At 63.9% G+C, this 115,343-nt stretch carries 110 protein-coding genes and 4 tRNA genes (1 of these 114 running past the window's edge); 71 read left to right on the top strand and 43 right to left on the bottom strand.

From position 1 onward, the window contains the following. On the bottom strand, positions 1-313 hold the beginning of the coding sequence (locus BTIS_RS00585; RefSeq protein ID WP_094661714.1) for a Pr6Pr family membrane protein. Its footprint begins 323 nt before the window's first position; 313 of the gene's 636 nt are visible here — the first part of the coding sequence; its start codon is at positions 311-313; its stop codon lies off the left edge, out of view. Between the two features lie 183 nt (positions 314-496). On the opposite strand from BTIS_RS00585, the gene rph reads away from it, so the two are divergent. Together rph and BTIS_RS00575 are read left to right on the top strand one after the other, a co-directional pair. Beyond that, a complete protein-coding gene (gene rph, locus BTIS_RS00580; RefSeq protein ID WP_094661779.1) occupies positions 497-1,261 on the top strand; it encodes a ribonuclease PH in 765 nt (254 codons plus the stop codon). Between the two features lie 113 nt (positions 1,262-1,374). After that, the gene (locus tag BTIS_RS00575) at positions 1,375-2,061 is read left to right on the top strand and encodes a non-canonical purine NTP pyrophosphatase (protein ID WP_094661778.1); all 687 of its coding nucleotides are present in this window, start codon (positions 1,375-1,377) and stop codon (positions 2,059-2,061) included. 77 nt (positions 2,062-2,138) lie between these two features. Here the strand turns inward: BTIS_RS00575 and BTIS_RS00570 are convergent. Both BTIS_RS00570 and BTIS_RS00565 read right to left on the bottom strand, forming a co-directional pair. Further along, positions 2,139-2,219, bottom strand: a tRNA-Leu gene (locus tag BTIS_RS00570). A 106-nt stretch (positions 2,220-2,325) separates the two neighbouring features. Continuing rightward, positions 2,326-2,401: transfer RNA gene (locus tag BTIS_RS00565), tRNA-Thr, on the bottom strand. 144 nt (positions 2,402-2,545) lie between these two features. On the opposite strand from BTIS_RS00565, the gene BTIS_RS00560 reads away from it, so the two are divergent. Next, positions 2,546-3,730 carry a mannose-1-phosphate guanylyltransferase gene (locus tag BTIS_RS00560; RefSeq protein ID WP_420806998.1) on the top strand — a complete coding sequence of 395 codons (1,185 nt, stop codon included), beginning with the start codon at positions 2,546-2,548 and terminating at the stop codon, positions 3,728-3,730. A gap of 246 nt (positions 3,731-3,976) precedes the next feature. Then, positions 3,977-5,674 (top strand): glucose-6-phosphate isomerase, encoded by a 1,698-nt coding sequence (pgi, locus tag BTIS_RS00555; protein ID WP_094661713.1) that lies wholly within the window; start codon positions 3,977-3,979, stop codon positions 5,672-5,674. Positions 5,675-6,058: 384 nt separating this feature from the next. Here pgi and BTIS_RS00550 read toward each other — a convergent pair whose 3' ends face one another. The 3 genes from BTIS_RS00550 to BTIS_RS00540 all read right to left on the bottom strand — a co-directional run bounded on the left by BTIS_RS00550 (position 6,059) and on the right by BTIS_RS00540 (position 8,353). Further along, positions 6,059-6,556: a hypothetical protein gene (locus tag BTIS_RS00550; protein WP_094661712.1), complete on the bottom strand. Its 498-nt coding sequence runs from the start codon at positions 6,554-6,556 to the stop codon at positions 6,059-6,061. Positions 6,557-6,809: 253 nt separating this feature from the next. Continuing rightward, positions 6,810-7,469 (bottom strand): HAD family hydrolase, encoded by a 660-nt coding sequence (locus tag BTIS_RS00545; RefSeq protein ID WP_094661711.1) that lies wholly within the window; start codon positions 7,467-7,469, stop codon positions 6,810-6,812. Positions 7,470-7,534: 65 nt separating this feature from the next. Further along, positions 7,535-8,353, bottom strand: a complete 819-nt coding sequence (locus BTIS_RS00540; RefSeq protein WP_094661710.1) for an aldo/keto reductase — start codon at positions 8,351-8,353, stop codon at positions 7,535-7,537. 765 nt (positions 8,354-9,118) lie between these two features. Between BTIS_RS00540 and rho the strand changes: the two genes are divergently transcribed. The 3 genes from rho to BTIS_RS00525 all read left to right on the top strand — a co-directional run bounded on the left by rho (position 9,119) and on the right by BTIS_RS00525 (position 14,189). Further along, entirely contained in the window at positions 9,119-11,272 is a 2,154-nt protein-coding gene (rho, locus tag BTIS_RS00535; protein ID WP_420806999.1) for a transcription termination factor Rho, read from the top strand. A 363-nt stretch (positions 11,273-11,635) separates the two neighbouring features. Next, positions 11,636-12,124, top strand: a complete 489-nt coding sequence (locus BTIS_RS00530) for a chorismate mutase (RefSeq protein WP_094661708.1) — start codon at positions 11,636-11,638, stop codon at positions 12,122-12,124. 301 nt (positions 12,125-12,425) lie between these two features. Beyond that, positions 12,426-14,189, top strand: coding sequence for a DUF4012 domain-containing protein (locus BTIS_RS00525; RefSeq protein ID WP_245819180.1), 1,764 nt, complete (start codon positions 12,426-12,428; stop codon positions 14,187-14,189). A 171-nt stretch (positions 14,190-14,360) separates the two neighbouring features. Here BTIS_RS00525 and valS read toward each other — a convergent pair whose 3' ends face one another. The 4 genes from valS to BTIS_RS00505 form a co-directional block, all read right to left on the bottom strand. Further along, positions 14,361-17,105 (bottom strand): valine--tRNA ligase, encoded by a 2,745-nt coding sequence (gene valS, locus BTIS_RS00520; RefSeq protein WP_094661707.1) that lies wholly within the window; start codon positions 17,103-17,105, stop codon positions 14,361-14,363. 96 nt (positions 17,106-17,201) lie between these two features. Continuing rightward, the gene (locus BTIS_RS00515) at positions 17,202-18,635 is read right to left on the bottom strand and encodes an ABC transporter substrate-binding protein (RefSeq protein WP_158216800.1); all 1,434 of its coding nucleotides are present in this window, start codon (positions 18,633-18,635) and stop codon (positions 17,202-17,204) included. 240 nt (positions 18,636-18,875) lie between these two features. Next, positions 18,876-19,538, bottom strand: coding sequence for an endonuclease III (gene nth, locus BTIS_RS00510; RefSeq protein ID WP_169713033.1), 663 nt, complete (start codon positions 19,536-19,538; stop codon positions 18,876-18,878). Between the two features lie 167 nt (positions 19,539-19,705). Then, positions 19,706-20,464, bottom strand: coding sequence for a winged helix-turn-helix transcriptional regulator (locus BTIS_RS00505; RefSeq protein WP_094661704.1), 759 nt, complete (start codon positions 20,462-20,464; stop codon positions 19,706-19,708). A 336-nt stretch (positions 20,465-20,800) separates the two neighbouring features. Here BTIS_RS00505 and BTIS_RS00500 point away from each other — a divergent pair, with 336 nt between their 5' ends. Then, positions 20,801-21,592: a hypothetical protein gene (locus tag BTIS_RS00500; RefSeq protein ID WP_140555861.1), complete on the top strand. Its 792-nt coding sequence runs from the start codon at positions 20,801-20,803 to the stop codon at positions 21,590-21,592. Positions 21,593-21,635: 43 nt separating this feature from the next. Here BTIS_RS00500 and BTIS_RS00495 read toward each other — a convergent pair whose 3' ends face one another. From BTIS_RS00495 to BTIS_RS00485, 3 genes are all read right to left on the bottom strand, one after another. Next, positions 21,636-22,205 carry a manganese efflux pump MntP gene (locus tag BTIS_RS00495; protein ID WP_169713032.1) on the bottom strand — a complete coding sequence of 190 codons (570 nt, stop codon included), beginning with the start codon at positions 22,203-22,205 and terminating at the stop codon, positions 21,636-21,638. 320 nt (positions 22,206-22,525) lie between these two features. After that, entirely contained in the window at positions 22,526-23,023 is a 498-nt protein-coding gene (locus BTIS_RS00490; RefSeq protein ID WP_093960837.1) for an inorganic diphosphatase, read from the bottom strand. Positions 23,024-23,298: 275 nt separating this feature from the next. Then, entirely contained in the window at positions 23,299-25,578 is a 2,280-nt protein-coding gene (locus BTIS_RS00485) for an alpha-1,4-glucan--maltose-1-phosphate maltosyltransferase (protein WP_094661702.1), read from the bottom strand. A gap of 385 nt (positions 25,579-25,963) precedes the next feature. Here BTIS_RS00485 and BTIS_RS00480 point away from each other — a divergent pair, with 385 nt between their 5' ends. Then, a complete protein-coding gene (locus BTIS_RS00480) occupies positions 25,964-26,380 on the top strand; it encodes a glycerophosphodiester phosphodiesterase (protein WP_094661701.1) in 417 nt (138 codons plus the stop codon). 207 nt (positions 26,381-26,587) lie between these two features. On the opposite strand, the gene BTIS_RS00475 is transcribed toward BTIS_RS00480, so the two are convergent. After that, positions 26,588-26,857: a metal-sensitive transcriptional regulator gene (locus BTIS_RS00475; protein WP_094661774.1), complete on the bottom strand. Its 270-nt coding sequence runs from the start codon at positions 26,855-26,857 to the stop codon at positions 26,588-26,590. Positions 26,858-27,110: 253 nt separating this feature from the next. Here BTIS_RS00475 and BTIS_RS00470 point away from each other — a divergent pair, with 253 nt between their 5' ends. Both BTIS_RS00470 and BTIS_RS00465 read left to right on the top strand, forming a co-directional pair. Then, positions 27,111-29,984: a heavy metal translocating P-type ATPase gene (locus BTIS_RS00470; RefSeq protein ID WP_094661700.1), complete on the top strand. Its 2,874-nt coding sequence runs from the start codon at positions 27,111-27,113 to the stop codon at positions 29,982-29,984. Between the two features lie 943 nt (positions 29,985-30,927). After that, the gene (locus BTIS_RS00465; RefSeq protein ID WP_094661699.1) at positions 30,928-31,776 is read left to right on the top strand and encodes a tyrosine-type recombinase/integrase; all 849 of its coding nucleotides are present in this window, start codon (positions 30,928-30,930) and stop codon (positions 31,774-31,776) included. Positions 31,777-31,861: 85 nt separating this feature from the next. Here BTIS_RS00465 and BTIS_RS00460 read toward each other — a convergent pair whose 3' ends face one another. From BTIS_RS00460 to BTIS_RS00450, 3 genes are all read right to left on the bottom strand, one after another. Beyond that, entirely contained in the window at positions 31,862-32,122 is a 261-nt protein-coding gene (locus BTIS_RS00460; protein ID WP_094661698.1) for a Txe/YoeB family addiction module toxin, read from the bottom strand. A gap of 3 nt (positions 32,123-32,125) precedes the next feature. Further along, positions 32,126-32,389 carry a type II toxin-antitoxin system Phd/YefM family antitoxin gene (locus BTIS_RS00455; RefSeq protein WP_094661697.1) on the bottom strand — a complete coding sequence of 88 codons (264 nt, stop codon included), beginning with the start codon at positions 32,387-32,389 and terminating at the stop codon, positions 32,126-32,128. Positions 32,390-32,517: 128 nt separating this feature from the next. Next, positions 32,518-32,958 carry a helix-turn-helix domain-containing protein gene (locus tag BTIS_RS00450; RefSeq protein ID WP_094661696.1) on the bottom strand — a complete coding sequence of 147 codons (441 nt, stop codon included), beginning with the start codon at positions 32,956-32,958 and terminating at the stop codon, positions 32,518-32,520. A gap of 477 nt (positions 32,959-33,435) precedes the next feature. On the opposite strand from BTIS_RS00450, the gene BTIS_RS00445 reads away from it, so the two are divergent. The 14 genes from BTIS_RS00445 (at position 33,436) to BTIS_RS00375 (ending at position 43,341) form a co-directional block, all read left to right on the top strand. Beyond that, complete coding sequence (locus tag BTIS_RS00445; RefSeq protein WP_245819167.1) at positions 33,436-34,377, top strand: hypothetical protein; 942 nt, start codon at positions 33,436-33,438, stop codon at positions 34,375-34,377. Continuing rightward, positions 34,377-34,997 (top strand): class II glutamine amidotransferase, encoded by a 621-nt coding sequence (locus BTIS_RS00440; protein ID WP_094661695.1) that lies wholly within the window; start codon positions 34,377-34,379, stop codon positions 34,995-34,997. The genes BTIS_RS00445 and BTIS_RS00440 overlap by 1 nt, the downstream gene beginning before the upstream one ends. Positions 34,998-35,536: 539 nt before the next feature. After that, entirely contained in the window at positions 35,537-36,076 is a 540-nt protein-coding gene (locus BTIS_RS00435) for a DUF4192 family protein (protein ID WP_094661694.1), read from the top strand. Between the two features lie 458 nt (positions 36,077-36,534). Further along, entirely contained in the window at positions 36,535-37,029 is a 495-nt protein-coding gene (locus tag BTIS_RS00430; protein ID WP_094661693.1) for a hypothetical protein, read from the top strand. Positions 37,030-37,091: 62 nt separating this feature from the next. After that, the gene (locus BTIS_RS00425) at positions 37,092-37,658 is read left to right on the top strand and encodes a hypothetical protein (protein WP_094661692.1); all 567 of its coding nucleotides are present in this window, start codon (positions 37,092-37,094) and stop codon (positions 37,656-37,658) included. Positions 37,659-37,894: 236 nt separating this feature from the next. Continuing rightward, positions 37,895-38,167 (top strand): type II toxin-antitoxin system RelB/DinJ family antitoxin, encoded by a 273-nt coding sequence (locus tag BTIS_RS00420; RefSeq protein ID WP_094661691.1) that lies wholly within the window; start codon positions 37,895-37,897, stop codon positions 38,165-38,167. A 93-nt stretch (positions 38,168-38,260) separates the two neighbouring features. Beyond that, positions 38,261-38,500 carry a type II toxin-antitoxin system mRNA interferase toxin, RelE/StbE family gene (locus BTIS_RS00415; protein WP_094661772.1) on the top strand — a complete coding sequence of 80 codons (240 nt, stop codon included), beginning with the start codon at positions 38,261-38,263 and terminating at the stop codon, positions 38,498-38,500. Positions 38,501-39,040: 540 nt separating this feature from the next. After that, complete coding sequence (locus tag BTIS_RS00410) at positions 39,041-39,652, top strand: hypothetical protein (protein WP_094661690.1); 612 nt, start codon at positions 39,041-39,043, stop codon at positions 39,650-39,652. Further along, the gene (locus BTIS_RS00405; RefSeq protein WP_143248823.1) at positions 39,628-39,972 is read left to right on the top strand and encodes a hypothetical protein; all 345 of its coding nucleotides are present in this window, start codon (positions 39,628-39,630) and stop codon (positions 39,970-39,972) included. The genes BTIS_RS00410 and BTIS_RS00405 overlap by 25 nt, the downstream gene beginning before the upstream one ends. Before the next feature lie 630 nt (positions 39,973-40,602). Further along, complete coding sequence (locus BTIS_RS00400) at positions 40,603-40,953, top strand: hypothetical protein (protein ID WP_094661688.1); 351 nt, start codon at positions 40,603-40,605, stop codon at positions 40,951-40,953. Positions 40,954-41,039: 86 nt separating this feature from the next. Continuing rightward, complete coding sequence (locus BTIS_RS00395) at positions 41,040-41,855, top strand: 3'-5' exonuclease (RefSeq protein WP_094661687.1); 816 nt, start codon at positions 41,040-41,042, stop codon at positions 41,853-41,855. 18 nt (positions 41,856-41,873) lie between these two features. Continuing rightward, on the top strand, positions 41,874-42,410 hold the full coding sequence (locus tag BTIS_RS00390; protein ID WP_094661686.1) for a hypothetical protein: 537 nt from the start codon (positions 41,874-41,876) through the stop codon (positions 42,408-42,410). Continuing rightward, positions 42,407-42,607 (top strand): hypothetical protein, encoded by a 201-nt coding sequence (locus BTIS_RS00385; protein ID WP_094661685.1) that lies wholly within the window; start codon positions 42,407-42,409, stop codon positions 42,605-42,607. Before BTIS_RS00390 ends, BTIS_RS00385 begins: the two co-directional genes overlap by 4 nt. A gap of 467 nt (positions 42,608-43,074) precedes the next feature. Next, positions 43,075-43,341: a hypothetical protein gene (locus tag BTIS_RS00375; protein WP_094661683.1), complete on the top strand. Its 267-nt coding sequence runs from the start codon at positions 43,075-43,077 to the stop codon at positions 43,339-43,341. A 120-nt stretch (positions 43,342-43,461) separates the two neighbouring features. On the opposite strand, the gene BTIS_RS00370 is transcribed toward BTIS_RS00375, so the two are convergent. Continuing rightward, on the bottom strand, positions 43,462-43,968 hold the full coding sequence (locus tag BTIS_RS00370; protein ID WP_094661682.1) for a hypothetical protein: 507 nt from the start codon (positions 43,966-43,968) through the stop codon (positions 43,462-43,464). A gap of 153 nt (positions 43,969-44,121) precedes the next feature. Here BTIS_RS00370 and BTIS_RS00365 point away from each other — a divergent pair, with 153 nt between their 5' ends. Next, on the top strand, positions 44,122-44,613 hold the full coding sequence (locus BTIS_RS00365) for a hypothetical protein (RefSeq protein ID WP_094661681.1): 492 nt from the start codon (positions 44,122-44,124) through the stop codon (positions 44,611-44,613). Between the two features lie 65 nt (positions 44,614-44,678). Here the strand turns inward: BTIS_RS00365 and BTIS_RS00360 are convergent, their stop codons facing one another. Then, positions 44,679-45,131 carry a hypothetical protein gene (locus tag BTIS_RS00360; protein WP_143248821.1) on the bottom strand — a complete coding sequence of 151 codons (453 nt, stop codon included), beginning with the start codon at positions 45,129-45,131 and terminating at the stop codon, positions 44,679-44,681. Positions 45,132-45,412: 281 nt separating this feature from the next. On the opposite strand from BTIS_RS00360, the gene BTIS_RS00355 reads away from it, so the two are divergent. The 9 genes from BTIS_RS00355 to BTIS_RS00320 are packed head-to-tail and all read left to right on the top strand — an operon-like array spanning position 45,413 to position 53,604. Then, positions 45,413-45,787: a MobC family plasmid mobilization relaxosome protein gene (locus tag BTIS_RS00355; protein WP_094661679.1), complete on the top strand. Its 375-nt coding sequence runs from the start codon at positions 45,413-45,415 to the stop codon at positions 45,785-45,787. A gap of 3 nt (positions 45,788-45,790) precedes the next feature. Then, positions 45,791-47,257, top strand: a complete 1,467-nt coding sequence (locus BTIS_RS00350; protein ID WP_094661678.1) for a relaxase/mobilization nuclease domain-containing protein — start codon at positions 45,791-45,793, stop codon at positions 47,255-47,257. Positions 47,258-47,287: 30 nt separating this feature from the next. Beyond that, a complete protein-coding gene (locus BTIS_RS00345) occupies positions 47,288-48,754 on the top strand; it encodes a PcfB family protein (RefSeq protein ID WP_094661677.1) in 1,467 nt (488 codons plus the stop codon). A 17-nt stretch (positions 48,755-48,771) separates the two neighbouring features. Beyond that, entirely contained in the window at positions 48,772-50,379 is a 1,608-nt protein-coding gene (locus BTIS_RS00340; RefSeq protein ID WP_094661676.1) for a hypothetical protein, read from the top strand. Then, positions 50,376-50,948 (top strand): hypothetical protein, encoded by a 573-nt coding sequence (locus tag BTIS_RS00335; protein WP_094661675.1) that lies wholly within the window; start codon positions 50,376-50,378, stop codon positions 50,946-50,948. Before BTIS_RS00340 ends, BTIS_RS00335 begins: the two co-directional genes overlap by 4 nt. A 1-nt stretch (position 50,949) precedes the next feature. After that, positions 50,950-51,090, top strand: a complete 141-nt coding sequence (locus BTIS_RS11790; RefSeq protein WP_158216799.1) for a hypothetical protein — start codon at positions 50,950-50,952, stop codon at positions 51,088-51,090. Beyond that, positions 51,087-51,380, top strand: a complete 294-nt coding sequence (locus BTIS_RS00330) for a hypothetical protein (RefSeq protein ID WP_094661674.1) — start codon at positions 51,087-51,089, stop codon at positions 51,378-51,380. The genes BTIS_RS11790 and BTIS_RS00330 overlap by 4 nt, the downstream gene beginning before the upstream one ends. Further along, on the top strand, positions 51,377-51,814 hold the full coding sequence (locus BTIS_RS00325) for a hypothetical protein (RefSeq protein ID WP_094661673.1): 438 nt from the start codon (positions 51,377-51,379) through the stop codon (positions 51,812-51,814). Before BTIS_RS00330 ends, BTIS_RS00325 begins: the two co-directional genes overlap by 4 nt. Further along, entirely contained in the window at positions 51,811-53,604 is a 1,794-nt protein-coding gene (locus BTIS_RS00320) for a VirD4-like conjugal transfer protein, CD1115 family (protein WP_094661672.1), read from the top strand. The genes BTIS_RS00325 and BTIS_RS00320 overlap by 4 nt, the downstream gene beginning before the upstream one ends. A gap of 66 nt (positions 53,605-53,670) precedes the next feature. On the opposite strand, the gene BTIS_RS00315 is transcribed toward BTIS_RS00320, so the two are convergent. From BTIS_RS00315 to BTIS_RS00280, 7 genes are all read right to left on the bottom strand, one after another. Next, positions 53,671-54,981 (bottom strand): hypothetical protein, encoded by a 1,311-nt coding sequence (locus tag BTIS_RS00315; protein ID WP_094661671.1) that lies wholly within the window; start codon positions 54,979-54,981, stop codon positions 53,671-53,673. Beyond that, positions 54,965-55,567, bottom strand: a complete 603-nt coding sequence (locus tag BTIS_RS11605) for a hypothetical protein (RefSeq protein WP_143248820.1) — start codon at positions 55,565-55,567, stop codon at positions 54,965-54,967. Before BTIS_RS11605 ends, BTIS_RS00315 begins: the two co-directional genes overlap by 17 nt. 17 nt (positions 55,568-55,584) lie before the next feature. Then, positions 55,585-56,649 (bottom strand): lytic transglycosylase domain-containing protein, encoded by a 1,065-nt coding sequence (locus BTIS_RS11785; protein WP_158216798.1) that lies wholly within the window; start codon positions 56,647-56,649, stop codon positions 55,585-55,587. 680 nt (positions 56,650-57,329) lie between these two features. Continuing rightward, positions 57,330-59,729, bottom strand: coding sequence for a VirB4-like conjugal transfer ATPase, CD1110 family (locus BTIS_RS00295; protein WP_094661667.1), 2,400 nt, complete (start codon positions 59,727-59,729; stop codon positions 57,330-57,332). A 14-nt stretch (positions 59,730-59,743) separates the two neighbouring features. Further along, complete coding sequence (locus tag BTIS_RS00290) at positions 59,744-60,091, bottom strand: PrgI family protein (RefSeq protein ID WP_094661666.1); 348 nt, start codon at positions 60,089-60,091, stop codon at positions 59,744-59,746. 12 nt (positions 60,092-60,103) lie between these two features. Continuing rightward, positions 60,104-60,949: a VirB6/TrbL-like conjugal transfer protein, CD1112 family gene (locus tag BTIS_RS00285; RefSeq protein ID WP_094661665.1), complete on the bottom strand. Its 846-nt coding sequence runs from the start codon at positions 60,947-60,949 to the stop codon at positions 60,104-60,106. 13 nt (positions 60,950-60,962) lie between these two features. Further along, on the bottom strand, positions 60,963-61,187 hold the full coding sequence (locus BTIS_RS00280; RefSeq protein WP_211279407.1) for a hypothetical protein: 225 nt from the start codon (positions 61,185-61,187) through the stop codon (positions 60,963-60,965). A gap of 284 nt (positions 61,188-61,471) precedes the next feature. Between BTIS_RS00280 and BTIS_RS00275 the strand changes: the two genes are divergently transcribed. Both BTIS_RS00275 and BTIS_RS00270 read left to right on the top strand, forming a co-directional pair. Then, positions 61,472-61,744: a hypothetical protein gene (locus BTIS_RS00275; protein ID WP_094661664.1), complete on the top strand. Its 273-nt coding sequence runs from the start codon at positions 61,472-61,474 to the stop codon at positions 61,742-61,744. Beyond that, positions 61,741-62,013 (top strand): ribbon-helix-helix protein, CopG family, encoded by a 273-nt coding sequence (locus BTIS_RS00270; RefSeq protein WP_094661663.1) that lies wholly within the window; start codon positions 61,741-61,743, stop codon positions 62,011-62,013. Before BTIS_RS00275 ends, BTIS_RS00270 begins: the two co-directional genes overlap by 4 nt. A gap of 94 nt (positions 62,014-62,107) precedes the next feature. Here the strand turns inward: BTIS_RS00270 and BTIS_RS00265 are convergent, their stop codons facing one another. From BTIS_RS00265 to BTIS_RS00250, 4 genes are all read right to left on the bottom strand, one after another. Then, the gene (locus BTIS_RS00265; protein WP_143248819.1) at positions 62,108-63,925 is read right to left on the bottom strand and encodes a hypothetical protein; all 1,818 of its coding nucleotides are present in this window, start codon (positions 63,923-63,925) and stop codon (positions 62,108-62,110) included. Positions 63,926-64,095: 170 nt separating this feature from the next. Further along, positions 64,096-65,049 (bottom strand): class C sortase, encoded by a 954-nt coding sequence (locus tag BTIS_RS00260; protein ID WP_158216796.1) that lies wholly within the window; start codon positions 65,047-65,049, stop codon positions 64,096-64,098. 80 nt (positions 65,050-65,129) lie between these two features. Beyond that, positions 65,130-66,659, bottom strand: coding sequence for a SpaA isopeptide-forming pilin-related protein (locus tag BTIS_RS00255; RefSeq protein ID WP_094661660.1), 1,530 nt, complete (start codon positions 66,657-66,659; stop codon positions 65,130-65,132). 243 nt (positions 66,660-66,902) lie between these two features. Next, positions 66,903-68,621, bottom strand: coding sequence for an LPXTG cell wall anchor domain-containing protein (locus BTIS_RS00250; protein ID WP_245819177.1), 1,719 nt, complete (start codon positions 68,619-68,621; stop codon positions 66,903-66,905). 1,007 nt (positions 68,622-69,628) lie between these two features. Here BTIS_RS00250 and BTIS_RS00240 point away from each other — a divergent pair. Then, positions 69,629-70,201, top strand: a complete 573-nt coding sequence (locus BTIS_RS00240; protein WP_094661658.1) for a PBECR4 domain-containing protein — start codon at positions 69,629-69,631, stop codon at positions 70,199-70,201. Between the two features lie 117 nt (positions 70,202-70,318). Here BTIS_RS00240 and BTIS_RS12260 read toward each other — a convergent pair whose 3' ends face one another. The 8 genes from BTIS_RS12260 to BTIS_RS00195 form a co-directional block, all read right to left on the bottom strand. Then, positions 70,319-70,714, bottom strand: coding sequence for a hypothetical protein (locus tag BTIS_RS12260; RefSeq protein WP_094661657.1), 396 nt, complete (start codon positions 70,712-70,714; stop codon positions 70,319-70,321). Between the two features lie 24 nt (positions 70,715-70,738). Next, positions 70,739-70,987 carry a macrolide ABC transporter ATP-binding protein gene (locus tag BTIS_RS00230; protein WP_245819163.1) on the bottom strand — a complete coding sequence of 83 codons (249 nt, stop codon included), beginning with the start codon at positions 70,985-70,987 and terminating at the stop codon, positions 70,739-70,741. Further along, a complete protein-coding gene (locus BTIS_RS00225; RefSeq protein ID WP_094661656.1) occupies positions 70,977-71,576 on the bottom strand; it encodes a ParA family protein in 600 nt (199 codons plus the stop codon). The genes BTIS_RS00230 and BTIS_RS00225 overlap by 11 nt, the downstream gene beginning before the upstream one ends. Before the next feature lie 77 nt (positions 71,577-71,653). Further along, positions 71,654-72,061, bottom strand: coding sequence for a hypothetical protein (locus BTIS_RS00220; RefSeq protein ID WP_094661655.1), 408 nt, complete (start codon positions 72,059-72,061; stop codon positions 71,654-71,656). Between the two features lie 13 nt (positions 72,062-72,074). Next, on the bottom strand, positions 72,075-72,476 hold the full coding sequence (locus tag BTIS_RS11995; protein ID WP_338024199.1) for a WhiB family transcriptional regulator: 402 nt from the start codon (positions 72,474-72,476) through the stop codon (positions 72,075-72,077). A gap of 17 nt (positions 72,477-72,493) precedes the next feature. Continuing rightward, entirely contained in the window at positions 72,494-73,723 is a 1,230-nt protein-coding gene (locus BTIS_RS00210) for a helix-turn-helix domain-containing protein (protein WP_094661653.1), read from the bottom strand. A 1-nt stretch (position 73,724) separates the two neighbouring features. Then, positions 73,725-74,318: a hypothetical protein gene (locus BTIS_RS11780; RefSeq protein ID WP_094661652.1), complete on the bottom strand. Its 594-nt coding sequence runs from the start codon at positions 74,316-74,318 to the stop codon at positions 73,725-73,727. A gap of 316 nt (positions 74,319-74,634) precedes the next feature. Then, positions 74,635-74,904, bottom strand: a complete 270-nt coding sequence (locus BTIS_RS00195) for an XRE family transcriptional regulator (RefSeq protein ID WP_094661650.1) — start codon at positions 74,902-74,904, stop codon at positions 74,635-74,637. A gap of 224 nt (positions 74,905-75,128) precedes the next feature. On the opposite strand from BTIS_RS00195, the gene BTIS_RS00190 reads away from it, so the two are divergent. Then, positions 75,129-75,563 carry a helix-turn-helix domain-containing protein gene (locus BTIS_RS00190; RefSeq protein WP_338024198.1) on the top strand — a complete coding sequence of 145 codons (435 nt, stop codon included), beginning with the start codon at positions 75,129-75,131 and terminating at the stop codon, positions 75,561-75,563. On the opposite strand, the gene BTIS_RS00185 is transcribed toward BTIS_RS00190, so the two are convergent. Next, a tRNA-Met gene (locus tag BTIS_RS00185) sits at positions 75,523-75,596 on the bottom strand. The genes BTIS_RS00190 and BTIS_RS00185 overlap by 41 nt on opposite strands. Positions 75,597-75,706: 110 nt before the next feature. Then, a complete protein-coding gene (locus tag BTIS_RS11600; RefSeq protein WP_143248817.1) occupies positions 75,707-75,946 on the bottom strand; it encodes a hypothetical protein in 240 nt (79 codons plus the stop codon). Between BTIS_RS11600 and BTIS_RS00175 the strand changes: the two genes are divergently transcribed. The 10 genes from BTIS_RS00175 (at position 75,945) to nucS (ending at position 85,548) form a co-directional block, all read left to right on the top strand. Next, a complete protein-coding gene (locus BTIS_RS00175; protein ID WP_094661648.1) occupies positions 75,945-76,979 on the top strand; it encodes a homoserine O-succinyltransferase in 1,035 nt (344 codons plus the stop codon). The two genes, BTIS_RS11600 and BTIS_RS00175, sit on opposite strands and share 2 nt — an antisense overlap. Positions 76,980-77,388: 409 nt before the next feature. Next, a complete protein-coding gene (gene atpB, locus BTIS_RS00170; protein ID WP_181160757.1) occupies positions 77,389-78,213 on the top strand; it encodes a F0F1 ATP synthase subunit A in 825 nt (274 codons plus the stop codon). 167 nt (positions 78,214-78,380) lie between these two features. Continuing rightward, positions 78,381-78,614, top strand: a complete 234-nt coding sequence (gene atpE, locus BTIS_RS00165) for an ATP synthase F0 subunit C (RefSeq protein ID WP_093960642.1) — start codon at positions 78,381-78,383, stop codon at positions 78,612-78,614. Positions 78,615-78,673: 59 nt separating this feature from the next. Continuing rightward, on the top strand, positions 78,674-79,210 hold the full coding sequence (locus BTIS_RS00160) for a F0F1 ATP synthase subunit B (RefSeq protein ID WP_190972733.1): 537 nt from the start codon (positions 78,674-78,676) through the stop codon (positions 79,208-79,210). 51 nt (positions 79,211-79,261) lie between these two features. Then, the gene (locus BTIS_RS00155; protein ID WP_094661645.1) at positions 79,262-80,080 is read left to right on the top strand and encodes a F0F1 ATP synthase subunit delta; all 819 of its coding nucleotides are present in this window, start codon (positions 79,262-79,264) and stop codon (positions 80,078-80,080) included. 61 nt (positions 80,081-80,141) lie between these two features. Next, entirely contained in the window at positions 80,142-81,785 is a 1,644-nt protein-coding gene (gene atpA / locus BTIS_RS00150; RefSeq protein ID WP_094661644.1) for a F0F1 ATP synthase subunit alpha, read from the top strand. Between the two features lie 3 nt (positions 81,786-81,788). Then, positions 81,789-82,700 (top strand): F0F1 ATP synthase subunit gamma, encoded by a 912-nt coding sequence (locus BTIS_RS00145; protein WP_094661643.1) that lies wholly within the window; start codon positions 81,789-81,791, stop codon positions 82,698-82,700. 7 nt (positions 82,701-82,707) lie between these two features. Beyond that, positions 82,708-84,198, top strand: a complete 1,491-nt coding sequence (gene atpD / locus BTIS_RS00140) for a F0F1 ATP synthase subunit beta (RefSeq protein ID WP_094661642.1) — start codon at positions 82,708-82,710, stop codon at positions 84,196-84,198. Beyond that, positions 84,198-84,500, top strand: coding sequence for a F0F1 ATP synthase subunit epsilon (locus BTIS_RS00135; protein WP_094661641.1), 303 nt, complete (start codon positions 84,198-84,200; stop codon positions 84,498-84,500). The genes atpD and BTIS_RS00135 overlap by 1 nt, the downstream gene beginning before the upstream one ends. A gap of 322 nt (positions 84,501-84,822) precedes the next feature. Then, on the top strand, positions 84,823-85,548 hold the full coding sequence (gene nucS, locus BTIS_RS00130; RefSeq protein WP_094661640.1) for an endonuclease NucS: 726 nt from the start codon (positions 84,823-84,825) through the stop codon (positions 85,546-85,548). 338 nt (positions 85,549-85,886) lie between these two features. Here nucS and BTIS_RS00125 read toward each other — a convergent pair whose 3' ends face one another. Then, the gene (locus BTIS_RS00125; RefSeq protein ID WP_094661639.1) at positions 85,887-86,906 is read right to left on the bottom strand and encodes an FKBP-type peptidyl-prolyl cis-trans isomerase; all 1,020 of its coding nucleotides are present in this window, start codon (positions 86,904-86,906) and stop codon (positions 85,887-85,889) included. A gap of 63 nt (positions 86,907-86,969) precedes the next feature. Here BTIS_RS00125 and BTIS_RS00120 point away from each other — a divergent pair, with 63 nt between their 5' ends. The 3 genes from BTIS_RS00120 (at position 86,970) to BTIS_RS00110 (ending at position 90,575) form a co-directional block, all read left to right on the top strand. After that, on the top strand, positions 86,970-88,514 hold the full coding sequence (locus tag BTIS_RS00120) for a hypothetical protein (RefSeq protein WP_094661638.1): 1,545 nt from the start codon (positions 86,970-86,972) through the stop codon (positions 88,512-88,514). Further along, entirely contained in the window at positions 88,514-89,518 is a 1,005-nt protein-coding gene (locus BTIS_RS00115; RefSeq protein WP_094661637.1) for a DUF8094 domain-containing protein, read from the top strand. The genes BTIS_RS00120 and BTIS_RS00115 overlap by 1 nt, the downstream gene beginning before the upstream one ends. A 100-nt stretch (positions 89,519-89,618) precedes the next feature. Beyond that, entirely contained in the window at positions 89,619-90,575 is a 957-nt protein-coding gene (locus BTIS_RS00110) for a tetratricopeptide repeat protein (protein ID WP_094661636.1), read from the top strand. Between the two features lie 6 nt (positions 90,576-90,581). Here the strand turns inward: BTIS_RS00110 and BTIS_RS00105 are convergent, their stop codons facing one another. After that, positions 90,582-91,199, bottom strand: a complete 618-nt coding sequence (locus BTIS_RS00105) for a CYTH domain-containing protein (protein WP_094661635.1) — start codon at positions 91,197-91,199, stop codon at positions 90,582-90,584. A gap of 172 nt (positions 91,200-91,371) precedes the next feature. On the opposite strand from BTIS_RS00105, the gene BTIS_RS00100 reads away from it, so the two are divergent. From BTIS_RS00100 to BTIS_RS00045, 12 genes are all read left to right on the top strand, one after another. Continuing rightward, the gene (locus BTIS_RS00100) at positions 91,372-92,937 is read left to right on the top strand and encodes an amino acid ABC transporter substrate-binding protein/permease (protein ID WP_245819157.1); all 1,566 of its coding nucleotides are present in this window, start codon (positions 91,372-91,374) and stop codon (positions 92,935-92,937) included. Further along, positions 92,934-93,749 carry an amino acid ABC transporter ATP-binding protein gene (locus BTIS_RS00095; RefSeq protein ID WP_094661634.1) on the top strand — a complete coding sequence of 272 codons (816 nt, stop codon included), beginning with the start codon at positions 92,934-92,936 and terminating at the stop codon, positions 93,747-93,749. The genes BTIS_RS00100 and BTIS_RS00095 overlap by 4 nt, the downstream gene beginning before the upstream one ends. A gap of 243 nt (positions 93,750-93,992) precedes the next feature. After that, positions 93,993-94,068, top strand: a tRNA-Arg gene (locus BTIS_RS00090). A 288-nt stretch (positions 94,069-94,356) separates the two neighbouring features. Next, positions 94,357-94,758, top strand: a complete 402-nt coding sequence (locus tag BTIS_RS00085) for a Rid family detoxifying hydrolase (protein WP_094661633.1) — start codon at positions 94,357-94,359, stop codon at positions 94,756-94,758. Positions 94,759-94,937: 179 nt separating this feature from the next. Continuing rightward, a complete protein-coding gene (locus BTIS_RS00080) occupies positions 94,938-95,129 on the top strand; it encodes a hypothetical protein (protein WP_094661632.1) in 192 nt (63 codons plus the stop codon). A gap of 135 nt (positions 95,130-95,264) precedes the next feature. After that, positions 95,265-96,662 carry an amino acid permease gene (locus BTIS_RS00075; RefSeq protein WP_094661631.1) on the top strand — a complete coding sequence of 466 codons (1,398 nt, stop codon included), beginning with the start codon at positions 95,265-95,267 and terminating at the stop codon, positions 96,660-96,662. A 153-nt stretch (positions 96,663-96,815) separates the two neighbouring features. Beyond that, positions 96,816-98,594: an arginine--tRNA ligase gene (gene argS / locus BTIS_RS00070; protein WP_094661630.1), complete on the top strand. Its 1,779-nt coding sequence runs from the start codon at positions 96,816-96,818 to the stop codon at positions 98,592-98,594. 314 nt (positions 98,595-98,908) lie between these two features. Further along, positions 98,909-100,558, top strand: coding sequence for a diaminopimelate decarboxylase family protein (locus BTIS_RS00065; protein WP_094661629.1), 1,650 nt, complete (start codon positions 98,909-98,911; stop codon positions 100,556-100,558). A 181-nt stretch (positions 100,559-100,739) separates the two neighbouring features. Then, the gene (locus tag BTIS_RS00060) at positions 100,740-102,071 is read left to right on the top strand and encodes a homoserine dehydrogenase (protein ID WP_094661628.1); all 1,332 of its coding nucleotides are present in this window, start codon (positions 100,740-100,742) and stop codon (positions 102,069-102,071) included. A 65-nt stretch (positions 102,072-102,136) separates the two neighbouring features. Then, positions 102,137-103,183: a homoserine kinase gene (gene thrB, locus BTIS_RS00055; RefSeq protein ID WP_094661627.1), complete on the top strand. Its 1,047-nt coding sequence runs from the start codon at positions 102,137-102,139 to the stop codon at positions 103,181-103,183. 166 nt (positions 103,184-103,349) lie between these two features. After that, positions 103,350-104,687 (top strand): Maf family protein, encoded by a 1,338-nt coding sequence (locus BTIS_RS00050; protein WP_094661766.1) that lies wholly within the window; start codon positions 103,350-103,352, stop codon positions 104,685-104,687. A 7-nt stretch (positions 104,688-104,694) separates the two neighbouring features. After that, a complete protein-coding gene (locus BTIS_RS00045; RefSeq protein WP_094661626.1) occupies positions 104,695-105,396 on the top strand; it encodes an HAD family hydrolase in 702 nt (233 codons plus the stop codon). On the opposite strand, the gene BTIS_RS00040 is transcribed toward BTIS_RS00045, so the two are convergent. Further along, positions 105,374-106,315, bottom strand: a complete 942-nt coding sequence (locus BTIS_RS00040; RefSeq protein WP_094661625.1) for an AEC family transporter — start codon at positions 106,313-106,315, stop codon at positions 105,374-105,376. The genes BTIS_RS00045 and BTIS_RS00040 overlap by 23 nt on opposite strands. Before the next feature lie 449 nt (positions 106,316-106,764). Between BTIS_RS00040 and BTIS_RS00035 the strand changes: the two genes are divergently transcribed. From BTIS_RS00035 to BTIS_RS00005, 7 genes are all read left to right on the top strand, one after another. Further along, positions 106,765-107,007 (top strand): glutaredoxin family protein, encoded by a 243-nt coding sequence (locus BTIS_RS00035; protein ID WP_094661765.1) that lies wholly within the window; start codon positions 106,765-106,767, stop codon positions 107,005-107,007. Continuing rightward, the gene (nrdI, locus tag BTIS_RS00030; protein ID WP_094661624.1) at positions 107,004-107,447 is read left to right on the top strand and encodes a class Ib ribonucleoside-diphosphate reductase assembly flavoprotein NrdI; all 444 of its coding nucleotides are present in this window, start codon (positions 107,004-107,006) and stop codon (positions 107,445-107,447) included. Before BTIS_RS00035 ends, nrdI begins: the two co-directional genes overlap by 4 nt. A 76-nt stretch (positions 107,448-107,523) precedes the next feature. Next, a complete protein-coding gene (nrdE, locus tag BTIS_RS00025) occupies positions 107,524-109,683 on the top strand; it encodes a class 1b ribonucleoside-diphosphate reductase subunit alpha (RefSeq protein WP_094661623.1) in 2,160 nt (719 codons plus the stop codon). Positions 109,684-110,083: 400 nt separating this feature from the next. Continuing rightward, a complete protein-coding gene (nrdF, locus tag BTIS_RS00020) occupies positions 110,084-111,076 on the top strand; it encodes a class 1b ribonucleoside-diphosphate reductase subunit beta (protein WP_094661622.1) in 993 nt (330 codons plus the stop codon). 359 nt (positions 111,077-111,435) lie between these two features. Then, a complete protein-coding gene (locus tag BTIS_RS00015; RefSeq protein ID WP_094661621.1) occupies positions 111,436-112,521 on the top strand; it encodes a LacI family DNA-binding transcriptional regulator in 1,086 nt (361 codons plus the stop codon). A 396-nt stretch (positions 112,522-112,917) separates the two neighbouring features. Beyond that, positions 112,918-114,549, top strand: a complete 1,632-nt coding sequence (locus BTIS_RS00010; RefSeq protein WP_094661620.1) for a xylulokinase — start codon at positions 112,918-112,920, stop codon at positions 114,547-114,549. A gap of 78 nt (positions 114,550-114,627) precedes the next feature. Further along, complete coding sequence (locus BTIS_RS00005; protein WP_094661619.1) at positions 114,628-115,320, top strand: L-ribulose-5-phosphate 4-epimerase; 693 nt, start codon at positions 114,628-114,630, stop codon at positions 115,318-115,320. The last annotated feature ends 23 nt before the right edge of the window (positions 115,321-115,343 follow it).

Genomic DNA, 115,343 nt, shown 5'->3' with positions numbered 1-115,343 from the left:
GCGCCCATGTGACCGTGAGCAGGCCGAATACGCGCGGCGTGATCGCAGGATCGGCCGCCGGCAGCACGAACAGCGCCACCAATCCGGCGATCACGCTGTACAGCGTCAGACAGCCCTTAAGCCATGCCGGCGGCTGGATGCCCTTGAGCAACGTGGCCGCGCCGGTCCACAGCATCACCACGCCGAGCAGCAGCGTGGTCTGGAACGTGAAATACACCAACGAGGAATACTGATGAAGATGCCACACCTCGTAGGTGCCGGCGAAGCAGCATGCAGCCACGGCGAAGCGATACAACGCAGCCAGAAATCTCATACATCCCAGTGTAGAGGGGCGGCCGTGAACGATTCCGAACCGTCCCGAACGATTCCGAATGATTACGAACGGTTCCGTCTGGTTCGTTCCGGAGCGGTCCGTTCGTTCTCCGGCAATGTCTGCGAAGCCCGATACGGTTTGCTTGCACGAATGTTCGTGCACGGAGGCTACGGAGGCTACCAAATGGTTCAGATCAAAGACATGCTTGACGCCACCCAGACGATCCGTCCCGACGGACGCGCGGTGGACGAACTGCGCCCGGTGAAGATCACCCGGCACTGGACCGACGTTCCGGAAGGCTCCGTGCTCATCGAATGCGGCAATACGCGCGTGATGTGCACCGCCACGTTCACGCAGGGCGTACCCCGCTGGCGCAAGGACTCCGGCCTCGGCTGGGTCACCGCCGAATACTCCATGCTTCCCCGTGCCACCACCGAACGCACCGATCGCGAATCCGTACGTGGCAAGATCGGCGGACGCACCCACGAGATCAGCCGACTCATCGGCCGCTGCCTGCGTGGCGTGGTCGACATGAAGGCCCTCGGCGAAAACCAGATCCAGATCGACTGCGACGTGCTGCAGGCCGACGGCGGCACGCGCACGGCATCCATCACCGGCGCATACGTGGCGCTCGCCGACGCCGTGGCCTGGGCCAAGGAGCACAAGGTGCTTCGCGCGAACCGTACCGTGCTGCGCGATCAGGTGTCCGCCGTGTCGGTGGGCGTGATCGACGGCAAGCCGATGCTCGACCTGCCCTACGTGGAGGACAGCAACGCCATGACCGACATGAACGTGGCCATGACCGGCGCCGGCGCGTTCATCGAGATCCAGGGCACCGCCGAACACCGTCCCTTCACGCGCAAGGAGCTGGGCGAGCTGCTCGACCTTGCCGAGAAGGGCAACAAGGAGCTGCAGGCCATGCAGCGCAAGGCCCTGCAGGAGAACTGACGGGTGTCGGAACGGCGTGATGCCGCGTCGGAGCCGACGGACCTGGGACTTGATGAAGCCCAATGGAATTGACGGAATCGAACGGTTGAGGAGGAATCGCTATGAGCGACAGGATCACCATGGTGGTGGCCACCCACAACGAAGGCAAGCTGGCCGAGATCAAGCGCATTCTTGTGGAGGATCTGGGTGCCGACGCCGAACGGATCGAACTGGTGACGGCGGGGTCGCTGAACCTTCCCGATCCGGTGGAGAACGGCGTCTCCTTCGAGCAGAACGCACTGCTCAAGGCACGTGACGTGGTCCGCCGCACCGGACTGCCCGCCGTGGCCGATGATTCCGGGCTGATCGTGGACGTGCTGGGGGCCGCCCCCGGAATCCTGTCCGCGCGCTGGTCCGGCGTGCATGGCGACGACGTGGCCAACAACCGACTGCTGCTGGCACAGATCGAGGACATCCCCGACGCCAACCGCACTGCACGATTCCGTTGCGCGGCCGCGCTGGTGGTGCCGGAGACCGACGACGGCCGTACCGAACCGCCGTACGAGATCCATAACGAGAACGTGGAGCTCGGGGACATGCAGGGCGTGATCATCCGCGAGCCGCGTGGCGAGCATGGATTCGGCTATGACCCGATCTTCGTGCCCGACGATCAGCCGGCCCGTGCCGCCGAAGCGGGGCATCCGCTCACGTCCGCTGAGCTGGAACCGGAGGAGAAGAACGCGATCTCGCACCGTTCCAAGGCCATCCGCCGACTGGTGCCCAGCATCCGCCGACTCGTGCTGCACGCCGACATGCGGTGAGATGGCGAGAGATATGTGAAGGCCCTTGAAGCGTTGCGATTCTTGGAATTCCAACGCTTCAAGGGCCTTGTTGATCGTGCGCGAGATGGGACTTGAACCCACACGTCATAGACACAGGAACCTAAATCCTGCGCGTCTACCAATTCCGCCACTCGCGCGTTCTTTGATTATGGTGGTGCGTTTTCAATTGTCGGTCATGACGCATGATCATGACATTGAACCACGGTAAACAAAAACCCTAGGCAAAGTGCCTAGGGTTTCCCGTGGAGCCACTTGACAGAATCGAACTGTCGACCTGCTCATTACGAGTGAGCCGCTCTACCGACTGAGCTAAAGTGGCACATGGCACATTGCTGCGCACACAAGTAGAAGATGTTACCGGAGGAATCAAAAAAACTCAAATCGACGGTGATTGGGCGGTATTTGCGCGTGTCGCGAATGATGAAGGGGTGGTTGTATCGGTCCCACGGGGGATAATGGGCGCATGAATAACGATGGACGCCAGTGCAAGAACGACGCCGCGAACGGCAAGCCGGGCATGGGCATGCCGGACTTCTATCCGCTGATTCCCGCCGGTGGCGTGGGCTCCCGTCTGTGGCCGATCAGTCGCGGGAACAGGCCCAAGTTCCTCTACGATTTTCTGGGATCTGGACGAACCATGATCCAGTCCACGTTCGACCGACTCGCGGCGATCGCCGGCCCCGAACGTGTGTCCGTCATCGCGGGCGTGGCTCACGAGGACGCCATCCGGGCGCAACTGCCCGAACTGGGGGCGTGCAATCTGTTCACCGAACCCGTCGGTCGTGATTCGACCGCGGCCATCGCGCTGTCCGTGGCGATACTGGCGAAACGGCACGGCAGCGACATCGTGGTCGGATCGTTCGCCGCCGATCATGTGATCCGCGACAATCAGGCCTTCTCCGATTGCGTCAGACAGGCTGTGGCGGCCGCCCGCGCCGGCTATGTCGTGACGATCGGCATCGCGGCCACACGGCCGTCCACCGCATTCGGATACATTCGGCAGGGCGAATCGCTGGCGTCAAGCATTCCCGGGGCGCCGAGCGCGCGGCGGGTGAAGGCGTTCGTGGAGAAACCCGATGCCGCAACCGCCCAGGCGTATCTGCTAACCGGGGAATACCGCTGGAACGCCGGCATGTTCGTAATGCGCGCCGACGTGCTGCTCGATGCGCTGCGACGGCTCAAACCGGAGATCCACCGCGTCGTCACCGCGCTCGCCGACGTGTGGGATGCGGACGATGGAGGCGTGGCCCGTGCCGAGATGATGGAGCGACTGTGGCCGGGCGTGGAGAAGATCGCTTTTGATTATGCGCTTGCCGAGCCTTTGGCCGCCGAGGGGGGAGTGGCCATGGTTCCCGGTGGATTCGGCTGGGATGACATCGGCGATTTCAATTCCGTGGCGGCGCTGATTCCGAGTGCGGACGTGCGTAACAACAAGATCGTCGGCGATGCCGAGCGCGTGGTGTGTCTCGATTCGGCCGGAAATGTGGTGGTGCCGTCGAGCGGCCGCATGGTGACGCTACTGGGGGCGGATGATCTGGTCGTCGTCGACACGCCGGACGCGCTGCTGGTTGCGCCGCGTGCGCGGAGCCAGGAAGTCAAGCGCATGGTGGCCGAACTCACGGCGCGAGGGCATGGCGAGATCCTGTAATGGGTCGATCCGATGACGGATGATGACGGATGATGAACGTCGGGTGTCTGTTCGGTGTCTGTTCGGTATTGATCGAATTCGATGGTGTACGACGGGTAACAGAGCGATAAGCTTGGGTTATTGCACGTTCTAATGCACAAATGCCAACATTTCTGTTCGTTTTTAGCTGTCCGTCAATCCCGCTATGGTGAAAACTGGAATAGGCGATCATCCACCAAATCGCCTCAAGTGATGAAAGGACCTCACATGGCCATTAATCCTCCCATTGATGCCACTCAGACCCCTGCTTGGGCAGCGTTGCAGAAGCACTACGACGAGCTTCAGGCCGAGGGCATCGACCTCAAGAAGTGGTTCGCCGAGGATGCCGACCGCGTGGAGAAGCTCAGCTTCGACGCCGGCGACCTGCACTTCGACCTTTCCAAGAACCTCATCAAGCCCGAAACCCTCAAGCTGTTCGCCGACCTCGCCAAGGACGTGAAACTCGACGAGCGCATCAAGCAGCAGTACACCGGCGTGCACATCAACAACACCGAGGACCGTGCCGTGCTGCACACCGCTCTGCGTCGTCCGGTCGAGGACGAAGGCAAGTACATCGTCGACGGCCAGGACGTGGTCAAGGACGTGCGCGAGACCCTCGAGCGCATCTACGCGTTCGCCGAGAAGGTTCGCTCCGGCGAATGGCGCGGCGTGAGCGGCAAGAAGATCGACACCGTGGTCAACATCGGCATCGGCGGTTCCGACCTGGGTCCCGTCATGGCGTACGAAGCCCTCAAGCCGTACGCTGACGCCGGCATCTCCGCCCGCTACATCTCCAACATCGACCCCAACGATCTGGCCGAGAAGACCAAGGGCCTGGACCCGGAGACCACGCTGTTCATCATCGTCTCCAAGACCTTCACCACGCTGGAGACCCTGACCAACGCCCGTGAGGCCCGCACCTGGCTGCTTGAGGAGCTCAAGGCCGCCGGTGCCATCGACGGTTCCGACGAGAAGAACGCCGAAGCCATCAAGAAGCACTTCGTGGCCGTCTCCACCAACCTCGAAAAGGTTGAGGAATTCGGCATCGACCCGGAGAACGCCTTCGGCTTCTGGAACTGGGTCGGCGGCCGCTACTCCGTCGACTCCGCCGTCGGCACCTCCCTCGCCGTGGTCTACGGCCCGGCCCAGTTCGAGGAGTTCCTGCACGGCTTCCACGAGATCGACGAGTACTTCGCCAACACTCCGTTCGAGAAGAACGTCGTGGCCCTGCTCGGCCTGCTCAACGTGTGGTACCGCAACTTCTTCAAGGTGGCCTCCCACGCCGTGCTGCCGTACGACCAGTACCTGCACCGCTTCCCGGCCTACCTGCAGCAGCTGACCATGGAGTCCAACGGCAAGTCCGTGCGCTGGGACGGCACCCCCGTGACCACCGAGACCGGCGAGATCTTCTGGGGCGAGCCCGGCACCAACGGCCAGCACGCCTTCTACCAGCTGATCCACCAGGGCACCCAGCTCATCCCGGCCGACTTCATCGCCTTCGCCAACACCCCGAACCCGGTGAAGGACGGCGACCAGGACGTGCACGAGCTGTTCCTCGGCAACTACCTGGCTCAGACCAAGGCTCTCGCCTTCGGCAAGACCGCCGACGAAGTGCGCGCTGAAGGCACTCCGGAAGCCATCGTCCCGGCCCGCGTGTTCAAGGGCAACCGCCCGACCACGTCCATCCTCGGTGTGGCCCTGACCCCGTTCTCGCTCGGCGAGCTCATCGCCCTGTACGAGCACATCACCCTCGTCGAGGGCACCGTGTGGGGCCTGGACTCCTACGATCAGTGGGGCGTGGAGCTCGGCAAGCAGCTTGCCAAGCAGATCACCCCGGCCATCTCCAAGGATGACGACGCACTGGCCGCCCAGGACGCCTCCACCCAGAGCCTGATCAAGTTCTACCGCGAGCACAGGGAGTTCTGATTCCTGGCTTGTACGCGTAAAGGCGGCCCGTCATCGTAATGATGGCGGACCGCCTTTACATATCCCCGGATCTGTGTCGATGCCAAACAGGGCGTGCTATGACCGTTGGGCTGATGCAATGACGCTAACTCCCGTTCGCTAGGCAGATTATGAAGGTTCCCAATATCTATCGCTGCTTCGCTGGGTTGATGCGTTTTTTGCCATGCGCTCTAAAAGATAGGCTTTGCCACATTGATGCCCCAAATTGCCATATACGGGCTTGTGCGTGATTGGGCTATTTGGGGCAGTGCCTAGCGAAGCATGGTTAGACCTTTGCACAGTCCGTAAAAGACCTAGTGAACCGCAGATAGGCCCTTTACGGAGATGATTATCTTGTGCTCGCTGTCAGTGGACCAGCATGGGGATGCGCGTGTCCGGGGATAACGGCCCTGACGGCAGGAATCCCGAGTCGGAAATCCTCATGACATCGCGATCGTGCTCGCTCATCGGATAGTCGGCGTAGGCGCAGATGCGATGCTGACCAAACGCCACACGATAACGATCGTGATCGGTGCTGCACGCCTCCACACTGGGGTCGCCGTATCCGAACCACATTTCCAGAAATGTGCGTTCGCGCATGGTCGGGACCCTGAATTCAAGTTCCGGGTTGGAATCCGGCTGCCGCTCCAAACGGTCCGCGGCTTTGCCCAGTTGGTCCCGTATGGCATGCCAATCCATGGCATCCCATTCCAGCCGGTTGTATTCCTCGTGTCTACTCGGCCAGAAATCCTTGTCCAGCGTTCCCTCGGATGCCTTGGGAAGATCCAATTGCTCCAACGGGATGGAAGTCCAGACTGCCTCCGGTCCGATGTTGTTATTGGCAGTTAGCGAAAATGCCTCCATGATGTCCCTCCGCCACCCTGATGCCATTCAAACGCGTGCACTCAGTTATGCGACGCGCTGTGCCGCCGGTAATCTCGGCGGCAGTATCAATCAATATGTGAACTCAGATTGTCCGTTATATGGACATGAAATTCATCATGGGATGATACGAGCGCGGCCGATATGAGTGCAATCGGTGTCTGACTCGTGGACTGGTGGTGTCCGGCTCGTGGAAGGCGGGATCAAACGGAGATGTTACGTGGGCGAGGCGGCATCATGAGGCGGTATTACGCGGAATCAGCCGGTCCCGCAGTTGCTCCGATGCGAGAAAACGAATCGACCTCAGCCCCGACTCCTGCGCGCCGGCGACGTTATATGGGGAATCGTCCACGAACAGCGTGTGACGGCGATCTATGCCAAAACGTTCCATTGCGCGGTCGAATATCGCCGTTTCGGGCTTCTTCACCCCTTCGAATCCGGACACCATGACATCATTCAGCCTGTCGATGAGCTCGGGGAATCGCCGTTGCATGACGGGCCAGGTATCCCGCCCCCAGTTGGTCAGCCCCCATACGCCGATGCCGCGAGCCGTCAGTTCGTCCAGCAGCGGCATCATTCCGGGAATCATGCCGACCAATGAGCGATCGACATGATCCGCATAGGCGCGCATCATCAGACCGAGCCTTGCGCCGTATTCCCGCTCATATTCGACGATCAGATCGTCATAATCCACGCCGCCGTCATGCAGATCGTCAAAATACAGGAATCCGCAACGATCATCATCGGCGAAGAACTCGTCGATCGCGTCTGGCGGGAACAGTCCTTGCAGGGCGAGTTTCGGCTGCCAATCGACCAGAACGCCGCAGAAATCGAAGATCACGTCGTGAATCGTGCTGTCTTCGCCGCCGTCGATGCGCATATCAATGCCGCACATGTGTTGTCTCCGTTCATGTTCATTGCCGTGTAGTGCCGTTCATTTCCGCCGGATCGTGTCGGCGATTATTGCATGTCAAGTGGTTCCTTGCTTGTGGGGGCGGGGAACGCGTCGTCAAGCGATGCGATCTCATCCGCGGTGAGATCGATGTTCCATACCGTGGCGTTGGCGAGCGTGTGCTCGACACTGCCGCTGCATGGTATGGCGATCGTGTCGTCGCGGCGCAGCACGAATGCGAGCAGGATGAGCATGGGAGAAACGTTGTGCGCGGCGGCGATCCGGCACACCGTGGCATCGCTGACCAGGCCGTCGCGCAGCGTGCCGGCCTGCGCCAGCGGGCAATAGGCCATCAGCGGAACGTGGTGCTCGTCCATCCACGGCAGCAGATCGAATTCGATCCCGCGTGAGCCGAGATGATACAGATCCTGATTCACCGCGCACGCATCGCCATGCGGCGTGGCGAACAGCTCGCGCATGTCGGCCGTGTCGAAATTCGAGACGCCCCAGTTGCGGATCAGTCCCTCGGCCTTGGCCTGTTCCATGCATTCCACGGTTTCGGCCAGCGGTATGGCCCCCCTCCAGTGCAGCAGGTACATGTCGAGATAGTCCGTGCCCAGGCGCGACAGCGAGGCCTCCAGACTGCGGCGCAGACGGTTCCGCCCGGCATTGTGCGGATACACCTTGGACACCAGAAACAGCCGGGAGCGGTCATATCCGGTGATCGCGCGGCCCACCAGGGACTCCGCGCGCCCGTCGGCGTACATTTCGGCGGTGTCGATCAGCCGGATGCCGGCGTCGAGTCCTGCGCGCAAGGCCGCGATCTCCTGCGATGCCGGGCGTCGCCCCTCGCCCAGATGCCATGTTCCCATGCCGAGTCGGGGCATTGAATCGCCATTGCGAAGACGAACGTCATGGCGCGACTGCGACGTTGGCCTCTGTGAAGCCGATGCCGCTGATGCCGTCTGTGAGGACTGTGTTGTCTGGTTGGTCTGTGTTGTCTGATTGGTCTGCGTTGCCTGATCGTTGCGCACTGCATGCGACGAATGGAATGACATGGATGCTCGTCCTTTCCGATGTGCCGTGATCCACAGTCGTGGATGGGGACGTCCCGCCGTGAGTCGTGGATTGCGGCTCCTGTCGGCTGCTGGGCCTGGTTGATCCGCTCGGCCTGTTGGGCCGCGGTCTGGCTGTCGTATCGCGATCGTCTCCGGCGGATTCCCTTCCTCGCCGGACCGATCCATCGCCATTTTTTCGATGTGTTCACCAGTGTCACTATCGATCATAGATATTGCGACGGTTGCATGGCGCGCGACGTCCATGACCGACCGTCCATAACCGCTCAGGGCCGCCCATAACCGCCCATAACCGATCATGAACAATCGGCGGGTGATCTCGCATCGCCCGGGCGTGGCAAATTGCATCGGTCTTCGACTCGTCGTATAGTGAGGGCAGTTCGAAGCCATTCTTAATTCGAACTTTTCGATGACGAGATAGCGCTTGGGATGAGATGGTTCTCACCGTGGAAGCGCGCTCATCGCGTCAGAACACCCTTATGATCGCGGGCCTTGGTTCGTTCAGGATTCATGGTTGGGTCATATAAGGTCAGACGAAAGGCAATACACGTGGCAGATAGCCAGAATCTTGCAAGTATGAAGCTGCCCGAGCTCAAGGAGCTCGCCAAGCAGATGGGTTTGCGTGGTACCTCTACCATGCGTAAGGGCGAGCTGGTCAGCACCATCGAGGCCGCCCGAAACGGCGGCGAAGCGCCCGCCGGAGTCACCGTGCGCGTGCCGAAGACGACCAAGCGCACCGTCAAGAAGACCGACAGGCCTGCGGAGACGTCCGCTCCCGAGGCCGTCGATGATGCTTCCAACGCCGAAGCCGATGCGGTTGCGGCCGCTCCCGTCGTGGAGCCCGCTCCGGCTCCCGTGGATGAGACCCCGGCTCCGACCGCCGCCGATTCCGAATCCGAATCCGTGGAGCACGCCGATTCCGACGTCGCCGAACGCGAGCCCGGTCAGCTGCCGATCATCGAGCTGCCGGAGATCAAGAGGACGAGCGACGCCGATCACTCCGATCGTGCGGAGACGTCCGCCGCCAAGCTTGCCGCCATCGAGCTGCCCGACGCCAACGCCGGCAAGCGCGTGTCGCGTCGTCGTGCCACGCTGTCGTCCGCTCCGTCGATCGACAACGAGCGCGTTGAGCGTTCGGATCGCGATCGTGATCATGAGAACGTGGGCAAGCTTGATCTTGATCTTGATCTGCCGCGTGTACGCCGTCGCAAGGACAGCGGTGCCGCCGCCGACGAGCCGGCCCGACAGGGACGCGTGCGTGATCTCGGCGATATCCTCGCCGCGCTGCCCGACCGTTCCGACCGTCCCGAGCCGCGCAAGAACGGCAAGAACCGTCGTGACGATCACGCCGATCGTCGTGGTATGCGCGATGATCGCGGCCACGGAACCGACCGTTCCGACCGCTACGATCAGGATGACGATCGCGAGTATCGTCGCAATCGCGCCGATCGCCGCAACGGTCGTGATGACCGTGCCGATCGTCGTGGCGGCACTGACCGTACCGATCGCATCGAGCGCCGCAATCGTCGTGACGATGCCGTGCGCAACGACCGTGCCGATCGTGCGGAGCGCAACGACTACCAGCAGCAGGACGATCTGGTGCCCGTCGCCGGCATCGTCGATGTGCTGGAATCCTACGCATTCGTGCGCACCTCCGGCTACCTGCCCGGACCGAACGACGTGTACGTGTCGATGGGCCAGGTGAAGAAGTACGGTCTGCGCAAGGGCGATGCCGTGCAGGGCACCACGCGTCCGCCGCGCGACGGCCGCAACCAGCGTCAGAAGTTCGTGCCGTTGCAGTCCATCGAAACGATCAACGGCATGAGTGTGGAGGAGGCGCAGTCCCGTCCGCACTTCAACAAGCTCACGCCGCTCTACCCGCAGGAGCGTCTGCGCATGGAGACCCAGCCGACCAAGCTCACCGGTCGACTGATCGACATCGTGGCACCGATCGGCAAGGGCCAGCGTGGTCTGATCGTCTCCCCGCCCAAGGCCGGCAAGACCATCACGCTGCAGCAGATCGCGAACTCGATCACCACGAACAACCCCGAAGTGCATCTTATGGTCGTGCTCGTGGACGAACGTCCTGAGGAAGTCACCGACATGGAGCGCACGGTGCAAGGCGAGGTCATCTCCTCCACGTTTGACCGTCCGGCGAGCGACCACACGATCGTCGCCGAACTGGCGATCGAACGCGCCAAGCGCCTGGTGGAGCTCGGCAAGGACGTGGTCGTGCTGCTCGACTCCATGACCCGTCTGGCCCGCGCATACAACATCGCGCAGCCGGCGTCCGGTCGAATCCTGTCCGGTGGTGTGGACGCGCAGGCGCTGTACCCGCCGAAGAAGTTCTTCGGTGCGGCGCGCAACATCGAAAACGGCGGCTCGCTCACCATCATCTCGTCCGCGCTGGTGGAGACCGGCTCCAAGATGGACGAGGTGATCTTCGAGGAGTTCAAGGGCACCGGCAACATGGAACTGCGTTTGTCCCGCGAACTGTCGGAGAAGCGCCTGTTCCCGGCCATCGACATCAACGCGTCCGGCACCCGCCGCGAGGAGCTCATCACGCCGCCGGCCGAGCTTGCGGTCATCTACCGTCTGCGTCGCCTCTTCGGCGGCATGGAGCCCGAGCAGGCATACCAGACCCTGGTGCCGCGTCTGAAGAAGACCGCCACGAACCGCGAGTTCCTGGCTGCGATCACCTCCACGATTCCGCAGAGCCAGGCGAAGTAGCCGCGGTGTTGTGTGTAGCGCGGCGAATCGGCAACGATTGAGCCGCACCACGGGCACAGGTGTTTATGGCCTATCCGACGTATGCGTGTGTCAAATAAGCACGGGGCGGTTTCTTGGGTGCTTATCTGGCGTACATATGCGTCGGATACGCATCGGACGATTCCTTGAGTGCTTATCTGGCGTACGCATGCGTCGTAGAAGCACGGGACGATTCCTCAGATGCTTGTTTGCCGTATGCATGCGTCGGATAGGCATCTGATAAACGGTACGTCAGTATCGTACGGTATGTGGACCGATCTTGCATAGTGAGCATGTGAGTGCCGTTATGGTCGAGGGGGAGTGGTTCGGGATACTCTGGTAGATATGAGTGCAGATATTAGTGGTTGGCGCAAGCCTGTACGAACCATCACCGAAAGCAATGATCAGACCGGTGCCGACGTCACGGACGACGTTGAAGCCGTTGCCACGAACCATGACACGGACGAGCGTTCATCAACGATCGATTCCGCCGCGGCCCGTGAACATCCCGAAGTCGCCGAGACCGTAGCCAAAATCAAGAGTCTGCGCAAAACCATTGACAACATCGACGGCGCGGTGATCCATCTGCTCGCAGAACGATTCAAGGCCACCTCGCAGGTGGGCGTGCTCAAAGCAGAAGCCGGTTTCGCGCCTGCCGATTACAAGCGGGAGGACTACCAGATCGAGCGTCTGCAGCGCATCGCCAAGGATGCCGGACTCGATCCGAACATCGCCGAAATGTATCGCGAATTCGTGGTGACCGAAGCGAAGAAGCGTCATAAGCGCATCGCCGACGCCGGTGGCGATCCGGGTGTCCTCGACGTGTTCGCATGACGCGTGACGGCCGCGATGACGGTGATCGTCGCGAGGTCTGGAAACACTACTAAGAGTAACGCGAGCAATGCGAAAACATGAACGATCACGCAACCGTTCGGTGAGCGACGTTCCCCGCATGTCGCAACGGATTCGATGACAGTACAATATCGTGTTTAGTGCCCCCATTCTTGGGGAGGGGCAATATGCGGCTAGTCAATTTACGGCGAAGGACGACATGCGAACAGAAAGTGCGGGATATACGCCATCGTATAAGCCGAAACGACATCATTTCGGCCGATGGATCGCAGTGGTGGCACTGATGTTGCTGATGATCGTCGTTGCCGCCGGCGTGTGCGGTATGAAGCTGTACTCCGATGCCAAGCGGGTGCAGTCGCACGAGCAGAAGGCCATTTCAACATTATCCTCTGTGATGAGTCTGGGCACGGATACGCAATCCACGAATGTCGCCGGCGCATCCGCCGATCTTCGCCAACGACTCAATGAGGCGAAGCAGGAGACCAACGCGGCGAACGACATCACCCATGGCACGTTGTGGAATATCGCGTCGCGCATTCCGATGATCGGCGACGATGTCACCACCGTGCAAGGCATGACGGCGGTGACGAACACGTTGGTCAACGATCCCCTTCCCAAGTTCATCGATGTGATGACATCGATGCAGGGTGGCCAGCTGAGCACGTCGGACGGTCGGTTCAATCTGCAGCCGTTGCTCGACCATCGTGATGAGATCGCCGATATTGATGCCACGGTGCAGCAGCAGGTGCGTGAATACCGGAATCTGCCGGGCGCTCATACCAGCGTCGTGAAGGACGCCTATGAGACCAGCGGCAAGCAGCTGAATGCCGTGGCCGGCACGGTGGACAGCATGTCCAATGCGTTCCGGATGCTGCCTGACTTTCTTGGCTCGGATCAGCCCCGCACCTACGCGCTGATGGCGATGACCACGTCGGAGGCACGTTCATCCGGCGGTCTGGTTGGATCGGTTGGCGTGGTTACGACGGACGACGGCAGCATCAGCATTGGTGATTTCCGCGCCGACGCGGACTATGTCGCCTATGGTGCGAGCACGCCGACCGACGATGAGAAACGAATCTTCAATGAGTGGGGACCTTTGCAGATGTCGTTCGACATCCGTGATCTGGCCGTCTATCCGGACACGTCACGTAGCGCCGAAGGTATGCGCGAGATCTGGCAGCGCACGCCGTGGGGCGGTTCCACGAATCTGGATGGCGTGATCATGGTGGACCCGGTGTTCCTGCAGAAGCTGATCGGCATCACCGGCAACGTCACATTGTCCGATGGCACGGTGCTGACCGGCGACAACACCGCCGAATTCCTGCTCAATACGGCGTATACCAAATATCCGCAGGAGCAGCAGGACGCGTTCTTCGCACAGGTGGCCGAACAGGCCGTGGGCAGCATGTTCTCCAACATGAGCGTGGGACGGCTGGTGAAGGTGTCGCAGATCATGGGAGACATGGCGAATGGCCGGCATCTTTCACTGTATGCGTTTGATGACGAGGTGGAGCAGGAGATCAGCGCAGCCGGATTCACCGCGTCGATGCCTGACGATGAGGAGCATCCGCAGGTGGGCGTGTACACGAACCAGCAGAATTCCTCGAAGATGGACTGGTACATCCATCGCACGTCGAACGTGACGTTGGCGTCCCGGAATGATGACGGGTCGCGTACCTATCATGTGACCTACACACTGACCAATACGCTGGACGAGTCCCAGGCGGCCGGCTTGCCGGACTACATCATCGGCATCAGCCAGGCCGGCCAGCCCAAGACCTACGGCATCGAGAAGATGCTGTTTGCCGCTCCGTCCGGCGGCGGCATGACCGAACCGACGGTCGCGTCCGGCTCCACCGGCAGTGTGACGGAAGCGCGTCGGGAAACGTTGAACGGCAAGAGGATCTACGCCAATGTAGCCAGCCTCGCCCCCGGTCAGACCGTGACCTACACGTTCGACGTGACCACTTCCGCAAAGGCCGTCACCGACCTGACCGTGGACCAGACTCCGCTCGGCTGGACGGAATCAGGGCAAACCGGTCGGTGAGAATCAGCGAGCGCTGGCTGTGGCTTTGGAGCTCATACCTGCATAACAAATAGTGGGTGTATCCATCGGTGAAGGATGGATACACCCACTATTTGTTTGCGTGTTTGCGGCGAGCCGGCTCAGATGGTCAGGCCGGCCCGTTTGCATCGTCGTGAATTACCTTGCGGCGATTCACTTGTTCTTCGGCTTCTTGGCCGGGGGCTCGCCCAGCTCGCTGGCGGCGATGATCACGGTCTCGTTGGAGCCGTCATCGGAGGCGGCGGCCTCCTCGGCGTGCTTCTCAACCAGATCGAACTTGCCGACCACACGACCGGCCTGCGCGATGTCGTCGATGGCGGAACGGATCGCGTTCACACCGTCAGCGGCGGCGGACAACGCCACGGACAGGATCGGGGTCTTCATGGAGACCTTGGCCTCGGACTTGATCTTGCGCAGCTGCTCCACGGCACGACCGGCCCATGCCAGCGTCTCGGGGGAGACGCCGGAGGCGGCGATCACATACGGTTCCGGCGTCGGCCATGCGGCGCGGTGCACGGAGCCCTCGCCGTCGTGCATCCAGTGCCACACCTCTTCCGTGGCGTACGGCAGGTACGGGGCCAGCAGGCGGGCGAACGCGTCCAGCCCCAGACCCAGCGCGGTGCGCGCGGACAGCACAGCGGCCTCGCTAGGCGTGCGGCCATGCTCATCCGGCGTGCCGTAGGCGCGGTTCTTCACCAGCTCGATGTAGTCGTCGCAGAACTGCCAGAAGTAGCTTTCGATGACCTCCAGAGCCTTGGAGTGCTCGTAGGATTCCATCGCCTCAGTGGCGGTGCGCACCACGTACGCCATCTTGGCCATGGCGGCGCGGTCCAGCGGCTCGGTCACGTCGGTCGGGTTCCACGTGGCCTCAGCGGGAGCGCCCACGTGGTGGTTCTCGTCCTCACGACCGATCGCCAGCGCGAACTTGGTGGCGTTGAGCAGCTTGATCGCCAGACGGCGGCCGATCTTCATCTGGCCCTCGTCGTACGTGGCGTCAAGGCCCAGGCGGGCGGCGGCGGCCCAGTAGCGCACGGCGTCCGCGCCGAACTTCTTCAGCGGCTCGTTCGGAACCACCACGTTGCCCTTGGACTTCGACATCTTCTTGTGATCCGGGTCGAGGATCCAGCCGGAGAGCGCGGCATTCTTCCACGGCAGGCAGTGGTTCTCCAGATGCGCGCGGTCCACGGTGCTGAACAGCCAGGTGCGGATGATGTCCTGACCCTGCGGGCGCAGATCCATCGGGAACGTGGCGGCGTGAATCGCCTTGTTCTCCTCGCCGGGCTCCTCCCAGCGGGTCACGATCTGCGGGGTGAGCGACGACGTCGCCCACGTATCCATGATGTCGTTCTCGGCGGTGAAGCCACCGGGCACGTCACGCTGATCCTCGGTGTAGCCGGCGGGCACATCAGTGGTCGGATCGATCGGCAGAATGTCCTCGCTCGGCGTGATCGGATGCTCGTAGTCGGCGGAGCCATCATCCTTCACCGGGTACCACAGCGGGAACGGCACACCGAAGAAGCGCTGACGGGAGATCAGCCAGTCGCCGTTCAGGCCGTGCACCCAGTTGTCGTAGCGCACGTGCATGAAGTCGGGGTGGAACTTGAGCTCGTTGCCGCGCTCGATGAGTTCGGCGTTGAGCTTCTCGTCGGTGCCGCCGTTCTTCAGGTACCACTGGCGGGAGGTGACGATCTCGAGCGGCTTGTCGCCCTTCTCGTAGAAGTTCGTCATACGCTTGGTGGGCTTCGGCTCGCCGTCCATGTCGCCGGACTCACGCAGGTGGTCGACGATGATCTTGCGGGCGGAGAACGTGGTCTTGCCCTCGATCTCCTCGAAGATGGCCTTGCCGTTCTCGTCGTCGATCCAGTCCGGCACGCTCATCACGATACGGCCGTTGCGCTGGATGATCGAACGGGTGGGCAGGCTCAGGTCGCGCCACCACTCGACGTCGGTCACATCACCGAACGTGCAGCACATGGCGATGCCGGCGCCCTTGTCCATTTCGGCGGCCTTGTGCGCCAGGATCGGCACCTTGACCTTGAACAGCGGGGAGTACACGTACTGGCCGAAGTACTGCTTGTAGCGCTCGTCGTCCGGGTGCGCGATCAGGGCACCGCAGGCGGGCAGCAGCTCGGGACGGGTGGTCTCGATGTAGATCGGGGTGCCGTCCTCGAAACGGAAGGCGATCTTGTGGTAGAAGCCGTCGTATTCACGGCTTTCCAGTTCGGCCTGGGCCACGGCGGTCTGGAAGGTCACGTCCCACAGGCCGGGGGCGTCCTTCTGGTAGGCCTCACCACGGGCAAGATTGCGCAGGAACGCCTTCTGGGCCACGCGGCGCGGGTGCTCGCCGATCGTGTGGTAGGTCTGCGACCAGTCCACGGACAGGCCGAGCGTGCTCCACAGATCCTGGAACTGCTTCTCGTCCTCGGTGATGAGGCGCTCGCACAGCTCGATGAAGTTCTGACGGGAGCAGGGCACCTGATCCTTGGCCTGGATCTTCTTGCCCTCGGTGCCTTCGAACGGCGGCTTGAAATCGGGATCGTACTTCAGCGACGTGTCCACGCGCACGCCGAAGTAGTTCTGCACACGACGCTCGGTGGGCAGACCGTTGTCGTCCCAGCCCATCGGGTAGAACACGTCGAAGCCGCGCATGCGCTTGTAGCGGGCGATGACGTCGGTATGGGTGTAGGAGAACACATGGCCCACATGCAGATGGCCGGAGACGGTGGGCGGCGGGGTGTCGATGGAGTAGACGGCCTTGCGGTCGCGGGTGTTACCGAACTTGTAGGTCTGGGCGTCGTTCCACGCCTTCATCCACTTGTCTTCGAGACCGTCCACGCCCACACGGTCGGGCAGGGCGGTAAGATGCGCGCTGATGGCGCCTTCAGCATTATCAGTCATACGGGCCAGTTTAGAAACGCTGTGTGACAAGGATTGATCGTGGATTGATCGGAGATGATCGGCTCTCGATCAATCCACGTGCGTTCCGTATTCGCGTTATTCGATCGTGACTCCGGCCAGTGGCAGATAGCAGTCGACCATGGCGGTGGGCAGCCCCTTGACGGTGGACTTGTAGGCCACCCACGGGCGTTCCACATACAGCCAGTCGGCGGGGGAGTCCTCGCTGAGCTTGTGCGCGTATTCCTTGAGCCGGTTCGCGTAGTCGTCGTCGGTCGTGGCGGCTCTGGTCTGCGCGTACAGGTTCTCCACCTCCGCGTTGGTGTACTGCAGGAAGTTGTCGCGCGCCACGAAGTCACCGGCGTCATGACTGTCGTTCATGGTGTAGATGGTCAGATCGAACTGCTTGTCCTGCACCACGGTCTGCTGCCAGGTGGCATCGTCGACCATGCTGACCTCGATGGGAATGCCCGCCGCCGCGAGATTGTCCTTCACTGTCTGGCCGATCTGCTCGCCCAGGGATGACGGGTAGACGAGCTTCATCGTGCGTAGACGGAAGTAGCTGACCAGGCTTTTGGCCTTGGCCTGATCGAGCGGATACAGGCCGGTCAGGTCCTCGTATCCCGGGTCGAGTTTGGGGATCGGTCCGCCGAGTCGTTCCGCGGCGCCGTTGGCCTGTACAATCGCGTTCTTGTCGATGGCCATGCGCGCGCTCTGCCGCACGCGGGCGTCGGAGAACAGGGAGTCGGCGGAGCTGTTGAATCCGAGCACCACCTTGCGGGTGCTGTCGGTCTGCGCCACGGTGATGGTGTCCTGCGTCTTGAGCGCGTTCGCATTGGCCACGTCCGTGGGCATGATGGCCTGGATGTCGCCGGACTTGAGATCATCGGCGGCCTTGCCGGCATCGGTGTAGTAGCGCAGCGTCACCGTGCCGATCTTCGCCTTGGTTCCCCAGTATGCGGTATTGGCCTTGAGTGTGATCGGATCGCCCTTCTTCCAGGATTCCACGAGGAACGGTCCGGAGCCGATCGCGCCGGTCATGTAGTTGACCTTCGCGGTTTCGTCGTACACGATGCCCGCGCGGCCGGACAGCACCCACGGCAGGTCGGGCATGGGGGAGGAGAGCTTGATGACCACCGTGGAGCTACCGGTCGCCTTCACCGACGCCAGTCCGGCCAGATCCTCGTATCCCACATACTGCTTCTGCAGCGTCTGCTGCAGTGAATAGACCACGTCGTCGGCGTTGAGCTGGTCGCCGTTGGAGAACGTGATGCCGTCGGCGATGTGGAAGGTGTACGACAATCCGTCGTCCGACACGTCCCACGATTTGGCGATGCCGGGCTGGGCGGTATTGTCCTCGCCGCGTTTGGTGACCGTTTCGTAGACGTTGCCGAGCAGCGCCTGCGCGACGGCGTCGCCGGTCTGCTTGCGGATGTCGAGTGAGTCGGGCGCGGAGGCCAGGCCGATCGTGATCGATCCGCCGGGTGCCGATCCGGGAATCGGCAGACTGGGCGCGGAGCGGTTCACGATCATTGAATATGCCGCGTAACCGCCGCAACCGAATACCAACAGCGCCACGAGGAAGACGATAATCGATTTGACGCCGCCGGTGGCCAATGCGTGCGCCGACTCACGACGTGCGCGCCGGGAAAGCGGCTTCGGCTCCTGGGACGACGGGGTTTCGACTGGGGGGAATGCCCTTGGCGCTGTATTGTGTTGGTCCGACTGTGCTCTGCGCATGCTTACGAGCATACTCGGTGCCGGGCCGTGAGCTCAGATGGACACCGATGGGCAGGTGTCGGCCAGGGGGCAGTTGGCGCAGTCGGGTTTGCGGGCGTGACATGTGGCCCGGCCGAACAGAATCAGCCGATGGCTGAGATTCGTCCACTCCTCCGGCGGGAAACAGGCGCAGATCGCCTTTTCTATCTTCACCGGATCCGGATGTCTGGTGTTCCAGTCGGTCCTCCAACGCAACCGTCCGGTCACACGCGTCACATGCGTATCCACGGGGAAGCCGGGAATGCCGAACGCATTGCCGAGCACCACGTTCGCGGTCTTGCGACCCACGCCGGGCAGCGTGACGAGTTCCTCCATGGTGTGCGGCACTTCCGAATCGAAACGTTCGGACAACGCCTGACCGAGCCCGATCAGATGCTTGGCCTTGGCATGGTAGAAGCCGAGCGGTCGGATGATACGTTCGATGTCCTCGATGTTCGCATTGGCGTAATCCTCGGCGTCGGGGTAGGTTGCGAACAGTTCGCCGGTGACGGAATTGACCCGCTTGTCGGTGGTCTGCGCACTGAGCACGGTGGCCACAAGCAGCTCCAGAGGATTGGAGAAATGCAACGCGCACACGGCCTCGGGAATCATATTGCACAGAATACGGTATTCGTCGTGCATACGCCGAACGCGCGCGGTTTTCGTCTCTCGTGCCATACGATCCGGTTTATCCGAACGCCCTGACCTTCCCTACTTTCACTGTGGTGACACTAGTGTGATCACACTAACGTCACCACAGTGAAAGTAGGGTGATCACACTAACGGAATACAGTAAGAGTGTTCAGTTTTGGACTTTGGGCTGACGGATCGGAGCGGAAACGGAATCAGTCATGATGGGCGGTGGCTGCCGCGGCGGCGGCCTTGGCGTTCTCGTCCTGCTCGTCGTCCTCCGGCGGGTCGAAACGATATCCCACGTTACGCACAGTGCCGATCAGATGCTCATACTCGCCACCGAGCTTGGCGCGCAGACGACGAATATGCACATCAACGGTACGGGTGCCGCCGTAGTAGTCGTACCCCCACACCTCCTGCAACAGCTGTGCACGGGTGAACACACGACCGGGATGCTGCACCAGATACTTCAGCAGCTCGAACTCCTTGTAGGCCAGATCGATGGGATGACCATGCAGCGACGCCGTATAACCATTCGTATCCACCACCAGATCGCCGGAACGGATCTGCCCCTCCTGCGGCTGCTCATTGCTCTGACGCGCGGGAGACGCCGACGCGAACGAATTGCCACGCTCGGACACCAGTCGCAACCGAGCCTCGACCTCGGCAGGGGACGCGGAGGCGACCACCACATCGGAAACACCCCACTGGGAAGTGACCACGGTGAACCCGCCCTCCGTAAGTACCAGCACGATCGGCGTGGACAGGCCGGAGGCATGAATCAGACGACACAGGGTCTTGGCAGTGGCGAGATCGTCGCGCGCATCAAGAAAAAGAATCGTGTTCTCAGGCATCTTCACCAGAGAAGCGGCATCCATCGGCAGCACACGCACACGATGAGACAACAGCGCAAGAGACGGCAGTACGGAAGCGGGATTCTCCGCCATCGTCATCAATGTCAAATCCGTCACTGTGCTCTCCCCGATCCTGGCTTCGATGTGAGCCTGAACAACAACAACCTTCATTGTACAAAGCGGATGTTATCGCGCGTGCTCGCGATTCCGTAACTTTCGCTATCGAACAACTTTCTTCTTTTTATAAGACAGAAGTTCGTAATTGGAAAACGCGGTTCAACATTTGGGACACCATCGACGAACGTAGTAAGAAAGCATAGGAAAAAGCCGCTAGGAACGGCATAAGCCATCGGTTAAGACTTGAGCATGATGCCTGACACGGCACCACCGACAATCATCGGCGAGCCACTCGAATCCCCTCAAAATAATTCTGTGGATAGGCGTGGTGAGAACATGAACGATAGTAAAAGTGGAATCATCGAAGCAGGAGGAGCGTTCATGGGCATCCAGGACATCCACAAGCGCGAGATCGACGAAGAGGACGGCACGCACGTACGCGGCATGCAGTCGGAGGCGACCCGACGCGGACAGCTTGCCGTGGTGCTTACCCAAGTCGTCTCCTACGCACTGATGATCGGACTCGTCGGCGGCCTCGGCGCACTCACCCAGGCCGGCGCGATCGCATCCATAACACTGTCCGCGCTCGCCGTACTGGCCGTGGTCATTGCATGGCCGTTCGCGAACGGCGTCACCCAGACGGTATTCGCCCGGGCGCTCGCCGTGATCGTGTACGTGGTCGCCGTGGCGTTCAACATCTCGGACGGTTTCCCCGTCTCCGACAAGGCGTTCACACGATGGTCGTGGTTCCTGATCCTTGCGTTTCTGACGATCGTGGTCGTGTCGTTTGGACATCAGATGTGGCGTAAGGACCGCAGTCATCTCATCGTGTCGATGTCGACGGGACTGATCGTGTCCGCATGTGCTCTCGGATCGTCCTGCTGGCTGTTCCTTCCCTCGCTGATGCACGATCTGCTGTCCGCGCCCGACGACGGAGCGTGGGTGGCGGCGCTGGTGCTCGTGGCGCTTATCGCCTTGGGCGTGCTGCTGGTGATCGCATCCGGATCTTGGTGGAACGAGATCGACGGGCCGTCGCCCTACTCATGGCTTGGCATGGGCGTGATGCCCGTCATGCTGCTGGGATACGTGGTGTATGTGGCCGCGTTCGTGGCGCATCTGACGCTGTGACAGTCGCGTAAGATCGTCGCGTAATCACGACGATCCATGATGATTACCACGGCAGCATGCCGAGATGCTCCAACAGCACCTTCAGACCGATAAGAATGAGCACCAGACCGCCGGCCACCTGCGCCGGCTTCTGCCAACGGGAACCGAACACATTGCCGATGCTCAGGCCGACGGCCGAGAACAGGCCGGTCGTCACACCGATCACGACCACGGCGAACACAATATTGATCGGCATGAACGCGAAACTCACACCCACGGCGAACGCGTCGATGCTCGTGGCGATGGCCAGCGGCAGCATATGACGCCAATCGAATGCCGCGGTCTCGTGCTCGTTCTCCTCGTCCTCCAGAAACGCCTCGCGAATCATGTTGCCGCCGATCAGCGCGAGCAACGCAAAGATGATCCAATGGTCGACGGCCGTGACATACTTGCTGAACGTGGATGCCGCGAAATAGCCGAGCAGAGGGAACAGCGCCTGGAATCCGCCGAACCACAATCCCACCGATGCACGCTGGCGTCCGTTGACGTGTTTGACGGTCAGTCCCTTGCCGATGGAGACGGCGAACGCGTCCATGGATACGGAAACGGCAATAAGAAGAATCTCAACGATCACGGATGATCCTTTGAAGGTTCATTTCGACGCCAGACACTATGGCCGACTGCCGGAATGGGCCTCGACACCGCCCTCTGGCGGCCCTACGCCTTGACGAAACGATGACACAGCAAACTGCCAGATGCCGCGACAGGGAAAACGCCGTCGGATGGCTTTGAATTCGGATGAATGCCGTTCGTCTGTCTCTCGCGAATTACAAGTGGTGATAATAGCAGAGGGCGCACCCCGATGGGGATGCGCCCTCTGCGGTTCGCTATCGCTAGCGTGTGTGTGATGACATGTCGTTGCCGTTCACGCACGCCGTCGTTATATGTGACGGCTCACTTCTCCTCGGAAGCGGCCAGACGCTCGCGAGCGGCCTTGATCTCGGCCTCGGCCTTGTCCACGCCGGTCCAGTAGTCGCCGGGCAGCACTTCCTTGCCGGGCTCCAGAGCCTTGTACTGCTCGAAGAAGTGCTTGATCTCGGCCTTGTGGAACTCGGAGACGTCGTCGATGTCCTTGATGTTGTCGTAACGCACATCGGCGGGCACGCACAGCACCTTGTCGTCGCCACCGGCCTCGTCGACCATGTGGTACAGACCGACGGCGCGGCACTCGACCACGCAGCCAGGGAACACGGAGTTCGGGATCATCACCAGGGCGTCAAGCGGATCGCCGTCCTCGCCCAGAGTGCCGTCGATGTAGCCGTAGTCGTCCGGGTAGCCCATGGCCGTGAACAGCTCACGATCCAGGAACACGCGACCGGTCTCGTGATCCACTTCGTACTTGTTCTTGGATCCGCGCGGGATCTCGACGACGACGTTGAACGTCTCTGCCATGTCTGTCTCCTTCAATGAGTTGACATTATTGTGTTACCGCAACCAAGGATACCGCAGAATGGGGGTCGTGGGGGTTGCGATACGCGTATATGACGCATACACGGCGCGTATTGCGTATTGATACGTGTATTGACAAACGTATTGACAAATGTGGGTGCCTTCCCGGAGGAAGACACCCACATTTTGGTGGTCGATTGCGACCAACGTGGTTGATCACATGGATCGGAATCCGTTGATCGATGACCGTCGGTCGTTGATCGTCAGTTGACCGACGATCAGTACTGGACGCTGAGCACGTGCGCCACGTCGGCCCACGGGGCCAGCGACACGAAGTTGTCCCAGCTCCAGGTGAACTCGCGGCCGGTCAGCTCGTCCTTCAGTGCCACGCCCTTGTCGGTGGGCAGGCCGAAGTCGCCCAGCTCGAGGTGGATAAGGGACTGGTGGGCGTCGTGACCATCCAGATTCACCACCACGATCAGCGTGTCCGGCTTGCCGGTGCCGGTGAACTCGGCCGGCGTGTGGCGGGCGAACGCGAGGATGTTCGGATCGGAGCTGCGCAGGACCGTGAGGTTGTGGTAGCTGTGCGTGGCCGGGTGCTCGCGACGGATGCGGTTGAGGCTGGTGAGCATTTCGGCGATGCCGTACTCGTCGGCCTTGGACCAGTCGCGCACCTTGATCTCGTACTTCTCGTTGTCGATCTGCTCCTCGAATCCGGGGCGCTGACGGTTCTCGATCAGTTCGAAGCCGTTGTAGATGCCCCAGCTCGGGCTGCCCATGGCGGCCAGCACGGCGCGCACGGCGTGACCGGCGATGCCGTTGTCGCGCACGTAGGCGGTGAGGATGTCCGGCGTGGTGGGCCAGAACGTATTGTGCTGGTAGAAGGCGTCGTCGCTGTTGGTCTCGCCTAGGTACTCCTCGAGCTCCTCCTTGGTGTTGCGCCACGGGAAGTAGCAGTGGGACTGGGTGAAGCCGGCGTAGCTCAGCGCGCGCATCATGCCCGGGCGGGTGAATGCCTCGGCCAGGAATAGCACCTCGGGGTGCTTCTTGGTGATCGTGGCGATCACGTCCTGCCAGAAGCGCACGGGCTTGGTGTGCGGGTTGTCCACGCGGAAGACGGTCACGCCCGCGTCGATCCACAGGGTCATCAGGCGGACGACTTCCTTTTCGATGCCTTCCATGTCGGCGTTGAAGTCGATCGGGTAGATGTCCTGATACTTCTTCGGCGGGTTCTCGGCGAAGGCGATGGTGCCGTCCGGCTTGTGGCGGAACCAGTTCGGGTGCTCCTTGACCCACGGGTGGTCGGGGGAGCACTGCAGGGCGAAGTCAAGGGCGATCTCCAGACCCAGTTCGTGGGCCTTGGCGACGAGCGCCTTGAAGTCGTCCATGGTGCCGAGCAGCGGATCGACGGTGTCGTGGCCGCCTTCAGCGGAGCCGATGCCGAACGGCGACCCCGGATCGTCCGGGCCGGCCACGAGCGTGTTGTTGCGGCCCTTGCGGTTAGTCACGCCGATCGGGAAGATCGGGGGCAGGTAGACGATGTCGAATCCTTCGGCCTTGGCGCGTTCCAGTCCGGAGACGGAGGTCTTGAGCGTGCCCTGCACGATCTTGCCGGTCTCCTGATCCACGTAGGCACCTTCGGAGCGCGGGAAGAACTGGTACCAGGCCGCGAAGGTCGACTTGGAACGCTGCACCAGCAGGTGCACCGGGCGGGACGGGCTCACGCCGTCGCGCAGCGGGTTGGACTCGTGCAGCGCGGCGATCTCGTCATTGTCGGCGGCGGCTAGGCGCTCGACGGGGGTGAGCTCCTTGTTCGCCAGCGTCTCGGCGGCGGCCTGCAGTTCCTTCTTCTGGTCGGCGTTCAGGCCGGCGTCGCGGGTCTTGGCCCAGCGTCCGAGCAGTTCGGCACCTTCGTCAAGCGCGTTCTCCACGTCGGAGTCGTGAACCTTCACCTTGATCTTGGCGTCGTGCAGCCAGGTGGCGAAGGAGTCCTCCCAGCCTTCCACGACGAGCGACCAATTGCCCAGCTGGCGCTTGACCGCGGCGAAGCCGTCCTCCCACGGCAGCACGTCGGAGTGCTCGCCCACCTGCATCTCGCAGGTCCAGCGGTCGAGACCGGGGTTCACGCAGGTCATGGTGCGGCTTGCGGCGGCACGGCCACGCGGCGTGTGCAGCACGGCGGTGGCACCCACCTTGGCGCGGCCTTCGATGAAGACCTGAGCGGTGACGGTGAACTGCTCGCCGAGTTCGACGCGGGCCGGGTAGACGCCGCATTCCTCATTGGGGGTGACGTCGAGCACGTTGATGCGTCCGAACTGGCTCGGATCGGTGATCTCGAGCACGGGTGCGGGGATCAGCGCATCAGGGGTGTCGGCCGCGACGGCCTTGGACTTGGAATTGCGATGCTTGCGGGTGCCGGCGGCCTTCTTGGTCGTCGTTGACGTGGACTTGGCCTTCCGACGGGTCGCACCCTTGCGGGTGGTGGAGTTCTTCTCTGCTTCCTCAGCGGCAATCTCCGCTGCGGCTGAAGTGACTTGGGTACTACTTGTTTCAGTCATACCGCCATTGTAAGGGGTTTGCTGTTACTCAGCGTTGAAATTTCACTGTTTTTGGGCACTGGTCGTCGTTTCGTAGCATGCGGGTAACCGTTTCATAACTTTACTTATCATAAATGAACATCGTTAATGTTAGTTTTTGAATTAGAACGTGCGCGGTGTCAATTAGAACGTGCGTCGTTACGAGATGGAAAATAAAACGTTGCAACTCCATGAAACGACTGGATATTCAAGGAATGGAGGGCGTATGGTGTTATCTGTACAGCTCTTCGATAATCGAAGGGTGTGAAAAACGAATCACGATGGATGTGATGTTGCATGTTACATCTAACGTGAATGTGACATGTGTGTGCCTCATTGGGGAGCATGCATACAGAAAGGATGACCTATGGCGGACAACAAGCAGATTGTCGTCGATACCTCGCTTTACGGTGCCTATGCCGAGCGCAAGACCGCGGCCGCGAACGAAGTGGCGCGCTCCTTCGGCATCTCCGAGGAGGCTCTGGCCAAGGTGGAGGATTACAAGGCCGCTCTCACCGAGCACAACGCCTGGGATCTGCCCTTCCTCGGATATGTGAACGAGGACGGTTACGGCTACGCATTCGTTTCCGATCAGGCCGTGGCTGAGGACGGCTGGGATGCCTACAAGGCGTTCCGCGCCCTGCCGGCTGACGTCCAGACCGCATTTGCCATCCGCATGCTGTTCACCCACCGTGACGTGGACCGTTACGGTGCCAACATGTTCCTCCACTACGAGCGCGGCTTCAACGTGAAGTTCGAAGGCCCCGGCGCCAACCACTGGTGATCGGTGCCCTCGACTTCGGGTTGGGGGATTGCGTGCGCCGGTCTCGATGATGAGATGGGATATGCGCTGAATGAATGGCGGGTGCCCGTGATGGGTTCCCGCCATTTGTGTGTTTGTGGGGCTGTGTGTTTGTGGGGCTGTTGGTTCGTGATTGCTGGCGGGTGCTGGCGTACGTGGGCCGTGTTGGTCTGATTCCGATGCCGCGATTCAGGAGCGGACCAGACGGGCGATGGCGGCGCTGGCCTCCTGCAGCTTGTCCTCGGCCACCTGGTCGCCCTGCGCGGCGGCCTGTTTGACGCAGTGGTCGAGATGATCGTCGAGCAATAGCAGCGCGACGGATTTGAGCGCGCTGTTCGCCGCGGAGATCTGTGTGAGGATGTCGATACAGTACTCGCCGTTCTGCGCCATCTGCTTGATGCCTCGCACCTGTCCCTCGATGCGACTGAGCCGGGCGACGATCCTCTTCTGGTCCTGCATGTAGCCATTGCGGCTGTGTGCGTTGTCGTGCGTGCTGGCTTCGTCCGTGCCTGCGTTCTCTGGGGCATGGCCGGTGTGATTGGGTTCCGTAGTGCTTGCGTGAGCGTGGCATCCGCAGTCGGGTGTCGTATCGCGGGCTTCGTCGGGCGTGATCCGGTCGGTCATGATTTTCCCCTTAGTGAAGAACTGATATTGCAATTATACCCCCACGGGGTATATGGTTATGGCGTACACAGACGACGGGAGAAGATACATGATCATCGCGATGGCGTTTATCGCCGCGGCACTTGTCAGCGCGGGCGTGCTCTGGTTCTTCCTCGCGCCGCGCAAGGCCGCGCGTGCGGTCATGAACAACGGCGTGCAGGAGATCGTGGTCGCGGTCAAAGGCGGATACGATCCCGCCGTGATCGAAGCCGAAGCCGGCACGCCACTGCGATTCGTATTCGATCGGCAGGAAGGCGGCGAATGCTCGTCGCACGTCGTGTTCCCCGATTTCGGTGTCGATCAGTCGTTGCCGGCGTTCCGTACCACAACCATGACGATCACGCCGAACAAACCGGGGGAATACGGATTCGCATGCGGCATGAACATGCTGCACGGCACACTGCGCGTACTGCCGGGGCGGCACACGACGGATACGCCGGAACCGAACGCCGAACCCACTGCCGAACCTGATAAGGATGCACGGGCGAATACCGCCGACGTGCCGAACGATTCTTCCACGCGGTCCGCAGACGACGCGACGGCAGGGACGACGATGCCTGACCTGAACGAGGAGGAGGCGAACGCGGCGCGGGAAATTCGCACGCTGCGCATGCGACTCATCGTGGCTGCCGTCTTCACGCTGCCGGTGTTCCTCGCCGCCATGTTCCATCTGTACCATCTGGCACCCATCTGGCAGCTGCTGCTCATCCTGCCCGTGATCCTCTACGCTGGGCGGCCGATCTACGCCACCGGATGGTCCGCCATCGTCCACCGTGCGCCGGAAATGAACGCGCTCGTCTCCGTAGGCACCGCCGCGGCGTTCCTATACTCGCTCGTCGTTACCATCGCGCCGACCATACTGCCGCAGGATGTGCGCGAACCCTACTACGAGGCCGTGGGCACGATCATCACGCTCATGCTCGTTGGACAACTACTCGAAGCACACGCCCGGGCCGGCACCGGCGAAGCCGTGCGCGCGCTCATCGGACTCAAACCCAAAACCGCGCACGTCGAACGCGACGGCACGGTCACGGACATCCCCGTCGACGACGTGCGGGTGGGCGACATCGTGGTGATCCGCCCCGGCGACAAACTGCCTGTGGACGGCACGGTGATCTCAGGCGACTCGACCGTGGACGAATCCATGGTCACCGGCGAATCCATGCCCGTGGAGAAAACCGCCGGCAGCCAGGTCACCGGTGCCACGGTCAACGGCACCGGAACATTCCGCTACCGCGCCACGCGCATCGGAGCCGACACCGTGCTTGCGCAGATCGTGAACCTCGTCAAAACCGCACAAAGCTCCAAGGCGCCCGTGCAACGACTCGCCGACCGCGTCTCCGCGATATTCGTTCCGGCCGTCGTACTCATCGCCGTATGGGCATGCGCGCTCTGGTGGGCATTCGGACCAGAACCGAAAATCGTGCATGCGCTCGTCTCCGCGGTCTCCGTGCTCGTCATCGCCTGTCCATGCGCACTCGGACTCGCCACACCGCTATCCATCACCATCGCCACCGGCAAGGCCGCCACGCTCGGCATCCTCGTCCGGTCCGCACAGGCCTTGGAAACCGCCGCCGACGTGGATACCGTCGTGCTCGACAAAACCGGAACCATCACCCAAGGTCGACCGGAACTCGTGGGATTCGACGTGTTCGGCACGTGGCATGGTCGTGAACGGGAGCTGCTGGCGCTCGCAGCGGATGCGGAACGGAATTCGGAGCATCCGTTGGCGGCGGCGATCGTGCGTGCGGCGGATGGCGAGCGTGACGGCGACAGGGGCGCTGTCGGTGGGGGCGTCGACGGCGGTCATGATGGTCGCGGCGATCAGGAATTGCATGGTGTCGATGAATTCACGGCGATTCCAGGCCGCGGCATCGTGGCGACCGTGGGCAGGCACACCGTGATCATTGGTAACGCGGAACTGGTGGATGACCATGACGTCGGCATGCCCGATGCGGCGGGGGAGTCCGTCGACGACGTGTTCGCCGCGATCGACGCGCATGCCGCCAAAGGGCGTACGCCGATGCTGATGGCGGTGGATGGTCTGCTTGCCGCGGTGATCGCCGTGGCCGACACCGTCAAGCCCGATTCAAAGCAGGCCATTGCGGCGCTGCGGCTGCGGGGCATCGACGTGGTCATGCTCACCGGCGACAACCAGGACACCGCGCGGGCCATTGCGCACGACGTGGGTGTTGATCATGTGATCGCCGAGGTGCGTCCGGACGCCAAGGCCGATGAGATCGCCCGATTGCAGGCGGGCGGCCATGTTGTGGCCATGGTCGGTGACGGCATCAACGACGCTCCGGCGCTCGTGCGGGCGAATGTGGGATTCGCGATCGGCGGCGGCACCGACGTGGCCATCGAATCGGCCGACATCACGCTGATGAACGGCAGTCTGACCGGCGTGGTCACGGCCGTGGATCTGGCACATGCCACCATGCGCAACATTCGGCAGAATCTGGGATTCGCGTTCGGATACAACGGTATTGGAATCCCGATCGCGGCCGGTGCGCTGTATCCGTTCACCGGCATGCTGCTCAACCCGATGATCGCGGGTGCGGCCATGGCGTTCTCATCGCTGTCCGTGGTGAGCAACGCCAACCGGCTGCGCGCGTTCGATCCCGAACGGGTGCGGCCATACAGGATTTCCGCAAGGAAAACAAACAATGCAAGGAAAGGAACCATCATGGGACTCTTCAGCAGGAAGAACGACGAATCGGAGCATATGCACGGCGATATGGGCGATATGCACGGCATGCATCACGTCCACGCGGCCGGTAGCGAAACCGACCCGATCTGCGGCATGAGCGTGGATCCGGCCACCGCCGCGGCCAAGCGTGACTACAACGGCAAGACCTACTACTTCTGCGGTGCCGGTTGTGCCGCTGCCTTCGACAAGAACCCGGCGCAGTACGCGAAGTAGTCTGGGCGGTCGGTCGGTCGGAGCCCGGTGTCTGGCACTTGTCGGACGTATGCGCGCGTCGCGCGTTGTACTGTGTGTGTTGTGTGTGGTGCTGCGCGGTGTGCGTGGTGCACGGTGTGCGTGGTGCACGGTGTGCGGTGTTGCGCGTGCGATGTTGCCGTGATCGTTGCGCCGGACGCCCTATCTCCGAGTTCTGTGCGGATTTCGGGGTCTTGCGGACACCAATCTCCGAGTTCTGTGCGTGCTCATCGGCGGATTCCGAGTATGACCGTTGGAATTTCAACGGAGATACCCGGGATTCCTTACCGCGACCGCACAGAACTCGGAGATTGATGTCCGCGGAGACGAAAATCCGCACAGAACTCGAGGATTGGGGCTGCATCCGGGGTGTGCCGTATCGACTGACGGTACGAAGGCGCGTTCAGGGCTTTCGCTCGAGATCCGGTGCCGGTTTGTCATACGTGTGCGTCCGATAAGCATCGAGGCTCGGTTTCGGTACCTATCGGACGCACATGTATGCCGTATGAGCACGGTGGCTCTTCCTCGGTGCTTGTTCGACATGCGTATACGTCCGATGGGTATCGGAGACCGTCTCCGGTGCTTGTTAGTCGTATGTTTGCGTCCGATGAGCACGGAGCTTCATTCCCGATGCTTGTCGGACGTATGCGTGCGTCGCAGGGGAATTCGTTTCTGCTGTGTCGTTGGGTGACTGGGCCCATAACCCCATAACCCTGACCCCCAGCTTGCGAGTCGGCCGGAAAACGAAAAAGGCTAGGAACCTTGTGGTTCCTAGCCTTTGCTAGTAGCGGGGCATGGATTTGAACCATGGACCTCTGGGTTATGCGATACAACGCTCGCCGACGACGAGGACGGCGATGATGAAGACCGTCGAGGAGTCGTCAGGATCACGAAAGTGGCGTGACCTGCCCAACGATGATTGGGCATGGCAAAACAAACACAGATAAACGCGCCGGAGCCATGGCGCGAGTCCATCAAACAGTATCTCTCCTACCTCCGTGCCGCCAGCCAGTCCGACGACACCAGAACCACACGCCGATGCCAGCTGTCAAAACTCGCGCGTGACCTCGGGGGTGATCCCATGACCGTCAGCGCAACGGAGCTGCTGCACTGGTACGCCGACCAGGACTGGCGTGAGGAGACGCGCAAATCCGCCCGCGCCGCCATCCGCAAGTACTTCGAGTGGCTGCAGACGCATCAGGGACGCCCCGACAACCCCGCGGACGGATTGCCATCCATCAGGGCACCGAAGCCTCATCCCCGTCCCTGCCCCGAGGAATACATCACGGCAGCCAAGGCCAGGGCCAACGACGTCGACCGACTCATGATCCGTCTCATGGCCGAGGTCGGGCTACGGCGTCAGGAGGTCTGCCGGATCCACAGCAACGACGTCATCGACCCTCCAGCCAGCTCGGACGGAATCGACCACATGCCACGACTCGTCGTCCACGGCAAGGGCAGCAAACAACGGATACTGCCCATCCCGCACGACCTCGCCGACAGGATCCGAGAAAGCGATGGATACCTCTTCCCCGGACGATTCGGAGGCCACGCCAGCCCGAGCTACATCGGCAAGCACGTATCCAGGCTTCTGCCCGACGGTTGGAGCGGTCACAAGCTGCGGACGCGCTGGGCTACCCGCGGATACGAGGCCACGCACGACATCTATCTGGTGTCCGCCGGACTGGGCCATGCCAGCATCGAGACCACCATGGCCTACGTGCCGATGCCCGACAGTCGCCTCGAGGAACTCGTCGCGGCCGCCGCCCGATAAAACGCAATACCGCAATACCGCAATAAGGAAAGAATCAAAAAAGGAGAGGCCGCAAGACCTCTCCCGTCCCTCGTTCCCACATGAATCAGTCGGCGTAGTGGTCCCGCGTCGACAGGATGACGATCCGCTCATGGTCGACGGTGTATATGATGCGATTGGCCGCATCGATCCGTCTCGACCACGCGCCCGACAGGCCCCACTTCAATGGCTCGGGTTTGCCGATCCCCTCGAACGGCGACCTCATCATGTCTCGGACGAGCGCGTTGATCCGCTTCAGCGTCCGACGGTCCTGCCTCTGCCAGTACAGATAGTCGTCCCATGCATCCTCGGTCCAGCACAGCAGCATCGATCACTCCCCGTCGACGAGACCATGCTCCGCGACGCGACCGGAGCGCACCTGCTCCAGACCACGGATCACCTTGTCCCGCAGGTACGGGTTCTCGTAGACGCGCAACGTCTCCATCAATGCGTCGTAGTCGTCGACGCCCATGACCACGACGTTGTCGTCCGGATTCGTGTTCGTGACCAGAAGGACGTACGAGTCCTCATTCACTTGCCGCATATACGACTTGAGATTCTGCCGGAACGTGCTGTATGCCACCGCCTGCACCATGATACCCTCCCATGACTCATATTGTACAACTTCTTGTACAAGAATAGCGTAGGGCGGCCCGGTCCGTCAACCACGCGGAGCCCGCAGGCCGCCGCGCAACGTCCCGCATGCGTCGGGGGAGGGTGGTCTCATCTCCCGTCGGTGTACTCGTAGTTGACGCTGAACCCCCTGGCGTTCAGCTCGTCGCCGGCCCTGGCCGACGCCGCGTTCGCCAGGCGGAACCATCCCAACGGCGCGCCGAAGCGCTCGTACTCCGTCTGGTGGCGGAAATAGGGCAGCGATATCACCGGATCCGGCATGCCCGCATCCCGGGCCTCGCAGCGACGGCCCTCGGCGTCCGAGACCGTCCCCGCGACGCTGCGGTACAGGTCCATCTCCAGCTCCTGCAGCCAATCCCACGCCTCGCGCGGCGGCCCGTAGTGGAACCCCGGATCCTCCCACGACTTCACCGTCCTCACGTCCCGATGCAGGTGTCTCGCCAGCAGCGGCTGGGTCACGCCCAGCTTCTCTCGCAACGCGCGGAAATCCGCCTTGCCCCGCATCCTCAACGGCATCGTCGACTCGACCATGACAGCTCCTTCCCATATCCGGCACACCACCACTGGTGGTGCATCCGTGCCCATCCTACACCACCACTGGTGGTGAAAACAAGTGGGGAACCGATTTTCGTATATCGCGCGCGCCATGGAACCATCCCCTGACGGGGACGGTCCAGTGTCCAAGCCGCTCGTACCGTCGCGGCCGGCGCGCGGGAAGACGTGTGGGGTGAACCGTCGCGCGTGGGGTGCCGGACGAGGACCAGCATCGCGCACGCCCGCCCGCGTGGCAAGGATGCGCGTGTCCCCTCCGGGCGGCTCCGGTCGACGTCGCCTCGGGGCAGTATCGCACGGGCCGGCCGGCGGCCCGTGCATGCCTCCTCGGCTCCTTTCTCCCTCCGCCGCCGCGCCCCTTGTCGGGCCGCGGTCCACGCGCCTTGCCACGCGGACGTGCGCACGCGCCGCCGATCATCGTCCGGCACGGAAAGCACAACAACAAAGGAGACCATCATGGACACCGAAAAGACCGACACCATCATCTGCGAATCATGCGGAAACCCGCATCCGTCCGAGGACATGCGCAAGTGCGACGACTGCGGCAACGAATGCTGCGACGACTGCCTGTACCGGTGCGAACGCTGCCTCGACATCCTGTGCCGCGACTGCGTCGAGACCTGCCAGCGGTGCGGGGCCGTCTACTGCGACGACTGCATCGAATGGGACGACATCGAGGAGGAAACGGTATGCGAGGACTGCCTGAACCGTGGCGTCGACCCGGACTACCGCGACCCCTACGCGGACACGCCGCACGCCACGGACGCCTACACGTTCGGCATCGAGATCGAGATCGACGGCCCCCACGACCCACGGCCCCTACGCGACAGCGGCCTCATAGCGGGATGGAAGAGCGACCCGAGCCTATGCGAACGCGGCATGGAATATCAGACCCAGCCACTGCCATGGAACACGGAGACCCTGACCGGGATCGAACGGCTCATAGGGCAGATCGAACAGGGGGGATGCGGCGAATGCTCGGGCGGGCACATCCACATCCGCCGCACCGAACGACAGACCCCCGCCCGCTGGTACCACGCCCTCACCGGAATCGACGGCGAACAGGCCGCCCGCCTCAACATGCGACACCTGACCGAGGACAGATGGTGCGCCCTGCGCCACAACGCGTACCACGGCAAATGCACCGCCGTCAACGCCGACCACACGGACACCATCGAACTACGCACGTTCGGCGCTTGGGACGAACACACCGTGCACAGCCTGATACCCGCCCTGACATGGCTCCACGCCATGTGGCGGTTCCTCCAGCACCATCCGGTGGGCACCCTCAAGGAGCGCGACATCCGCCGCATGAGCCGCGTACAGGCCGATCAGGCCATAGGCCCCATCCCGACCATCCGCCAGACCATCATCAAAGCCAAGAAGGAGCACCGCTGATGTGCGTCATCGTCACCGCAGAACCCGGCCACATGCCCGACCCCGTCACCCTTGCCCTCATGAGCGAGACCAATCCCGACGGCGCGGGAATCGCATGGCATGACGGCGAACGCATCCACGTCTACCGGCATCCCGACAACCACCGCACCCTTGCCTACATCCACGCCAACTGGCAGGCCATCGAGGCCGCGCCCGCGCTCATCCACTTCCGTCTGGCCACGCACGGCGCCGTATGCCTCGAGAACACGCACCCGTTCCCCTACACGCTGGCCGACGGCGAGACCGGATGGATAGCGCACAACGGCATAGCCCTTGCCTACACGCACGGTCCATATGAATCCGACAGCCGCAACGCCATCGACGCATGGCAACAGGGCGAAACCGACCTTGCCAGCGGCCTGCACGGCAAGTTCGCGCTCATCACCAGCCACGGCGAGATCCGATGGCTCCACGGCGAACAGCCGCTCACCGACGGCGTCAGCGTATCAAACACATGGTGGATGGACGCCACGGAATGGACCCTCCCATACGAACTCGGCTACCAGAACGCCATCGACGACCTCGAAGCCAACGGCCACGACCTCTACGACCCGACCGGAATCCCCGACTGGAGGCCGTGACGACCGGTCCCGGGCGCGCATCCAGCACGCCCGGGACCGCACCCCACCCACCATCCCACCGCCGGCACACGATGCCGGCGGAAAAGGACCCGGCCCAAGGGCCGGGACAGTGCTCCCGCCGTCGTCGTGTCGCGGGGCGGCGGACGCGGCCGAGCGCGTCAAACCGGGAGACGCCTGACCGGCGCCGCCACGGTTTGACCCGCCGCCCGCCGCCCCGCGACACGACGACGGCAGCCAAGAAACGGACCACCGCCCAAGGGCGTCGGACCATCATCCCCGTGCGGAGTCGGACTTCGTCCGACCCAGTCCCCGGTCCCACGCCCTGCGGGCGAGGGCCCTGGTGTTTCTTGGTGTCCTGCTGGCAGGCCAGCCGAGCATACCCGGCGGTCGGAACCCGTCAACGGGTCCGCACACGGCGCACGCGCCGGAGCGTCCCCTTATGACGGAACCCGCTGCGCCGGGTAACGCTCTCGCTGACCAGCAGGTCACCAAGAAAAAACACACGGCCAATCACAAGGCCCGACCGAAAGGAACACACCATGACCGCAACAATCACCACTCCGGAAACCGCCGCCAAGGCCATCGACGACATCCGTCGCGACGCCGCGACCCGACTCCTGTCCATCATCCGCCGCGCCCAGCACGGCGAGACCATCGACACTCGCGACCTCGCATGGGCCGCCGACCTCATCACCGACAGCAAGGCCAACCGCGACATGACCATCCTCGCCGGCATGCACCCGACCACCACGGACCATGACCTGACCTACATCGGCACCCACGTCGACGACCACGCCAAGACCATCGTCAACCGACTGATGCCCCAGACGCCCGAACACACCGCGGAACTGGACCGCGTCCGCCGTCTCGCCGAAACCATGGCCCGCACCACGGAGGGACGACGCGAATCGGCCGGACCCCTCGCCGTCGCCGCCTACCTCGCATGGGCCGCCGGCGACGAACCCGCCGCCGCACGCCACGCCCTCGCCGCCCTCGACATCAACGACAACGAGACGCTACCCACGCTCATCCTCGTCATGATCGACCGCGGAATCACCATCGACCAGCTCAAGCGCTGACCCCACGCCGGCCACACCCCGGACAGGGGCGTGGCCCGGCCGCGTGGGGTGGCCGCCGCTCCCGGGACCCCGCAGGGGCCCGCGGTCGCGCCGGCCGTGAGGGAGACCACCCGTGGCCCTCCCTCAAACTCCCTTCCCTGTCGGGACGATGGACCGCCGCCCAGGGGCGTCGGACCACCATCTTCGTGTGGAGTCGGACCTTCGGCCCGACGCTGTCCCCGGCCCCACGCCCCTTGGGCGTGGGGCCTTCGTGTTTCCTGGTGTCCTGCTGGCAGGCCAGCCGAGCATACCCGAGTCGCGGAACCCGTCAACGCGGGCGCGCGGGGGAGCGGCTGCGCCGCTCCTCGCGCGTCGCTTATGACGGAACCCGCTTTGTCGGGTAACGCTCTCGCTGACCAGCAGGTCACCAGGAAAAAACACACGGCCAATCACAAGGCCCGACCACAAAGGAGCACACCATGACCGCGATCATCACCATCGACGACAAGCCGGCGACATTCACCATCGACTGGTACGTGCACGACCGCACACTGGGAGCCATGAACCCCGAAGCCAAGGCCGCACTGCTCGACACCCGCGGCGAGGCATGGCACGGCGACCCCGACAAGGGAGGCGACCCGGACGGACTCGACACCTACCACATCGAAATCACCCGATACGCGCTCGGCGGAGGACTCGCCGTCCACATCGTCAACACCGACCCCGACACGGCCGACGCCGCCACCGTCAGCGAGAACATCGGACAACCCGCAGCCGCCCCCATGACCTTCTGGGAATGCCACAACAACCGCTACACCACCAGCGAGATGGAACGCGCCGGCATCATCGAACCCACCGGCATCGAAACCAGCTTCGGCCCCCACCACACCACAAGCCGACTCATGCGATTCACCCCCGCCTACCACACCGCCGCGCTCGAAGCCCTCACCCGCCACGACACGGAAAACCGCTGACCCCACACCATCCACGGCCGGCCCCGCACGGGGCCGGCACCCCCCTAGGAAAGGAACACGACATGACCACCACCATCCACCACATGCCCACCGACCCCCAGCCCCTCAACCAACTCGCCACCGAGGTCATCGGCTACATCACCGCCTACTGGCAATACTGCGCCGACGGACACAACTACCTCGCCGCCCACCACGACGGCATGACCGCCCGGGACATGGCACGCCAGTACATGACCGAATGCTACGAGGACCACCTCGCCACCATCGATTGCAACCGACCCGGCTACCGCGAACTGCTCATCAGCCAGTCGCCCATCCCGATCGACGGGAACACCACGCCCATCGAACAGGCCATGAACGCGTTCGACGCCATGTTCGACCACCTATGGCCCGCCACCCCGACGGAACCGGACAACGGCCCCACCGCCGACTGGAGCGCATGGAGCGACAAGGCCATCGATGAAATGCTCAACGACCTGTGCTACCAATGCGCCCGCACGGCCACCGCCATCGCATGGCACCAGCACAACCTCTTCGAGCGGATCGATGATCCGCAAACCTCACGCCGAACGGCACTCAGCCACATCGACGAACTCCGCGCCCTGCTCAACCGCGACGCCACCAGATAGGACGACGGAAATCCCACTACAAGGCATGGCTGCACCAGCAGACAGCCCCGGGCGGCGACCTCATAGACGGATACTGGCTGCCGGACGACGCCGAAATCATCCCCTGACCCGACACCAGTGGGGACGGGCACGGCAGCCACGAGAACCCCTGAACGGCAAAGAAGGCACCCCCACTTGTTGAGTCCAACGTGATAACATTGGACTCAACAAGTGGGATTCAAAAGAAAGGCAGAACCATGACGACGACAACGCAGGGACGACAGGTGCGCGTCAACTTCCGCACCGACGAGGAAACCAAAAAAGAGGCCAGCGCCGTGTTCGACATCCTCGGCATCGACATGTCGACCGCACTGAACATGTTCCTCAAGCAGACCATACGGGACCAGTCGCTCCCGTTCACCCCCAGCATCGAACCGACCCGCGACGTGGAGGCCAGACGACAGGCCGCCGCCCGACAGGGACGCATGTACACGAGCGTGGAGGAGCTGCGCGCACACTATGGCGATTGAACGGATCCTCGCACTCGACGTCTTCGACGACGACATCAAGACCCTCCGGAAGAAGCACCGGCGACTCGGCCCCTCTGGGACGCCGTCGACGCCATAGCACGCAACGACCGGGACCTGTTATCCACGAAATACCGCGACCACCAGCTCACCGGACCATGGCGCGGATACCGCGAACTCCACATCACCGGAGACTGGCTGCTCATCTACCGAATCGAATCCGACGAACTACTGCTCGTCCTCACCCGCACCGGCAGCCACGACACCCTCTACTCCGGCAGAACCGCGGCAAGACAGATCAGAGCATACGGCCAGAGAACAGGACACGAGCTCTGACCCCAACACCATAGCGGCCCCGCCCCCCACAATCCAAAGGCCAACGAAGACCCGAGGACAGGAGGACGGGGCCGCACCGTCCCCTCCACTCCAGCCAACGGACAACCACGCCGGCGTGGCCCGGCCGCGTGAGGTGGCCGCCGTTCCCGGGACCCCGCAGGGGCCCGCGGTCGCGCCGGCCGTGAGGGAAACCACCCATGGCTTCCCTCAAACTCCCTTCCCTGTCGAGACGAAGGGCCACCGCCCAGGGGCGGCGGGCCATCATCCCCGTGCGGAGTCGGACCCACGGGTCCGACGCTGTCCCCGGCCCCACGCCCTGCGGGCGCGGGGCCTCTGTGTTTCCTGGTGTCCTGCTGGCAGGCCAGCCGAGCATACCCGAGTCGCGGAACCCGTCAACACGAGCGCGCGGGGGAGCGGCTGCGCCGCTCCTCGCGCGTCGCTCATGACGGAACCCGCTTTGTCGGGTAACGCTCTCGCTGACCAGCAGGTCACCAGGAAAAACACACGGCCGATACAAGGCCCGACCGAAAGGAACACGACATGAACCCGCTCATCCAGCTCGAAGCCACCGCCAAGGACGAGGAGACCGAACCCAAGCTCGCCGACATCATCGACGCCATCCGCCACGAATACGACACCGACATGGACGACCCCGACTCCGAGATGCGGATCCGCACATGGTTCGACGCCGCCTGCTACCACTGGGCCCGCGTCATGACCTACGGTGACCACGACGCCCGAAGCCTCGCCATCGTCGCCGCCGTCCTCGAACGGCAGGACCACGACATGATCCCCGCGCTCATCGCCGGACTCATGGACGACACCACCATCGACGACATGCGCCGATTCCTCGACATCGCCTACGACCACCGCCGCGAGGACCTCCCATCCCGCATCCTCTCCACCTGCACCGGCAACGGCTGGGGCTATGTGACCCTGCCGGCACCCACAATCATGCGGACCGCCATGCGCCACCTCGACGCCATCATCCAAAACAGCGCCGACGAGTCGACCGCCGCCGCCCACGCCACCACCGCGCTCCTCGCCGCCGCCACAGGCATGAGAGACACCGCACGCGACGCCGCCCGGCAGGCCCTGCGCATCGACCCCGGCATCCCGTACGACGCATGGCTGGAACACCTCAGCCGCTGAACACCAAGTATGGCAACCCCTCCCGCAACCCCGCGGGAGGATCCCCGTCCCGAAAGGAGCCCGCCATGCACGACAACTACTTCAGCCTCTTCACCGTCGACGCGACCCTCGCCGACAGGTACACCGTCGACCCCGACCACGTCGCCCACTACCACGGCTACGACATCCGCCTCACCAGCGCCGACACGTTCGACATCCACCACGAAGGCGTCCGCGTCGGCCACGGATTCGACAACGGCGTCAGCATCCTCGCCACCATCGACGGACACGACATGCGCGCCGACGGCATCGACCAGATCATCGACGCCGCCAGCAGATGAGGATACGGTGCCGCCGCCCATCAAGGACGACGGCACCGCCCACGGCATCCCACACCCGACGGACACGGGACCCGCATCCACTACCCGGCCGCGGAAGGTGGCCGTCGCTCCCGGGACCCCGCAGGGGCCCGCGGTCGCGCCGGCCGTGAGGGAAACCACCCATGGCTTCCCTCAAACTCCCTTCCCTGTCGAGACGAAGGGCCACCGCCCAGGGGCGGCGGGCCATCATCCCCGTGCGGAGTCGGACCCACGGGTCCGACGCTGTCCCCGGCCCCACGCCCTGCGGGCGCGGGGCCTCTGTGTTTCCTGGTGTCCTGCTGGCAGGCCAGCCGAGCATACCCGAGTCGCGGAACCCGTCAACACGAGCGCGCGGGGGAGCGGCTGCGCCGCTCCTCGCGCGTCGCTCATGACGGAACCCGCTTTGTCGGGTAACGCTCTCGCTGACCAGCAGGTCACCAGGAAAAACACACGGCCGATACAAGGCCCGACCGAAAGGAACACACCATGGACATCCTCCTCTCATCCCTCGCCAGCGCCGCCACCGTCGCCGCCATCATCCTCGCGCCATTCGGCATCGGAATGCTCCTCGACCTGTTCCGGTGACCCCGAGACAAGCAGAAGGAGCACACCATGAACCATACGACCGGCCAGACCATGTGCCTCACCCTCGTCATCGACCAGCCCACCGACCAGCTCGACGACTGCGCCTGGGCCATACAGACCCGCCGGCAGATCCGCCGCCCCCTCACCCTCGACCAGGCCCGACGCCTGCGCGACGCCCTCGACCAGCGACTCGACCCCGACGACACCTTCCGCACCCACAACAAGGAGACCATCATGTGGCAGACCCGCGCCACCGACACCCGCACCATCCCCGAAATGCTGCTGGCCGCCGGAATCAAACCCGACCTGAACATCCCCCGCATGCAATGGATCCTCATCAGCTTCATCATCTTCCCCTACGCCAACTGGGGCAGATGACAAAAGCAAAAACCACATTCCATACCACCGGCCGACAGACCAACCGGATACTGGACCACAACACCCACTGACAACAGGAGGAACACATGCGCACCCCGATCACACTCCGCCGACTCACCACAGCCGGCATCACCATCCAGGCCAGACTCATCACAATCGAATCCACCACCGAACAAGGACGGCCCGACCTGCACGCCACCGTCCTGCCCGAGGACATCGAACACCTGCCCGACTGGATCCTCGACACCCCCCATCACCCGCATCCACACCGACCCACAGGCCCGCATCCACATCACAATCGACAAACAACACTGACCACAAACGAAAGGAAACCCGACATGAACCTTCCCACCCCGCAGCAGCTCGCCACCACACCCCTCGACCAGGTCATCCTGTTCGACACCGAAACCACAGGACTCGGCCCCACCGACGAAATCCTCAGCATCGCCATCTGCGACGGCACCGGCCGAATCCTCCTCGACACCCTCATCCGCCCGACCCGCCACGACACATGGCCACAGGCCGAACGCATCCACCACATCAGCCCCGACAAGGTCGCCGGCCAGCCGACGATCGGCCACATCGCCCCGACCATCCTCGGCCACCTGTCCGCCGCCGCCATCATCAGCGGATACAACACGACATTCGACCTGCGCATGCTCGCCCAGAGCCTGCAGACCCCGACCCTCGACCGGATACTCGACCACACGCCAATCCACGACTGCATGACCGACTACGCGCGAATCCACGGCGAACGTGACCCCCGGCACAACGACTACAAATGGCAGAAACTCGCCGTCGCCGCCGCACACTACGGATACACATTCCACGCCCACGACGCCGCCGAGGACATCAAGGCCACAGCCCACGTCTACCGCCACATCACCGGCCACGCCAACTAACAACACGAAAGGAACACCATGCAGGACATCAACATCGACACCCCGGAGGATATGAGCGATGCGGCCGGTGCCCTAGCCAGCATCCTGAACCGGCATGGAGGGTTCATGTACTCGTTCGATCTGAAGAACGAGGCATTGAAACGCTACCGCATGTCTCCCTCGGCCCAGGGCCGAGCCCGCAAGAAAGCCGGGATCAAGGGCGTGCGCACCCCGGGGTTCGGATGCTCGCACTCGGTCTGCACCTGGGAATGGACCCCCAGGGAGGAGGCTCTGGCATGGGCCGAGCGGCATCCGATAACGGACTCCCCCTCCGGGTCCGGCGGCAGTATGAAATCCCCGGAGATCAGCGAATGCGAGAACGTGATCCTCGAGATCCGCGACCTGCCGGCCTCCGAGCTCGACCTGCTCGCCGACATCATCGACGCCATCCGCCACGAACATGACGCCGACATGATCACCGTGCTCAAGGCCGAACGGACACGGCTCATGGAACGCATTGCCGAAATCGACCGAATCATCACCCGACACGAGCGGAACGGAGAGCAGCCGGAATGAACAGCGCAACGGACCACGCCCGCGCATGGCGCATCCGCCGCGGCATCCTACGGGACCTCGAACGACGAAGCCGCACCTCCGCCACAAGCGGAGCACGCGCACGCTGCGCACGGGCGCACCAGCTCGCCCGACACCTCAACGCCGACCCATCGTTCTGGCTCTCCGTCACCAGCCGGGACCTCGAACGCATCGCGTAGCCGGCCCGGGAACCATGCCGCACGGTCAGTGGAAGGGCCCGGCATGCGCGACGGGAGGCGGTCAGTGGAGGGAGACGATGCCGCGGATCTCCACGAGGCGGCGGCGCGCACGTCCGGCATGCGACGTCCGACACGCGTGACGGTCGATGTCGCGCGTGCGGAGGAGATCCAGGGCGACGACGGCCGGGCGTGCCGGGGCGGGCGTGCGCACGGACCGGTCATCCCGCCGTGGCGCGTGACGGCCCGGGCGCCGATGGCGATCGGTCCGGCGTGATGGCGACGGGCCGGCGGCCATCATGGTCTCCTTCCCGCATGTTCGACCCGCCGATCGTGCCACGGAACCCGCCGGGACCGCAACCCACGCCGCACGCGAAGGACATCCGTCCTTCGGAGCGTCGCGGGCTGCGACCCCGACGGAACCCGCGGCCCGGTCATCGCGTCGAACACGCTCCAGAAAGGAAACCACGATGACCACCTCCACCGACACCAAGAACACCAGCACCTACGAGATCGACAACGACCCCTGGGCTCCCTACCTCACGCAGCGGGACATCGACGACCTCCAGCTCCGCAGCAACGACCCCTGGGACCCCTGCAACTACGCCGTCGCCCTGGATCTCCTCCGCGCGCGCGACATCGACGAGTTCGCCGCCATCATCAGACTCGTCGCGGTAGACGAGAACGGCCAGCCACGCAGCCTCGAGGAGATCCGCGGCATCGTCTCCCTCCACTGACCGCCAGGGCTCCCCGACCAGGGGAGCCCTCCACCACCGCCACGAAACGCAAAACGGTCCCGCCACGCCATCCAGACGCGACAGGACCGCAGCCGACATGCGGAAGGGAACGACGCGCGATCAGTCGTCCGCCCACGGATCGAAATCATCCCCACCGCCGGGATCCTCCACGGCCACGGTCCGCGCGCCCGGCCCGGCGACGTCCGACGGCCGCGCGTCGGCCTCCGTGGCCATGTCGCGACGCGCGCGTCTGGCCTGGTTGACGAGCTGGTCGGGGAAGATCCGATAGCCGAGCAGCCTCAGCGACGCGCCGGCCTCCCCGTTCGACCCGATCCACGCGTTCGGCACGTCGGCCACATCGCCGAGCGCCACCACGCGCGCACCCCTGACGAACACGCCCGGCGCCGACTCCATGCGATCATGCATACGCTCCGCACCCGCACCACTGAACGTCACGTCCACGCCCGTGGTCCGACCGTCGACCCACCCGCCCGACTCATCACGAACCCTCGCGGTATGCAGGATCGTGAACGACAGGAACGCCGGACGACTGCCGTCCGACCTCCAGAACCTGGGGTCCCGGGCCAGATTGCCCTCGACCATGAGCACCGTCTTGACAGCTCCCACGACAAACCTCCTTGTGCGATGACTCCACCGTCACCACCCAGTCTGCACCACCGGAGCCACACGCGGTTTGGAACACGGACGATTCCAAACCACGCCCCCGTGCCATGGAGGATAATGGAGGCAAAGCGACAGAGAAGACAGGAAGCCACAGCCATGCCCATCATGCTCATATTCGATCTGGTCCTCATCGTCATCATGCTCGCGGTCGGCGCGCTCATGATCGTCGTCACGTTCGCGATCGGACTGGTCACGCACCCGATCCGCACCCTGCTGGCGACGTTCAACATCCTCTCGGGCGTCGTCGGGGGACTCGCGCTCCTGCTCGCCGTGTTCACCTGGTTCTGCTACCGGCACGACGCGTTCGACTTCAACCAGGTGTTCTGGGGATTCACCGCCACGACCGTGATCAGCATCATCATCCGCATCCTGACCACCTGGGCCCTCAACCGCATCGCCCGACACGACCGCGAGGCCCAGCTCATCGCGCAGCCGCCCCGCCCCGTGAACCGCATCACCGAGGTCCACTACCACATCACCCTGCCCGACGGACGGAAGACCGAACGCGTCGAACGGAAACTCGTCAACGCGAACGTTACCGACGAACAGCCACGACGATACGTCACCAGCGAACAGCCACGACGATAGCGACAGGCAACAAGGAAGGGGCTCCGCACGGAGCCCCTTCACATATCCACGCGCCGTCACCGACGTCAGGAATACCGCTCCCCGTCCGACCACGGGAACCCGTCATCCCCGACGTCCCCGACACCATCGGAGTCATCGACGTCATCGGGACCCGCCGCGGGAGGGACCGGCGCATCCGACACGCCATCGGACTCCCCGACGCCATCACCATCATCACCGGCGACACCGCCGTCGTCATCCGTCACGGGATTCTCGCGAAGCCGCACCGTCCCGGACGCGATCCCGGACTCCACATCGGTCAGATCCAGCATGTCCTCCAGATCCTTTTTCCGCGCGCCCTGATGCTCGCGGTACACCGACGCCGCCTCGCGAAGCCGCAGCGCCGCGTCACGGAAATCCCACACCGCGGAGAACAGCTCGCCGGCCTCCCTCCTCTTGCGCTCCATACGGGCACGCTCATCGGCCAGCAGCCCATTCATGAACACCTGCCTGGCCGCAGACACCTGTTTCCTCGCCATAAAGATCCCTCGCTTTCCAAACTCGACGAACAAACTCCGACCGACAATCGATCACAGGCAACGATACGAAACGAAGAACGAAACGAGTTTGGAAACATGAACAGCACAGAGACCCGCGACTCCCGGAATCGGCATGCCGATCCGGGAGTAGCAAGCATAGCAAGTGTACGTACACTTGCCGCTTGCCCGCCGCAGGCGGGCCAGACCGGGAGACCCGGACCCCATAGTCGGCGGAGCCTCCGGACGACGACGAAGCCGCTTGGAACGACGAGGAGCGACGCGTGAACTGGGTTGGGGGACGACGCCGGAACGTCCGCCGCACGGTCACGTTCACGCCCGAGGAATGGGACACCGTGACCAAGACATACGAGCTGTGGGCGCGCGGACGCGGGGCCTCCGCGCAGTTCGGCAGGTTCGCCCGGGAGATGCTCACCGACGGATCCGTGCGCGTCGTGGAGACCACCTGGGACCCCGAACAGGTCCTGCGACAGCTGCGTCCCATCGGCGTGAACGTCAACCAGATCGCCCGCCGCGTCAACGAGGCCGACCTGCCGACCATGCTCGCCGTGGCCGACCTGCGCGCCGAGGTCAACCGCCTGACCGACGTGATCGGCCGCATGTGCGACGACTACCGGACCACCGTCCGCAAGGCGTAGACCATGGCAGTGGTCAAGATGAAACAGATCAAGACGACGCTCTCCAGCAGCCTGGACTACATCAGCCGGGACGACAAGACCGACGGCGGACGCCTCGTCAGCACCAGCTACGGACCATGGCGCGGCGCGGCGGACGCCGAGACCGCCATGCTCGCCGACCTTGAGGAATCGGCCAATGGATTGAAGAAAAACGGCGTGCTCGCCCACCACGTCATCCAATCATTCGACCCGAACGACCCCATCACACCCGACCAGGCCCACGAAATCGGCCGCCAGTTCGCCGACGAGATCACCGGCGGGCGCCACAAGTACGTCATCGCCACCCACGTCGACCGCGACCACATCCACAACCACATCATCCTGTGCGCGGCCGGCGACGACCACAGGAAGATCCGGATCCGCAGGACCACGCTCGGCGAATGGCGCAAGATCAGCGACGGGATCTGCCGCAACGAGGGCCTGCACGTCCTGCCCGAACCCGACGAGCCACGCCACGCGCGCAGCCTCGAGGAGATCTACGCCGCCGTACGCGGCACCGGAACCAAGGAGCGGCTGCGCACCATGATCGACCTGACCGCCGCCAAATCCCACAGCTTCGACGAGTTCCGCGACCTCATGGACCTCATGGACGTCACCGTCACCATCCGCGGCCGCCACCTCACCTACGAGGACCAGACCACCGGCCTGCGCATCCGCGACACCAAGCTCGGCGAGACCTACGACGAGGAGGGAATCATGCTCCGCCTGACCCGCGACGTCATCGTGCCCATCAGCTTCAACCACCGGCTCATCGCCGAACGAACCGACCGGAACGTCACCGTATGGGTGCCCGGCACCAAGCACCAACGCCGGATCGTCATCCCCATGGACCGCATCGTCACCGACGGCACCACCTGGCGCGCATGGCTCACCGACCACCGCAGGATCACCATCCTCGACCGCCACGACCGCTACGCCGACACCGTCTGGACCCAGGGACTCTACCAATGGTTCGGCCGCCCCGACGAACGGCTCGAGACCATGGCCGACACCCGCGTCATCGACGTCACCGCCGGCCGCACCGCCGGCCAACGACGCTACTACGCCGCCCAGGGACGACGACTCGACCGGCTGCGCGAGGAGACCCGCGCCCTCAACGCCGCCCTCCGCTGGACCGGCGAGACCGGACGCGCCGACACCGCCGTCACCGCGCTACGCGACCGGCTCACCGAGGAACGCGCCGGACTCGCCGCCTCGATCATCGCCCTCGCCGACGCCATCGAACGCGACGACCCGGACCTGCAGGTCGAACGACGCGAGGACATCGCCGACCGCGAGACCCGCGTCACCAGCCTCGAACAGGACCTCACCGCCATCAAACGCACCCGGAAACGCCTCGACCGCGACACCCCGGACCACCGACACCGCGACCGCGACGACCACGAACGACACGAGACCCGCAACCGCAACACCACCAGACCACGCCGGTGACAGCCGGCAAACAGAGAAAGGAACACCACCATGGCATCACCCGAGGAGACCGTCGAAGGCACCGCCAGGGACGCCCTGCTCAGAGCCGGACAAGGCGCCGGCAAACTCATCCTCAAGGCCGGCGCCAAACTCGGGGCCGCGCTCATCGCGGCCGGCTGGCGCGTCGCCACATCACCCATCCGCACCGCGATCGAGAACCGGAAGATCGGCGGAGAGATCAGCGAAAAGCAGCTTCAGGCCACCGGCGAGGACATCCACCAGATCAGCCTCGACAACGAAAGCCTCAAGGCCGTCGGCAAAAGCCTGCGCCAATCCGGAATCACCTACGCCATCGAAAAAGGCAACGACGGCACGTACTTCCTCCACTTCCAGGGCAAGGACACCGACCACGTCGAACACGCCGTCCGCCGCGCATTCGACAGGATCGGACTCGAACTCAACCTCGACAAACCCGACGAAACCACCCCCGAACTCGGCGACAAGGACGAAATCCCCTGGGCACAGGAACTGCCGAGCCTCAACGCCGACGACACCCCCACAGGAGAGATCCCCGCCATCAGCGCCGACGACACCCCCACAGGAGAGATCCCCGCCGTCGGGCCCGAACCCCGCGTACCGGACGGAAGCCAACGCGACCAGAGCACCAGCCGGGCCTCCGACGCCGCCCGCCCCCTCATGCCGACCGGCCCACAGGCCAGCGACGCCATGACCACCATCGCCGTCACGCCGCCCGAATGGGACCCGAACGCGGAACTCGCGGCCGAAAGCCTCGACAAGCTCGGCGTGCCCTACATCCAGGACCATCAGAACGGCAAGACCACCTTCACCGTGCCCGAGGACTGCGCAGCCGCCGCGACCCAATGCATCGACGCCCTCGGCCCCTCAATCGAACAGGTCATGACACGGACGCAGACCGAAACCCCGGACCGGGGCGCCACAGACACGCCGAACGGGCCCACCGACGCCATCCCGGCAGCCGACGCCATCCCGTCCGCGGGACAGCCGACCATGCCGCAGACGACGGACGCACCCGACGAGATGGTCCAGCCGGACCACAGCTACTTCCCGCCGACCGCGGACCAGACGAATCCCCTCCCGTTCCCCACGGCCGGGCTGCCGACGGACGCGCAGCCGCCGCAGACGGGAGCGCCGGACTGGCTGCCGGACCTGCAGTTTCCCATCGAGCCGGTCCCGCAGCAACCCGCCGCAGGCCAGCCGGCACCGGACGTCGTCCAACCCGTCCAATCCGCCGCGCAGACCGACCGGAGGACGACGTCGCCGGCCGCCGACGGGACGGAGCGCCGGCCCGGACGGACACCGGCGAAGGAACGCCGCGACACCGGCAAGGGCAAACCCGAACGGGGACGGAAAGCCAAGAAGACCAGGAAGGACTTCCTCGACGCGCTCAAACAGAAGGAGAACAAGATCCGGGGCCAGCAGGGCCGCGGCACCCACCAACGCACCCGCGGCACCCGCCCGCGCGGCGACAAGCGCTGACCGAAAGGGGGAACACCATGAACGAGGAACAGCAACTCATCCGCCGCACCGCCATCATCCAGGACACCATCAACGGGATCAACGACCCCACGCCCTGGCCGACACTCGCCTGGGCCGAACACGGCGACACGCTCTGGACCGCGTCCGTCGCCGACCGGGCGGGCGTCGACGAGCTCGGCATCGCCCACGAGGCCGGAGACACCATCATCCGCCGCCACCACATCGGCGACGAGGACACCACCCTCGAATCCGCCACCGCGCTGCCCGCCGACCCGGACCACGGCATCCGCGCCCAGCTGCTCAACCACATCAGACAATGGGACGGGGCCGACCCGGACCGCTCCGGCAGCCTGCCCTACGGCACGGCCGCGACCATCACCATCCCCGGAGGCGACAGGCCACCGGCCATGGGATGGCAGCAGGCCCTCGACCGGGCCGGCCGCTCCGTGCTCGCCTCGGACCCGGACCGCGTCCGCACGGCGATGCTCCGCTGGCGGCTCGACCACACGACGAGACCCTGCGCCTGGTACCTCGAGACCAACGGCTACGACCTGCACATCATCGAATGGACGCACTCCGACGGCCAGGCCACCTCCTACCGGTACACGCACCTGCAATACGACGACACCACCGGCGACGGGCCCGCCATGACCACCATCGCATCCAGCGAGGCGACACCGCCAACGGAGCCGACAGCGGACGACGACACGTCGCTCGAACGGGCCAGCCGCACCATCCACGACGACTACCAGCGCCTGCGCGACCGGGAAGGCGGCGTCACCGACACCCCGACCGTCCACGCCATCGGACAGTCCGGCCTCCTGCACGACGGGCAGGCACCCCGCATCCTCACCCCCGCGGGCCGGAGCGCCGCCAGCTGGAGCACCGTCGTGGAACGACAGGCCCTCCGCCTCGCCGCGCCCGCGCCGCAGCCACAGCCCCGCGCACGCGAACGACGCCGCGACACCTGGCCCAACGTCAACATCCCCGCCGACCTGACCCGCCCCTACACGCGCAAGGGCCGAGACGGACGCGAATGGGCCAAGATGATCGTCGTCATGCCCGCCGGCACCACCATCCACGGCACCGACGTCAGCGGATGGCGCGCCGACCGGTTCATGACCCAGGCCAACCGACGCCAACGGCGGGACGGCCGTCCGGTCAACCTCCGCCTCCGCCCAGGCGAACCCATAGAACTGTTCCACGGCAGGGGAGCGGAACGCAGGACCCTCACCGTCGCCGACCCATGGGCCCTGTGCACCGCCGTCAAGACCGCGCTCACCACGCCACGCCCCGTACGCGACCACGCGCCGGCCGCGACCACGGGCGACGACGAGCCGGCATCGGGGCCATCCGACACCGCGATCCGCGTCGCCAGACAGCTCGCCGAGGACGACCGGACATGGCGGCAGGCCAGACGGATCATCACGGGCAACGAACACCGGACGGACCCGGCACGCACGCGCGACGCGGTGGAACGACTCGTCGAAACGGCGGCGAAACGCTACACGGCAAGCCACCCGCAGGCCCCGACACCCAACGCCAGGGACCTACGACAGGCCACGGAACTGACCCTGCGCTACCTCGCGCCCGAAGCCCACGACCAGAAGGAGACACAGGAATGACCACCACGACCAGCGGCGCCGGCCACACGACCGGACGGTCCGGCAACCCCACCGTCGACAGGGAGGACAACCGGCGCACCATCCCGGACCGGCGCATCAACGACCCGGACAGGATCAAACCGACCCCCGGCAACCTCCGCCTCCTGCACGAGACCGCCGACCGGCTCGGCGAGGGCCGGCCCATCGACGACCCCATCACCCAATTGCGCACGCTCGACTCACGCACCGCCATGCCCATCCTCAAACGCACCATGAGCGACGCGCAGATCCAGGAGGCGCGATGGTACGGCGGATGGAACCCCGACCGGGACGACTGCGTGCGCGTCAACGAGGACGGCGACCTCGAGGGACTCACCCGCGCGCAGGCCGACCAGCTCGTCTGGAGCCGGCGCAACGACATCATCGACGCGGCACGCGACGAAAGCATCGACGCCGAGACCATGACCACGCTCGACGCCATGGCCGACCGCACCGAAATGCCCGACCAGCCCGACCTCGACAACCCCGACCGGGAGGAGGCCCACGGCACGATCCGCCGATCCAGCCGGAGCCGGAACGGAGGACACTGACATGACGGCCGGAAACCCCATCGCCTACATCATGCTCCTCCTGCCCGCCATCATCCTCGCCCTGGCCGGACTGGCCTGCGACACCCCGAGGGACGACCATGGCGGACGATCCCGGGACCGGGAGGAGGACGACGAATCATGACCGACACGATCCGGCGGCTGATCCTCATCGAGGGACGCCTCGCCCGAACCCCGGAGATCGACGACGCCGCGCAGACCGCCCGGCTCACGATCGGCATCCGCACCGCCGACGGCCCCGAAACCATCACAGGCACCGCCAGGGGAGCCAGCCACCTCGACAACCTCGCCCGCCACAACGCCGCGCGACGCACCCCGATCATGATCCGCGGCCACGTCGACGACGGGCCTGACATCCGCATCGAGACCATCGCCCTCGACCTGAGCCACGACCCCGACGAGGCCACGCCATGACCGGGATCGCCGACCGGCGCACGGAGACCTGCATCGGCGACGAGACCGGACGCCGGCTCCTGCACGACACCGGCGCCCGAACCGACGCCGGCATCGACCCCGACACCACCATCGGCAGGCTCCTCCTAGCCACCGCCCACGCGTCCGCGCCCATCGCCGTGCACGCCGAGAACGGCATCGGCAAGGGATGCCTGCTCATCATCGACATCCCCGCACGGACGCACCCCACCCCGGACGACGGAACACGACAGGAGACGCCGAGCACCGACGAACCGGGCGAGCCGGCCCCCGACGCCGACGACACCCCCACCGTCGAGATCCCCGCCATCGGCCACGAACCGGACAGGCGACACCTCGGCGAATTCCTCGACGAGCTCAGACGCCGCGAGGAACGAATCCGCAACAGCAAGCGAAAGAAGGACAGGAAGCAATGATCCGCAAGGCATTCCCCATCATCCTCACCATGATCCTCGGCCTATGGGCCGGCGACGTCATCACCCACGCCATCACCACATCCATCGCGGCAGGCGCCACGCCGGACGAGACCATCAACGCCGTCACCGCCGCGCTGGCGCACCCCACAGGCATCGGCCTCGACCGCGACAGCCTGCTCGGCGGCATCGCAGGCATGTTCCTGGTCGGCGTCGCCTGGCTCTACAAATGGAGCATGCGACGCAACTACCGCGACGGCGAGGAATTCGGCTCCGCCCGCTGGGCCAGACCCGAGGAGATGGCCCCCTACACCGACAGGGACCGCCGCCAGAACCTCCAGATGACCGCCAGCGAGGGACTCAGCCTCGACACCATGGCCACCCGCCGCAACCTCAACACCATCGTCATCGGCGGCTCCGGCTCCGGAAAGACCAGCGGCTACGTCCTGCCCAACATCGCCAACGCCAGCATGGACTACGTGTGCACCGACCCCAAGGGCGAACTCCACGACCGCTGCGCCCGCCGGCTCGCCGACGCCGGATACGAGATCCACAAGCTCGACCTGATCGACCTGACCACCAGCACCACGTTCAACCCGCTCAAATATATCGACCCCGACAAGGCCGACGTGGCCATCATGCGACTCGTGGGCAACATCATCGACAACACCAACAACCCCGAGGCGCGCAACGGCGGCGACCAGTTCTGGGAGAAAAGCGAGAAAAGCCTCCTGACCGCGCTCATCGGCTACATCTACTACACCGCGGACGACAAGCACCGCAACCTCGCCGGCGTGCTCGACCTGACCGACGACCTCGAGGCCAGCGAGGAGGACGAGACCCGCATGAGCGAAATGGACATCAAGATCCAGGCCGCCCGCGAACTCGTCAGGGAATGGGAGGCCAGCCCCGACGACTGGGACGAGGAGACCGGACGCACCGCCCGCGGCCTCAAATTCGTCGTCAGCCAATACACGCCCTTCAGCAAGGGCGCCGGCGAGACCAAGAAATCCATCATCATCTCCATCGGCGTGCGCCTCGCACCCCTCCAGGTCGTCAACGTGCGCAAGATCCTCGAGACCGACAACATCGGCATCGACCACATCGGCGAGACCGGCCGCCGGACCGCGATCTTCCTCGCCCTGCCCGACGAGGACCGCACCTTCAACTTCATCGCCGCCATCTTCTACCAGTGCCTCTTCGACAACGTCATCAAACGCACCCGCGGCATGGACGGACAGGCCCTGCCCACACCCCTGCACTGCTTCCTCGACGAGTTCGCCAACGTCGGCCGCATCCCCAACTTCGACACGCTCGTCAGCACCATCCGGTCACGCAACATCAGCGTCAGCGTCATCCTGCAGACCATGGCCCAGCTCAAGGCCATGTACGAGAAGCAATGGGAGACCATCATCGGCAACTGCGACAGCATCCTCTTCCTCGGCGGCAACGAGCAGACCACGACCGAATGGATCTCCAAACAGCTCGGCAAGGCCACCATCGACATGCGCGACACCAGCCAGAGCAAGGGAGCCAGCGGCAGCTTCACCATCAGCAACCGCCGGACCGGCCGCGAGCTCATGACCCCCGACGAACTCGCACAGATGGACAACGCCAAATGCGTGTACATGCTGCGCGGCGTCCACCCGTTCCTCTCCGACAAGATCCGCCCCGGCGCCACGCCCCGCGCCGCGGGCCGGTCCACCCTCAAGCACTCCAAAGGCTGGAGGCCACGCCGGCCCCTTCCCCGCAAGACCGACGGGAAGGACAAACACGGCAAGGCATCCGAATGACGAAAACGGCCCCCGCGCCCGCACCCCGGAAAAGAGGGGAGACGGACGCGGGGGCCGCGTCATGCGTCACAGGCTCGGATCCACGTCGGGGAACACATCGGGAACCTCATCGCCCGGCACATCCCAGCCCGGCGAACCGGCCGGAGGCACCACCGTCCGATCCCCGTCCGACGAGCCCGACGCTCCGGAACCGGAACCCGCGACGGACGGCGAACCATCGCCGCCGGCGGCCGGACCGGTCCCGGAATCCGACCCTCCGACGGGCGTGGAACCGGTACGCCCGGCATCCGCCGACGCGTCCCTCCCCTTCGACACGGGGGAGCCGGAGGGCTTCGGCGAGGCCCCGCCGGCCGGCTGCCCGGCGGACTTGGACAGGACGGCGACGAGCTGGTCCAGACGCGTGCGCGCGGCCATCGCCTCGGCCAGGTTCGACCGGTCGACCGCCACGCCGCGCCATTTGTCCGCGAGACGGCGCATCTCGTCGCGGTCGGGCCCGGCCGGCGCGTCGCCCATCCCGTCGGCGCGGCCGATCAGGTCGGCCAGGGCGGAGCCCGTCTCATCGGCGCGCGCGTCCATCACCGTGCCCCACGTCGACGCCAGATCCCGGCGCGCCTCGTCCAGACGCCCGACCGGATGCGATCCATCGTCCATGAGCGCGCGCATCGCCGTCAGCCGGTCGGCGACCTGCCTGTCGTCCGCCACCGGGCTCGCCGCGACCCTGACCGCCAGGGCGGCCGCCTCGCCGCGCACGTCGTCCCAACCCTGCGGAACCGATGACGCGGAGGGGCTGGCCGCGACCTGCGGCATGCCCGGGGCCGGCGCGGGAGCCCCGCCATGCGACGCGTTGAACGCCACGGCGCCGACGCCGCAGGCCACCAGGGCGACCACCGCCACCACCGGCAGCACGCGGCGCAGGCGGGAGCCCATGCTCACACGCACGCGCTCGTCCCCTGCGGCGGGCCGCTCCCCGTAGCGACCCGAGATCAGATCATCCCACGACGGGCGCGCCATGACCGGGCCATGCCCGGCCACGCCGACTCCCACACGCGCCTCGCGCGGCGGCTCCGGCCCGTCGGCCCGCAGTCCGAGCATAGCCGAGGTGTCCGCGAGCATCAGGTCGCGCACGTCGCCGGGATCTCGATGCGGGACCGGCGGCACCCAGCCGGGCGGGGCCGGCGGATTGCCCGCCACATCGACCCCGACGCGCCGCGCCCGGTTGACCCACCGTCTCAACGCCGGCCACGAGTTCGGATGCGCGGCGATCTCGTCGAGACGGTCCCGCCAGTCCATGTCCATGGCCATGGCGTACAGGCGATCCGGCGGCGTGGACGGCGGGATGCCGTCCGCCGCCGGCGTGGTCTCATCGATCCGCCGCATCGCCGGGATCCTCCATCACGTACTGGTCGTACGGGCCCTGGATGCCGGTCGCCATCCACCGGCCCGTGTCCTGCCTGCGCAGCGACACGATCCACGGCGACTCGCCGCCGTTCCACACGCTGCACACCGCGGTCGACGCCGACCCGTCCATCAGCCCGGTCCCGTAGTCCGCGGACGGGTCCTGCCCCGCCAGCGCCGACACCGGGGTAGACAGGCCCTGCGCGTCGTCCGTGAACAGACGACGCAGCGACGCCTCGCGGTCGGGCGAATCCGTCACGAACGCGCGCACCGCGTCCGCGGCCATCGCGTCACACGCCGCCGCCGCGCCGTCCGCCTCCACGCCCCGGACCCCGTCCGGCGACGCGGACGCGGACGCCGACGCCGAGGGGGACGCCGACGCGGACGGCGACGCCGTGGCGGGACCCGACGCCGAGGGGGACGCGGACGGCGACGCCCCCTGGCCGCCGAACGTCTCCTCGAACGTCGGACCCCCGGCCGCCATGCCGATCAGCACGGCGAACACCGCGACGACGCCGACCGCCATGAGAGCGACCCGACGCCTGAACCTCCTGTCATCATCCAACATGCGATTCCTCTCCTGTCCTAGTGGATGAAGCTGATGCCGGCGCCCATCTGGGCCAGCGACTGCGCGCTGATGGTCTCCGTGACCACCGCCATCCAGCCGGTGCCCGACTGGCTGATCAGGATCGACCCATCATCGTTGACCTTCTCCACCACGGCCACATGCCCGTAGACCCTGCTGCTGCCGTGCACGCCAGGCTCGAACACGATCACGTCGCCCGGGGCCGGCGCGCCGGACACCGGGTATCCCAGGGCCATGGCCTTCTCGTTCCACTGCCCGCCGTTGCCCATGTACGGGTCGACCGGCCTGCCGATCTGCGCGCGACGCTGCGACGCCCACCATGTGCACTGGTACAGCTCGTACGTCGTGCTCGTGGCGGCGATGCCCATCGCGGTGAAGTCCACATGATAGCCGTCCTGCTTCATGATCATCGGCGGGGAGAGCGTGCCCTTCTGGGCGCCGTCGGACCCCTCGCCCGCCGCCTGGAAGTAGGGGACGCGGCCGATGATCTTCTGCACGTATGCCTGCGTCTCCCGGTACGGGGGAATCCCGTGGTAGGTGACCACCGCGCCCAGGCCGGCGTTGTACGCGGCGAGCGTCAGCGCCAGCGGGTCGCCCGAGACGCGTCCGGCCGACTGCAGGCCGGCCACGCCGTTGGCGAGCTCGCACATGTAGTTGCCCTGCGACCAGATCGCGTCGTGCGGGTTCATGACGTCGGCCCTGCCGTCGCCGTCGCCGTCCTTGCCGTGGGTGGCCCAGGTGGAGGGGATGAACTGCGCGATGCCCTGCGCGCCGGCCGAGCTGCCCGCGTTCGGGTTCCAGTTGGACTCCGCCTCGATCTGCGCGGCGATCACGGCCGGGGTCACGGTCGCGCAGATCGCGCCGGCGCGCTTGACGTCCTCCACGTACTCGGCCGGCACGTTCTGCACGTCGCCGCCCATGACCGTCGGGCTCTGGTCCTTCGACAGGGGCAGCCACGACAGGATCGCGACCAGCACGACGGCCACCGCGGTGACCGCGGCCACGACCAGGACCATCGGCGCGGACCCGGCCGACACCGCCGCGATCGCGCGCGTGACCGCCATGCGCGCCGCATTGGCGGCCCGGGCCGCGGCCGACGCGATCCCCCGGGCCCCGTTCACCGTGGCCTGCGCGGCCCTCGCCGGCGCGTGGCGGTGCCTGACCGCGAACGCGGCGCCCTTCACGGCGCCCCTCGTGCCCGTCGTGGCCGAACGGAACGCCAGGTTCTGCGCCGACGCGCCGATCCTCGACGTCACGTCCGTGTCCTCGGCGGTCAGACGGTTGCGCACGTCGTGCACGACGCCGCCCGCCGCGCGCCCGATGCGGTTGGACGCCCGCCCGGCCTTCTTCATCATCACGATCCGGCGGCTGGCGGTCTCCTCGACCTTCTGCGACACGCCGACCCACGAGCGGATCCTCGAGCCGGCCGCCCGGGCCGCCTTGCGTCCCACGGCCCTGCCGGCGGCCCCCACGGGCTTCGACGCGACCGACACCGACAGGCCGACCGAGTCCACGCCCATGGACGACGCGGCGTCCGACCGGTCCGCGGACGCCGACCACACGCGATGCACCGTCGCGCCCACCGCGCGCGAGACGCGGCGCTTGCCCGGCTTGCGGTCCACCATCTGCCCGTCGGGCACCACCTGCGCCCCGGCCGACGCGCCGGACCCGCCGGAGACCGTGGCCGAGGGGCCGGAGGCGTCGGGCCTGGCCGTCGTGGGGGATGGCGCGGGGGCCGCGCCGCTCACCTGGCGGCCTCCCTGTCGTCGAAGCTCGTCGTGTACAGGCCGTACAGCAGGCTGTCGTCACGGATACGCCCGTCGAACGGCACGTAGGCCGGGCCGATCTTCATCAGGCCCTGGCCCGGCATCACGTTCGTGAAATAGGAGCGCTGCTCGTCCGACAGCTTCAGCAGCGAGCACAGCTCGTCCGCGTCCGACGCGTTCTGCGTCAGCAGCATCAGGAAATCGCTGTTCGACAGCATCAGCCTCGCCCCGTCGTCCATCAGCAGCTCCTCGATGTTCTGCGTGATGCCCGTCACGCCCAGACCGTACTTGCGGGCGCGCTTGTAGATGTCCAGGAACTGGCTCGACGCGTACCCGTTCGAGAAGAACCGGTGGAACTCGTCCACGTACAGCCAGGTGCGCCGGCCGGCGGCGCGGTTGCGCAGCACGCGGTTCCACACCTGGTCGATGATCACCATCATGCCGAACGTGCGCAGCTCGCCCGTCAGCGCGCTCACGTCGAACACCGTCATGCGGTTGTCCAGGTTCACGTTCGTCTGGCCCGAGAAGCCCGACAGCGACCCGGACGTGTACGCGTCAAGGCTCACCGCCAGCAGATGGCCCGCATCCTCTCCCGTCGCCTCCAGCGCGTCGCGCAGATCCCCCAGCGTCGGCTGCAGCGGGGAGCCCGAATCACGCCAGCGCACGTACAATCCCAGCGCGGAGCGGTCCACCAGGCTCTTCTCCACCGCCGTCAGGCCCGTGTTGCCGCCGACCAGCGAGCCGATCATCGACACCAGGTTGTTCGTCTTAGTCTTCATCGGATCCACGTCGCCGGTCTCGTCCAGCACGATGTCCAACGGGTTGATGCACTGATGGCCGCCCGCGCTGATCTCCACGATCTGCCCGCCGAACGCGTGGCACAGGGCCAGATACTCGCGCTCCGGGTCGATGATGATCACGTCGTCGTCGCGGTTGAGGAACATCGAGCCGATCTCCTGCTTGACGCTGAACGACTTGCCGCCGCCCGACGTGCCCAGGATGAACCCGTTCGAGTTCATGTGCGCGCGACGGTCCGCGACGATCGGATTGCCCGTCTTCGTGTTCGCCCCGTAGAAGATGCCCCTGGGCTCGTACACCTCCTGCGTGGTGAACGGGATCAGGATCGCCGACGAGTTCGTCGTCAGCGTCCGCCGCATCGGCAGCGGGTTGTTGCCCAGCGGCAGCTCCGCGACCAGACCCTCGATCTGCATGTACGACAGCGACTCCGCCTTGCACGCCTGCGCGTTGACTCGCGTGCGCACCTGCTTGACCGCATGCTCCAGCTCCTCCTCGCTGTCCGCGCTCACGCCGATCACGATCATCGCGTTCACCAGACGCTGGTTCGTGCGCCGCAGCTCGTCGCGCAGATCGCCGATCTGCGTCTGCTGGTCGGCCAGATCGTCCGGCAGGTCGTCCGGGTCCAGGCCCTGGCGGCGGTTCTGCCGGCGCGTCTCCATCACCTGCATCTTGATCTCCGCGCCCTTGCGCCGCACCATCGTCATCGAGTCGCCGCGATCGTACGGCGCCAGATGCACGCTCACGTTCACCCTCGCGCGCAGGCCCGTCAGCTCGTTGATCAGCTGGTCCGACAGCTCCGGGGGCAGGCCCGAGATCCACAGCGTGCGATGCCAGAACCCCGAATCCAGCGACTCCACGCGCAGCGTCGACGCCCTCGACGCGTCGATCATCCACGGGCACACCAGATCCTTGACATCCGGCCGGCCCTGCAGATGACGGAACGTACGCTCGTTGAACCGCAGATCCTCGCCCGGACGCAGGATCTCCGACATCAGCGCCAGACGCTGCTCGCGGGTCAGCCTGGTCGCCCGGCACCCGTCGATCGCGTTGAGCTGCGCCGCGACCGAATTGCACAGGCCGTTGAGCGTGTTGACCGCCATGTCCCGGTCATGCTCCTCGACCGTCAGCGTGAGGACCTTGACCGTCTCCGTGTTGCGCGACGCCGCCTCCAGCTTCGAGCCCACCAGATCGTTGTAGTCGTGGCGCCACCGGTCCAGCCCGTCGCCGCGGTCCGCCATCCGGATGTCCCTCAGCACGTCGTCGAGGCCGCGCGTGCGCGTGTACAAACCGATCTGGATGTCCTGGCCGCCCTCGAGCCCGGTGAGCATCTTGGCCCAATGGTCGATGATCTCCATCTGATGACGCTCCGGCGCCAGCTGGTAGTTGATGTCCGTGAACGACATCGACGCGCTCCACCGGTCGTCGCCCAGATACGCGATCCCGTTGCGCAGCATCGAATCGAACCCGATCAGCGTCTTCACGCTTGCGGGCATCCTCCCGCTCCTCCGCGCCCTGCGCCGCTCGCGCTCACGCGGATCCTCGGCGCCGTCCCCGCCCTTCGACCCGGGAAAACCGAACATACCCTCTACTCCTTCTACTCCTTCAACGACGGCCGGGCCGGGGTGACGAACCGGCGCGACGGGCCATCCAACAGGTACACGTTCCGATGCGCGTAATGCCGCCACAGGTAGCGCGCATACCGCTCCGGCATCAGACCGCGGGGACGCCACCACCCCCACATCGCGATCGGGATGCCCGGGGGAAAGACCAGATACATGCACAGATCCGACGGCAGCCCCGCCACGATCCACAACAGCAGATACCCGCCGCCGCACACCACCGCCAGCACGACCGCCGCCAGCAGCTGACGCCACGACAGGCCCAGGAACACCTTCGACTCGATCGAACTGATCTCCCGGTACACCGGCATCTGCAAAGCCATGCGAAAAACCTCCTACTCGCCGCCGAACAGCTTCTTGGCCACCCCGTTGGCGACCATCACGATGCCGATCAGCAGCACCGACGCCAGCAGCAGATTCCCGAAATTCGAGATGATCCACCCCGGCAGGCTGTCACCCTCCTTGAACCCGTCCATCGTCAGCACGTTCTTCACGAACGTGCGATACACGATCACCGCGAGATACAGGGTCGCGCACTGGAACACCAGCACCGCGTACTGCTTGAAATAGCCGATGCCCCACGCCTTCGTCTCCTCGTGCGCGCAGAACGCGATCGGCAGCGGGTTGAACGCCGTCATCATGTACAGCTGGACGAACCGCAGCAGGATCACGACCGTGAACACGATCGACGCGGCCTGCGACACCACGAACGGGATGATCAGCAGCACCATGCACGCCGCCTGGCCCGCCCAGCCCGCATCCTTGATCTGATCCGCCATCGCGTCGCCCAGACCCATCGTGGACGTGGCCCCCTCCGTGGGCGCCGCCGACGTGAACCCCGACATCATCGACGAGCCCAGCTCGTCGACCGCCTTCAGCAGCAGCTCGCTGTTCTGCGCCAAAGTGAACACGATCGCGATCCTCAGCATCGCCGCCGCGACCATCTTCATGCCCAGCTCGCGATCCGCGTCCACCTTCGTGGACACGCGCGCCAGCTCCATCGAGAACACGATGGCGAGCACGATGCTCGCCATCGGCTTCACCGCGGTATCCGCCACACGCAGGGACAGGTCATACAGGTCATGGTTGAAATCGGCCGGCGTCTGCAGCAGACGGGACACCATATCCTGCGACACGCCGTTGCCGATCGTGTTCAGCAGGCCGATGAGCCAATCCTCCATGCGCGGCCACCCGTCAGGCCAGGGCCTTGAACAGCTGCGCGGCCGCCAGGATCACGATGCCGCCCACCGCCTGCCACAGGCCAGACTGCGTCTGCGGGCCGTTCTGGTCCTTCAGACCGGCCGCGAACGTGATCGCGCCCCACACCGTCCACGCGCCGCCGCCAAGCGTGGCGGCCGTGACGAACAGATCCAGAACGTTATTCGTCAACGCGCCGCCGTCCGCCGCGGCCAGCACCACCGGCGCGTCCGCGGACGCCGCCCGCGGCAACGCGCCCGACAGCAGCTCCGCCTCACTGGGATCAAAACCTAACATGACACTTCCTTTCATTCGACTCGACGACCGCGCACACGGCCGCCGCCAACCATCAAACCCCGAAAACCGCAGGCCGAGTTTGGAACGACGGGGCCATCCGACACCGCGATACCCCGATACCGCAACCACGAAAGACGGAGGGCATGTGGACATGGCGGCAATTATGTAATACGATTTCGTATTGCGAAACGTATGGAGGTCCGCCGCCAATGAGAAGCATCATCGTCCATCCCCGCGTGCACGAGCGCCACCCGGACGTCGACGAGGACGACGTGCTGACGGCCTGGGACAACGTGCTGCTGTCGGCGCCGCGGGACGACGGCAGCGGATCATGGGTGTCCATCGGCATGGACGGCCGCGGGCGTCTGCTCGAGATGGTCTCCGTCCACAACGACGCCGGCCAGTGGCTGGTCTACCACGCGATGACGCCGCCGACGAAGAAGACCATGAAGGAGCTCGGAGCCGCAAGGAGGAGATCATGAACCGGAACGAGATCAACAGACTGTTCAACGTGACCGACGAACAGCTCGACCACATGGCCGCGGAATACGAATCCGGCGACTGGGATGGCGGCGTGGGACCCGTCGTCCCCGGCCGGCCGCGCATCTACGACGAGGAGCTGGAGACCATCTCGTTCCGCCTGCCCAGGTCCCGCGTCAACGCCATCGACGCGCGGGCCAGACGCAACGGCGAGACCCGCAGCCAGTTCCTGCGCCAGGCCGTCGACGACGCCCTGCTCGCCGACGCGTGACCGGCCGGGCCGCGTCCTCGGGCATGGAAAACGGGCCCGTCGCTCCCCATGGAAAACGGGGAGAGACGGGCCCGTCTCATCGTTGCCGGTGCGCCTACCGGCTGCGGCGCATGCGGCGTGCGATCAGGCCGCCGGCCGTGAGCAGCCCGGACGCGAGCAGGACGCCCGCGCCCGTGGCCGCGCCGGTGGAGGGCAGGGTGCTGGTGCCGACGCGCTGCCACTGGGCGGTGAGGGTGACGGTCTCGCCGTCGGCGGCGGCGAGGTCGGTGACCTCCTGCGCGTCCTTCAGGATCGTGCCGTCCGGCCCCTTCCAGCCGGTGAACCGCCATCCCTGGCGCGTGTACGCGTTGGCGGTGAGTCTGCCGGCTGTGTCGAACGTCATGGGCTGGTCGGCCATGTCGCCGGCCGCGTCCGTGGCGCCATTGTCATAGTGGATGGTGTAGGTCCACGTGCGCCATTGGGCGGTGAGGGTGACGCCGCCCAGCGGGTAGGAGAGCTTGTCGCCGGCGCGGTGCTCGGCGCCGTCGGGCGCCTTCCAGACGGTGAACGTGTGGTGGGCCCAGACGTATCCGGTCGCGTCGGGCAGGGTGGCCTCGTCCCCGTAGAGACCGTCGAGCGGCCGGACGGTGCCGGTGACATGCGTGTCGCCGGGCTGGAAGTCGATGCGGCTGGCGGCGGCCCGGTAGTGCAGGACCACGGCCTGGTCGCGCGGGCCCATGGTGCCGGACGCGACCGCGCCCGGATCCTGCGGGCTGCTGGAGGTCACGTCGCCGTCGACCTTCTCGAGCGTGTACCCGTCGGGCGCCTTCGGAGCCGTCAGCCGCCACTGGGTGCCGTACCTCACGGCGGCCGCGTCCAGCGTCCTGCCGGACGCGTCGGTGAACCCGCCGGACTGGCCCGACAGCTGGGGCAGCGGATTGCCGTTCTGGTCGACGGCGGTCCATGACACCCGGTGGACGCCGTCCTGCTCGATAGCGTCGGAGCCGATGTACATGGCGCCCTCCTGGCCGGAGGTGTAGCTGAACGTCAGGCTGGACGCGTCGAAGAGCGCGGCGAACCGGTGGGCCGCCTGGCTGGAGTCGGCCAGCGCCTTATCGCTGGTGACGTCACTGTGGCCGTACACCTGGTTGGGGTTGTTCGGGTCCGGGTAGCCCGCCCTGTACGTGTAGGCGAACGTCCTGTCGCCGGCGACGCCGTTGCGGCCGAACCGGGTCAGGTCGCCGGTCGACGTGCCGGTGGAGGGCAGGATCAGACGGTCGAAGCCCTTGAGCGGCTCGACGCCCACATGCATGTACGGCTCCCATTTGATGTTGTCCGGGTCCCCGCCCCACCAGATGCCGTACCTGTCGCCGTCGAGGTTCTCGAACGTCGTGTAGCCGCTCACCTGGATCGGATCGCCCTTGGAGTCGAGGAAATCGACCCTCACGGTCAGGCCGAGCCGCTTGGACGCGTCGAACGCGGGCTGGGGCGCGTCCTTGGGATAGCCGGTCCCGCAGCCGGTGGGCTGGCCGTTCGCGCACTGCAGGAGCTTGATGCCGCCGTCCGACACGAAGGTCAATCCCTTCTCGTACACCGTGCCGCCGCTACCATCCTTGTGGTACCAGCGGACGGAGCCGCCGTTCCACTCGGTGACGGTGAACCGGGCGCTCACGCTCTGGGGCAGGCCGTTGCCTGCGATCCATGTGCCCAGGTCGGGCACGGTGAACGTGGCGCCGATCCTGGTGGGCACCTTCTGTTCGATCGCGGCGTCGACCATGCCGCTGTCTCCCGAGGTCCAGTTCTGGTCGAAGCGGACGGAGCCCATGTCGATGGACTGGGTGTCGAACTCGAAGTTGGTGTACTTGCCGTGGATCTGGCCGCCGACGGTCTGCCCGGCCGGCGTGACGTCGACGGGCAGGCTGGTGTCGCACACGGGCAGTCTCACGTTGAGGTCGGTGTCGCTGCCCGCGGGACGGTCGTAGCCCGAGCAGGCGGGCGCATCCGCCGCCTGCGCGGGCGCGGCCGCCGTCAGGCCGGCCAGCGGCATGGCGAGGCACGCGATCCCCGCCAGGGCCGCGGCCGGCCGTTTCCAAGTCATTGCTTTCATTTGCTGCTTTCCTTTCTGGTGGAATGGCGTTGCGGCTCCCCGCGGCGCGCGGCGTGGCGCGCCCACGGCACGCCGATGGCGAGGGGCAGGAGGAAGCCGGCCGCGAGGACCGGCCGCATGTCGCCGGGCGCGTCCGCCTCGGCGGGCACCTGGACGCCGATGGCCGCGCGCTCACCGGTGACGAGGAGCCGCTGAGTGTTCACGCCGTACGGGGTGCACGTCACCAGGGTGACCAGATCCCGTCCCGGGACGATCCTCAGGCTGTCGACCTGGTCGGGGTCGACGACGCGGATGTCGCTCACCCTGTAGGCGAGCGTGTCGCCGAGGACATGCAGGTAGAACGGGTCGCCCCTCCTCAGCTCGTCGAGCCGGGTGAACAGCTCCGCGTCGGGCAGGCCGCGGTGTCCGGTCAGGGCCGCGTGGGTGCCGGGCCCGCCGACGGGCAGGCTGGTGCCGTGCAGGTGGCCGACACCGGTCCGCAGGGCCTGTTCGCCGCTGCCGTGCCGGATGGTCAGGTCCACGCCGATCCTGGGGATCGAGATCGACCCCATGACCCCCTGTCCGGTGTCGAGCGCGGCCAGGTATCCGGGGTCGTCGCCCCCGGTGAAGTCCCCGACGGCGTGGCCGCTGAACGGGTCGGCGGTCTCGCCGATGACCGGCTGTCCGGACCGGGCCAGACGCCGGTTGTACTCGCGGGCGGCGGCGAGCATGCGATCATGCTCCGCGGCGTCCATGCCGCCCATGGCGGCGGCGAGCTGCTGCGTGGCCCGGCTCTGGTCGTGGGCGAAGCCCAGGCTCTGCGTGGCCGGGACGCCGACGGTGAGCGCGGCCGCGGCGAACAGGAGCGTGGTCGCGGCGGTGAGGATCCGGTCGCGGATGCGACGGCGCCGCTCGCGCCGCCGCTCGACGCGCGAGGGGGACGGATGGATGATCCTGTCGAACTCGTCCATTCGTCCCCCCTGTTCCCGTTGGTCGTCTCTACCCGTCATGCCCCTCCCGGGCCGGTCCGGCCGGGGAGGGGCGCCGCGCGTCAGGCGGCCGTCTGCTGCCTGCGCTTGAGGGCGTAGGTCGCGCCGCCCGCCAGGGCGAGGAGCGCGGCGGTGCCCGCCAGGACGTACACGCCGGCGGCGCCGGTCTGCGGCAGCTGGGTGATGCTGTTGAGGTTGTGGACCTCGACCTGGCCGCCGTCCTTGATGGTGGCGCTCGGGGTGAGCCCGTTGTTCGCGCCGACGCCCTTCACCGTGCCCGTGTGGGCCTTGTTGTCGATCGTGATCGTGAACTGGGCCGGCGCCTTGATGTATCCGTCGGGCACGGTGGTCTCGGTGACGGTGTACGTGCCGTCGCCCAGACCCTCGAAGCTGAGGAAGCCGTCGGCGCCGGTCCTGGCTTCCGCGCCGGCCGCGACGGCCGCCTGGTCGTCCTTCGCGTCGACCTTGGCCCACTTGCCCTGGTCGAACTTCATGTACTTGCCGTCCGCGGCCTTGATGACGAAGCCGGCGTTCTGCAATGCGACCTTGCCGTCGTTGTTGGTCTTGTGGATGCGGAAGTCGAAGTTGGCGAGGGTGACGGGCCCCTCGGGCGTGGTGCCGGTGTGGTCCTTGCCGTCGAGGGTGGCGTGCACGGTACCGGTGTTGGACGGGTCCTTGCCGGTGACGGTGGCCGTGTAGGTGATGGTCACGGTCTTGCCGTAGTTCGCGTCGGCGAGCAGCCCGTCGGCCACGTAGGTGAAGCCGGCGTTGCCGTCCTTCATGGTCACGGTGCCCTTGGCGGGGGCGGCGGCCTCGCCGTCGCCGACCTTGACCCTGATGGAGTCGGGGTTGACGGACAGGTCGGTGGCGACGTCCTCGTAGGACAGCTTCGTCGGGTTGGCGTTCTTGTCCGGGACCTTGAAGGTGACGGTGTAGCTCACGGTCGCGCCGATCGTGGAGTCGCCCGCGCCGCTCTTCGTGACGGACACGCTGGTGGACTTGACCACGGCGACGCCGAGGGCCTGGGTGTCGAGGTCCTTGCCGTTGATCTTGGTGCCCACGAGCAGGGGCAGGCCGTTGGAGTCGACGATCAGGTAGTAGCCCTCCTCGAGGCCGTTGATCGTCAGGGTGGTCTTGTCCTTGGCGTCCGGGGCGACGGCGATGCCGGCCTGCACGGCCTGCGGCTTGTCCTTGGCGGCGGCCAGGGCGGCGGCCGCGTCATGCGCGGCCTGCGCGTTGCCCGAGGCGATGGTGCCGGCCTCGTCATGGCCCGCGGCCGCGTCGGCCTTGATGCCGGCGGCCTTGAGCCAGTTGGCGGCGGCAGTGTCGGCGTTGACCACGTCGGCGGAGTCGATCTTGCCGTCCGCGTCGTTGTTCCAGTTGCCGTAGTTGGTGTAGGAGCCGACGCGGTACACGTCGAACGTGTGGCCGACGAGATCGCCGGACGCGGCGGTCAGCGTGATGGACGCGTTCGCCGTCGGCGCGGCGCCGGCCGCGTTCGCCGTGAGGGCCCCGGCGCCGAGGGTGGCCGCGGCGACCAGGATCGCGGCGGTCGGTGCGACGATGCGGCGGATGGTGGTGGTGTTGCTCATGATATGTTCCTCTTTTCCCCGGAAAGGCCGTGGCCTCCCCGCTGACTGCTGTCATATTGTGCTGCGTACGGTTTCATGGCCGCCCCGACGGGACGGCGTGGTGATGAGTCGGTGTGTCGACGCTCCTTTCCTGGACGATGTGCATGTGTCGGACGGGGACGGGCGTGCGTGTCACGCCACCAAGGCCCGCCCCGCGCCCGCGCCCCGAGGGACGCGGGAAGAATGAACGGCCGGCCGCGGCCCCTACCGGCGCCCGCCATGCGGCCCCTCCGGGTCATGGCCGCGGCCCGCGGGAGGGGAACCCATCCGCCGCACGCCATGCCGGTACAGCAGGAACAGCACGCCGCCCGCCACGGCCGCGGCCATCGCCACGACCATGTCGGCGATCACCGCGCCGGTCGCCGCGAGCCTGGACGTCCGGGCCGCGGCGCGCATGCCGGACCAGTCGTCGGCACGCGAGACCACCGTCGTGTCCCGGCACAGCTCGCGCCCCCCGGCCTCGACGCGGCCGGCCATGTCCCCGTCGGCCGGGCATTCGGTCAACGGCCGTGCCGACACCGTCGTCCTGCCCGTGCGCCGGTCACCGGTGAACCCCGACAGCGTGCCCGCCACGTCCACGCTCTGCCCCGGGGCGAGCAGCAGCGAATCCCATCCGGACGGGTACGCGAGATCCGTGACCGTGCCGTCGCCGACGACCGCCCGATCCTCCAGATGCAGGTCCGAAGCGCGGAACCATGCGTCCGAACTCGTGTTCGCGACCGTGAACACGATCCGCTCCCCATCAGCCACGCCGGTCAGCGCATCCGCCGAGGAATCCCGGTCCCCGGCCGACCTCCCACTACGCGAGTCCCACGACTCCACGCTCAGCGACGGCGTCGAACCGGGGGTGCGCGTCCACGCCGACGAGGAGACGGACTCCCCGTTGAGCGTCATCGTGAACCGCCAGTCCACACGATCCGCGGCCGCGACGCGCGTGGCCTGCACGTAGACGCGCCACCCGGCATCCCGGTCCATATGCGCGTCCACCACACGCCGGTACAGGTCCGTGGCATCCACGCGCACCGCACCCGAATCCGGGTTTATGGACGCGGTGAACAGATCCCCGCCGAACCCGGACGTGTCCACGCCATCGCCGCCGATGCGCGCGCCGCGCGCCGCCAGCAGACCACCGTCCACGCCATGCAGGTCCCTGGCCGCGTACACCGCCCAACGACCCGTCAGCCGGTCCACGGCCGGATCCACGCCCGACTCCACGCCCCACGCCGACACCGCCGACACACGGCCCGCGGGCAGCACGCCCGAATCCATCCGGTACAAAAACGAGGAACCCAGCCACACCGACATGCCCGCCGCGGAATCACCGCCCACCGTCGTGACCACGTCACGGCCCGGCTCCACACGGCCCAGCGCACCCGTCACGACGTTCCCGTCACGACGATCCGCATCGACGACCCTGGACACCGACGCGCGCAGCGACGAACCATCCCCCACGCCCGTCACACGCCACGGCACCCGCACACGATACGACCCGCCCGCCAGCGACCGGTCCACGCCGGGATCACGCGACGGGTCACGACCCGACCCGTCCGACGCGGCATACGCCGCAAGATCCGACGGCTGGACGCCGGCGGGAACCACGGTCCCGTCCCCCAGCGTCGTGTCCACCAGCCTGGCGAACACATACACGCGGCCGGCCGACACCTGCACGTTGAACATGCCCGTCACATCACGGCCCGAACCATCCGAAACCCTCACCATCGAGGGATCCACCGCCAGCCGCCGCGCATCGAACGAGACCACCAGGCCGGCACGCCACACCGGGGCCTCGCCCGACAGATCCAGCAGCGCCTCATACTCGCCCTCGCCACCCGGCAGCACACTCCCGTCCACCGACGACGACAGCCACGACGGGACGCCGGCCGCGCCATCCGCCGCCACCGCCCCCACCGGGGACAGCAGCATCGCCAGGGCCACACCCGTCGCGCACGCCCTCACACCGGCCCGAACAACCATGAAAACTCTCCTCCGAAAACCCACGGATCCCGATCCCCATCGGGAACGGGACCGGCAAGGCCGGCCCGTCCCCCGAAAATGGAAATGGAAATCAGCCCCCGAAGGGGCCGACAACCATCAAACCCCGAACGACGCGGACGGAGTTTGGAAAACCAAAAACCCCGAACATGCGGCAAACCGAAGAACCGCAATACCGCAATACCCCCGGAACGAAACGGGAAAAGGGGCCAGACGAACCGAACCGCGCCCCGAAAGCTGGACGTGGTTTATTAAGGGCGGCTCATGGACTGCCGGATACGCGGTTCCTCGAGACGGCCGCGCCATCATCGGCGCATGCCGCCCGGTTGCGGTACACGGGGAAGGGGCCCAGGTTCATCAAGCCGTCCGCGAGGATGGTGGTGTATCGGAAGGAGGATGTGGATCAATGGTTGGCCGACAGCGTGCGCGCCTCGACCGTCTCCGCCTGAACATGAAAAAACGTCCGGGCCTGTTGCAGCAGGCCCGGACGCAGTAAGTCAATAAAACTCATCAGCCAGTATAGTCTCGGTGTTCGATTTGTTATATCTAACATCGAGACTGCGGCGGATTGGATGCCCATGGATACCAAAATCGGGATCGATTCGCCCGCAAGCGGACTCAAACGTCGCGAGATGACGATACCTTTAAGGCATAGCTTGGCCCATGCTCCTCTTCCCGTCCGGAGGTCGGGGCTGATGCTTGAGCTTACCGCACCTTGGGATCCTCTGCCGTGATGTCAGAAGTCGCTGCCCGCGGCGGCCACGATAGAGACACCTAGCCTTGGGAGAAGGCGAAGCGGTCGCAAGACCGAACCTCCCGTAGGCCCGTTCGCGTCACGGGCCGCCTAGCAGAGGGCCATACAAACACGGATCCCGAACAGCGGGGCCGGGGGAAAGTCGCGTTTCCCCGGCTTACATACTTTACGGAGGAGTGATTCGATGGGATACGGCAGGGACGACGACATCCCCGCCGTTATCGAACGACTCCGACCTTTGGCCGTAACCTATAAAGAAGGTCTACTCGGTCGGCACACCATCATCGAGTTCAACGGCATGGCGCTTGACATCCACTGGCAAAAGCACCACTTCATGCACCTGTGTGGACTCGAATGCACGGTTCCCCAACGCCTCTATAGGCGGAAGAACAAGCCCGTGAGATCCGAAGTGTTCTTCGATGCCCTATTATCAGGAAAGACAAAGGGCCTGAACATCAGACATTCCCACAACAGAGGAATCACAAACGATAAGCTGTCCGTCCTGCCGATGATGCTGCTCATGCCCGAAAGCGTCAAATATATCGCCGAATCCGCCAGCTCGGACTACCGGTATTTCCTCGGCACGAGCCAATGGTGCATCGGCGTCACTCTTGCAGACGAACCGCCTCTGGATCCCGATGCCGATGTATACGCGCCGCGAACGGTCCGTAATGTGAGCATAACAAGCCGATCGATACAACAGGTCGGAACCGTCCTGCACCCATTGACCGGCTCCCGCACCATCACGCCGAAATAAGGCGGAACCGGGCAATACCGAACCGCGCCTCCGATCATCGAACCTGAATCACTCCAGTCCAACAACCGGGGTGCGGTTCAAACCCGCACGACCCCCACCGGGCACCCCGCCGGCCAATCAGAGACGCGTCTCCAGCTCCGCTATCCGGCCCTCCAGCTCCGCGACCCGATACGACAGCGCCCGCACCGTCGCACGATCACCCGAGGAACGGGCCCGACGCCGCACGGGCGCGGCCGGAACCCGCGTCGCGGACGGCGCGGCCGCGTCCCCGTCTGGCAGATCACGCCAGCGCGCGATGCACCGCTCGATGCGCTTGTAGCCGATCATCGCGGAATCCAGACCCGCCTCGCGGAAGATCCTGGCCGGCGACTCGCCCTCCCGATACCGCCTGGCCGCCATGCGACGGAACTCCTCCGTATACCGGATCCTCGCCCGACCGTCATGCCAGGACACCCGCTCCACCGCGCGCAGCGACCTCAGATACGGCAGATCCGACCTCGAAATGCTCATCATGAACTCCCTTCAACAGCACGGCCGTCACTCCCGGCCGGACAGATACTCCATCAACGCCAGATCAACGACCTCCTGCATGCTCATGTCATGCTCCAGGGCGAACAGCTTCACCCTGCGACGGGTCGACCGGCGCATCGCGACCGACGTCTTCGCCCACCCCTCATCCGACACGGACGAGGCACGGGACCGGCCGCCGGCGGCGAACACGACGTCCAACGGCGAGCCGGACGCCGGACGCGGCCTCGAGGGCCTGTACGCGAGATCACTCACCATCCCGGACCACCTCCAGCAGCTCGTCGAGCACCTGCCCGTACTCCCACAGCTTCGACGGACACCGGCCCATGCACCGCTTGAGATCCTGACGCTTGCGCACCACCGCGTCGAACCGGGGAGTCGACGCCCCCTCAAGCGCCGACACGCTCCGCGCATACGCCGTCGTGCCCGGCTCCACACGCGCCAGCAGAACCGCCGCCGGCCGCTCCCGCGGGACCGCCGCCAACGTCGCCCACGCCTGCTGCAGATCCAGAGGACTATCCGACGAGGGCACCACCACGAAATCGGCCACCCCGATCGCGGTCTCCAGCAGCCGGCCCTGCGGCGGCGCGTCCACCACCACGAACGAGCCCGCCCGCACCCGGTCCAGCCGACGCAGCGTGCTCAGATTCGCCGCCGCCACATCAAACCCAAGACACCCGCCCGAATCCTCGACGAGATCCCTCCACAGACTCGCCGACGCCTGCGGGTCCGCGTCCAGCACCACCGGCACCGAGGACTCGAACCGGCGCGCATACGCCGCCGCCAGAAACATCGCGCTGGTGGTCTTCGCCACCCCGCCCTTCGCATTCGCGATCGTCACGATCATGACCAAACTCCCTGAAAACTCCAAAAACCAAAAACCGACAACGGCACGCACCGGAACACCCCGATACCGCCATACCGTCACACCGTCCGGGCGACGGCCGCATGACGCGGACCGGCGTCCATCCGGGACAGGAACCCGTCCAACGCCCAGCACACATCCGACGCGCGGCCGGACCGCACCCGCATCCCCCGCATGCGCAGGGGACGCACCGAGAACCCGACCTCCATCAGCAGCCGCGACGACCCGGACCGCGAGGAATCCAACGCCAGCAGCAACGGGCCACCGTCCTCCGGCGCGTCGACCGAGACCAGACCATACCGGCCCACCAGAGCGTCGGCCGCCGCACGGGCCGCCGGAACGCAGTCACGCGCCAGCCCGGGCCAGCCCGACGCCAGGAACTCGACCGGACCGTCGGCGCGGACCCTCGCCAACGGCACGATCAGACCCACATCGGGCGACCCGTCGAACATCTGCAGAAACATCATGGAAACCACGCCCCTAGAACAGCCTTCCCTGCACCCGCACGCCATGAGGATGCTTGAAACTACGCCAGTAGGCGCGGGTACGCGCCCTGGCGCGCTCCACCGCGCCGGGATGGTCGCGCAGCCACGACAGCACCGCATCCGACGACAGGACCGACATGCCCCGCAGGGTCACGCCCAGATCATCGGCGATCTCATGGCTCAGCACGCACCGCTCCTGATACGTCAGACCACCCGCCAGCACATCGTCCCGCGTGCGCCGCACCAGCGTCTCCGACAGGCACAGATCCCGCACCGGGCACACATCGCACAGCCGCCTGGCCGCGCTGCGGGCCCGACGATCGGCACGACCCGCAGCCGGGACCGCGAACATCCGATCGGCCAGCTCCCGGCTACGCGCCGCGACCCTGACGCACATCGCGCCATCCATGCCGCTCACGCGTCGGCCCCCCGATACAACGGATTGCCCGCGAACGACGGACGGAACCCATCCCGACGCGGCCTGGACCGGTCGGCCCGCTCGCGCCGCTCCGCGTCCAGACTCGCCTGGCAGGCCCGGCCCGCCTCCAGAGCCGCCTCCAGCGCCTCGGCCTCGCCCACGCCCTCGCGCAGCAGCCTGCGCAACTCGCGCCGGGCCATGAACCCGTCGTTGCCGTCCTCGACCGTCAGACCGTCCAGCAGCCTGCGGCAGCGATGCTCGAGATCATCCGGCACGCCATACGTGCCACCGGGGCCGGCCGCGTGATCCGCCAACGCCAGATCGTCGCGCAGCTCGTCGAACAGGCGCGCCAGCTGACGCGGGGATGTCACACGCCGGACCAGACGCGGCTCCGAGAACGCGTGATCGCACACCCGCCGCGCCTCGCCCACGGCATCCGCCACGCCATCGGCCGAGAGACGATCCAGCAGCGAGACGACCGCGCGACGGTCACGATCCGTGAACCCGCGCCGGGGCAACCCCAGATCGGCACGTCTTCCCTCGAACCAGGACAGGAACCCATCCGCATCCGCGGAACCGCCGCCACCGGCATCAGCACCATCGACGGGAACAGCATCATCGGGATCGCCCCCGCAGGGGGAGATGTCCCCTTGGGGGACAGAGGGGGAAATGTATTTAAATGTATTTCTATGTATATTGGGTGACATTTTGTCACGTTTTTCTGACAAAATGTCACGTTTTTCTGACAAAATGTCACCCCGTTCAGCCTCCGGGCACGGGGCGTCATTTTGTCCGGAACCGGTCTCCCGACCCTCCACACCGGCCTCATCGACGCCGTCGACCACGCCATCGACCTCATCACCGGACCCGGCGGGGGAATCGTCCCCCACAGGCTCCTCGACCGCCTCGGCGGGAATGTCACGGCACACCACGTTCCACACCACCGTGCGACGATCCTGACGCACCGACTCGCCCGTCTTCGGATTGAACCCGGCGAAATCCTGCTGCCCGTACTCGATCAGCCCCATCTCCAGAAGACGATCCATCGCGCGCTGCACCGTACGCCGTCCGATGCCCAGATCATGCGAGATCGTATCCACAGCGGGCCACGACGCCGTCCCGTCATCGAAATGCGCGCGGAACGCCAGATACGCCAGGACCGCCTTCGTGGAATTGCCCACGCAGGTCACGTTCTTCTGCACCCACACCATCGTCACCACGGTCACGTCACTCACCTCCAAGCAGACGATCGCCCGACTCCGCGCCCAGGCGCATGCCCAGCACGAACGCCGGGGACACATCCACGGCCACAGCCTCCGGGTCCAGCAGATGATGGGCCACCCCGGCATAGAAATCATCACGATTCGAGACCGTCAACGGCAGCCCCGCATTCAGACACGTCAAACCCCACATCGCGGCCCGCCACGACTCCGCGCCCATCCAGGCCACGAACAGACGATCCGTGGCCGGACGCGAACCCGCATCCAGACGCAACGACTCCGCACCGAACTCCACACGACACGAGCCCAGACCGGCACGCGCCGCGAAGAACCCCAGAAGATCCGCCTTCAACGCATCCAGACCGGTACCGCCATCGGCGCGCACCACCGGAACCTCCAGCCACGAGCAATGCCTGGCACCCAACGCGCGACCGGCATCCACCAACGCGCGCAGCGACGAGACACGACCATGCACACGCTCATACGCCAGCACACGGTCATCGAATCCCAGACAACGATCCGACAGGAACCGGGAACCATCCGACGGCGTCTCCAACACGGACAGATCCCGCGCCACCGACAACAGACACGAACCAAGCATCACAACACCCCCGATCCGGCGGGATGATCCACCATCGACCGCAACACCGCGGCATACCCGTCCACCATGCCGTCCGGGACACGGGACGACAACCCATCGTTTTCCAAACTCCGCGAATCCCGAACAGCCCTATCCTTGAAGGCACTCAGGGAAGCACAAGCTGAACTCGTAAAATCATGCATGTGCGATAACTCCTTGACTCAACCCGGGCGAAAACGTTTGGCGACATTTTCAACGCCCGGGAACGGTTATTTGCACGGCCGGCCCTCCACCATTTCCAGATCCTGGAGAGCCGGCCACCTCTATCAACGAACACTCAACGAGCAGTAAGCCCGCAGCGCTTCGACAGTGAGTTATCGCCTCCCTTCGCGATCCCGGAAGGGAATTCCGTCTCGTAGGGAATAAGGTCCTGAATGAAATCCGAGGACAGGCCATACAGTTCTCGGATCAGCAGGCAGTCTCGTCGCTGCCATTCGGTTTTGCGATTCAACTTCTGAGTGATGCTGGATCGGGATTGGTTTGTCTGGATGGCCAATTGAGAGCTGGGAATGCCCATCTCGCGCAGCCACCGTTTCATGTTTGACATGCCTCTCCGATCCCTAGAAGTTAGATTTTCTAACCTCACAATACAGGGAAGAATAAATATCTTCAAGTTAGGAAAACTAACTTACATATGCATGCGACTGATTGAAATCTTGGTGGTTGGCATTTTTGTTGAAATTTCAGCGCTGAGGAGATGATTGCCTGAAGTTGCTGCCTTGATTAAGTTTAGATTTTCTAACTTTCGTTTGATATGATGACTTGAGTTGGATGGAAACGGAGGGATTTAATATGACAGTGACGGAAGCTGTGGATCTTGTGTCAGCGGATAGAGAGAAAGCCGCCGCTCGTTTTGCTGATGTGGTGCGGTATAACATTCGCCGGTACATGAGGCTGACTGGAAAGTTGCAGAAAGATCTTGCGAAGGCGATGGGGGTGACCCGTCCGGCAGTGACTCAGATGCTCAACGGCACCACGAAGATAAAGCTGGAACAGCTGTATCTTGCCGCGCGTGAACTGGGCGTCACCGTCGACGACCTGATTGACGACACTTATTACTGCCAAGACGAGGAATTTGTAGCGCGCCTTCAGGTAAACGAAAAAACCGTGGTCGGTAATACCGAACCACGGTTCTTCGCTGGTCTCCTTTCAGAGACCGAATTTGTAGCGGGGCATGGATTTGAACCATGGACCTCTGGGTTATGAGCCCAGCGAGCTACCGAGCTGCTCCACCCCGCGTCGGCCTTGATTGGCAACATCAATATAGCTTACGGTTTTGCTGGAATATGTCAAATCGTTGTGGGCGGCGGCTGTGTATGATGTGAGAAAAATGTTGGAAAGATTGGCGTTCATCGGCGTGTCGCATTGCTGTGTGTAATGGGATATGCCGATCCTTTGGTGTTGGTGTTGGTGTTGGTGTTGGTGTTGGTGTTGGTGTTGGTGTTGGTGTTGGTGTTGGTGTTGGTGTTGGTGTTGGTGTTGGTGTCGGTGTCGGTGTCGTGCGGTTGTGCGGTTGTGCGATGCCGGAATTTGCCTCGGAATTCAACTCCTCGTGCGCGATTTACATGGCACTGCAATAATGATGACATGCCTATCAAGATTCCTGAGGGGCTGCCCGCCCGTGCCATACTCGATTCAGAGCGCATCTTCGCGTTGGAGAAAGCCGACGCCGAACAGCAGCGCGTGCGACCGCTGCGTCTGGTGATCCTCAACCTGATGCCCAAGAAGATCGAGACGGAAACGCAGCTGCTTCGTCTGATCTCCAAGTCCCCGTTGCAGGTGGATGTGGACTTCATGAAGACATCGACGCATGAGTCCACGCATGTGAGCCGCGACCATCTGCTCAAGTTCTATGAGAATCTTGACGCATTCGAGGATAACTACTACGACGGTCTGGTGGTCACCGGCGCGCCCGTGGAGCATATGCCGTTTGAGGATGTGGACTACTGGGATGAGTTCTGCCGCATTCTCGACTGGGCGGGCACGCATGTGTTTTCCACCATGTACCTGTGCTGGGGCGCGATGGGCGCGCTGTATCACCGGTACGGCGTGCGCAAGCATGTGTTGGATCAGAAGATCTTCGGTGTGTTCCCGCAGCGTCTGCAGGATGAGTACTGCTTCATCACCAATGGGTTCGACGAGATCGCGCTACAGCCGCACTCCCGTCTGGCCGACGTGGATCTGCGTGACATCCGCGCCAATGAGGATCTGCAGGTGCTGACCTGGGGGCCGGAGAGCGGTCCCGGACTGGTGGCGACCCGCGACTTCTCCGAGGTGTTCGCGCTGGGTCATTGGGAGTATGGCAAGTGGACGCTGGCCGAGGAGTATGAGCGCGATATGTCGCGCGGGCTGACGAACGTCCCGTTCCCTATCAATTATTTCCCGCATGACGATCCGAGTCAGGAGCCGCTGTTCGCGTGGCGCGCGCATGCCAATCTGCTGTGGCGCAACTGGCTGAACTGGGTGTATCAGACCACGCCGTACGATCTGCGCGAGGTGCCGCAGCTGCGTGCGGAGAAGCGGCTGGGGACCGATCGCCGGTATCGTCGTTCGCCGGCTGGTCCGCGTGGGGATGATTTCCATACATTTGACGGCTGTGGATACGGCGTGGTGGAGCACTAAAGTGTCCATATAGTGAGATTCCCGGTGTGTGTCGAGTGTCTCGCGCCGGGAATCTCCTGCGGTCTGCAATTGCAGCGAAAAGGCGTGTTGGCCCGATGTTCCGATATACCAGATTCGTGGAACGGTTATTTCGACAACCGTAGATTTCATGTCGTTTTGAGTCCTCTCGATATGTGAGCCTTAACATTTCGTGGGGGATCGACGGCCATTCCTGCCGGCCGTTGAAAACTGGCCGAATATGAACGTTTGTGTGGTTCCCTATAGTCGGAAATCCTGTATCCTGATGAGGGTAAAGGAAGACTGCCAACCTGTACGTAGGTGTACAGTCGGCCAATTAACGTCGGTGACACATATTGCGCCTGATAAGCGCTATATTGGTTCAGGTTCAACAAAGAGGAGGCATGCAACAATGGCAGGTGTTGCTGAATTGATGGGGGCAGCGGGCATGACTCTCGCCGCGGGCGAAGGGCTCGAAATCCCCCAGATCGACGAGTTCCTTCCCCCGGAGATCCTGTTTGCGGGCACGCCGTTCGCGATGAATCGCATCATTCTCATCCGCGTGGTTATGACCATCATCATGCTGCTGGTCCTTGGCATCAGCGCCAGCCGAGCGAAGCTGGTCCCCGGGCGTTGGCAGGGATTCGTGGAGTGGGGCATTGAATACGTTCGTGACAAGATCGTCTATGAGGTCATGGGCGAACTGCGCGGCAAGCGTTACGTGCCGATGATCACCACGATCTTCTTCACGATCTTCTTCTTCAATCTGTGTGGCATCATCCCCGGCATGAACGTTGCGGCCACGGCCACGATCATGATGCCGCTGATCTTCGCCGCATGGACGTTTGTGCAGTATTGGATCGCCGCGTGCCGCGAGCAGGGCCTGATCAGCTACCTCAAGCAGGAATGCACCCCTCCCGGAGTGCCGTTCCCGGTGCTGATCCTGCTGGTGCCGATGCAGCTCATCGATATCCTGATCATCCGTCCGGCGTCGCTGACCCTGCGACTTCTGGCCAATATGATCGCCGGCCACCTGATCGTGGCGCTGTGCTTCTCCGCCACCCAGTTCTTCCTGATCATCACCGAGAACAAGATGATGATGGCCGCTGGCGTGGTCACCTTCGTGGGCGGCTTCATCATGACCCTGTTCGAGGCCTTCGTGGCCTACCTGCAGGCGTTCATCTTCGCCACGCTTTCCACGGTGTACATCAACATGAGCTACCCGGAGGAAGACTGATCCGAAGGGACGACGGGCATCGGGAACCGTTCACAAGATGGTGCCATGAGCCCGCTCGACAACACTTGATATTTCCAAATATCGAAGAATAATTCAAGATCGTATAACTGAACAGCATCCGCAGTTTTTGTTTCGTCGCGTACGGAACTGAAAGAAAGGAAACAACAATGGATCTCATCACTCTGGCTCAGGTGACCGGTAATCTGAGCGCCATCGGTTACGGCCTCGCCGCCATCGGCCCCGGCATCGGCGTCGGCATCGTCTTCGGCAAGGCCATCGAGGCCACCGCCCGCCAGCCTGAGCTGGGCGGCCGCATCCAGACCCTGATGTGGATCGGCTTCGGTCTGATCGAGTTCCTTGCCCTCCTCGGCTTCATCTCCGGCTTCATCTTCACCGCCTGATCCGCACTCGAAGATAACGAGATATTCATTATCAATACGAGTGAAAGGAGGCGGATATGGTGACAATGGCCGAAGGCGGAATCGATCTGTTCCTGCCGAAGTCCTATGACATTTTCTGGTCGACTGTCATCCTGATCATCGTCGCAATCTTCTTCTACAAGTTCTTCCTGCCGAAGTTCCAGGCGATCTTCGACGAGAGGACCGCGAAGATCGAAGGCGGCATGGCCAAGGCCGAAAAGGCCCAGGCCGAGGCTGACGCGGCGAAGAAGAAGTATGAGGACCAGCTGAACAACGCCCGCATCGACGCCGCCAAGATTCGCGACGACGCCCGCAGCGAAGCCACGCACATCATCGCCGACGCCCGTACCAAGGCCGAGGCCGATGCCGCGCAGATCACCGCGACCGCGCAGAAGTCCCTCGAGTCCCAGCAGCAGCAGGCTCTCGTGAGCCTGAAGGGCGAAGTCGGCGCACTGGCCACCGCGCTTGCCGGCAAGATCCTCGGCAACAAGCTGGCCGACGCCGACGTGCAGTCCACGATGATCGATTCCATGCTCGACGAGCTCGACAAGCAGGATGCCGGAAAGGCCGCCAAGTAATGGCGTCCGCACCGGTGCATCACGTGAACAAAGGCAGGAGGTGAAAATCCGATGTACGGAGAAACTTCATCCAGTTCGGTGAAGGCCGTGCTCGCGACCTATGGTCCCAAGCTGGACAAGGCCGGAGCGGTTGCGAGGACGGTCGGCGAAGAGCTGTTCGACTTCGCTGCCATTCTCGACGACAACCGTCAGCTCGAGCGCTCGCTCACCGATCCTTCGCGTTCCGCGGACGACAAGGCCAAGCTCGTGCATGCGATCCTTGCCGGCAAGGTGAGGCCGCTCACGCTCGAGATCGTTGAGTCGCTCGTGGCAAGCAACTGGAGCCGTCCGGCCGACATTGCGGATGCGACCGAGGATGTGGCCGTGGAAGCCATGCTGTGCGAGGCCGACTCGCGCGACAAGTGCTCCGCGGTGTCCATCCAACTGTCCCAGCTGTCGTCCGCGCTGCTCAATCTGCCGGTCGTCCGTCAGCGACTGTCCGACTCGCACGCCGCGCCGGAAACCCGCGTCAAGTTCCTTGACACCCTGCTCAAGGGACAGGCTCTTGATCCGGTAACCGTCGCCTTGGCGGAGCACGCGACACGAGACCTGCGCAACCGTCGATACCTGTCGACGATCAACTGGCTGATCGATGTGGCCGCCGAACACCGCAACCGCTACATGGTTACGGTGACGAGTGCCGTTCCGCTGAAGGACGAGCAGTTCCAGAAGATCAAGGCCGTGTACTCGAAGAAGGTCGGTCGCAAGGTTTTCGTCAACAGCGTGGTCGATCCCAAGGTGCTCGGAGGCATGCGCATCCAGATGGGCTCGGAGGTCACCGACAACACTGTGGCGGCACAGCTGCAGAACCTCAAGCGCGCCGTGGCCTAGCCCGGCACGCCGTACGAACGAATAGACGTTCTTGAACAGAAACAAACAAAAGGAGTGATCAATGGCAGAATTGACCATCGATCCCGCGGCGATACGCCAGGCGCTCGACGACTTCGTCGAGTCCTACAAGCCGTCTGACACTCCGACCCAGGAGGTCGGAACCGTCAAGACGGCTGGTGATGGCATCGCGCACGTGGAGGGTCTCCCCGGCTGCATGGCCAACGAGCTGCTGACCTTTGAGGACGGCACGCTTGGTCTGGCATTCAACCTGGACGCCCGAGAAATCGGTGTGGTCGTCCTCGGTGACTTCGCCGGCATTGAAGAGGGACAGGAAGTGCGCCGCACTGGCGACGTGCTTTCCGTGCCGGTCGGTGACGGCTACCTTGGCCGTACCGTCGACCCGCTGGGCAAGCCGATTGACGGCCTTGGCGAGATCAAGGCCGAGGGTCGTCGAATCCTCGAGGCGCAGGCCCCTGACGTGATGCATCGTCACCCCGTCGACGAGCCGCTGTCGACCGGCCTCAAGGCCATCGACGCCATGACCCCGATCGGTCGTGGACAGCGTCAGCTCATCATCGGCGACCGCCAGACCGGTAAGACCGCCATCGCGATCGATACCATCATCAATCAGAAGGCCAACTGGGAATCCGGAGACCCGAAGAAGCAGGTCCGCTGCATCTACGTGGCCATCGGTCAGAAGGGCTCCACCATCGCGTCCGTGCGTCAGGCTCTGGAAGAGGCCGGCGCCATGGAGTACACCACGATCGTGGCCTCCCCGGCTTCCGATTCCGCTGGCTTCAAGTACATTGCCCCGTACACCGGCTCGGCCATCGGCCAGCACTGGATGTACCACGGCAAGCACGTGCTCATCGTCTTCGACGATCTGTCGAAGCAGGCTGAAGCCTACCGTTCGATCTCGCTGCTGCTTCGTCGCCCGCCGGGGCGTGAGGCGTACCCGGGTGACGTCTTCTACCTGCATTCGCGTCTGCTCGAACGCTGCGCGAAGGTGTCCGATGATCTGGGCGGCGGTTCCATGACCGGTTTGCCGATCATCGAGACCAAGGCGAACGACGTCTCCGCGTACATTCCTACCAACGTCATTTCCATCACGGACGGCCAGATCTTCCTGCAGTCCGACCTGTTCAACGCCAACCAGCGTCCTGCCGTGGACGTCGGTATCTCCGTGTCCCGAGTCGGTGGCGCGGCGCAGACCAAGGCGCTGAAGAAGGTCTCCGGTACGCTGAAGATCTCGCTGGCACAGTACCGTTCGCTGGAATCCTTCGCCATGTTCGCGTCCGATCTGGATGCGGCGTCCAAGGCTCAGCTGAACCGTGGTGCGCACCTGACCGAGCTGCTGAAGCAGCCTCAGTACTCTCCGTACTCGATGGAGCAGGAAGTCGTGTCCGTGTGGGCCGGCACGCATGGCAAGCTCGACGACCTCGATCTGGTCGATGTGCTGCCGTTCGAGCACGGTCTGCTGGACTATGTCGATCACAACACCGACATCCTGAAGACCATCCGCGACACCGAGGACTTCACCGCCGACACCGAGAAGGCGCTGGAGAAGGCCGTTGACGAGTTCCGCAACACCTTCGTTCAGCACGACGGAACCCCGCTGGTGGCTGAGAAGCCCGTCGAGAAGACCGACACCCCTGTGGAACAGGAGAAGCTGGTCGCGCCGAAGGCCTCGACCAAGGAGGAGTAGTCCATGGCATCGCAACTCGCATATAAGGCGCGAATCGCCTCCACGTCGTCGTTGGAGAAGATCTTCAATGCGCAGGAGATGATCGCAAGCTCTCGCATTGCCAAGGCCCGTAACGTGGCCCTGGCCGCGAAGCCTTACTCCGATGCGATTTTCGATGCAGTCCAGGCTCTGGCCCAGCACACCCATATCTCGCATCCGATCGTGAGGAAGGACGAGGACAACCCGCGTGTGGCAGTCCTCGCCCTCACGGCGGATCGAGGTATGGCCGGTGCATACACCTCTTCGATCATTCGTGAAACGGAGAGCCTGCTGGCCAAGCTTGACGACAAGGGCAAGAAGCCCGAGCTTTATGTCTACGGCCGTCGTGGCGTCACGTACTACAAGTACCGTGGCCGCGACGTGCGAGGCACTTGGGAAGGCAATTCCGACGCCCCCGGCGTCGAAGTCGCCGAAGAGATCTCCAAGGCCCTGCTCGATGCCTACATGAAGCCGGCCGACGAAGGCGGCGTGAGCGAACTCTACGTCGTGTTCACCGAATTCGTGAACATGGTCGTACAGAAGGTGCGCATCCTCAGGATGCTGCCGGTGGAGATCGTCAGCGCCGAGGATGAGCAGACCGAGGGTACTAACGTGCCCGAGGCCCAGCCGCTCTACAGTTTCGAGCCCAGTCGTGACGAGGTCCTCGATCGAGTCCTTCCGAAGTACGTGCAGTCGCGCATCCACGAGTGCCTGCTCACCAGCGCGGCATCGGAGACGGCAAGCCGGCAGAACGCCATGCACACCGCCACCGACAACGCCCGCAATCTGATCGACGAACTGACCCGTAAGCTCAACGCCACGCGTCAGGCAGCGATCACGCAGGAGCTTACAGAAATCATCGGTTCCGCCGATGCATTGAATAACGAGAAAGAATAGGAACGCCATGGCAGAAAGTAATGTAGCTGCGGCAACGGCAGCCGAGGTCGACGCCTCGGCAGCCTCGCAGGGCCGCATTGTTCGTGTCCAAGGCTCGGTTATCGATATTGAGTTCCCGGTGGGTCACCTGCCCGATATCTATAACGCCTTGACTGTGGAGATCGCCGCGGTGGGTTCCACCGAAGGCGAGACCAGCCACACGATCATGCTCGAGGTCGAACAGCACCTCGGCGACTCCACCGTGCGCGCCGTCGCTCTGAAGCCTACGGACGGTCTGGTCCGCGGCGCCAGCGTGACCGACACGGGCGGTCCGATCGAGGTCCCGGTCGGCGATGTGACCAAGGGACACGTGTTCGACGTCTCCGGCCGCATCCTGAACCAGAAGCCGGATGAGAAGATCGAGGTCAAGGAGCGTTGGGGCATCCACCGCAACCCGCCGGCATTCGATCAGCTGGAGTCCAAGACCCAGATGTTCGAGACGGGCATCAAGGTCATCGATCTTCTGACCCCGTACGTGCAGGGTGGCAAGATCGGTCTGTTCGGCGGCGCAGGCGTCGGCAAGACCGTGCTGATCCAGGAGATGATCCAGCGAGTCGCACAGAACCACGGTGGTGTGTCTGTGTTCGCCGGCGTCGGTGAGCGTACCCGTGAGGGTAACGATCTGATCGGCGAGATGGACGAGGCTGGCGTGCTTGAGAAGACCGCTCTGGTCTTCGGCCAGATGGATGAGCCGCCGGGAACGCGTCTGCGCGTGCCGCTGACCGCTCTGACGATGGCTGAGTACTTCCGCGACGTGCAGAACCAGGACGTGCTGCTCTTCATCGACAACATCTTCCGCTTCACCCAGGCGGGTTCCGAGGTGTCCACGCTGCTCGGCCGTATGCCGTCCGCAGTGGGTTACCAGCCGAACCTGGCGGATGAGATGGGTTCGCTGCAGGAGCGAATCACGTCGACCCGTGGTCACTCCATCACTTCGCTGCAGGCCATCTACGTGCCGGCCGATGATTACACCGACCCGGCGCCTGCCACGACCTTCGCCCACCTCGACGCGACCACCGAGCTTTCCCGTGAGATCGCCTCGAAGGGCATCTACCCGGCCGTGGACCCGCTGGCCTCCACCTCGCGAATCCTTGATCCGCGTTACGTCGGTCAGGACCACTACGAGACCGCCAACCGTGTCAAGGCGATTCTGCAGCGTAACAAGGAGCTGCAGGACATCATCGCCCTGATCGGTATCGACGAGCTCGGCGAAGAGGATAAGACCACCGTCAACCGTGCCCGTAAGATCGAGCAGTTCCTCGGTCAGAACTTCTACGTGGCCGAGAAGTTCACCGGTCGTCCCGGCTCCTACGTGTCGAAGGACGAAACCGTCGAGGCGTTCAAGCGCATCTGCGACGGCGTGTACGACGATGTTCCGGAGCAGGCGTTCTCCGGCATCGGCGGCATCGACGACCTCGAGGAGAAGTGGCACAACATGCAGAAGGAGTTCGCGGCCTGATGGCAGCGACCGACAAGCCCACCATCCAGGTGAACATCGTGGCCGCCGACCGCCCTGTGTGGTCGGGGACCGCGGTGCAGATCAGCATTCCGGCTTCCGAGGGTTCCATGGGTATCCTCGCCGACCACGAGCCGGTTATGACCGCCACCAAGGACGGGCTGATCAAGGTCATCCAGCCGAACGGCAAAACGCTTGGCTTCGAGGTGACCGACGGCTTCATCTCCTTCGATTCCAACAAGCTCACCGTGGCCGTGGAGACCTGCAAGGACGGCGTTGATCTCAACGCATCGTCCGCCGAGTAGGTGTCCGTCGCGCCTCGCGCGTGACTTGTGATACGCATCAGGGTGTGCGACCGAGCAATCGGTTGCACACCCTTTTCATATCCGTCGTGTGGAGTCATCATGTGGAGTCACCCACGCCGGACTTATCTACGCTAAACCTATCCAAATTCCACATTCTGACCATTGCCCACATACCGTACATCCCACTTCCTTAGTGTGATCACACTAAAAAACTGGGTTGTTGGAATTTCAACGTTTTGCGAGGGTGGCACGTTAGTGTGAGCTCACACTAACGGGTGGGGGAGATCGGGACACGGTCAGAGGCTTCGTTATTCTGTGCTGTATGCGTATTATCGTCGCCGACTGCTCGGCCGAATACTCCGGCCGACTCAATGCCTCACTACCGCAAGCCAAACGTGTGATCCTGATCAAGGCGGATTCCAGCTGTCTGATCTTCTCCGAGCTGGGATCGTATAAGCCGCTTAATTGGATGGCCGCACCGTGCAAGATCAAGGAGATCGATCTTGACGATGCGGATAATGACGTCGTTGACGATGATGATGAATTCGCCGCGCCGAAGCCCATTCGTCAGCTGCGGGTCACGGCGGACAAGTCGTCGGACGTGCTGGTCGTGACGCTGTACCGCGTGTATTCCGACCAGTCGTTTGATTTGGGGGAGGACCCGGGGCTGGTCAAGGATGGCGTGGAGGATCATCTGCAGCAGTATCTGGCTGAGCAGATCGAACGGATTGGCGCGGGTGCCAAGTTGATTCGTCGTGAATATCCGACCGCGATCGGTCCGGTTGACATCATGGCGGTGGATGCCGACGGCGTGCATGTGGCGATTGAGATCAAACGGCATGGCGGCATCGATGGTGTGGAGCAGTTGACGCGCTATTGCAAGCTGCTGAATCGTGATCCGTTGCTGGCACCGGTCCGTGGCATCTTCGCCGCGCAGACCATCACGCCTCAGGCGCAGGTACTGGCCAAGGATCGTGGTTTCGACTGCCTGATTCTGGATTACGACGATATGAAAAGCACCGAATCCGACGAACTCCGCCTGTTCTAGCCAGTCGTCGAACCTTCCGTAACGCCGACGACACTTGGCTATTGAGTGGAATTGGGCGGGGACGCGTGTGTCGTCAAGGCGCGGAAGGTGAAGGCGTACGACGGTACGTCGACCCGCCGGCATGTGCCGGCCGTGCGCAGCCTTGGCGGCTGCTCCCTTCGCCTACGTAGAGTCCACTGGACTCTACGCTTGAAGGCCCAGTAACGCCGACGACACTAGTTTTGTGAGTGGAATTGGGTGGGGGACGCGTGTGTCGTCAAGGCGCACCGAAGGAAGGCGTACGAAGGTACGTCGACTGAGGAGTAACGCCGACGACACTCCGTCCCCCACCCAATTCGCTAATAAGCGGCGAGGATGTCTACCACAAACACCAACGTCGAGTTTGCCGGGATGCCGTTCTGTTCGGTGGAGCCGTAGGCGAGGTCCGGGGGGATGATGAGGAGGACCTGGGAGCCGACGGTCTGGCCGGCGAGGCCTTGCTTCCAGCCTTTGATGACCTGGTCGAGGGAGAAGTCGCTGGCGGCACCGCGATCCCAGGAGGAGTCGAACTGTTTGCCGGTGCTGGCGACCCAGCCGGTGTAGTGGGCGCTGACGGTGTCGGTGTCCTTGACTTCCTGACCGGTGCCTTTGATGAGGGTCTGGACGACGAGCTGGTCACCGGGCTTGTAGTTGTTCATGTCTAGGGAGGGCTTGCCGTCCTTGTCGAGGGTGACCTTGGGAAGATCGGCGGGGATGTCGGTCACTTTGTCGCCGGTGGCGCGGGTGAGTGACTTGGACTTGGAGACGACGGTGAGGGCGATGATGTATTTGGTGGCGGTGGCGGTGGTGACGCCGTCGGAGCTGGAGGAGGCGGTGGGTGAGGAGGATGAGCTGTCGTCGAAGCCGAAGGCGATGGTGGTGTTGACCTTCTTGCCCTTGAAGAGGTCGTAGTATTCCTGGTTGATGGCGCTGGTGTTCATGACCATGGAGCATTCGGGGGAGTTGGTGGTCCAGGTGTTGGCGTTGTCGAGTTGCTTGCCGGTCTGGGCGTCGTAGGCGATTTGCTGGACGCAGAGTCGGTCGCCATCTTCGATGGTGTCGCCGTTGCCCTTCTGGAGGATCTGGTAGCTGTAGTTTTTGACGTCCAGCGGGGTTTTGAAGGAGATTGTGGGTTCCTTGCCGAGTTCACCTTCGGCGGAGATGCCGGTCATGGCGGTGAGTTTGGTGGAGGATGATGCCGATGAGGAGCTGCTTGACTTGTCGGTGGAGTCGGAGTCGCTGGAGCCGCATGCGGACAGGGAGAGACCCAGCGCAACGGTGCAGGCCAGGGCGATTGCGCGACGTGCGCGCTGACGGATGTTGGATTGGAAATCACGCATGATCCCTACTGTATCGGCATTTCCTGACTGTAATAAGCGGTGGCTTGTAGAATGGCAATCAATATGAGTGATACGAACCTGCAGAATCAGGATGACGAATCGTCCAAGGACGTGAAGGGGCCGGCCGGGCAGAAGGTCGGTGGTTCGACTGTGCCTGAACGACGTGAGAAGGCGTCGCTTGCTGAGTTGGACCTGTTTAAATTCATGCCGCATCGCAAAACCGATGATGCGGATTCCGACGATGACACTGATCCCAATGGGGTTGCCGCGGTCTCTGAATCGACGGATGTGTCGACGGATACCGTGGCCATCGCCGAACCGGTTGTGGTGGCGGACAATGAGTCTGGATCCGTCGACGAGGAGAACGTCGCTACGGGCACGATGGATGCCGATGCCAACGGTGCTGATGTCGCCGTTGCCGCTATGGACGTCACGGATCCGACTGCTGACACTGCTGAAGCTACGGATACGAACGAATCCGAGGATGACGAGAATCTGGATCCGGAGGAGATCGCCAAGCGCAAGCATCGTCGTCATGTGAAGATCATGCGTGGCATCGTCACGCCGGTGCTGGGGGTGCTGGCCATCATCGCCTTCGTGTTCGGCGGGCTCAATGCGACCATCTGGAAGCCGAACCCGCACGTCACCGTGTCCACTGGAACACTGTCGACGAATTATGTGGTCACCGATCCGGGCGTGCTGGCCCTTGCCGACAACACCGTGGATATCAGCGCTACTGCGGCGTCCGGCGATCAGGTGTGCATTGCGGTCACGTCGGCGCGTGACGCCACCGGCTGGCTGTCCGGTCAGAAGTACACGCGTGTGAACGGTCTGGCCACGTGGCAGAGCTTCACCACGCAGACGTCGTCGACCAAGGACTCCGGCGATACCGGAACCGTGGCGTTCGCCGACTCCGATATGTGGGAGCAGGTCTCGTGCAACAACGACAAGACCACGCTGCAGTGGAAGGGCGATGGCGGCGATCGTGTGATTCTTGTCAGCGCTCAGGGTGCCGATCCGAAGGCAAACACCAAGCTTGACTTCACGATGAGCTGGACTCGCGCCACGGTGCCGGACTTCGCCATGCCGTTCTTCTTCGTGGGTGGTCTGCTTACCGTGATGGCCATTCTCGCCGCGACGCTGTTCTCGTTGGAAGGCCACCGTCGTCGGAAGAGGAAGACGCTGGAGAATGCGCACGTGACTGCGCTCACCGAAGAGGAGATGCTCGATCAGGACGGCAAGCCGCATTGGATGCATGCCGGATCCGAGCCGCCGTCGCCGGAACGCAGTCGACGTCGTGAGCGTCGTGAGCGTCGACGCCGTCATCATTCGCATCGCAGGGAGGCAATCGAGGAGGAACTGCGCGAGGAGCACGAAGCCGAAGGCCCGGAAGTGCTTGACGTCACGTCGGTCAATCTGCTGCAGCAGAACACGCCTGCCGTGAGCACCGACGAACTGCAGGAATACTTCGCGCGTCTGGCCGCCGAGAACGCGGCGAACGCCGAAGCGGCGGATACCGCAGCCGATACCGACGGCGCGGACACCGCTACCAACAACGACACCAACCCAGGCAATGACGATACCGACGGCACGAAGGAGGCCAAGTGATGAGAAAATCCACAATCGTACGCATCACCGCGGCCGCGCTTACCGTGGCCATGCTACCCGCGCTCGCGGCCTGCAGCGAAACCGTGCCGAAGGTGACCGCCACCACATCCGCTACCGATGCTCCGGTGCTGACCGAGGCCCAGGAACAAAATCTACGCGGCAAGATCCTCGACGTGCTCAAGAAGGCGGACGACGCCAAGGACGCGAATGCGCTCTCCGAGCGTGTGGAGGGCCCGGAGCTTGAAGTGCGTTCCAGCCAGCTCACCATCGCGCAGGCCACCGGCAATCTTGATCCGCATGCGACCATCCCCGACAAGATCAGCCAGACGGTGATCCCCACGGATTCCAGCTGGCCCAGGTCGGTCTTCACGATCACCACCACCACTGACGACCAGCAGTCGCAGCGTCTGCTGGTGTTCAATCAGGACAGTGCGCGTAGCAACTACAAGCTGTGGGGGCTGGTTCGTCTGTTCCAGGGCGCTCAGCTGCCCGCATTCGAGGTGCCCAAGCTGGGCTCGAAGATGGGTGACGTGGACGATTCCGGACTGGTGAGCACTCCGGCCGACGCCGTGGCGCATTATGCCGATGTGCTGCAGAACGGCGGCAACAGCAAGTACGCGGGTGATTTCAACGACGACCAGCTGCGCAATGATCTCGCCTCGCTCACCGCCACGGTGCAGAAGGGCATCGAGGCGAATGCCGGAACCCAGTCGCAGACTTTCACTGTGCAGCCGGACCAGATCAAGATCATGCGTGCGGCCCGCGGCGGCGATCTGGTGGTGGCGCAGATCAATTCCGAATGGACCCGTACCGCCGGCGAGGGGCGCGAATCGCTGCCTGCTTCGGATGCGGAGAAGGCGCTGTTCGGTGGTGGTACGGCCACCAGCAGCATGAAGGTCACCTATGTGAACGTGGTGGCCCTGTTCATTCCCACGTCGGATTCCGGCGAGAAGATCCAGGCCGTGGGTGCCGAGCGTCAGCCGATCAAGGTCGAGGCTCAGTAACGGCGGCACGACGCGCAAACGCGTGAACATGTGAACGTGTGAACGCGCAAACGCGCGCGAGAACGTAATCGTACATACAGCAGCACAGTAAGGAGTAGCGATGGCGGACAAGAAACCGTTCAATCCGGGTATTTCGTTGGCGGGGGCCGTGGATCTGGAGGCCCTCAAGCACAAGGTGGACGCCGAGGCCGGGCAGGCCGGGGGAGCGCCCGCGGCCGGCGGATATGTGATCGATACCGATGAGAGCACCTTCCAGGCCATGGTGCAGACTTCGGCCACGTTCCCGATCCTGCTGTTGCTGTGGGTCACCGATGACGATCGGTGCTTCGGCATCGCACGTAAGCTTGGCGAGACCGTGAACAAGCTGGAGGGTAAGATCCAGCTGTCCCGTATCGACATCGCCAAGAGCCCGACCATCGCTCAGGCATTGCAGGCGCAGGGCGCTCCGGCCCTGTACGGTCTGATCGGCGGCCGTCCGATGCCGATTCTGCAGGGTGTGCCTTCCGATGCGGAACTCAATCAGATTGTGGAGCAGCTCATTCCGCAGCTCATTCAGATGGCCCAGCAGGCCGGCGTGACCGGTACCGCTCCGTATCAGGAGGGAGCTGCCGGAGATGGTGCCGCAACCGCGCCAGAGTCGGAGGCCATTCCGGAATCGCATGCCAAGGCTCACCAGCTTGCCCAGGAGGGCGACTACGCCGGTGCCGCCGCGGAATACGCCAAGCTCATGGAGGCCGATCCGCATGATGTGCGTGCGGCCCGCGAACATGCCAAGGCACTGCTGCTCGATCGTTCCGGTTCGGCTGACGTGCGCGTGGTGCGCGCGGCTGCCGCCGAGTCCCCGGATGACGTGGAGGCGCAGCTTGCCGTCGCCGACATCGATATGATCGGCGGTCAGATTCAGGATGCGTTCGATCGTCTGCTTGACTTCCTCGCCGGTCACAAGGCCGATGTGGAGCCGGTGCGCAAGCGTCTGCTGGAGTACTTCTCCATTCCGGACGAGAAGGATCCTCGCGTCGCCCGCGCCCGCAGGCGTCTGGCCACGTTGATGTACTGAAAGTAGTTACTCGTAGCGGTTTTCACCGAACAGTTGGGAGTATTGGGCTCCGTCGCGGTGCAGTCCGGCGAGAAAATCATCCCGCCAGGTGATGAACGGCCGTGACGCGAGCCCATCGTTGTAGAAACGATGATCGTCGGTCACTTCGGTTGTGCAGAACGAGGGAATCAGCAGGTTCGTCACCGGACTTGAGCGCTCCACCTTCGCCACGATCAGACCGGCGTTGTTCGCGCCGAACACGTCGATGTTCCATCCATCCTCGTCGATCCACACACTGTAGCGGTTCTTGATGATCGGCGTACCCCCGCGCAGTATCATCTCCGCGGCGATGTCGGCGTCCACCGTGCGCTCGGCCTCGTATCGCGTACCGCTCACCGGCGAACCCAATACCGTGATGTACGCCTCCTGAAACGCCTCACGATGCTGCATCAGCGTGGTCAGACCATCCGTCTGGGAGCCCATCGGCACACGAACACCCCGCGCCTGCACGCGCAAACGCAACGCAAATCCATCCTGATGCAGAAAATAACTCTGCACCATAAGCAGGGGAGCGTCGCCGTCATCGCATTCGTCGGGAAACTCCCGGCAATAGAATCGACGCTCGTATTCGAATTCATCCACCATGGCACCATCGTAACGAAAATCAAACGACGATGAAAGCGATGCAACCGCTGTCGCACCTGTCGGCATTGATGTATCTGGCGCAAATTCGCCGATAACGGCAGGTAACGGCCGGTAACAGGATGGAAACCGCGCGAACGTAGAGTATTTGCGTTTTTGTAAAGGAGCTCAATTTATGCATATTGAGAAGAAGATCGGCGTCGCCGTGATGCGGCGCGCTTCGCAGTGGCGAACGATGGTCGGCATGATGCTGGCCATGCTGCTGTGCGTGGCCGGCCTTGGCTCCCTCGGAGTCTCCACGGTGAACGCCGCCGAAGACACGGCCGCAACCACGACGACCACGACCGCAGGAAACGCCGCGGCCGTCAAGGGCAAGACCTTCAAGATCGCGACCGACACCACATTCGCGCCATTCGAATTCCGTGATTCCAACGGACAGATGGTCGGCATCGACATGGATATGCTCCGTGCGATCGCCAAGGATCAGGGCTTCGAGGTGGAGATCCAGTCGCTCGGCTTCAACGCCGCGCTGCAGGCGCTGTCGTCCGGACAGGCCGACGGCGTGATCGCCGGCATGTCGATTACCGACGAACGCAAGGCCGTCTATGATTTCTCCGACCCGTACTTCGAATCGGGCGTGCAGATGGCCATCGCCAAGAACAATGACGAGATCAAGGGATATGAGGATCTCAAGGGCAAGACCGTCGTGGCCAAAACCGGTGCCGAGGGTGAGACGTTCGCCAAGAAGAACGCGAAGAAGTACGGCTACACCGTCAAGTCCGTCGACCAGTCGGCCACCATGTACGAAATGGTCAAGTCCGGCAACGCGGACGCCGTGGTCGACGACTACCCGGTGCTCGCCTACGGCATCACGCAGGGCAACGGCCTGAAGACCGTCACCCCCAAGGTTCCCGGCGGCTCCTACGGATTCGCCGTCAACAAGGGGCAGAACGCCGACCTGCTTGCCGCGTTCAACGCGGGACTCGCCAATCTGAAGCAGTCCGGAGAATACGACAAGATCCTCGCCAAGTACCTCGGCGAGAACGGTACCGCCAACACGGCCAACGCCAATGCGTCTGGCGCCAAGAAGAGCTTCCTCGATCTGGCCAAGGATTCGTTCCCCGCACTGATGATCGGTCTGAAGAACACGCTGCTCATCACCGCGATCTCCTTCGTGATCGCGCTTGTGCTCGGCATCGTGCTCGGCCTGATGCGAGTGGCCCCCAACCCGGTGCTTTCCTGGATCGCACGCGTATACGTGGCCATCTTCCGTGGCACTCCGATCCTGGTGTGGGCGTTCTTCTTCTACTTCGGCATTCCGCAGCTCATCGGCCACAGCATCAACATCTGGGTGGCCGGCGCGCTCACGCTGTCGCTCAACTCCGGTGCCTACCTGGTGGAGATCGTGCGCGGTGCCATTGAATCCGTGAACAAGGGACAGATGGAAGGCGCCCGCTCGCTCGGCCTGAACTACAACCAGGCGATGCGCAAGGTGATCCTGCCGCAGGCGGTGAAGATCGGCACCCCCGCCATCATCAACCAGCTGGTCATCATGCTCAAGGACTCCTCGCTGCTGCTGGCCATCGGCTTCGGCGAACTGCTCTACCAGGCCCAGCAGATCTACGCGGCCAACTTCCGCGTCACCGAGACGCTGCTCATGGTCGGCGTGATCTACTTCGTGGCGATCACCCTGCTCACCTGGCTCGCCAACATCGTTGATCGGAGGATGAACAAGCGATGAGTGAAGCAACCAATACGAACACTGTTACCACGGCTGCTGATGCTACGGCTGCCGAAGTCGCCACTGCCGATACCACCACTGCCGACGTCGTCATCGACGTGAAGGACCTGCGCAAGAGCTTCGGCGGCAACGAGGTGCTCAAGGGCATCAACTGCCAGGTGCACGCGGGCGAGGTCATCTCGATCATCGGCCCGTCCGGTGCCGGCAAGTCCACGTTCCTGCGCTGCCTCAACGGCCTCGATACGCCGTCGTCAGGATCGATCGTGGTGCTCGGCAACGACATCGCCGATCCGAAGACCGACATCGACAAGACGCGCGAACACATCGGCATGGTGTTCCAGCACTTCAACCTGTTCCCTAACATGACCGTGGCGGAGAACATCATGCTGGCACCCACGCTCATCAAGAAGGTGCCCGCCGACAAGGCGCGCGCCCGTGCGCTTGAACTGCTGCGTATGGTGGGGCTCGAGGAGAAGATCGACGCCAACCCCGACTCGCTGTCCGGCGGTCAGAAGCAGCGTGTGGCCATCGCGCGCTCGCTGGCCATGGATCCGCAGATCATGCTGTTCGATGAGGCCACGTCCGCGCTCGACCCGGAGATGGTGGGCGACGTGCTGCAGGTGATCCGCGATCTTGCCAGGAAGGGCATGACCATGCTGCTGGTGACGCATGAGATGGCGTTCGCCCGCGAGGTCTCCACGCGCGTGATCTTCACCGACGCCGGCGTGATCGAGGAGGAGGGCACTCCGGAGCAGATCTTCGGCAACCCGCAGAGTCCGCGTCTGCGTTCGTTCCTGTCGAAGGTGCTGTAGTGCTGTTGTAGGTGCTGTAGTGCTGTAGCGCTGATATAGCCTGGCGCTTATGTCTGATATGCGCGTGAATCATGAGATACTGACGTACTCGTGATTCACGCGTTTTCATTATGGTCTTGATTATGGTCAGACGTGACCGCCCATGACCGCCAATTGCGTCCTATGACAATCCCGGCATTAGTCGAGGATGCGTGTACACTAATGGGGTGCGTGTTTTACGGGTGCTGCCCGTGAAACGGACTCGGGTTCGTAGCTCAGTGGATAGAGCGTCTGTCTCCGGAACAGAAGGTCGTGGGTTCGATCCCCATCGAGCCCACCAGTGCAAGGCTTCATATCGTTGATATGAGGCCTTTTGTCGTATCTGGGGCGTATCTGGGTATGGGCATGTCCGGTATGGACTACGTAAAGAAAAAACGCGCCTTCTGTCGTCGTGATCGAATGCCGGGCGTTTGGGGATACCGGCCGGCCGATCGCCGTACAATGCGGAACCATACCGGCGTTGGCCGCCGGCCTGTCGGGGACGTTGCCCGGTGCCATTCGGTGCCATCGGTGGGCGGCGGTCGAACGTAATCACATCATCAGACCACAGGAGTCGAAGGAGAACATCATGGTAGACAAGCTTGAAGAGGTTGCGACCGCATACGCTCCGGCCGCGCTCGGCGCATACAGCCAGGCGGTGAAGGCGAACGGATTCGTGTTCGTCTCCGGTCAGCTCGGCATCGACCCGCACACCGGCGAACTGGCCGGCACCTCCGCTGGTGAACAGACCGCGCAGGCCCTCAGGAACATCAAGCACATTCTCGACGCGGCCGGCAGCGGCATCGAGAACATCGTGCGCGCCACCATCTACATGAAGAACGTGGACGATTTCAAGGAGATCGACGGCGAGTACGCCAAGGTGTTCATCGGCTCGGTCAAGCCCGCGCGCGTGGCCTTCGGCGGCAACAACATCCCCAAGGGCGCGCTGGTGGAGATCGACGCCATCGCCGTGCTCAACGACGCCGAATAATGATGACACGAATGGCATGATCGATCGTGGTTCAGGCGGTCTCGTGTTTTCCGATCGGATGGTTGGCAACGACTGGGCGATCTGATACGACCTGACCTGATACGACCCGATAGTGGTGGACGCGGCGGATCCGGACCGTATTGCTGTCGGATTCGCCGCGGAAAGCCTACAATGCAACCATGTTTCTCGTATTGATCGGTGTACTCGCATGCATCGCGGCGGCAGTGCTGACGCTGGGGCTGCGACTGATGCGGGCGAAGACGCGGGTGCCCGTATATCCATTGGGTCTGGCGCTCGCCGTGGTGGGAGGAGTCGCCGCGGTGGCATTCGCGGCCATCTTTCTGATCTATGGCATTTCCGCGTTGATGTGATCTGTGTGATCTGCGTGAGCGCGTGATCACGGCACGTGTGCTGTCCCATTGTCTCGTTCGCTTTGGTTGGGCGGATTATTGTTTTTGGATGGGTTGCGGTAGTCTGCTGGGGTGAAGAACGCAGAACCGCGCACTATGGAGCCCGAAGCCACCGGGCTGGAACGCAAGATGGAATCCCGGCATCTGACCATGATCTCGCTTGGCGGCGTGATCGGCACCGGACTGTTCCTCAGCTCCGGATACACGATCCATCAGGCCGGACCGCTCGGCGCGATCATCGCCTACGCCATCGGATCGCTGCTCGTCTACTTTGTCATGCTGTGCCTCGGCGAACTGTCCGTGGCCATGCCGTACGCCGGTAGCTTCCACCTGTACGCCAACCGGTTCATCGGCCCCGGCACCGCGTTCACCATCGCCATTTTGTATTGGCTGAACTGGGCGGTGGCGCTCGCCTCCGAATTCACGGCGGCCGGTCTGCTCATGCAACGATGGTTCCCCGGCAGCCCCACATGGATGTGGAGCGCTATTTTCATTGCCGTGGTGTTCGCGTTGAATATCCTGTCCGTACGACTGTATGGCGAATCCGAATTCTGGTTCGCCTCGATCAAGGTGTTCGCCATCGTCGCGTTCATCATCATCGGCCTGCTGGCCATATTCGGCGCGATTCCGATCTCCGGCTACGATTCCGCGCCCCTGTTCGGCAATTTCGTCGCCGACGGATGGTTCCCCAACGGCATCGCGCCGATCTTCTCCACGCTGCTGACCGTGGTTTTCGCCTTCTCGGGAACCGAAGTGGTCGGCGTGGCCGCGGGGGAGACGCGTGATCCGGGCTCGGCCATCCCCAAGGCCGTGCACACCACCGTGCTGAGGCTCGCCATCTTCTTCATCGGATCGATCGCCGTGATGGCCGCGCTCATCCCGTGGCACAAGTCCGGCGTCGATACCAGTCCGTTCGTGCTCGTGTTCCAGTCGATCGGTATGCCGTTCGCCGGTGACATAATGAACTTCGTGGTGCTTACCGCCGTCCTGTCCGCGGCGAATTCCGGCCTGTACGTGTGCTCGCGCATGGTGTGGTCGCTGGCCAAGGAGCGCATGATCCCGGTCGGGCTCGCCAAGACCAATTTCCGCGGTGTGCCCGTGTTCGCGGTGATGTTCAGCATGGCGGGCAGTCTGCTCGCGTTGCTGTCGTCCGTGGTGGCGGCCAGCACCGTGTACCTGGCGCTGGTGGCGGTCTCCGGATTGGCGACGATCGTGGTCTGGGCGTCCGTGGCCGTATGTCAGATCAGATTCCGCCGGCAGTGGACGGCCGAGGGACACAGTGTGGACGAGCTCGGATACAAGGCCCCCGGCTACCCGTTCGTACCGTGGGCCGCGATCGTGATGTGCGCGCTTGCGCTGGTGCTGGTGGTGTTCGACGAATCGCAGCGATCCACGTTGTATTACATGATTCCGTTCGTCGGACTCTGCTACGCCTTCTACTATGCACGCGAGGCTTGGAGGAGGAAGCACGGTGCACAGGGCGACAACAACTAGGTAACCGTTCCGTTGATGTTGATGTTGGTGTTGATGTTGGTGTTGGTGTTGGTGTTGGTGCTGTCTGCGGTGTGTCGGTGCCTAGGGTACGTTCCGACGTGTGCATTCCTGCGCGTCCCAAGGAACGTCAGCGCTCTCGGTAGACTTTGAAGAATGAGTCCTGAAGCGCTTAGTGAACTGATTTCCGCAATTGCACACGACCTCGCCGCAGCCGGTACCGCCGGCGAGCTGACCGACGACCTGATTCCCCCGATCGAAAAGATCACCGTCATGCGCCCGAAGGATCGCGCGCACGGCGACTGGGCCAGCAACATCGCCATGCAGCTGGCCAAGAAGGCCGGCATGAAGCCCCGCGATCTGGCCGAACTGTTTGTCCCCGAACTCGAGAAGAACACGGGCATCAAGTCCGTGGAGATCGCGGGCCCAGGCTTCATCAACATCACGCTTGATTCCGCCTCCGCCGCCGGCGTGGTCGACACCGTGCTCGAGCAGGGTGCCGACTTTGGCCGCAATGAGCATCTGGCCGGCAAGACCCTCAACCTTGAGTTCGTTTCCGCCAACCCCACGGGCCCGATCCACATCGGCGGCACCCGCTGGGCGGCCGTCGGCGACTCCATGGCCCGTGTGCTCGAAGCCAACGGCGCCAAGGTGGTGCGTGAATACTACTTCAATGATCACGGCGAGCAGATCAACCGCTTCGCCCGTTCCCTCGTGGCGGCGGCCCACGGCGAGGAGACCCCGGCCGACGGCTACAAGGGTGCCTACATCGACGAGATCGCCCAGCGTGTGATCGACGAGGCCAAGGCCGACGGCGTGGACGTGCTCGACCTGCCGCGCGTGACCGCCGAGGACGGCTCCGAGGGCGATTCCGTGCAGCGCGAGGAGTTCCGCAAGCGCGCCGTGCCGATGATGTTCGCCGAGATCAAGGATTCCATGAAGGAATTCCGCGTGGACTTCGACGTATGGTTCCACGAGAACAGCCTGTACATCGACGGCGAGGTGGAGAAGGCCATCGCCGAACTGCGCGAGCGCGGCGACATCTATGAGAAGGACGGTGCCACCTGGTTCGCGTCCACCAAGCACGGTGACGACAAGGACCGCGTGATCATCAAGTCCGACGGCAACGCCGCGTACTTCGCTGCCGACATCGCCTACTACCGCAACAAGCGTCACCGCATCCTCAACCCGGCCGACGTGGCCATCTACATGCTCGGTGCCGATCATCACGGCTACATCGGCCGCATGATGGCCATGTGCGCCGCGTTCGGTGACGAGCCGGGCGTGAACATGCAGATCCTCATCGGTCAGCTGGTCAACGTGATGAAGGATGGCAAGCCCGTGCGTATGTCCAAGCGCGCCGGCAACGTCGTGACGCTCGACGACCTCGTGGAGGCCGTGGGCGTGGACGCCGCCCGCTACTCGTTGGCCCGTACCGACTACAACCAGAGCGTGGACATCGACCTCGACCTGCTCGCCAGCCACACCAACGAGAACCCGGTGTACTACGTGCAGTACGCGCACGCCCGCAGCTGCAACGTGGACCGCAACGCGGCAGCCGCCGGCGTGACCACCGAGGGTGCCGACCTATCCCTGCTCGACACCGAGGCCGACGGCGACCTGATCGCCGCGCTCGCCCAGTACCCGAGCATGGTCGCCACCGCCGGCGACGGTCGCGCGCCGCACCGCGTAGCCCACTATCTCGAGGATCTGGCCGGCCGCTACCACAAGTGGTATGCCGCCGAGCGCGTGGCCCCGATGGCCCTGACCGACGCCGAGCAGCGTCTGCCGGAAGCTGAGCGCGCCACCCTTGAGATCGCCAAGAATCCGGAGCCAGCCCGCGCAGCCGCCCGACTGCGTCTCAACGACGCCGCTCGTCAGGTGATCGCCAACGGTCTTGATCTCCTCGGCGTCACTGCTCCGGACAAGATGTGATCCCGACTGGAACCGCACTCGAATCTGGGTATAACCGGACCGAAGTCTGGGTATAACCGGACTCCAAAATCTGACTCTGGGTATAACCATGTCACGAAGCCGGCAACAAGTCGGTCCTCATGACACGGATATACCCAGAGTCGTTGATATGGGTCGGTTTGACCCAGAGATATTGGCCGGGATACACCCAGAATCATTGGTATGAACCGGCTGATCTGGACGATGGTCACGGGAATGCCGACGACTCTGGCAGAATGTGAACCGTATTGCGCATGCGGACATGCGCACCGGCACGAATCATGAATGGAGAGACGATGAGCGGAAAGACTGCGGAACAGGACGTTGCACTCGGCACGGGCATCACGCCGATCTGGCCGGCGGCCACCACGATCAACGACGACGGGGCCATCGAATTCCACGGCCGTACCGCAGCATCACTACTCGACGAGTTCGGTTCCCCGCTCTACCTGATCGACACCGACGAGGTCGCCGCCCGCGCCCGATACTTCGTACGCGCGGCCGCCGACGCCTTCAACAACTCCACCACGCACGTCAGCTTCGCCGGCAAGGCGTTCCTCTCCAAGCGCGTGGTACGCGAGGTCATCAACGCCGGCATGCTCGTCGACACCTGCACCATGGGCGAGATGCGTATCGCGCTCGCCGCCGGTGCCCCCGGCCGTCGCCTCGTACTGCACGGCAACAACAAATCCGACGCCGAAATCGAACTGGCCGTGGAGAACGGGTTCGCCAAGATCGTCATCGACTCGGCCGACGAGCCCGAGCGCATCGCCCGCATCGCCCACCGACTCGGCAAGCGGGCCAAGGTGATGCTGCGCGTCACCTCCGGCATCCACGCCGGCGGCCACGAATACATCTCCACCGCGCACGAGGACCAGAAGTTCGGCGTGCCGCTGCTGCCCGCCGGCGCGGACACCTCGGCGCTCGGCGTACTTGACGACCTTGGCGACGTGACCCCCGCCGCCACGAACGCCCGCATGTCCGCAGGCACTGCCGATCAGTCCGCGCAGTCCACCGAATCCGCGCAACCGGCCGCCGCCGCGAGCAAGCCCCGAGAACTGCGCTACGACGTCAAATACCCCTATGATCTGAGCCACGAAGAGGTCTCCGACGCCGACAAGGCACTCGCCGCCGCCATGACCACCGTGGCCGACGGTCCCGCGCTCGCCGTGCTCAAGGACATCCTCGCCCATGCCGAGGATCTGGAACTCGTGGGCATCCACTCGCACATCGGCTCGAACATCCACGACGCCGACGCGTTCATCCAGGCCGCACGGCGCATGATGCTGCTGCGCAAGACGTTCTACGCCACCGACGCCTACACGCTGCCCGAGGTCGATCTCGGTGGCGGTTACTCCGTGGCCTACACCGATGGCGAGGATTCCATGGACGTGCGCGTGGAGCTCAGCCGTCTGGCCGATGCGGTGGTCGCGATCAACCGCGCCCTCGGCATGCCCGCGCCGTCGATCAGCTTCGAGCCCGGCCGCTGGATCGTGGCCCCCGCCGGCGTGACCCTGTATCGCGTGGGTACGGTCAAGCCCGTGCGGCTCGCTGACGCCAAGGATTCCGCTGGCAATCCGATCCACGAGCGCGTGTACGTGTCCGTCGACGGCGGCATGAGCGACAACATCCGTCCGGCGCTGTACGGTGCTGACTACACGGCTCGACTCGCCAACCGAGCCGGATCCGACGAGACCATGCTCGCCCGTGTGGTGGGCATGCACTGCGAGTCCGGCGACATCGTGGTGCACGAGGTGCGTCTGCCCGCCGACACGCATCGCGGCGACATCCTCGCCGTGCCGGTCACCGGCGCGTATGGCCGTACGATGGCCAGCAACTACAATCAGGCGCTGATCCCCGCGGTGGTGGGCATCGGCGAGTCCGGTGCCAGCGTGATGATCCGCCGCCAGACCGTGGAGGACCTGCTGGATCTGGATCAGGACTGACCAGGACTGATCGGACTGACCGGGTCTGACTGGATCTGATCAGGCCTGATTCGGCCCAACCCGCCCTCCGTATTTCCCTCCAACCGGACGTTGGCCGCCGCTGTCGCTTTGCACCCTTAGGATTGGATAGGTTGTATCTGTTCAAACGGCGGACAACGCCCGGTTGGGAAGGACAAGACAAATGGCACACACTGCGCATGCTGCAGAAAACGCTACGACCCCGATTCGCGTAGCGCTGTTGGGCGCGGGTACGGTCGGTTCGGCCACCGCCCGACTGATCGTCGAGCAGAACGAAGAGCTCGCCCAGCGCATCGGCCGTCCGCTGGAACTGGTCGGCGTGGCTTGCCTGAACCCGGACGAAGTGAACGTGCCGTGGATCGACAAATCCCTGCTCACCACCGACACCGCCGACCTGTGCACCAAGGCCGACATCGTGATCGAGCTGATCGGCGGCACCACCGCCGCGCACACCTTCGTAATGAAGGCCATCGAATCCGGTGCCTCCGTGGTCACCGCCAACAAGGCCCTCATCGCCAAGTACGGCCCGGAGATCTACGCCGCAGCCGAGGCCAAGGGCGTGGACTTCTACTTCGAGGCCGCCGTGGCCGGTGCCATCCCGATCGTCCGCCCGCTGCGCGAATCCATGGTGGGCGACAAGATCACCAGCATCATGGGCATCGTCAACGGCACCACCAACTACATTCTTGATGAAATGACCACCAAGGGCCTTGACTTCGACGTGGCTCTCAAGGACGCACAGGCCAAGGGCTACGCCGAGGCCGATCCGACCGGTGACATCGAGGGCGAGGATGCCGCGAACAAGGCGGCCATCATGGCCTCGCTCGCATTCCACACCGACGTGCGCATCAGCGACGTGAACGTGGAAGGCATCACCAAGATCACCGCCGACGACATCGCCGCAGCCACCGCGGAGAACAAGGTCATCAAGCTGCTGGCCGTGTGCGAGAACACCGAGGCCGGCATCTCCGCCCGCGTCTACCCGGCGCTGATCCCGAACGAGCACCCGCTGGCCAGCGTGCGTGGCAGCTTCAACGCCGTGTTCGTCAAGGCCGAGGCCGCCGACGATCTCATGTTCTATGGTCGTGGCGCCGGCGGCGATCCCACCGCCTCCGCTGTGGTGGGCGACGTGGTCACCGAGGCCCGTCACATCACCCACGGCTGTGTCGGCCCGTCCATCCCCATGTACGCCGACCTGCCCAAGGCCCCGCTCAACGCTTCGCGTTCCGCGTTCGCCGTGCGCTTCGTGATCCACGACAAGCCGGGCACGCTGGCCGCCATCGCCGAGGAGTTCGCCAAGCGCGGCCTGTCGATCAACGGCGTGAATCAGGATCTCAAGCCCACCCTGCACGAACCGGGATACAGCGGCGAACTGCAGCAGCTGCGTCTGGTCACCCACCTGTGCGATGAGGTGACGCTGCGCGAGGCCGTGGACGCCGTGACCAAGCTCGACTTCGTCACCGGTGAGGCCACCATCCTGCGCGTGATGGACTGATCGTCCGGCGCGGTTTACAAGATTTGCAGAATTCGCAAGGTTTGTAAGGGTCTGTAAGGAGCATTATGAAGTTCGCCGCCGATGCCGTGCGTGTAACCGTTCCCGCCACCAGTGCCAATCTGGGTCCCGGTTTTGACGCCGTGGGTCTGGCGTTGGATGTGCGTGACGAGCTGACGTTCACACTGTCGCCGTCGCTGGAATCGTCGATCGAAATCCACGGTGAGGGGGAGAACACGCTGCCGCGCGACGAGTCGCATCTGGTGATGCGCACGTTCCGCCGCACGCTTGACGAACTCGGTCTGCCGCAGGCCGGCGTGAAGCTGGTCGCCAACAACACCATTCCGCAGGAGCGTGGCATGGGGTCGTCCGCCGAGGCGATCGTGGCCGGCGTGTCCGCGGCCGTGGCGTTCGCCGGCTATGGCGACGAGGAGCGTGACTTCATCTTCGATCTGGCCGCGCACATCGAAGGCCATCCGGACAACGTGGCTCCGGCCGTGTACGGCGGCATGACCGTCTCCTGGGACTTTGAGCCCAAGACCGAGGTGCCGCTCGTCGACGCGCCGAACGCCAAGCCGTCGGGCGTGGTGCCGGTGGAGGCGGATCGTGCGATCTTCCCCGATGCGACCGAACCGTTCAAGGGCGGCTATCACACCGTGAACTATCCGGTGGGTGAGAAGATCAACGCGTGGGTGTTCGTGCCGGACTTCAAGCTCTCCACCGAGGAGGCGCGCAAGGCGTTGCCGTACGAGGTGCCGCGTGCCGACGCCCTGTTCAACGTGTCGCGCGTGGCCCTGCTGCCCGCGGCGTTGAGCGGCGTCTCCGGCCGCGACACGAATTCGCTGCTGTTCAGCGCCACCGGCGACACGCTTCATCAGCATTACCGCAGCTCACTGATGCCGAGCTCGTGGGAGCTGATGACCTTCCTGCGTGCGCATGGCTATGCGTCCACGATCTCCGGTGCGGGCCCCTGCGTGCTCGTGCTGCATGAGGGCGACGCCACCGAGGCCATCACCGATCTGATTCACGATCAGTGGCTGGCCGGTGGTCGCTGGCGCATGCTGCACCCGGCGATCGACCGCAAGGGCGTGCAGTTCGGCCCTATGGAGCTGTAGCGGTCCGCGACGGTGCGCAGGGATGGCCAGATGGACGTCCGTTTTCCGCGGCGGGCCATCTTGGCGATCCGATGATCCGATGACTTTGTGATGTGTTGTTCTTGACGAGCCCTTGACCGGCATGTCCGGTCGGGGCTCCCCGTATCTTCTGGAAAGTTGGTGTCTGTTGTCGATTCCAGTGATTCTCGCGTCCCAGTCCAAGGCGCGACGTGATGTGTTGTTCCACGCGGGTATCCGTCCGACGATCCGCGTGTCCCATGTGGACGAGGCCGCGGTGATCGTGAACACGGCCGCGCAGCAGGGGATCGACCCGGACTCCATGACCACAAAGGAACGGGTGCCGCTGCTGGCTCGCGCCAAAGCGGCCGCCGTGTACCGCGATTACATCGCCATCTCCGCCGCCGCGGTCGCCGCAGTGGGGGAGGAGCATGTCTCGCGTCCGCTGACCGACGGGTTCGGCAGCATCGCGTCCGTCATGCCGATCCATGACGCGATCGACGCCGAGGAGGGCATGGCTAATCGTGCCGTCGGTCCGCTGATCATCGGCTGCGACTCCATGTTCGAGCTTGACGGCGTGCCCTACGGCAAGCCGCACACCGTGGCGCACGCGCGCGAACGGCTGGCGCTCATGCGCGGACGCACCGGCACGCTGTGGACCGGCCATTGCGTGATCGACGCGGCCACCGGTTCCATGATCAGCCGTGCCAGCCACGCCGAGGTCACGTTCGCGAACTATTCCGACGATGACATCGAACGTTATATCGCTACCGGAGAGCCGCTGGAAGTGGCGGGATCGTTCACGCTTGACGGCTTCGGCGGCGCGTTCATCGACGGCATCCAAGGGGATCCGAGCGGCATCATCGGCCTGAGCCTGCCGCTTACCCGCCAGCTGGTGGAGGAACTTGGCATCAGCTGGACCGACCTGTGGAACCTCGATCGCGACGAGCAGCAGGGCACCGGCTATGGCAGCGGCAAGGCCGTGGACCCCAAGGCGCCGCGCGACAATGTGAACCAGCCCGGTGACGGGTTCATCGACTGCGCGTGCGGGCACAAGCATTGGGGTCTGAACGGCGCCTCCGGCGTGCTGCTGTGCCGCCGCGACCCCGAGTCCGGTGAGATCACCGACGTGCTGATGCAGCATCGTGCGCTGTGGAGCGCGGAAGGCGGCACCTGGGGCATTCCGGGCGGTGCCACGGCCGATGGCGAGAGCTCGCTCGAGGGCGCGCTGCGCGAGAGCTTCGAGGAGGCGAACATCCATCCCGAGGACATCGCCGTGGTCGGATCCTATGTGGAGGACCATGGCCCGTGGAGCTACACCACGGTGTTCGCATTCGAAAAGCCCGGCCATACGGTGGAGCCGCGTGCGAACGACGACGAGAGTCTGGAGATCGCATGGGTGCCGTTCGACAAGGTCGGTTCGCTCAAACTGCTCACCGCCATGCAGACCGACTGGCCGCGCTTCGAGGAGCGCCTCCGCCAGATCGCCGCCGACTACGAGCAGTAGTTCACCCATGACTGCAATACCGAGGTCGCTGCCCAAGGCGGTGCTGTGGGATCTGGACGGTACGCTGGTGAACTCCGATCCGCTGTGGACAGCGGCGGAGCGCGAATGCGTGACCTCACACGGCGGAACCTGGACGGACGCCATCGCCGATTCGTTGGCGGGCGCGTCGCTGACCACCTGCGCACAGGTGCTGCGCAACGCCGGCGTGCCGCTAGCCGACGACGAGATTATCCCCGAACTTGTGCACAGCGTTGTGCGTAAGTATGGGGATAGCGTGCCATGGGTGTCGGGAGCGGTGGAGCTGCTGGCCGCATTCCGCGATGCCGGCGTGCCCTCGGTGCTGGTCACCGGGTCGCCTCGCGTGCTGGCGGAGCGTGTGCTGGCTGCGGCTCCGGAAGGGGCCTTCCTCGGCTGCGTGACCGGTGACGACGACGTGCGCGACAAGCCGGACCCCGAACCATACGTGCGCGGGGCATCACTTGCCAACGCCGAACCGGGGGAGTGTGTGGCATTTGAGGATTCCGCCACGGGTCTCGCCTCCGCGATCGCCTCGGGAGCCTGTGCGGTGGCAGTACGCGCCCACGCCCGCAACCCGATTCCCGACGCGCCCGATCATCTCACCATCGGATCGCTCGCCGACGTGACGGTCCGTGCGAATCGATATGCGGATCGATTGACGCTGACGGTCAGCTCAACACCGCGGCGATGATCGCAATGAAGATCGGGCTCGTCATCGTGGACAGCAGAATGCCGTCGCGCGCGAACGTCAGACCCACGTTGTACCGGGCCGCATAGTTGTACACGTTCTGACCGGTCGGCAATGCGGCAAGCACCACGCACGCATACAGCGTGGGGCCGCGGAATCCCATCACAAAATACGCGAGCAGGAACGCGATGATCGGCATCACGATGTTCTTCAGAATCGCCACGGTGAAGATCGCCGGACGATCGCCCTTCTGCTGCAGCGGCTTCGTGCCATGCAGCGACATGCCGAACGCCATCAGAATCATCGGCACCGCGGAGTCGCCGATCATATCGATCGGATCGAACAGATAGTTCGGCAGGAACCATCCGGTCTTCGCATGCACGGCCGACAGTGCGATACCCAACAGCGAACCGATGAGCAGCGGCTGATGCAGCGGCTGCTTGGCGATCTCCTTGATCGACACCTTGCCCTTGGTCGTCACGTCCAGCACCGTAAGGCCCACCGGCGTGAACACGGCCTGTTGCATGACCAGAATCGGTGCCACCAGCGCGGGATTGCCCAGAATATACGTGGCGATCGGCAGGCCGATGTTATTCGAATTCAAATACAGGGAGTTCAGCGCGCCGATCGTCGCGTCGGCCGCGCCGAGATGGAAGAACAACCGGTTGAGCACGATGAAGATCACGCCCACCAGCGCCGCCGAGAAGAACGCCACGATGATCGACGAATGGAAGATCTCGAAAATCGGTTCCTTCGACAGGATCGCGAACATCAGACACGGGCTGGACACGAAGAAGCTGAACCGATTCAACACCATCTGCGCCTGCGGTCCGCCGATGCGCATACGTGCGGCCACATATCCCACGGCGATCACGATGCCGATGACACAGAAACCCTCCATGGCGCTCAGCAAGCCCGGCATGATACTCCCCTCGATCGGTAACGCGTCAATACTGCCACATCTTCCGTACTAGGGGCTATATGTTTCGCAGTGTGGTCCGTGTACGGGTCGTATTGGTTCGTATGATTCATCGGCGCGCACGGTCTGAGTGATCTCTTGACGACGAATGTGATCTGTACCTCGTTGTGGCGTATATCACTTTTTCGTTGTCGGTGAACGCGGGCGGCGAGCGTCGACATTGCCGATCGCCTAGTGTTGCCTTGATTTGGTGAATCCATATATAGTGACGACACGCTGATTTGACGACTATATGTAGTGGTTTGAGTGGTCTGATGGTGATGTAGTCTTGGTGAACGCAAGCTATCGCGGTCCGGAAAAAACGGTCCGCACGCAGGATTCGGACGCCGTCCCGCACGCCCACGCCAACCGTGGAACGACGACGTCCGCAGTCGACCAAAACGGAGGATTCCATGCCCATCACGGTATTCACCAAACCGCATTGCCCGCAGTGCGACGCCACCAAGCGCCAGTTCGACAAGCTCGGACTGTCGTACGAAACCGTGGACCTGAGCGAGAACCCGTCGACCCTGGAACAGCTGCATCAGGCCGGATTCCGACAGGCTCCCGTCGTGATCACCCCCACCGACTCGTGGAGCGGATACCGCCCCGACCTCATCCGCGCCTACGCGAAACAAGCGATGGTCCACGCATGAGCGGAGCCGGCGGCGCAGTCGTCTACTTCTCATCCGCATCCGGCAACACCACACGATTCATCGAAGGATGCCGGCTCGACGAGCTCGGCATCGCCACCTACCGCATCCCATTGCGCGCCAACGAGCCCGCGCTTGCCGTCCGGGAGCCCTACGTGCTGATCGTGCCCACATACGGCGGGGGAGACGTGCGCAAGGCCGTGCCGATCCAGGTAAAGAAATTCCTCAACGATCCCGACAACCGCAGCTGGATCCGAGGCGTGATCGCCTCCGGTAACACCAACTTCGGCGAGGCCTACGCGGCCGCCGGTCGCATCGTGGCCGCCAAATGCCAGGTGCCACTGCTCTTCACCTTCGAACTCATGGGCACGCCGGAAGACATGACGAAAACGCGCGACGGACTCGCTCGGTTCTTCTCCGGCCGTGCCGACGGCAATTCGTGACCCCGCCCCCCTCCCAAAAAAAGATCGCAATTCCGATACCTCTGACGCCACTCCCGATACCAAGGACCGCACCACCATGACCACCTACGATCCCTCCACGGACTACCACGCGCTCAACGCGCAGCTCAACCTCTACGACGCCGACGGCAACATCCAGTTCAACAAGGACAAGGAAGCCGAGCGCGCGTTCGCCGCATCCGAAGTCGAAGCGCACACCCGCCGATTCGCATCCACCCGCGAGCGCCTCGAATATCTCATCGCCAACGACTACTACGACGCCGACGTATTCGACCGCTACACCCCCGAATTCCTCGACGCCATCTACGACCGTGCTGCCTCCGTCGGATTCGAATTCGAAACCTTCCTCGGCGCATTCAAGTTCTACCGCTCCTACGCCCTGAAGTCCTTCGACGGCAAGGAGTACCTCGAAGACTTCCCGCAGCGCTGCGTCGCCGTGGCCCTCAGCCTCGCCGCCGGCGACGAATCGGCCGCCAACGCCTACCTCGACGAAATGCTGTCCGGCCGTCTCCAGCCCGCCACCCCCACCTTCCTCAACCTCGGCAAAGCCCAGCGCGGCGAACCCGTCAGCTGCTTCCTCGTCCGCATCGAGGACAACATGGAATCGATCTCCCGAGGCATCAACGCGGCCCTCCAGCTCAGCAAGCGTGGCGGTGGCGTCGCCCTGCTGCTCAGCAACCTGCGCGAGCTCGGCGCCCCGATCAAGCACATCGAAAACCAGTCCAGCGGCGTGGTCCCCGTCATGAAGCTCCTCGAAGACAGCTTCTCCTACGCCAACCAGCTCGGCGCACGACAGGGCGCGGGCGCAGTGTACCTGAGCGCGCACCACCCCGACATCCTGCGCTTCCTCGACACCAAGCGCGAGAACGCCGACGAGAAGATCCGCATCAAATCCCTCGCCCTCGGCGTCGTCGTCCCCGACATTACCTTCGAGCTCGCCAAACGCAAGGAACAGATGGCCCTGTTCAGCCCCTACGACGTTGAACGCGTCACCGGCAAGCCGTTCGCCGACATCTCCATCACCGACAACTACGACGCGCTCGTCGCCGACGATCGCATCCGCAAGACCTACATCGACGCCAGAAAGTTCTTCACCACCCTCGCCGAACTCCAATTCGAATCCGGCTACCCCTACATCGTGTTCGAAGACACCGTCAACCGCGCCAACCCCATCGACGGTCGCGTCACCATGTCCAACCTGTGCTCCGAAATCCTCCAGGTCCAGGAGCCCAGCACCTACAACGACGACCTCAGCTACTCCCACATCGGCCGCGACATCTCCTGCAACCTCGGCTCCCTCAACATCGCCAAGGCCATGGACGGCGGACTCGTCACCAGCGTCGAAACCGCCGTACGCGCCCTCACCGCCGTCGCCGAACACACCAGCATCGACTCCGTCCCCTCCATCCGCCGCGCCAACGAGGAAGGCCATGCCATAGGCCTCGGCCAGATGAACCTCCACGGCTTCCTCGCCCGCGAAGGCATTGAATACGGCAGCGACGACGCCCTCGACTTCACCGACGTCTACTTCATGACCGTCGCCTACCACGCCTACCGCGCCTCCCACGCGCTCGCCGTCGAACGCGGCCGTGCCTTCGTCGGCTTCGAACGCTCCGCCTACGCCAAGCCCGCCGGTCACGGCAACTACTTCGACAAGTACACCGGCCTCGGCGCCTACTCCGACGGACACTACATCCCCGGTCCCAAAACCGATCGCATCCGCTCCCTGTTCGCGCAGTACGGCATCGCCATCCCCACCTCCGACGACTGGGCCGCCCTCCGCGACCAGATCCTCGCCGACGGCATCTACAACCAGAACCTCCAGGCCGTCCCACCCACCGGCTCCATCTCCTACATCAACCACAGCACCTCCTCCATCCACCCTATCGTCTCCACCATCGAAATCCGCAAGGAAGGCAAACTCGGCCGCGTCTACTACCCGGCCCCCTACATGACCAACCACAACCTTTCTCTCTTCCGCGACGCCTACACCATCGGCTGGAAAGCCATCATCGACACCTACGCCGCCGCCACCCCCCACGTCGACCAAGGCCTCTCCCTCACCCTCTTCTTCCCCGACACCGCCACCACCCGCGACGTCAACAAAGCCCAGATCTACGCCTGGCGCAAAGGCATCAAGACCCTCTACTACATCCGCATTCGTCAGAAGGCGCTGACGGGCACCGAAGTCTCCGACTGCGTGTCCTGCACCCTCTGACGGTGCGTCGTCTGCGTTGCTCCAGACTCGACGTACTGTTGTACGCCTTCGTCTGGTGCGCCTTGACGCCGCACTCGTCAGAGGGTGCAGGACCTGCGGTCCGGGGAGGTGCGTCGTCTGCGTTGCTCCAGACTCGACGTACCTTTGTACGCCTTCGTCTGGTGCGCCTTGACGCCGCACTCGTCAGAGGGTGCAGGACCTGCGGTCGGGGGAAGGGCGTCGTGATGGCGCGTTGCGCGTCACGGGGGCGGGGCTGCGGGGGAGTGGCGGACGAGCAGACGTATGTACGACGTATATAAAAAGGAGAAGAACAATATGTCACCGATGATTTATCGCGCGATTCTGCGCCTTACCGCACCGGAAGAATTCAACGACCAGAACAACGACAAGGAGAACTGACATGGCACCGATCTCCGTACCGCGCAAGCCGCTCAAACTCATCGACCGCGTCAGCGCGATCAACTGGAACCGACTCGAAGACGACAAGGATCTCGAGGTGTGGGACCGACTCACCGGCAACTTCTGGCTGCCCGAAAAGGTCCCCGTCTCCAATGACATCCCCAGCTGGCAGTCCATGAGCGAGGAGGAACACACACTCACCATGCGCGTGTTCACCGGACTCACCCTACTCGACACCATTCAGGGCACCGTCGGCGCCGTCTCCCTCATCCCCGACGCGCTCACCCCCCACGAGGAAGCCGTCTACACCAACATCGCGTTCATGGAATCCGTGCACGCCAAGTCGTACTCCAGCATCTTCTCCACGCTCTGCTCCACCGAGCAGATCGACGAGGCATTCGCATGGAGCGAGGAAAACGAATACCTCCAGCGCAAGGCCCAGATCGTACTCGACTACTACGAAGGCGACAGCCCCCTCAAGCGCAAAGTGGCCTCCACGCTGCTCGAATCATTCCTCTTCTACTCCGGCTTCTACCTGCCGATGTACTTCTCCAGCCACGCGAAGCTCACCAACACCGCCGACGTGATCCGACTGATCATCCGCGACGAAGCCGTACACGGCTACTACATCGGCTACAAATACCAGCGCGGACTCGAACGCGTCGGCGACGCCAAGCGCGAGGAGCTGCGCGAATACACGTACGAACTGCTCAACGAGCTCTACGACAACGAAGTGGAATACACCGAATCCCTGTACTCCGGCGTAGGCCTGGTGGACGACGTGGAGAAATTCCTGCGCTACAACGGCAACAAGGCGCTCATGAACCTCGGATACCCCGCGCTGTTCCCCGCCGAGGCCTGCGACGTCAACCCAGCGATCATCGCCTCGCTGTCGCCCAACGCCGACGAAAACCACGACTTCTTCTCCGGCTCCGGATCGTCATACGTGATGGGCAAGGCCGAAGACACCGACGACGAGGACTGGGATTTCTGACCGTTCCGATCGGGTACACGGACGATCGGATGCCCGGCGATCGTCGAATCCGCACGCGGGCAGCAACGTTGTTGTTGTCTGTTGTCGTTGTTGTCTGTTGTCGTCGTCCGTCATGCGTTGTCGTCGTCGTTGCCGTACGTTGCCATCCTGACTATGGAGAATTATGAAGGGGGCATGCGTGCGGCATGCCGACGGCGGAGGCGGAAACCACGGATGTCGGGTAGTATTGCGGAAAGGCTGTGAACGCTCACTGTTCGCGTGTATCCGCATGGTCGGCAATGAATGACCGTTCATGACTATTCCGTGTTGTGCGCCGAAACGGCTTTTTGTATGTGCCGTGATAGTGAGGTGTTGTCAGCATGGCGGGTAAGCGCGTTTCCATTTTCGAGGTCGCCAAGGCGGCGGGAGTGTCACATCAGACGGTCTCCCGTGTGATCAATCATTCCCCAAACGTGTCGCCGGCCACCCGCGCCAAAGTGCAGGCGGCCATCGACCGCATGGGATACCGGCCATCAAGCGCCGCCCGCGCGCTCGCCACGCAACGCACCAGAACGATCGCGCTGATCGCCGGCGGCGTCAGCTACTTCGGACCGCTCGCCACCATCGCGTCGATCGAGGGCATGGCCCGCAAGCACGATCTCTACGTGTCCATCTCCATTCTCAACGACCACGAATACACGCAGGACGCCTTCGAACAGGTGGCCGACGCATGCCTTGAACAGGGCGTGGAGGCGTTCGTATTCGTGGCTCCCACCGAACCGATGGTCCAGGCGGCGCTCGGAGCCCGCATCAAAGTGCCCCGCGTGCTGCTCACCTCATCGCACGGCGACGCCGATATCGAAAGCGCCATAGCCAAAAGCCACAACATTGCGTGCCTGGGCATCGATCAGTGGGGAGCTATGCGCACCATCGCCAAGCATCTCTCCGCGCTCGGCCACACCAACGCCCTGTATCTCGCCGGACCGTTCGACTGGCGTGACGCCACGACCCGCCGCGACGCGTGGGAGCACGAATCCAAGGCCGAGGGCATCGAATCCACTGTGATCAACGTGGACAGCTGGTCGGGGGAGGACGCCTATCAGCGTATGATCGCCTACCTCAACGCGCTCGCCGATCCCAAGGCCGATCTGCCCACCGCCATCGTGACCGCCAACGACATGCAGGCGCTCGGCGTGCGTCGTGCGCTCTACGATCGTGGATTCTACGTGCCGCGCGATGTGAGCCTGGTCGGATTCGACGACATGCCTGGCGTGGACAACGCCATCCCGCCGCTGACCACGATCTCCCCGGACTTTCCGAACCTTGGCGTGGTAGCCATGGGTACCGTGCTCTCGATGATGGGAGGCGGTGAGAGCACCCTGGATCTGCCTCTGCGTCACGGTGTGGGTGTGATCGGCGCGCCGCTTGTGGTTCGTGAGTCCACGGCGGCTCCCGCGGTTCGATGATCATGTCGTCGACGTGTTGTCGATGTGTTGTCGGTATGTCGGCGATGTGTTGTCGATGATCAGCTCCGATTTTCATGATGATTCCTTCGATTGATTCGTGATTCGTGATTCGGTGTGACGGACCTTGCCGGGCCGGTGCCTTATGCGCCGGCCTTTGCCGTTTTCATGGTCTGATCCGGCGGAAAAATATCCGCAAATTTACCTCCGCTCAGCTTGCGTGGCGGGCTGTCGCCGCGCTACACTGAAACTAGTTATGTGAGCGTTCACATGAAGAGTGCCACATACCGGGGTCGCGGATTTGTCCCAGACCCTGTTTGACTTTGCGGCGCAACGACGGCGTTGGTAACCATCGGCGGCGTAAACCGTCACCAAGGATCGACCATAAGGAGTACACGAATGACCGATGTATCCGAGAGCGACATCTCCGCGATCGTAGAAAAGATTCGAGCCGGCAAGACCTCGCTGGGCATCGAGTTCGGTTCCACACGCATCAAGGCGGTGCTGATCGACGACAACTACAAGACCATCGCGTCCGGCGACTACCAGTGGGCCAGCCACCTCGAGGACGGCCTGTGGAGCTACTCGCAGGAAGAGATCTGGAAGGGTCTGCAGAGCGCCTACGGTGCCATGGCATGGGATGTGAGCCAGGCCTACGGTGTGAAGCTCACCCGCATCGGCCACATCGGCTTCTCCGCCATGATGCACGGCTACCTCGCCTTCGACAAGAACGGCGAACTGCTTGTTCCGTTCCGCACCTGGCAGAACACCAACACCCACGAAGCCCACCTCAAGCTCTCCGACCTGTTCCAGTACAACATCCCCGAACGCTGGAGCATCGCGCACCTGTACCAGGCCGTGCTCAACAAGGAAGAGCACGTGGACAAGGTCGCGTTCTTCACCACCCTCGCCGGCTACGTGCACTGGAAGCTCACCGGCAAGAAGGTCATCGGCGTGGGCGACGCCTCCGGCATGTTCCCCATCGACCCCAAGACCCACACCTGGGAGAAGGACCTGCTCGCCAAGTTCTCCGCCCTGCCCGAAGTCGCGGCCCAGCCCTGGAAGATCGAGGACCTGCTCCCCGAACCGCTCGTCGCCGGCACCCCGGCCGGTGAGCTCACCCCCGAAGGCGCCAAGCTGCTTGACCCGTCCGGCGACCTCCAGCCGGGCATCGTCCTCGCCCCGCCGGAAGGCGACGCCGGCACCGGCATGGTCGCCACCAACTCCGTGCGCGTCCGCACCGGCAACGTCTCCGCCGGAACCTCCATCTTCGCCATGGTCGTGCTTGAGAAGAAGCTCGCCCGTCTGCACCCCGAAGTGGATCTCGTTACCACTCCGGCCGGTGATCTCGCCGGCATGAGCCACGCCAACAACTTCACCTCCGATCTCAACGCATGGGTCGGTCTGTTCGGCGAATTCGCCAAGGCCATCGATCAGCCGGTCAACACCGGTGCCCTGTACGGCACGCTGTTCCGTCTCGCCATCAGCGATCAGGCCGACTCCAACGCCGGTGGCTTGCTGAACTACCCGTTCCGCTCCGGCGAATTCCTCGCCGGCCTCGAAGAAGGCCGCCCGCTGTTCGCTCGTAGCCCCGAGGCCCACATGAACCTCGCCAACTTCATGCGCGCCCAGCTGTTCAGCGCCTTCAGCCCCGTCAAGATCGGCATGGACGTCATGACCAAGGATGAGGAAGTCAAGATCGACTCCCTCGTCGGCCACGGCGGCATCTTCACCACCCCGAAGGTGGCCCAGAAGATCCTCGCCGCCGCGTTCAACACCCCGATCAAGGTCATGTCCACCGCAGCCGAAGGCGGCGCTTGGGGTATGGCCGTGCTCGCCGACTACCTGTGGCACACCCCGTGGCCGCTGGCCGACTACCTCGATCAGCGTGTCTTCAAGGACGCACAGTCCACCACCGAAACCCCGGATCCGAAGGACGTCGAAGGCTTCGAAAACTTCTTCGCCCGCTTCCAGGCCGGTCTCGCGATCGAGAAGAGCGCTGTGCGCAACATCGATCTCGAAAGCAAGTAAACCCACAATCACGAATCATGTAATCGGCTCCCTCGCCGGGGGAGCCACAATATTTGATCAAATCGAAAGGAATGAGTTATGGCTACTTTGGCTGATTTTGGTCCTGAGGTGCGTGCCGAGGTCAAGCAGGTGCGTGAGGTGGTGTCCGTGTTGCATCAGCAGTTGATCAAGTGGAATCTGGTGGTGTGGACGGCGGGTAACGTGTCGCAGCGTCTGCATACGGCGGATCTGTTCGTGATCAAGCCGTCGGGCGTGCGTTATGAGAACCTGACGCCGAACTCGATGGTCGTGGTGGATCTGGACGGCAACGTGGTCGACGGCACCGAGGCCCCCTCCTCGGATACGGCGTCGCATGCGTACATCTACCGTCATATGCCGGACGTGTATGGCGTGGTGCACACGCATTCGACGTATGCGACGGCGTGGGCGGCGACGGGTCAGAACATCCCGTGCGGGCTGACGATGATGGGTGACGAGTTCGGTGGCCCGGTGCCGGTGGGCCCGTTCCGTCTGATCGGTTCGGAGGCGATCGGCGAGGGCGTGGTCGAGACGCTGAGGAAGTATCCGAAGTCTCCGGCGGTGCTGATGCAGAACCATGGCCCGTTCACGATCGGCAGGGACGCGGAGGGCGCGGTGAAGGCCGCGGCGATGACCGAGGAGGTCGCGCATACGATGTGGGCGGCCCGTCAGCTGGGCGAGATCATCGAGATCGATCAGGCGGACATCGACAAGCTCAACGACCGCTACCAGAACGTGTACGGCCAGCACTGACGTGCCGGGGCGCCTCCCGCGTT

The organism is Bifidobacterium tissieri, from assembly GCF_002259645.1.
Lineage (GTDB): Bacteria > Actinomycetota > Actinomycetes > Actinomycetales > Bifidobacteriaceae > Galliscardovia > Galliscardovia tissieri.
Note: the sequence above shows the minus strand (reverse complement) of the source record. Positions and strands in the feature narration are given on the sequence as shown.

Excerpts from the sequence above, each read along its gene's own strand:
- rph (WP_094661779.1), top strand. The coding sequence starts at position 497 with ATGGTTCAGATCAAAGACATGCTTGACGCCACCCAGACGATCCGTCCC.
- BTIS_RS00560 (WP_420806998.1), top strand. The coding sequence starts at position 2,546 with ATGAATAACGATGGACGCCAGTGCAAGAACGACGCCGCGAACGGCAAG.
- pgi (WP_094661713.1), top strand. The coding sequence starts at position 3,977 with ATGGCCATTAATCCTCCCATTGATGCCACTCAGACCCCTGCTTGGGCA.
- BTIS_RS00550 (WP_094661712.1), bottom strand. The coding sequence starts at position 6,556 with ATGGAGGCATTTTCGCTAACTGCCAATAACAACATCGGACCGGAGGCA.
- BTIS_RS00545 (WP_094661711.1), bottom strand. The coding sequence starts at position 7,469 with ATGTGCGGCATTGATATGCGCATCGACGGCGGCGAAGACAGCACGATT.
- BTIS_RS00540 (WP_094661710.1), bottom strand. The coding sequence starts at position 8,353 with ATGCCCCGACTCGGCATGGGAACATGGCATCTGGGCGAGGGGCGACGC.
- rho (WP_420806999.1), top strand. The coding sequence starts at position 9,119 with ATGAAGCTGCCCGAGCTCAAGGAGCTCGCCAAGCAGATGGGTTTGCGT.
- BTIS_RS00530 (WP_094661708.1), top strand. The coding sequence starts at position 11,636 with ATGAGTGCAGATATTAGTGGTTGGCGCAAGCCTGTACGAACCATCACC.
- BTIS_RS00525 (WP_245819180.1), top strand. The coding sequence starts at position 12,426 with ATGTTGCTGATGATCGTCGTTGCCGCCGGCGTGTGCGGTATGAAGCTG.
- valS (WP_094661707.1), bottom strand. The coding sequence starts at position 17,105 with ATGACTGATAATGCTGAAGGCGCCATCAGCGCGCATCTTACCGCCCTG.
- BTIS_RS00515 (WP_158216800.1), bottom strand. The coding sequence starts at position 18,635 with ATGATCGTGAACCGCTCCGCGCCCAGTCTGCCGATTCCCGGATCGGCA.
- nth (WP_169713033.1), bottom strand. The coding sequence starts at position 19,538 with ATGGCACGAGAGACGAAAACCGCGCGCGTTCGGCGTATGCACGACGAA.
- BTIS_RS00500 (WP_140555861.1), top strand. The coding sequence starts at position 20,801 with ATGAACGATAGTAAAAGTGGAATCATCGAAGCAGGAGGAGCGTTCATG.
- BTIS_RS00490 (WP_093960837.1), bottom strand. The coding sequence starts at position 23,023 with ATGGCAGAGACGTTCAACGTCGTCGTCGAGATCCCGCGCGGATCCAAG.
- BTIS_RS00485 (WP_094661702.1), bottom strand. The coding sequence starts at position 25,578 with ATGACTGAAACAAGTAGTACCCAAGTCACTTCAGCCGCAGCGGAGATT.
- BTIS_RS00480 (WP_094661701.1), top strand. The coding sequence starts at position 25,964 with ATGGCGGACAACAAGCAGATTGTCGTCGATACCTCGCTTTACGGTGCC.
- BTIS_RS00475 (WP_094661774.1), bottom strand. The coding sequence starts at position 26,857 with ATGCAGGACCAGAAGAGGATCGTCGCCCGGCTCAGTCGCATCGAGGGA.
- BTIS_RS00470 (WP_094661700.1), top strand. The coding sequence starts at position 27,111 with ATGATCATCGCGATGGCGTTTATCGCCGCGGCACTTGTCAGCGCGGGC.
- BTIS_RS00465 (WP_094661699.1), top strand. The coding sequence starts at position 30,928 with ATGGCAAAACAAACACAGATAAACGCGCCGGAGCCATGGCGCGAGTCC.
- BTIS_RS00460 (WP_094661698.1), bottom strand. The coding sequence starts at position 32,122 with ATGCTGCTGTGCTGGACCGAGGATGCATGGGACGACTATCTGTACTGG.
- BTIS_RS00455 (WP_094661697.1), bottom strand. The coding sequence starts at position 32,389 with ATGGTGCAGGCGGTGGCATACAGCACGTTCCGGCAGAATCTCAAGTCG.
- BTIS_RS00450 (WP_094661696.1), bottom strand. The coding sequence starts at position 32,958 with ATGGTCGAGTCGACGATGCCGTTGAGGATGCGGGGCAAGGCGGATTTC.
- BTIS_RS00445 (WP_245819167.1), top strand. The coding sequence starts at position 33,436 with ATGGACACCGAAAAGACCGACACCATCATCTGCGAATCATGCGGAAAC.
- BTIS_RS00440 (WP_094661695.1), top strand. The coding sequence starts at position 34,377 with ATGTGCGTCATCGTCACCGCAGAACCCGGCCACATGCCCGACCCCGTC.
- BTIS_RS00435 (WP_094661694.1), top strand. The coding sequence starts at position 35,537 with ATGACCGCAACAATCACCACTCCGGAAACCGCCGCCAAGGCCATCGAC.
- BTIS_RS00430 (WP_094661693.1), top strand. The coding sequence starts at position 36,535 with ATGACCGCGATCATCACCATCGACGACAAGCCGGCGACATTCACCATC.
- BTIS_RS00425 (WP_094661692.1), top strand. The coding sequence starts at position 37,092 with ATGACCACCACCATCCACCACATGCCCACCGACCCCCAGCCCCTCAAC.
- BTIS_RS00420 (WP_094661691.1), top strand. The coding sequence starts at position 37,895 with ATGACGACGACAACGCAGGGACGACAGGTGCGCGTCAACTTCCGCACC.
- BTIS_RS00410 (WP_094661690.1), top strand. The coding sequence starts at position 39,041 with ATGAACCCGCTCATCCAGCTCGAAGCCACCGCCAAGGACGAGGAGACC.
- BTIS_RS00405 (WP_143248823.1), top strand. The coding sequence starts at position 39,628 with ATGGCTGGAACACCTCAGCCGCTGAACACCAAGTATGGCAACCCCTCC.
- BTIS_RS00400 (WP_094661688.1), top strand. The coding sequence starts at position 40,603 with ATGAACCATACGACCGGCCAGACCATGTGCCTCACCCTCGTCATCGAC.
- BTIS_RS00395 (WP_094661687.1), top strand. The coding sequence starts at position 41,040 with ATGCGCACCCCGATCACACTCCGCCGACTCACCACAGCCGGCATCACC.
- BTIS_RS00390 (WP_094661686.1), top strand. The coding sequence starts at position 41,874 with ATGCAGGACATCAACATCGACACCCCGGAGGATATGAGCGATGCGGCC.
- BTIS_RS00385 (WP_094661685.1), top strand. The coding sequence starts at position 42,407 with ATGAACAGCGCAACGGACCACGCCCGCGCATGGCGCATCCGCCGCGGC.
- BTIS_RS00375 (WP_094661683.1), top strand. The coding sequence starts at position 43,075 with ATGACCACCTCCACCGACACCAAGAACACCAGCACCTACGAGATCGAC.
- BTIS_RS00365 (WP_094661681.1), top strand. The coding sequence starts at position 44,122 with ATGCCCATCATGCTCATATTCGATCTGGTCCTCATCGTCATCATGCTC.
- BTIS_RS00360 (WP_143248821.1), bottom strand. The coding sequence starts at position 45,131 with ATGGCGAGGAAACAGGTGTCTGCGGCCAGGCAGGTGTTCATGAATGGG.
- BTIS_RS00350 (WP_094661678.1), top strand. The coding sequence starts at position 45,791 with ATGGCAGTGGTCAAGATGAAACAGATCAAGACGACGCTCTCCAGCAGC.
- BTIS_RS00345 (WP_094661677.1), top strand. The coding sequence starts at position 47,288 with ATGGCATCACCCGAGGAGACCGTCGAAGGCACCGCCAGGGACGCCCTG.
- BTIS_RS00340 (WP_094661676.1), top strand. The coding sequence starts at position 48,772 with ATGAACGAGGAACAGCAACTCATCCGCCGCACCGCCATCATCCAGGAC.
- BTIS_RS00335 (WP_094661675.1), top strand. The coding sequence starts at position 50,376 with ATGACCACCACGACCAGCGGCGCCGGCCACACGACCGGACGGTCCGGC.
- BTIS_RS11790 (WP_158216799.1), top strand. The coding sequence starts at position 50,950 with ATGACGGCCGGAAACCCCATCGCCTACATCATGCTCCTCCTGCCCGCC.
- BTIS_RS00330 (WP_094661674.1), top strand. The coding sequence starts at position 51,087 with ATGACCGACACGATCCGGCGGCTGATCCTCATCGAGGGACGCCTCGCC.
- BTIS_RS00325 (WP_094661673.1), top strand. The coding sequence starts at position 51,377 with ATGACCGGGATCGCCGACCGGCGCACGGAGACCTGCATCGGCGACGAG.
- BTIS_RS00320 (WP_094661672.1), top strand. The coding sequence starts at position 51,811 with ATGATCCGCAAGGCATTCCCCATCATCCTCACCATGATCCTCGGCCTA.
- BTIS_RS00315 (WP_094661671.1), bottom strand. The coding sequence starts at position 54,981 with ATGCGGCGGATCGATGAGACCACGCCGGCGGCGGACGGCATCCCGCCG.
- BTIS_RS11605 (WP_143248820.1), bottom strand. The coding sequence starts at position 55,567 with ATGTTGGATGATGACAGGAGGTTCAGGCGTCGGGTCGCTCTCATGGCG.
- BTIS_RS11785 (WP_158216798.1), bottom strand. The coding sequence starts at position 56,649 with ATGGCGGTCACGCGCGCGATCGCGGCGGTGTCGGCCGGGTCCGCGCCG.
- BTIS_RS00295 (WP_094661667.1), bottom strand. The coding sequence starts at position 59,729 with ATGTTCGGTTTTCCCGGGTCGAAGGGCGGGGACGGCGCCGAGGATCCG.
- BTIS_RS00290 (WP_094661666.1), bottom strand. The coding sequence starts at position 60,091 with ATGGCTTTGCAGATGCCGGTGTACCGGGAGATCAGTTCGATCGAGTCG.
- BTIS_RS00285 (WP_094661665.1), bottom strand. The coding sequence starts at position 60,949 with ATGGAGGATTGGCTCATCGGCCTGCTGAACACGATCGGCAACGGCGTG.
- BTIS_RS00275 (WP_094661664.1), top strand. The coding sequence starts at position 61,472 with ATGAGAAGCATCATCGTCCATCCCCGCGTGCACGAGCGCCACCCGGAC.
- BTIS_RS00270 (WP_094661663.1), top strand. The coding sequence starts at position 61,741 with ATGAACCGGAACGAGATCAACAGACTGTTCAACGTGACCGACGAACAG.
- BTIS_RS00260 (WP_158216796.1), bottom strand. The coding sequence starts at position 65,049 with ATGGACGAGTTCGACAGGATCATCCATCCGTCCCCCTCGCGCGTCGAG.
- BTIS_RS00255 (WP_094661660.1), bottom strand. The coding sequence starts at position 66,659 with ATGAGCAACACCACCACCATCCGCCGCATCGTCGCACCGACCGCCGCG.
- BTIS_RS00250 (WP_245819177.1), bottom strand. The coding sequence starts at position 68,621 with ATGCTGCTGTCCCCGGTGGGGGCGGTGGCGGCGGATGGCGCGGCCGGC.
- BTIS_RS00240 (WP_094661658.1), top strand. The coding sequence starts at position 69,629 with ATGGGATACGGCAGGGACGACGACATCCCCGCCGTTATCGAACGACTC.
- BTIS_RS12260 (WP_094661657.1), bottom strand. The coding sequence starts at position 70,714 with ATGATGAGCATTTCGAGGTCGGATCTGCCGTATCTGAGGTCGCTGCGC.
- BTIS_RS00230 (WP_245819163.1), bottom strand. The coding sequence starts at position 70,987 with ATGGTGAGTGATCTCGCGTACAGGCCCTCGAGGCCGCGTCCGGCGTCC.
- BTIS_RS00225 (WP_094661656.1), bottom strand. The coding sequence starts at position 71,576 with ATGATCGTGACGATCGCGAATGCGAAGGGCGGGGTGGCGAAGACCACC.
- BTIS_RS00220 (WP_094661655.1), bottom strand. The coding sequence starts at position 72,061 with ATGATGTTTCTGCAGATGTTCGACGGGTCGCCCGATGTGGGTCTGATC.
- BTIS_RS11995 (WP_338024199.1), bottom strand. The coding sequence starts at position 72,476 with ATGTGCGTCAGGGTCGCGGCGCGTAGCCGGGAGCTGGCCGATCGGATG.
- BTIS_RS11780 (WP_094661652.1), bottom strand. The coding sequence starts at position 74,318 with ATGCTTGGTTCGTGTCTGTTGTCGGTGGCGCGGGATCTGTCCGTGTTG.
- BTIS_RS00195 (WP_094661650.1), bottom strand. The coding sequence starts at position 74,904 with ATGTCAAACATGAAACGGTGGCTGCGCGAGATGGGCATTCCCAGCTCT.
- BTIS_RS00190 (WP_338024198.1), top strand. The coding sequence starts at position 75,129 with ATGGAAACGGAGGGATTTAATATGACAGTGACGGAAGCTGTGGATCTT.
- BTIS_RS00175 (WP_094661648.1), top strand. The coding sequence starts at position 75,945 with ATGCCTATCAAGATTCCTGAGGGGCTGCCCGCCCGTGCCATACTCGAT.
- BTIS_RS11600 (WP_143248817.1), bottom strand. The coding sequence starts at position 75,946 with ATGTCATCATTATTGCAGTGCCATGTAAATCGCGCACGAGGAGTTGAA.
- atpB (WP_181160757.1), top strand. The coding sequence starts at position 77,389 with ATGGCAGGTGTTGCTGAATTGATGGGGGCAGCGGGCATGACTCTCGCC.
- atpE (WP_093960642.1), top strand. The coding sequence starts at position 78,381 with ATGGATCTCATCACTCTGGCTCAGGTGACCGGTAATCTGAGCGCCATC.
- BTIS_RS00155 (WP_094661645.1), top strand. The coding sequence starts at position 79,262 with ATGTACGGAGAAACTTCATCCAGTTCGGTGAAGGCCGTGCTCGCGACC.
- atpA (WP_094661644.1), top strand. The coding sequence starts at position 80,142 with ATGGCAGAATTGACCATCGATCCCGCGGCGATACGCCAGGCGCTCGAC.
- BTIS_RS00145 (WP_094661643.1), top strand. The coding sequence starts at position 81,789 with ATGGCATCGCAACTCGCATATAAGGCGCGAATCGCCTCCACGTCGTCG.
- atpD (WP_094661642.1), top strand. The coding sequence starts at position 82,708 with ATGGCAGAAAGTAATGTAGCTGCGGCAACGGCAGCCGAGGTCGACGCC.
- BTIS_RS00135 (WP_094661641.1), top strand. The coding sequence starts at position 84,198 with ATGGCAGCGACCGACAAGCCCACCATCCAGGTGAACATCGTGGCCGCC.
- nucS (WP_094661640.1), top strand. The coding sequence starts at position 84,823 with ATGCGTATTATCGTCGCCGACTGCTCGGCCGAATACTCCGGCCGACTC.
- BTIS_RS00125 (WP_094661639.1), bottom strand. The coding sequence starts at position 86,906 with ATGCGTGATTTCCAATCCAACATCCGTCAGCGCGCACGTCGCGCAATC.
- BTIS_RS00120 (WP_094661638.1), top strand. The coding sequence starts at position 86,970 with ATGAGTGATACGAACCTGCAGAATCAGGATGACGAATCGTCCAAGGAC.
- BTIS_RS00115 (WP_094661637.1), top strand. The coding sequence starts at position 88,514 with ATGAGAAAATCCACAATCGTACGCATCACCGCGGCCGCGCTTACCGTG.
- BTIS_RS00110 (WP_094661636.1), top strand. The coding sequence starts at position 89,619 with ATGGCGGACAAGAAACCGTTCAATCCGGGTATTTCGTTGGCGGGGGCC.
- BTIS_RS00105 (WP_094661635.1), bottom strand. The coding sequence starts at position 91,199 with ATGGTGGATGAATTCGAATACGAGCGTCGATTCTATTGCCGGGAGTTT.
- BTIS_RS00100 (WP_245819157.1), top strand. The coding sequence starts at position 91,372 with ATGCATATTGAGAAGAAGATCGGCGTCGCCGTGATGCGGCGCGCTTCG.
- BTIS_RS00095 (WP_094661634.1), top strand. The coding sequence starts at position 92,934 with ATGAGTGAAGCAACCAATACGAACACTGTTACCACGGCTGCTGATGCT.
- BTIS_RS00085 (WP_094661633.1), top strand. The coding sequence starts at position 94,357 with ATGGTAGACAAGCTTGAAGAGGTTGCGACCGCATACGCTCCGGCCGCG.
- BTIS_RS00080 (WP_094661632.1), top strand. The coding sequence starts at position 94,938 with ATGTTTCTCGTATTGATCGGTGTACTCGCATGCATCGCGGCGGCAGTG.
- BTIS_RS00075 (WP_094661631.1), top strand. The coding sequence starts at position 95,265 with ATGGAGCCCGAAGCCACCGGGCTGGAACGCAAGATGGAATCCCGGCAT.
- argS (WP_094661630.1), top strand. The coding sequence starts at position 96,816 with ATGAGTCCTGAAGCGCTTAGTGAACTGATTTCCGCAATTGCACACGAC.
- BTIS_RS00065 (WP_094661629.1), top strand. The coding sequence starts at position 98,909 with ATGAGCGGAAAGACTGCGGAACAGGACGTTGCACTCGGCACGGGCATC.
- BTIS_RS00060 (WP_094661628.1), top strand. The coding sequence starts at position 100,740 with ATGGCACACACTGCGCATGCTGCAGAAAACGCTACGACCCCGATTCGC.
- thrB (WP_094661627.1), top strand. The coding sequence starts at position 102,137 with ATGAAGTTCGCCGCCGATGCCGTGCGTGTAACCGTTCCCGCCACCAGT.
- BTIS_RS00045 (WP_094661626.1), top strand. The coding sequence starts at position 104,695 with ATGACTGCAATACCGAGGTCGCTGCCCAAGGCGGTGCTGTGGGATCTG.
- BTIS_RS00040 (WP_094661625.1), bottom strand. The coding sequence starts at position 106,315 with ATGCCGGGCTTGCTGAGCGCCATGGAGGGTTTCTGTGTCATCGGCATC.
- BTIS_RS00035 (WP_094661765.1), top strand. The coding sequence starts at position 106,765 with ATGCCCATCACGGTATTCACCAAACCGCATTGCCCGCAGTGCGACGCC.
- nrdI (WP_094661624.1), top strand. The coding sequence starts at position 107,004 with ATGAGCGGAGCCGGCGGCGCAGTCGTCTACTTCTCATCCGCATCCGGC.
- nrdE (WP_094661623.1), top strand. The coding sequence starts at position 107,524 with ATGACCACCTACGATCCCTCCACGGACTACCACGCGCTCAACGCGCAG.
- nrdF (WP_094661622.1), top strand. The coding sequence starts at position 110,084 with ATGGCACCGATCTCCGTACCGCGCAAGCCGCTCAAACTCATCGACCGC.
- BTIS_RS00015 (WP_094661621.1), top strand. The coding sequence starts at position 111,436 with ATGGCGGGTAAGCGCGTTTCCATTTTCGAGGTCGCCAAGGCGGCGGGA.
- BTIS_RS00010 (WP_094661620.1), top strand. The coding sequence starts at position 112,918 with ATGACCGATGTATCCGAGAGCGACATCTCCGCGATCGTAGAAAAGATT.
- BTIS_RS00005 (WP_094661619.1), top strand. The coding sequence starts at position 114,628 with ATGGCTACTTTGGCTGATTTTGGTCCTGAGGTGCGTGCCGAGGTCAAG.